This is a genomic window from Campylobacter sp. BCW_4319 (genome assembly GCF_001764435.1).
In the GTDB taxonomy this organism is placed as follows: domain Bacteria; phylum Campylobacterota; class Campylobacteria; order Campylobacterales; family Campylobacteraceae; genus Campylobacter_D; species Campylobacter_D jejuni.
Genome location: NZ_MKAQ01000018.1, coordinates 57672 through 173014 on the forward strand (window position 1 = coordinate 57672; position 115343 = coordinate 173014).

The 115343-nt window shown below is 30.1% G+C and carries 115 protein-coding genes, 2 tRNA genes and 1 pseudogene (2 of these 118 cut by a window edge); 63 read left to right on the forward strand and 55 right to left on the reverse strand.

Going from position 1 to position 115343, the window contains the following annotated elements:
* A protein-coding gene (abc-f, locus tag AJN56_RS07880; RefSeq protein ID WP_002856890.1) for a ribosomal protection-like ABC-F family protein crosses the window boundary here: on the forward strand, positions 1 to 326 show its end. 1606 nt of this gene lie to the left of the window's left edge; 326 of the gene's 1932 nt are visible here — the last part of the coding sequence; the start codon falls outside the window, past its left edge; it ends in the stop codon at positions 324 to 326.
* Positions 327 to 355: 29 nt separating this feature from the next.
* Here abc-f and AJN56_RS07885 read toward each other — a convergent pair.
* Both AJN56_RS07885 and AJN56_RS07890 read right to left on the reverse strand, forming a co-directional pair.
* Positions 356 to 430, reverse strand: a tRNA-Gly gene (locus AJN56_RS07885).
* A 10-nt stretch (positions 431 to 440) separates the two neighbouring features.
* A tRNA-Leu gene (locus tag AJN56_RS07890) sits at positions 441 to 527 on the reverse strand.
* 180 nt (positions 528 to 707) lie between these two features.
* Between AJN56_RS07890 and flgL the strand changes: the two genes are divergently transcribed.
* Complete coding sequence (gene flgL, locus AJN56_RS07895; protein ID WP_070246404.1) at positions 708 to 2960, forward strand: flagellar hook-associated protein FlgL; 2253 nt, start codon at positions 708 to 710, stop codon at positions 2958 to 2960.
* Positions 2961 to 3069: 109 nt separating this feature from the next.
* On the forward strand, positions 3070 to 5910 hold the full coding sequence (locus AJN56_RS07900; protein ID WP_011812744.1) for a DNA translocase FtsK: 2841 nt from the start codon (positions 3070 to 3072) through the stop codon (positions 5908 to 5910).
* Between the two features lie 85 nt (positions 5911 to 5995).
* Here AJN56_RS07900 and rpsO read toward each other — a convergent pair whose 3' ends face one another.
* Entirely contained in the window at positions 5996 to 6268 is a 273-nt protein-coding gene (gene rpsO, locus AJN56_RS07905; RefSeq protein ID WP_002852579.1) for a 30S ribosomal protein S15, read from the reverse strand.
* Positions 6269 to 6442: 174 nt separating this feature from the next.
* Here rpsO and AJN56_RS07910 point away from each other — a divergent pair, with 174 nt between their 5' ends.
* The 5 genes from AJN56_RS07910 to AJN56_RS07930 are packed head-to-tail and all read left to right on the forward strand — an operon-like array spanning position 6443 to position 10924.
* Entirely contained in the window at positions 6443 to 6853 is a 411-nt protein-coding gene (locus tag AJN56_RS07910; protein ID WP_002852609.1) for an Rrf2 family transcriptional regulator, read from the forward strand.
* Positions 6840 to 9014, forward strand: coding sequence for a flagellar biosynthesis protein FlhA (gene flhA, locus AJN56_RS07915; RefSeq protein ID WP_002882857.1), 2175 nt, complete (start codon positions 6840 to 6842; stop codon positions 9012 to 9014). The genes AJN56_RS07910 and flhA overlap by 14 nt, the downstream gene beginning before the upstream one ends.
* An 8-nt stretch (positions 9015 to 9022) precedes the next feature.
* A complete protein-coding gene (locus AJN56_RS07920; protein WP_002859543.1) occupies positions 9023 to 10069 on the forward strand; it encodes a DHH family phosphoesterase in 1047 nt (348 codons plus the stop codon).
* Entirely contained in the window at positions 10053 to 10295 is a 243-nt protein-coding gene (locus AJN56_RS07925) for a hypothetical protein (RefSeq protein WP_002852415.1), read from the forward strand. Before AJN56_RS07920 ends, AJN56_RS07925 begins: the two co-directional genes overlap by 17 nt.
* Positions 10292 to 10924: a hypothetical protein gene (locus tag AJN56_RS07930; protein ID WP_002852437.1), complete on the forward strand. Its 633-nt coding sequence runs from the start codon at positions 10292 to 10294 to the stop codon at positions 10922 to 10924. Before AJN56_RS07925 ends, AJN56_RS07930 begins: the two co-directional genes overlap by 4 nt.
* Here AJN56_RS07930 and AJN56_RS08785 read toward each other — a convergent pair.
* Positions 10912 to 11052 (reverse strand): hypothetical protein, encoded by a 141-nt coding sequence (locus AJN56_RS08785; protein ID WP_002856923.1) that lies wholly within the window; start codon positions 11050 to 11052, stop codon positions 10912 to 10914. The two genes, AJN56_RS07930 and AJN56_RS08785, sit on opposite strands and share 13 nt — an antisense overlap.
* Positions 11053 to 11261: 209 nt before the next feature.
* On the opposite strand from AJN56_RS08785, the gene AJN56_RS08935 reads away from it, so the two are divergent.
* On the forward strand, positions 11262 to 11807 hold the full coding sequence (locus tag AJN56_RS08935) for a c-type cytochrome (RefSeq protein ID WP_002869102.1): 546 nt from the start codon (positions 11262 to 11264) through the stop codon (positions 11805 to 11807).
* 21 nt (positions 11808 to 11828) lie between these two features.
* Positions 11829 to 12248: a c-type cytochrome gene (locus AJN56_RS08940; RefSeq protein ID WP_257044003.1), complete on the forward strand. Its 420-nt coding sequence runs from the start codon at positions 11829 to 11831 to the stop codon at positions 12246 to 12248.
* A 33-nt stretch (positions 12249 to 12281) separates the two neighbouring features.
* Here the strand turns inward: AJN56_RS08940 and AJN56_RS07955 are convergent, their stop codons facing one another.
* From AJN56_RS07955 to AJN56_RS07970, 4 genes are all read right to left on the reverse strand, one after another.
* Positions 12282 to 12923 (reverse strand): thiol:disulfide interchange protein DsbA/DsbL, encoded by a 642-nt coding sequence (locus tag AJN56_RS07955; RefSeq protein ID WP_004297946.1) that lies wholly within the window; start codon positions 12921 to 12923, stop codon positions 12282 to 12284.
* Between the two features lie 85 nt (positions 12924 to 13008).
* Positions 13009 to 14871, reverse strand: coding sequence for an aryl-sulfate sulfotransferase (locus tag AJN56_RS07960; protein ID WP_002869424.1), 1863 nt, complete (start codon positions 14869 to 14871; stop codon positions 13009 to 13011).
* An 87-nt stretch (positions 14872 to 14958) separates the two neighbouring features.
* Positions 14959 to 15768, reverse strand: a complete 810-nt coding sequence (gene dsbI / locus AJN56_RS07965) for a protein-disulfide oxidoreductase DsbI (RefSeq protein ID WP_002869425.1) — start codon at positions 15766 to 15768, stop codon at positions 14959 to 14961.
* Entirely contained in the window at positions 15765 to 16427 is a 663-nt protein-coding gene (locus AJN56_RS07970; RefSeq protein ID WP_002857195.1) for a thiol:disulfide interchange protein DsbA/DsbL, read from the reverse strand. Before AJN56_RS07970 ends, dsbI begins: the two co-directional genes overlap by 4 nt.
* A gap of 626 nt (positions 16428 to 17053) precedes the next feature.
* On the opposite strand from AJN56_RS07970, the gene AJN56_RS07975 reads away from it, so the two are divergent.
* Genes AJN56_RS07975 through AJN56_RS07985 form a run of 3 tightly spaced genes read left to right on the forward strand, consistent with a single transcriptional unit; the run spans position 17054 to position 20455 of the window.
* Positions 17054 to 18118, forward strand: coding sequence for a tyrosine-type recombinase/integrase (locus tag AJN56_RS07975; RefSeq protein ID WP_002856853.1), 1065 nt, complete (start codon positions 17054 to 17056; stop codon positions 18116 to 18118).
* Positions 18108 to 19892, forward strand: coding sequence for a bifunctional chorismate-binding protein/class IV aminotransferase (locus AJN56_RS07980; protein WP_002868821.1), 1785 nt, complete (start codon positions 18108 to 18110; stop codon positions 19890 to 19892). Before AJN56_RS07975 ends, AJN56_RS07980 begins: the two co-directional genes overlap by 11 nt.
* Positions 19889 to 20455, forward strand: a complete 567-nt coding sequence (locus tag AJN56_RS07985; protein WP_002868820.1) for an anthranilate synthase component II — start codon at positions 19889 to 19891, stop codon at positions 20453 to 20455. Before AJN56_RS07980 ends, AJN56_RS07985 begins: the two co-directional genes overlap by 4 nt.
* Here AJN56_RS07985 and AJN56_RS07990 read toward each other — a convergent pair.
* Positions 20442 to 21314: a DMT family transporter gene (locus tag AJN56_RS07990; protein ID WP_002868819.1), complete on the reverse strand. Its 873-nt coding sequence runs from the start codon at positions 21312 to 21314 to the stop codon at positions 20442 to 20444. The two genes, AJN56_RS07985 and AJN56_RS07990, sit on opposite strands and share 14 nt — an antisense overlap.
* A 94-nt stretch (positions 21315 to 21408) precedes the next feature.
* Here AJN56_RS07990 and fspA1 point away from each other — a divergent pair, with 94 nt between their 5' ends.
* From fspA1 to AJN56_RS08005, 3 genes are all read left to right on the forward strand, one after another.
* Positions 21409 to 21837 (forward strand): flagellum-secreted nonflagellar protein FspA1, encoded by a 429-nt coding sequence (gene fspA1, locus AJN56_RS07995; protein ID WP_002860516.1) that lies wholly within the window; start codon positions 21409 to 21411, stop codon positions 21835 to 21837.
* 65 nt (positions 21838 to 21902) lie between these two features.
* Positions 21903 to 23159, forward strand: a complete 1257-nt coding sequence (gene murA / locus AJN56_RS08000) for a UDP-N-acetylglucosamine 1-carboxyvinyltransferase (protein WP_002857102.1) — start codon at positions 21903 to 21905, stop codon at positions 23157 to 23159.
* Positions 23156 to 24316 carry a molybdopterin molybdotransferase MoeA gene (locus AJN56_RS08005; RefSeq protein WP_002856962.1) on the forward strand — a complete coding sequence of 387 codons (1161 nt, stop codon included), beginning with the start codon at positions 23156 to 23158 and terminating at the stop codon, positions 24314 to 24316. The genes murA and AJN56_RS08005 overlap by 4 nt, the downstream gene beginning before the upstream one ends.
* Positions 24317 to 24337: 21 nt before the next feature.
* Here AJN56_RS08005 and lepB read toward each other — a convergent pair whose 3' ends face one another.
* Entirely contained in the window at positions 24338 to 25186 is an 849-nt protein-coding gene (gene lepB, locus AJN56_RS08010) for a signal peptidase I (protein ID WP_002852457.1), read from the reverse strand.
* Between the two features lie 9 nt (positions 25187 to 25195).
* On the reverse strand, positions 25196 to 26044 hold the full coding sequence (gene folD, locus AJN56_RS08015) for a bifunctional methylenetetrahydrofolate dehydrogenase/methenyltetrahydrofolate cyclohydrolase FolD (protein ID WP_002852542.1): 849 nt from the start codon (positions 26042 to 26044) through the stop codon (positions 25196 to 25198).
* A 79-nt stretch (positions 26045 to 26123) separates the two neighbouring features.
* On the opposite strand from folD, the gene AJN56_RS08020 reads away from it, so the two are divergent.
* The 7 genes from AJN56_RS08020 to AJN56_RS08050 are packed head-to-tail and all read left to right on the forward strand — an operon-like array spanning position 26124 to position 32256.
* Positions 26124 to 26471: a c-type cytochrome gene (locus AJN56_RS08020; protein ID WP_002852485.1), complete on the forward strand. Its 348-nt coding sequence runs from the start codon at positions 26124 to 26126 to the stop codon at positions 26469 to 26471.
* A complete protein-coding gene (hemL, locus tag AJN56_RS08025) occupies positions 26468 to 27742 on the forward strand; it encodes a glutamate-1-semialdehyde 2,1-aminomutase (protein WP_002857128.1) in 1275 nt (424 codons plus the stop codon). Before AJN56_RS08020 ends, hemL begins: the two co-directional genes overlap by 4 nt.
* Positions 27739 to 28068 carry an AtpZ/AtpI family protein gene (locus AJN56_RS08030; protein WP_002852414.1) on the forward strand — a complete coding sequence of 110 codons (330 nt, stop codon included), beginning with the start codon at positions 27739 to 27741 and terminating at the stop codon, positions 28066 to 28068. The genes hemL and AJN56_RS08030 overlap by 4 nt, the downstream gene beginning before the upstream one ends.
* Positions 28068 to 28571, forward strand: a complete 504-nt coding sequence (locus AJN56_RS08035) for a membrane protein (protein ID WP_002852497.1) — start codon at positions 28068 to 28070, stop codon at positions 28569 to 28571. Before AJN56_RS08030 ends, AJN56_RS08035 begins: the two co-directional genes overlap by 1 nt.
* On the forward strand, positions 28549 to 29736 hold the full coding sequence (locus AJN56_RS08040) for an MFS transporter (RefSeq protein WP_052785904.1): 1188 nt from the start codon (positions 28549 to 28551) through the stop codon (positions 29734 to 29736). The genes AJN56_RS08035 and AJN56_RS08040 overlap by 23 nt, the downstream gene beginning before the upstream one ends.
* Entirely contained in the window at positions 29729 to 31978 is a 2250-nt protein-coding gene (locus AJN56_RS08045) for a flagellar hook-length control protein FliK (RefSeq protein ID WP_070246406.1), read from the forward strand. The genes AJN56_RS08040 and AJN56_RS08045 overlap by 8 nt, the downstream gene beginning before the upstream one ends.
* Positions 31975 to 32256, forward strand: coding sequence for a FlhB-like flagellar biosynthesis protein (locus AJN56_RS08050; protein WP_002852641.1), 282 nt, complete (start codon positions 31975 to 31977; stop codon positions 32254 to 32256). Before AJN56_RS08045 ends, AJN56_RS08050 begins: the two co-directional genes overlap by 4 nt.
* On the opposite strand, the gene AJN56_RS08055 is transcribed toward AJN56_RS08050, so the two are convergent.
* Both AJN56_RS08055 and AJN56_RS08060 read right to left on the reverse strand, forming a co-directional pair.
* On the reverse strand, positions 32253 to 33053 hold the full coding sequence (locus AJN56_RS08055) for a phosphatidylserine decarboxylase (RefSeq protein ID WP_002868814.1): 801 nt from the start codon (positions 33051 to 33053) through the stop codon (positions 32253 to 32255). The two genes, AJN56_RS08050 and AJN56_RS08055, sit on opposite strands and share 4 nt — an antisense overlap.
* The gene (locus tag AJN56_RS08060; protein WP_002856936.1) at positions 33050 to 34174 is read right to left on the reverse strand and encodes a metallophosphoesterase; all 1125 of its coding nucleotides are present in this window, start codon (positions 34172 to 34174) and stop codon (positions 33050 to 33052) included. The genes AJN56_RS08055 and AJN56_RS08060 overlap by 4 nt, the downstream gene beginning before the upstream one ends.
* 85 nt (positions 34175 to 34259) lie before the next feature.
* On the opposite strand from AJN56_RS08060, the gene gltX reads away from it, so the two are divergent.
* Genes gltX through AJN56_RS08075 form a run of 3 tightly spaced genes read left to right on the forward strand, consistent with a single transcriptional unit; the run spans position 34260 to position 37461 of the window.
* Complete coding sequence (gene gltX / locus AJN56_RS08065) at positions 34260 to 35555, forward strand: glutamate--tRNA ligase (protein WP_002856800.1); 1296 nt, start codon at positions 34260 to 34262, stop codon at positions 35553 to 35555.
* A gap of 2 nt (positions 35556 to 35557) precedes the next feature.
* Positions 35558 to 35839 carry a YggT family protein gene (locus AJN56_RS08070; protein ID WP_002852501.1) on the forward strand — a complete coding sequence of 94 codons (282 nt, stop codon included), beginning with the start codon at positions 35558 to 35560 and terminating at the stop codon, positions 35837 to 35839.
* The gene (locus AJN56_RS08075) at positions 35836 to 37461 is read left to right on the forward strand and encodes a lytic transglycosylase domain-containing protein (protein WP_002861483.1); all 1626 of its coding nucleotides are present in this window, start codon (positions 35836 to 35838) and stop codon (positions 37459 to 37461) included. The genes AJN56_RS08070 and AJN56_RS08075 overlap by 4 nt, the downstream gene beginning before the upstream one ends.
* Here the strand turns inward: AJN56_RS08075 and AJN56_RS08080 are convergent.
* On the reverse strand, positions 37358 to 37843 hold the full coding sequence (locus tag AJN56_RS08080; protein WP_002859520.1) for a lipoprotein: 486 nt from the start codon (positions 37841 to 37843) through the stop codon (positions 37358 to 37360). The two genes, AJN56_RS08075 and AJN56_RS08080, sit on opposite strands and share 104 nt — an antisense overlap.
* Positions 37844 to 37938: 95 nt before the next feature.
* Between AJN56_RS08080 and mobB the strand changes: the two genes are divergently transcribed.
* The 5 genes from mobB to AJN56_RS08105 are packed head-to-tail and all read left to right on the forward strand — an operon-like array spanning position 37939 to position 42305.
* Entirely contained in the window at positions 37939 to 38430 is a 492-nt protein-coding gene (gene mobB, locus AJN56_RS08085) for a molybdopterin-guanine dinucleotide biosynthesis protein B (RefSeq protein ID WP_002856787.1), read from the forward strand.
* Position 38431: 1 nt separating this feature from the next.
* A complete protein-coding gene (locus AJN56_RS08090; RefSeq protein ID WP_002856914.1) occupies positions 38432 to 39274 on the forward strand; it encodes a class 1 fructose-bisphosphatase in 843 nt (280 codons plus the stop codon).
* On the forward strand, positions 39267 to 39464 hold the full coding sequence (locus tag AJN56_RS08095; protein WP_002856855.1) for a hypothetical protein: 198 nt from the start codon (positions 39267 to 39269) through the stop codon (positions 39462 to 39464). The genes AJN56_RS08090 and AJN56_RS08095 overlap by 8 nt, the downstream gene beginning before the upstream one ends.
* 9 nt (positions 39465 to 39473) lie before the next feature.
* A complete protein-coding gene (gene metG / locus AJN56_RS08100; RefSeq protein WP_052785902.1) occupies positions 39474 to 41360 on the forward strand; it encodes a methionine--tRNA ligase in 1887 nt (628 codons plus the stop codon).
* A gap of 3 nt (positions 41361 to 41363) precedes the next feature.
* A complete protein-coding gene (locus AJN56_RS08105; protein WP_002868812.1) occupies positions 41364 to 42305 on the forward strand; it encodes a hypothetical protein in 942 nt (313 codons plus the stop codon).
* On the opposite strand, the gene AJN56_RS08110 is transcribed toward AJN56_RS08105, so the two are convergent.
* Positions 42297 to 42749 carry a methylated-DNA--[protein]-cysteine S-methyltransferase gene (locus tag AJN56_RS08110; protein WP_002868811.1) on the reverse strand — a complete coding sequence of 151 codons (453 nt, stop codon included), beginning with the start codon at positions 42747 to 42749 and terminating at the stop codon, positions 42297 to 42299. The genes AJN56_RS08105 and AJN56_RS08110 overlap by 9 nt on opposite strands.
* Before the next feature lie 54 nt (positions 42750 to 42803).
* Here AJN56_RS08110 and AJN56_RS08115 point away from each other — a divergent pair, with 54 nt between their 5' ends.
* From AJN56_RS08115 to trmA, 5 genes are read left to right on the forward strand one after another with little or no spacing between them, the layout of a single operon-like run.
* Positions 42804 to 45350, forward strand: a complete 2547-nt coding sequence (locus tag AJN56_RS08115) for a bifunctional aconitate hydratase 2/2-methylisocitrate dehydratase (protein WP_052785901.1) — start codon at positions 42804 to 42806, stop codon at positions 45348 to 45350.
* Between the two features lie 59 nt (positions 45351 to 45409).
* Positions 45410 to 46636, forward strand: a complete 1227-nt coding sequence (locus AJN56_RS08120; protein WP_002868809.1) for an ankyrin repeat domain-containing protein — start codon at positions 45410 to 45412, stop codon at positions 46634 to 46636.
* The gene (locus tag AJN56_RS08125) at positions 46633 to 47382 is read left to right on the forward strand and encodes an SDR family NAD(P)-dependent oxidoreductase (RefSeq protein WP_002868808.1); all 750 of its coding nucleotides are present in this window, start codon (positions 46633 to 46635) and stop codon (positions 47380 to 47382) included. The genes AJN56_RS08120 and AJN56_RS08125 overlap by 4 nt, the downstream gene beginning before the upstream one ends.
* Positions 47379 to 49112, forward strand: a complete 1734-nt coding sequence (locus AJN56_RS08130; RefSeq protein ID WP_002868807.1) for a Na+/H+ antiporter NhaC family protein — start codon at positions 47379 to 47381, stop codon at positions 49110 to 49112. The genes AJN56_RS08125 and AJN56_RS08130 overlap by 4 nt, the downstream gene beginning before the upstream one ends.
* Positions 49109 to 50182 carry a tRNA (uridine(54)-C5)-methyltransferase TrmA gene (gene trmA, locus AJN56_RS08135; RefSeq protein ID WP_002868806.1) on the forward strand — a complete coding sequence of 358 codons (1074 nt, stop codon included), beginning with the start codon at positions 49109 to 49111 and terminating at the stop codon, positions 50180 to 50182. The genes AJN56_RS08130 and trmA overlap by 4 nt, the downstream gene beginning before the upstream one ends.
* On the opposite strand, the gene AJN56_RS08140 is transcribed toward trmA, so the two are convergent.
* Entirely contained in the window at positions 50169 to 50585 is a 417-nt protein-coding gene (locus tag AJN56_RS08140) for a membrane protein (RefSeq protein ID WP_002856751.1), read from the reverse strand. The two genes, trmA and AJN56_RS08140, sit on opposite strands and share 14 nt — an antisense overlap.
* Before the next feature lie 118 nt (positions 50586 to 50703).
* Between AJN56_RS08140 and AJN56_RS08145 the strand changes: the two genes are divergently transcribed.
* A complete protein-coding gene (locus tag AJN56_RS08145) occupies positions 50704 to 51117 on the forward strand; it encodes a CoA-binding protein (RefSeq protein ID WP_002868805.1) in 414 nt (137 codons plus the stop codon).
* Positions 51117 to 52328 carry a threonine ammonia-lyase gene (gene ilvA, locus AJN56_RS08150; RefSeq protein ID WP_002865608.1) on the forward strand — a complete coding sequence of 404 codons (1212 nt, stop codon included), beginning with the start codon at positions 51117 to 51119 and terminating at the stop codon, positions 52326 to 52328. Before AJN56_RS08145 ends, ilvA begins: the two co-directional genes overlap by 1 nt.
* On the opposite strand, the gene truA is transcribed toward ilvA, so the two are convergent.
* From truA to glmU, 7 genes are read right to left on the reverse strand one after another with little or no spacing between them, the layout of a single operon-like run.
* Positions 52325 to 53050: a tRNA pseudouridine(38-40) synthase TruA gene (gene truA, locus AJN56_RS08155; RefSeq protein ID WP_011812739.1), complete on the reverse strand. Its 726-nt coding sequence runs from the start codon at positions 53048 to 53050 to the stop codon at positions 52325 to 52327. The two genes, ilvA and truA, sit on opposite strands and share 4 nt — an antisense overlap.
* Positions 53047 to 54072, reverse strand: a complete 1026-nt coding sequence (locus AJN56_RS08160) for an LptF/LptG family permease (protein WP_002856798.1) — start codon at positions 54070 to 54072, stop codon at positions 53047 to 53049. Before AJN56_RS08160 ends, truA begins: the two co-directional genes overlap by 4 nt.
* The gene (locus AJN56_RS08165) at positions 54072 to 54848 is read right to left on the reverse strand and encodes an A24 family peptidase (protein WP_002868803.1); all 777 of its coding nucleotides are present in this window, start codon (positions 54846 to 54848) and stop codon (positions 54072 to 54074) included. The genes AJN56_RS08160 and AJN56_RS08165 overlap by 1 nt, the downstream gene beginning before the upstream one ends.
* The gene (gene uppS, locus AJN56_RS08170) at positions 54845 to 55513 is read right to left on the reverse strand and encodes a polyprenyl diphosphate synthase (protein ID WP_002852565.1); all 669 of its coding nucleotides are present in this window, start codon (positions 55511 to 55513) and stop codon (positions 54845 to 54847) included. Before uppS ends, AJN56_RS08165 begins: the two co-directional genes overlap by 4 nt.
* Positions 55514 to 55516: 3 nt before the next feature.
* Entirely contained in the window at positions 55517 to 56134 is a 618-nt protein-coding gene (locus AJN56_RS08175; RefSeq protein WP_002856908.1) for a hypothetical protein, read from the reverse strand.
* On the reverse strand, positions 56131 to 57285 hold the full coding sequence (gene coaBC, locus AJN56_RS08180; protein ID WP_002868802.1) for a bifunctional phosphopantothenoylcysteine decarboxylase/phosphopantothenate--cysteine ligase CoaBC: 1155 nt from the start codon (positions 57283 to 57285) through the stop codon (positions 56131 to 56133). The genes AJN56_RS08175 and coaBC overlap by 4 nt, the downstream gene beginning before the upstream one ends.
* Positions 57282 to 58571 carry a bifunctional UDP-N-acetylglucosamine diphosphorylase/glucosamine-1-phosphate N-acetyltransferase GlmU gene (gene glmU / locus AJN56_RS08185; RefSeq protein ID WP_002868801.1) on the reverse strand — a complete coding sequence of 430 codons (1290 nt, stop codon included), beginning with the start codon at positions 58569 to 58571 and terminating at the stop codon, positions 57282 to 57284. Before glmU ends, coaBC begins: the two co-directional genes overlap by 4 nt.
* Positions 58572 to 58713: 142 nt before the next feature.
* On the opposite strand from glmU, the gene fliP reads away from it, so the two are divergent.
* The gene (gene fliP / locus AJN56_RS08190) at positions 58714 to 59448 is read left to right on the forward strand and encodes a flagellar type III secretion system pore protein FliP (RefSeq protein WP_002868800.1); all 735 of its coding nucleotides are present in this window, start codon (positions 58714 to 58716) and stop codon (positions 59446 to 59448) included.
* Positions 59449 to 59463: 15 nt separating this feature from the next.
* Here the strand turns inward: fliP and AJN56_RS08195 are convergent, their stop codons facing one another.
* The 6 genes and pseudogenes from AJN56_RS08195 to AJN56_RS08225 all read right to left on the reverse strand — a co-directional run bounded on the left by AJN56_RS08195 (position 59464) and on the right by AJN56_RS08225 (position 65546).
* Positions 59464 to 60234, reverse strand: a complete 771-nt coding sequence (locus tag AJN56_RS08195) for a transporter substrate-binding domain-containing protein (RefSeq protein WP_002868799.1) — start codon at positions 60232 to 60234, stop codon at positions 59464 to 59466.
* A 93-nt stretch (positions 60235 to 60327) separates the two neighbouring features.
* Positions 60328 to 61660: pseudogene (locus AJN56_RS09000) on the reverse strand (Cj0814 family flagellar-dependent secreted protein).
* Between the two features lie 90 nt (positions 61661 to 61750).
* On the reverse strand, positions 61751 to 62470 hold the full coding sequence (gene kdsB, locus AJN56_RS08210) for a 3-deoxy-manno-octulosonate cytidylyltransferase (RefSeq protein WP_002856736.1): 720 nt from the start codon (positions 62468 to 62470) through the stop codon (positions 61751 to 61753).
* Positions 62467 to 63879 carry a threonine synthase gene (gene thrC / locus AJN56_RS08215; RefSeq protein WP_002852451.1) on the reverse strand — a complete coding sequence of 471 codons (1413 nt, stop codon included), beginning with the start codon at positions 63877 to 63879 and terminating at the stop codon, positions 62467 to 62469. The genes kdsB and thrC overlap by 4 nt, the downstream gene beginning before the upstream one ends.
* Positions 63876 to 64802, reverse strand: a complete 927-nt coding sequence (locus AJN56_RS08220; protein ID WP_011812737.1) for a tetraacyldisaccharide 4'-kinase — start codon at positions 64800 to 64802, stop codon at positions 63876 to 63878. Before AJN56_RS08220 ends, thrC begins: the two co-directional genes overlap by 4 nt.
* Before the next feature lie 3 nt (positions 64803 to 64805).
* Positions 64806 to 65546, reverse strand: coding sequence for an NAD+ synthase (locus tag AJN56_RS08225; RefSeq protein ID WP_002857155.1), 741 nt, complete (start codon positions 65544 to 65546; stop codon positions 64806 to 64808).
* A gap of 73 nt (positions 65547 to 65619) precedes the next feature.
* Here AJN56_RS08225 and AJN56_RS08230 point away from each other — a divergent pair, with 73 nt between their 5' ends.
* Complete coding sequence (locus tag AJN56_RS08230) at positions 65620 to 66216, forward strand: MBL fold metallo-hydrolase (protein WP_002856956.1); 597 nt, start codon at positions 65620 to 65622, stop codon at positions 66214 to 66216.
* 11 nt (positions 66217 to 66227) lie between these two features.
* Positions 66228 to 66533, forward strand: a complete 306-nt coding sequence (locus AJN56_RS08235) for a hypothetical protein (protein ID WP_002867958.1) — start codon at positions 66228 to 66230, stop codon at positions 66531 to 66533.
* A gap of 40 nt (positions 66534 to 66573) precedes the next feature.
* On the opposite strand, the gene AJN56_RS08240 is transcribed toward AJN56_RS08235, so the two are convergent.
* The 7 genes from AJN56_RS08240 to murJ are packed head-to-tail and all read right to left on the reverse strand — an operon-like array spanning position 66574 to position 75153.
* Positions 66574 to 67353: an enoyl-ACP reductase gene (locus AJN56_RS08240; RefSeq protein WP_002852476.1), complete on the reverse strand. Its 780-nt coding sequence runs from the start codon at positions 67351 to 67353 to the stop codon at positions 66574 to 66576.
* Positions 67353 to 68249 (reverse strand): 4-hydroxy-tetrahydrodipicolinate synthase, encoded by an 897-nt coding sequence (gene dapA, locus AJN56_RS08245; protein ID WP_002852574.1) that lies wholly within the window; start codon positions 68247 to 68249, stop codon positions 67353 to 67355. The genes AJN56_RS08240 and dapA overlap by 1 nt, the downstream gene beginning before the upstream one ends.
* Positions 68242 to 69492 (reverse strand): M16 family metallopeptidase, encoded by a 1251-nt coding sequence (locus AJN56_RS08250; RefSeq protein ID WP_070246411.1) that lies wholly within the window; start codon positions 69490 to 69492, stop codon positions 68242 to 68244. The genes dapA and AJN56_RS08250 overlap by 8 nt, the downstream gene beginning before the upstream one ends.
* On the reverse strand, positions 69489 to 70547 hold the full coding sequence (locus AJN56_RS08255; RefSeq protein WP_002872967.1) for a quinone-dependent dihydroorotate dehydrogenase: 1059 nt from the start codon (positions 70545 to 70547) through the stop codon (positions 69489 to 69491). Before AJN56_RS08255 ends, AJN56_RS08250 begins: the two co-directional genes overlap by 4 nt.
* 31 nt (positions 70548 to 70578) lie before the next feature.
* The gene (locus AJN56_RS08260) at positions 70579 to 72321 is read right to left on the reverse strand and encodes an ABC transporter ATP-binding protein (protein ID WP_002858782.1); all 1743 of its coding nucleotides are present in this window, start codon (positions 72319 to 72321) and stop codon (positions 70579 to 70581) included.
* The gene (cysS, locus tag AJN56_RS08265) at positions 72314 to 73702 is read right to left on the reverse strand and encodes a cysteine--tRNA ligase (RefSeq protein ID WP_070246414.1); all 1389 of its coding nucleotides are present in this window, start codon (positions 73700 to 73702) and stop codon (positions 72314 to 72316) included. The genes AJN56_RS08260 and cysS overlap by 8 nt, the downstream gene beginning before the upstream one ends.
* Positions 73702 to 75153, reverse strand: a complete 1452-nt coding sequence (murJ, locus tag AJN56_RS08270) for a murein biosynthesis integral membrane protein MurJ (RefSeq protein ID WP_004297910.1) — start codon at positions 75151 to 75153, stop codon at positions 73702 to 73704. Before murJ ends, cysS begins: the two co-directional genes overlap by 1 nt.
* Positions 75154 to 75256: 103 nt before the next feature.
* On the opposite strand from murJ, the gene AJN56_RS08275 reads away from it, so the two are divergent.
* The 6 genes from AJN56_RS08275 to AJN56_RS08300 are packed head-to-tail and all read left to right on the forward strand — an operon-like array spanning position 75257 to position 81117.
* Positions 75257 to 77116: a flagellar assembly protein A gene (locus tag AJN56_RS08275; protein ID WP_052786002.1), complete on the forward strand. Its 1860-nt coding sequence runs from the start codon at positions 75257 to 75259 to the stop codon at positions 77114 to 77116.
* Entirely contained in the window at positions 77092 to 77643 is a 552-nt protein-coding gene (gene ruvA / locus AJN56_RS08280) for a Holliday junction branch migration protein RuvA (RefSeq protein ID WP_002933558.1), read from the forward strand. Before AJN56_RS08275 ends, ruvA begins: the two co-directional genes overlap by 25 nt.
* Positions 77644 to 77652: 9 nt before the next feature.
* The gene (locus tag AJN56_RS08285) at positions 77653 to 78693 is read left to right on the forward strand and encodes a D-alanine--D-alanine ligase (RefSeq protein ID WP_004306951.1); all 1041 of its coding nucleotides are present in this window, start codon (positions 77653 to 77655) and stop codon (positions 78691 to 78693) included.
* A gap of 59 nt (positions 78694 to 78752) precedes the next feature.
* Positions 78753 to 78968, forward strand: a complete 216-nt coding sequence (locus tag AJN56_RS08290) for a type II toxin-antitoxin system Phd/YefM family antitoxin (RefSeq protein ID WP_002852622.1) — start codon at positions 78753 to 78755, stop codon at positions 78966 to 78968.
* Between the two features lies 1 nt (position 78969).
* Positions 78970 to 79689: an alpha/beta fold hydrolase gene (locus AJN56_RS08295; RefSeq protein ID WP_002883172.1), complete on the forward strand. Its 720-nt coding sequence runs from the start codon at positions 78970 to 78972 to the stop codon at positions 79687 to 79689.
* Complete coding sequence (locus tag AJN56_RS08300; protein ID WP_002860764.1) at positions 79690 to 81117, forward strand: Mur ligase family protein; 1428 nt, start codon at positions 79690 to 79692, stop codon at positions 81115 to 81117. It abuts the gene before it with no gap.
* A gap of 58 nt (positions 81118 to 81175) precedes the next feature.
* Here AJN56_RS08300 and AJN56_RS08305 read toward each other — a convergent pair whose 3' ends face one another.
* From AJN56_RS08305 to AJN56_RS08315, 3 genes are all read right to left on the reverse strand, one after another.
* Positions 81176 to 82450: a Cj0814 family flagellar-dependent secreted protein gene (locus tag AJN56_RS08305; RefSeq protein ID WP_070294452.1), complete on the reverse strand. Its 1275-nt coding sequence runs from the start codon at positions 82448 to 82450 to the stop codon at positions 81176 to 81178.
* Between the two features lie 118 nt (positions 82451 to 82568).
* On the reverse strand, positions 82569 to 83588 hold the full coding sequence (flgS, locus tag AJN56_RS08310; protein WP_002859823.1) for a fla regulon two-component system sensor histidine kinase FlgS: 1020 nt from the start codon (positions 83586 to 83588) through the stop codon (positions 82569 to 82571).
* Positions 83589 to 83591: 3 nt separating this feature from the next.
* Positions 83592 to 84470: a DUF234 domain-containing protein gene (locus tag AJN56_RS08315; protein ID WP_011812736.1), complete on the reverse strand. Its 879-nt coding sequence runs from the start codon at positions 84468 to 84470 to the stop codon at positions 83592 to 83594.
* Between the two features lie 35 nt (positions 84471 to 84505).
* Here AJN56_RS08315 and AJN56_RS08320 point away from each other — a divergent pair, with 35 nt between their 5' ends.
* Positions 84506 to 85780 (forward strand): aminotransferase class V-fold PLP-dependent enzyme, encoded by a 1275-nt coding sequence (locus tag AJN56_RS08320; RefSeq protein WP_079254187.1) that lies wholly within the window; start codon positions 84506 to 84508, stop codon positions 85778 to 85780.
* Here the strand turns inward: AJN56_RS08320 and purU are convergent.
* The 14 genes from purU to AJN56_RS08390 form a co-directional block, all read right to left on the reverse strand.
* Positions 85777 to 86601: a formyltetrahydrofolate deformylase gene (gene purU, locus AJN56_RS08325; RefSeq protein WP_002857007.1), complete on the reverse strand. Its 825-nt coding sequence runs from the start codon at positions 86599 to 86601 to the stop codon at positions 85777 to 85779. The genes AJN56_RS08320 and purU overlap by 4 nt on opposite strands.
* Positions 86598 to 87716, reverse strand: a complete 1119-nt coding sequence (locus AJN56_RS08330) for a CCA tRNA nucleotidyltransferase (RefSeq protein WP_011812735.1) — start codon at positions 87714 to 87716, stop codon at positions 86598 to 86600. Before AJN56_RS08330 ends, purU begins: the two co-directional genes overlap by 4 nt.
* A complete protein-coding gene (locus AJN56_RS08335; RefSeq protein WP_002856776.1) occupies positions 87685 to 88176 on the reverse strand; it encodes a CiaD-like domain-containing protein in 492 nt (163 codons plus the stop codon). The genes AJN56_RS08330 and AJN56_RS08335 overlap by 32 nt, the downstream gene beginning before the upstream one ends.
* Positions 88173 to 88421, reverse strand: a complete 249-nt coding sequence (locus tag AJN56_RS08340; protein WP_002859818.1) for a tetratricopeptide repeat protein — start codon at positions 88419 to 88421, stop codon at positions 88173 to 88175. The genes AJN56_RS08335 and AJN56_RS08340 overlap by 4 nt, the downstream gene beginning before the upstream one ends.
* A gap of 78 nt (positions 88422 to 88499) precedes the next feature.
* Positions 88500 to 88673, reverse strand: a complete 174-nt coding sequence (gene tatA2, locus AJN56_RS08345; protein WP_002852615.1) for a Sec-independent protein translocase subunit TatA2 — start codon at positions 88671 to 88673, stop codon at positions 88500 to 88502.
* A gap of 9 nt (positions 88674 to 88682) precedes the next feature.
* Positions 88683 to 89021, reverse strand: a complete 339-nt coding sequence (locus AJN56_RS08350; RefSeq protein WP_002852435.1) for a chaperone NapD — start codon at positions 89019 to 89021, stop codon at positions 88683 to 88685.
* Complete coding sequence (locus AJN56_RS08355; protein WP_002857025.1) at positions 89014 to 89928, reverse strand: WD40 repeat domain-containing protein; 915 nt, start codon at positions 89926 to 89928, stop codon at positions 89014 to 89016. The genes AJN56_RS08350 and AJN56_RS08355 overlap by 8 nt, the downstream gene beginning before the upstream one ends.
* 4 nt (positions 89929 to 89932) lie before the next feature.
* Positions 89933 to 90457 (reverse strand): nitrate reductase cytochrome c-type subunit, encoded by a 525-nt coding sequence (locus AJN56_RS08360; RefSeq protein WP_010891887.1) that lies wholly within the window; start codon positions 90455 to 90457, stop codon positions 89933 to 89935.
* Positions 90454 to 91236: a quinol dehydrogenase ferredoxin subunit NapH gene (napH, locus tag AJN56_RS08365; RefSeq protein ID WP_072238685.1), complete on the reverse strand. Its 783-nt coding sequence runs from the start codon at positions 91234 to 91236 to the stop codon at positions 90454 to 90456. The genes AJN56_RS08360 and napH overlap by 4 nt, the downstream gene beginning before the upstream one ends.
* Positions 91233 to 91973, reverse strand: a complete 741-nt coding sequence (gene napG, locus AJN56_RS08370; protein ID WP_002866909.1) for a ferredoxin-type protein NapG — start codon at positions 91971 to 91973, stop codon at positions 91233 to 91235. Before napG ends, napH begins: the two co-directional genes overlap by 4 nt.
* 17 nt (positions 91974 to 91990) lie before the next feature.
* Positions 91991 to 94762 carry a periplasmic nitrate reductase subunit alpha gene (gene napA, locus AJN56_RS08375; RefSeq protein WP_002869179.1) on the reverse strand — a complete coding sequence of 924 codons (2772 nt, stop codon included), beginning with the start codon at positions 94760 to 94762 and terminating at the stop codon, positions 91991 to 91993.
* Positions 94763 to 95008: 246 nt separating this feature from the next.
* Complete coding sequence (gene tpx / locus AJN56_RS08380) at positions 95009 to 95536, reverse strand: thiol peroxidase (protein WP_070246361.1); 528 nt, start codon at positions 95534 to 95536, stop codon at positions 95009 to 95011.
* 98 nt (positions 95537 to 95634) lie between these two features.
* Positions 95635 to 96375, reverse strand: coding sequence for an AcfC family adhesin PEB2 (peb2, locus tag AJN56_RS08385; RefSeq protein ID WP_002856943.1), 741 nt, complete (start codon positions 96373 to 96375; stop codon positions 95635 to 95637).
* Between the two features lie 40 nt (positions 96376 to 96415).
* Entirely contained in the window at positions 96416 to 98446 is a 2031-nt protein-coding gene (locus tag AJN56_RS08390) for an ATP-dependent helicase (RefSeq protein ID WP_011812734.1), read from the reverse strand.
* Between the two features lie 128 nt (positions 98447 to 98574).
* Between AJN56_RS08390 and AJN56_RS08395 the strand changes: the two genes are divergently transcribed.
* The 15 genes from AJN56_RS08395 to AJN56_RS08465 all read left to right on the forward strand — a co-directional run bounded on the left by AJN56_RS08395 (position 98575) and on the right by AJN56_RS08465 (position 114148).
* Positions 98575 to 99594, forward strand: coding sequence for a hypothetical protein (locus tag AJN56_RS08395; protein ID WP_070246359.1), 1020 nt, complete (start codon positions 98575 to 98577; stop codon positions 99592 to 99594).
* Between the two features lie 22 nt (positions 99595 to 99616).
* Positions 99617 to 102229, forward strand: coding sequence for a valine--tRNA ligase (locus AJN56_RS08400; protein WP_002856716.1), 2613 nt, complete (start codon positions 99617 to 99619; stop codon positions 102227 to 102229).
* Between the two features lie 4 nt (positions 102230 to 102233).
* Complete coding sequence (locus AJN56_RS08405; protein ID WP_002856849.1) at positions 102234 to 103244, forward strand: methionine ABC transporter ATP-binding protein; 1011 nt, start codon at positions 102234 to 102236, stop codon at positions 103242 to 103244.
* Positions 103241 to 104152: a methionine ABC transporter permease gene (locus AJN56_RS08410; protein WP_002856710.1), complete on the forward strand. Its 912-nt coding sequence runs from the start codon at positions 103241 to 103243 to the stop codon at positions 104150 to 104152. The genes AJN56_RS08405 and AJN56_RS08410 overlap by 4 nt, the downstream gene beginning before the upstream one ends.
* Before the next feature lie 191 nt (positions 104153 to 104343).
* The gene (locus tag AJN56_RS08415) at positions 104344 to 105117 is read left to right on the forward strand and encodes a MetQ/NlpA family ABC transporter substrate-binding protein (RefSeq protein WP_002857086.1); all 774 of its coding nucleotides are present in this window, start codon (positions 104344 to 104346) and stop codon (positions 105115 to 105117) included.
* A gap of 48 nt (positions 105118 to 105165) precedes the next feature.
* Entirely contained in the window at positions 105166 to 105936 is a 771-nt protein-coding gene (locus AJN56_RS08420) for a MetQ/NlpA family ABC transporter substrate-binding protein (protein ID WP_002857015.1), read from the forward strand.
* Positions 105937 to 105945: 9 nt separating this feature from the next.
* Complete coding sequence (locus tag AJN56_RS08425; RefSeq protein WP_070246356.1) at positions 105946 to 106722, forward strand: MetQ/NlpA family ABC transporter substrate-binding protein; 777 nt, start codon at positions 105946 to 105948, stop codon at positions 106720 to 106722.
* Positions 106723 to 106805: 83 nt separating this feature from the next.
* Positions 106806 to 107468: a flagellar basal body P-ring formation chaperone FlgA gene (gene flgA, locus AJN56_RS08430; RefSeq protein WP_002869341.1), complete on the forward strand. Its 663-nt coding sequence runs from the start codon at positions 106806 to 106808 to the stop codon at positions 107466 to 107468.
* Positions 107465 to 108028 carry a UbiX family flavin prenyltransferase gene (locus AJN56_RS08435; RefSeq protein WP_002857001.1) on the forward strand — a complete coding sequence of 188 codons (564 nt, stop codon included), beginning with the start codon at positions 107465 to 107467 and terminating at the stop codon, positions 108026 to 108028. Before flgA ends, AJN56_RS08435 begins: the two co-directional genes overlap by 4 nt.
* Positions 108029 to 108067: 39 nt before the next feature.
* Positions 108068 to 108544 (forward strand): pantetheine-phosphate adenylyltransferase, encoded by a 477-nt coding sequence (coaD, locus tag AJN56_RS08440; RefSeq protein ID WP_002852633.1) that lies wholly within the window; start codon positions 108068 to 108070, stop codon positions 108542 to 108544.
* Positions 108535 to 109113 (forward strand): dTMP kinase, encoded by a 579-nt coding sequence (tmk, locus tag AJN56_RS08445; protein ID WP_002856897.1) that lies wholly within the window; start codon positions 108535 to 108537, stop codon positions 109111 to 109113. Before coaD ends, tmk begins: the two co-directional genes overlap by 10 nt.
* Positions 109110 to 110336, forward strand: a complete 1227-nt coding sequence (gene hisS / locus AJN56_RS08450; protein WP_002856972.1) for a histidine--tRNA ligase — start codon at positions 109110 to 109112, stop codon at positions 110334 to 110336. The genes tmk and hisS overlap by 4 nt, the downstream gene beginning before the upstream one ends.
* Entirely contained in the window at positions 110333 to 112168 is a 1836-nt protein-coding gene (speA, locus tag AJN56_RS08455; protein WP_032581867.1) for a biosynthetic arginine decarboxylase, read from the forward strand. The genes hisS and speA overlap by 4 nt, the downstream gene beginning before the upstream one ends.
* On the forward strand, positions 112169 to 112807 hold the full coding sequence (cysE, locus tag AJN56_RS08460; protein ID WP_002857174.1) for a serine O-acetyltransferase: 639 nt from the start codon (positions 112169 to 112171) through the stop codon (positions 112805 to 112807).
* Positions 112808 to 112978: 171 nt separating this feature from the next.
* Positions 112979 to 114148 (forward strand): pyridoxal phosphate-dependent aminotransferase, encoded by a 1170-nt coding sequence (locus AJN56_RS08465; protein WP_002857062.1) that lies wholly within the window; start codon positions 112979 to 112981, stop codon positions 114146 to 114148.
* Positions 114149 to 114197: 49 nt separating this feature from the next.
* Here AJN56_RS08465 and AJN56_RS08470 read toward each other — a convergent pair whose 3' ends face one another.
* Complete coding sequence (locus AJN56_RS08470; protein WP_002857179.1) at positions 114198 to 114539, reverse strand: cupin domain-containing protein; 342 nt, start codon at positions 114537 to 114539, stop codon at positions 114198 to 114200.
* 69 nt (positions 114540 to 114608) lie between these two features.
* A protein-coding gene (locus AJN56_RS08475) for an MBL fold metallo-hydrolase (RefSeq protein WP_002869342.1) crosses the window boundary here: on the reverse strand, positions 114609 to 115343 show its 3' portion. It continues 297 nt past the right edge of the window; only the last 735 of its 1032 coding nucleotides appear in the window; its start codon lies beyond the right edge, outside the window; the stop codon is at positions 114609 to 114611.

Sequence of the window (115343 nt, forward strand, 5' to 3'; positions counted from 1 at the left end):
CTGAATATCTTGAAAATGAAAAAGAAATTGAAGAATTGGATAATTTTGCTTTAGAGCTTCAAACTCAAGAGCAAAATAATAACCAAAAAGAAAAAAGCTCTAAAAAATTAAGCTACAAAGAAAATGAGATATTAAAAAACTATCCTGAAAAAATAGATTTTTTAGAGCAAAAGATAGCTAAATTAAATCAAGATTTATCCGATCCAAATGTATATCAAGAAATAGGTATTAACAAGCTTTATCAAGAACTTGAAGTAATGCAAAAAGAACTTGAAATTCTAGAAAATGAGTATTTTTTAGTATTAGAGAAAAGCGAGAATTTATAATTAAAAAGATTTTATATTTTTTTACTCTATGGAGCGGGAAACGAGATTCGAACTCGCGACCCCAACCTTGGCAAGGTTGTGCTCTACCCCTGAGCTATTCCCGCAAAAAATAAGTGGTGCCCGAGGTCGGACTCGAACCGACACAAGGTTGCCCTTACCAGATTTTGAGTCTGGCGCGTCTACCAGTTTCACCACTCGGGCTCATTTTTAAGATTTAAAGCTAAAATTATACTTTTTTAGGCTAAAAAATACTTTAAAAATAAAAAGTATTTTCAAAAAGACGATATAAAATTATATAATTTAAATTTTTGGAACAGTTATTGCTTTTGTTTATTAGCAATATTTGAAAAGATTTTAACTTTAATACTTTAGAGGAAAAAAATGAGAATTACAAATAAACTTAACTTCACAAATAGTGTGAATAATTCTATGGGCGGTCAAAGTGCTTTATATCAGATATCTCAACAACTTGCTTCAGGTTTAAAAATTCAAAATTCATATGAAGATGCAAGCACTTATATAGATAATACGCGTCTTGAATATGAAATTAAAACATTAGAGCAAGTAAAAGAATCAACTAGTAGAGCTCAAGAAATGACTCAAAATAGCATGAAAGCTTTACAAGACATGGTTAAACTTCTTGAAGATTTTAAAGTTAAAGTAACTCAAGCTGCAAGCGATAGCAATTCTCAAACCTCAAGAGAGGCTATAGCAAAAGAACTAGAACGCATAAAAGAAAGTATAGTTCAGCTTGCAAATACCAGTGTTAATGGTCAGTATCTTTTTGCAGGTTCTCAAGTTGCAAACAAACCTTTTGATTCTAACGGAAATTATTATGGAGATAAAAATAATATTAATGTAGTAACTGGAGCTGGAACTGAAAGCCCGTACAATATACCAGGCTGGGATTTATTTTTTAAAGCGGATGGAGATTATAAAAAACAAATAAGCACCAATGTTAGTTTTACAGATAATCGTTGGGATCTTACTCAAAATCCTGATAAAACTAAATATCTCACAGGAGATTCTAAATGGCAACAGCTTATCGGACAAGGTTATGTAAAAGATAATAGCTTAGATGCTGACAAAGACTTCGAATATGATGATAGTAAACTAGATTTTCCTCCAACAACTCTTTATGTTCAAGGAACCAAGCCTGATGGAACAAGTTTTAAAAGTGCTGTACTCGTCAAACCCGAAGATACTTTAGAAGATGTAATGGAAAATATTGGAGCTCTTTATGGTAATACTCCAAATAATAAAGTAGTAGAAGTAAGTATGAATGATAGTGGTCAAATTCAAATTACAGATCTAAAGCAAGGTAATAATAAACTCGATTTTCATGCTGTAGCTTTCACACCACAAGCTGATGATAAAACTGAATTAAATAATATTATCCAAGCAGCACAGAATGAAGGTATTACAATGGAAGATGTTACAAACAGGGTTATGACTGCTGCACTAGGAAATCCCAATAATGGAGATATTACAAATTTAAATAATCCTGTAACCATTCAAATTAACGGACAAAACTTTGAAATTGATTTAAAACAAACTGATTTTATCAAAAGTAAAATGACAGATACAGATGAAAATGCTGCTAATGGAGCTGATTACGATAATGTGTATTTTGAAAAAAATGGCAATACTGTTTATGGTAATGTTTCTCAAGTTATCAAAGGAAGCAATGCTTATGCCACTGATTCAACCAAACTTAGCGAGGTAATGGCAGGAGATAGCCTAAATGGTACTACTTTAAATTTAAAAGTCAATTCCAAAGGTGGAAATTCTTACGATGTTACTATAAATTTACAAACTTCAACTGTAAGCTATCCTGATCCTAATAATCCAGGTCAAACCATAAGCTTTCCTATTATGCATACTAATCCTGCAACTGGAAATAGTGGGGTTGTTACAGGATCAAATGATATTACTTATGGTCAAATTAATGATATTATAGGTATGTTTGCTGCAGATAAAATTCCTACAACAACCATACAAGCCAATAATGGTCAAATTAATAATGCAGATTATACCCAAATACAACAACTCATGAAAGATTCACAAGCTACTGTTGATGTAAGTATGGATTATAAAGGTCGTATTAGTGTTACTGATAAACTTTCTTCAGGCACTAATATAGAAATTTCTCTTAGTGATTCTCAAAGTGGCCAATTTCCAGCACCTCCTTTTACCACAACTTCTACTGTACAAAATGGTCCAAATTTTAGTTTTAGCGCGAATAATTCTTTAACTATAGATGAGCCAAATGTGGATATTATTAAAGATTTAGATTCAATGATTGATGCTGTTTTAAAAGGCAATATGAGAGCAGACTCCGAAAGTGAAAACCCTAGAAATACAGGTATGCAAGGAGCTTTAGAAAGACTTGATCATTTAGCAGATCATGTTAGCAAGCTTAATACAACTATGGGAGCATATCATAATACTATCGAAGGTGTTAATACACGCACATCCTTTTTAAGCGTTAATGTCCAAAGTATAAAATCAAATGTGATTGATGTAGATTATGGTGAGGCAATGATGAATTTAATGCAAGTTCAACTTGCATATCAAGCTTCTCTTAAAGCTAGTACAACAATTTCTCAACTTAGCTTATTAAATTATATGTAAAATTTTTTATGGTATAATTTGGCTTTGATTTTATTTTCAAGGAAAGAATATTAAAAAAGAAGCCATTTTTACCAGCTCCACGCTTGTTATTTTTTATCTTTGTCTTTGTATGCTAGCACCTGGCATGGGAGAATGGGTTTACAAGGCTAATTTATTTTTATTTGGAGAATTTGGGTATTATTATCCATTTTCTTTGCTTATATTAAATTATCTCTACTATAAAAAAAAATATAAAATAGAAAATTTTAAGCGTAGGGAGCTTTTTGGTTTTTCTTTGGCCTTTTTTTCTACCTTGCTTTTATTTTCTGTCTTTTATAGAGAGTTTGGGTATATTTTAGAAATTGTATATGGATTTTTTTCTATAATCTTAGGGCGTACAGGGAGTGGAATTTTTGCTCTTTTACTTCTACTATTTTCTTTGGTTTTATTGTTTCCAAAATTTGCAAAAGAAATTTTAAAAATAGAATTAGATTTTACTTATTTATTAAAAGTAGAGCAAGCTTTTAAATCTTTACTTATGCGTGTATTTGGTGGAGAAAACGAGAAAGAAGATGTAGGTAAATCAGAACCTATAGCTCCAAAATTAAATATTTTGCAAGATAGTATTTATGGAAATTTACAAATAAACAAAAAAGGGGAAACCAATAACTTAGAACAGATAATTAAAGATAGCAATATCAATGCAAGTAAAAATTCAATTACCACGGCCAAGGAAAATTTTGAAAAACTAAAAAATCAAATTTTAGATGAAACCATAGAGATTGATAAACAAAGTTTAAAAGAATCAAGAAGTTTTGTTCATGAGCATTCTCAACAAGTGCGAAATTTCGCACAAAAGGCTAGTAAAATGAGCATTAGTCTTGATGAAGATTTTAATTTTATTTCAGAAGAAGAGGTAGATATGATTCCTGAACGTTTTTTAAAACCTAAAAAACTTGAAGATATAAAGCAAATAGATACAAATAAAAATTTAGATGAGCCAAGTTATAAACGTAAAAATATTGAAATTCCAGTTTCTAATCAAGAAGTTAAACCAAAAATTTTTACAAAAGAGCTTGAACTTAGAGAGAATTTGATAAAAAAAGAAAAACTAGAACAAGAATACAAAGCCTATCAAAATGAAATTTTAGAAAATAAAGTAAAACAAGAAATTAAAAAATTAGAAGAATATGATGCGATAAATTCAAGCGATATTATAGAAGGGAATAAATATAGTTTTAATAGCCCAAAAACAATTAAAGCAGAAACAGAAGAATCAGACAAAATAAATGAAAATAAAAATCTAGATAAAGCAGACAATATCTTTGAATTTGCTCCCATTGTAGAAGAGTTAAATCATCCTTATATAGAACCTACTCCTATAAAAAATATAAATGAAATAGTTATAGAAGAAAAAAATACACTCGATTTTATCCAAAATACAGAAACTAAAATCGATAATGAAAAAACAAATGATCAAGAAATTAAACTTCAAAAAGCAGTTTTAGCCAAAGAAATTGCTATTAACCAAGCTTTATTGCGTGAAATAGAGCAGGGCGAAGTAGAAAAACCAAAAGATTTCACCTTGCCGCCATTAGATTTTTTAGCTAATCCAAAAGAACACAAACAAGAAATCAATGAAAGTGAAATAGATAAAAAAATTTATAATCTTCTTGAAAAATTGCGTCGTTTTAAAATAGGCGGCGATGTTATAAGCACTTATGTTGGTCCTGTGGTAACTACTTTTGAATTTCGTCCTAGTGCAGATGTGAAAGTAAGTCGTATTTTAAATTTACAAGATGATTTAACTATGGCTTTAATGGCAAAATCAATCCGTATTCAAGCTCCAATACCAGGAAAAGATGTTGTAGGTATAGAAGTTCCAAATGATGAAATTCAAACCATTTATTTAAGAGAAATTTTACAAAGTGAAGTTTTTAAAAACGCTAAAAGTCCTTTAACCATAGCTTTAGGTAAAGATATAGTAGGCAATGCTTTTGTAACCGATCTTAAAAAACTTCCGCATTTACTCATCGCAGGAACGACAGGTAGTGGTAAAAGTGTGGGGATAAATTCTATGCTTTTAAGTCTTTTATATCGCAACTCTCCAAAAACCTTGCGTTTGATGATGATAGATCCTAAGATGCTTGAATTTAGCATTTATAATGACATTCCTCATCTTTTAACTCCTGTTATCACAGATCCAAAAAAAGCAGTCAATGCGCTTTCAAATATGGTAGCTGAAATGGAAAGACGCTATCGCTTAATGGCTGATGCAAAAACCAAAAATATAGAAAATTACAATGAAAAAATGAAAGAATTAGGCGGAGAAGAACTTCCTTTTATTGTAGTAATTATCGATGAACTTGCTGATTTGATGATGACTGCGGGTAAAGATGTAGAATTTTATATAGGAAGACTTGCGCAAATGGCAAGAGCAAGTGGAATCCACTTGATTGTAGCTACACAACGACCTTCTGTTGATGTTGTAACAGGACTAATTAAAGCGAATTTACCAAGTAGAATTTCTTATAAAGTAGGGCAAAAAATTGACTCTAAAGTTATTTTAGATGCTATGGGTGCTGAAAGTTTACTTGGAAGAGGGGATTGTTTATTTACTCCTCCTGGAACAAGCTCTATAGTGCGTTTGCATGCGCCTTTTGCAAGCGAATTTGAAATAGAAAAAATCGTGGATTTTCTAAAGGATCAACAAAGCGTAGAATATGATGAAAGCTTTTTAAAGGATCAGCAAAGCGTAGGTGTTACAACAAATGAAAGCTTTGATGGGGAAGTAGATGAGCTTTATGAAGAAGCTAAAAGAGTAATCTTAGAAGATGGAAAAACAAGCATTTCTTATTTACAACGCCGTTTAAAAATCGGCTATAACCGCTCTGCAAATATTATTGAACAACTTACGCAAAACGGGATTTTAAGCGAACCTGATGCCAAAGGACAAAGGGAAATCTTGTAAGATTTTTCTTGTGTTTTTGATATATAAAACTGATTACAAAAGAAGAAATTTAAAAGGCAAAAGCCCCGTAAAAAGGGCTTAAAAATTATTTATCTCTAAGATTTAATTCAGTAATTAACTTACTATAAGAATTATAATCTTTTCTTTTAAGATAAGATAAAAGTCTTTTTCTTTGACCTACAAGTTTTAGAAGTCCTAATCTTGATGAAAAGTCTTTTTTGTAGATTTTTAAATGTTCTGTAAGTTCTGCAATTCTTGCAGTTAAAAGAGCTACTTGAACTTCTGTTGAACCAGTATCACCTGGTTTTTTAGCGAATTTCGCAACTATTTCTGCTTTTTTGGCCGAATCCAAAGCCATGATAGACCTCCTGATTGGTAAAATAATAAAATTAAAGAACTGTAATTTTATCTTAAAAAGCAAAAAATAAACTGAATTTATCTTTTTTAGAAGGTTTTGTCAAAATTTAAGTCTTTTTCTAAGAATTATTTATTATAATTACAGCTATTTCTGTAGTTATAACAAGGAGAATCTGTGCTATTTACCAAAGCTAGCGAATACGCTTTACTTTCTTTAATTTATATTTCTCAAAAAGAAACACCTCAAGATGTAGATTCTTTAGCTTTAGAGCTTGATATTCCTAAAAGTTTTTTAGCTAAAATTTTACAAACTTTAGCTAAAGATGGCTTGTTAAAATCCTTTAAAGGGGCAAAAGGTGGTTTTGTTTTAATCAAAGAACCAAGTCAATATACTATAAAAGAAATTGTTAATAGTGCTGAAAAAAAGGATATCAGTGTATTTGAATGCAGTGGTGGCACTTGTCCAAATAATAAAGAAGAAAATTGCACCTTAATGCCTATGTTAGTAAATTTACAAAATAAAGTAGATGAATTTTTAGATTCTATTACTTTAGAAGATATTATGAAAAATAATGGCAAAAAATAAAATAGTCGATTTAGTTTTTCCTTTCTTGGGGCCTTTAATCGCTCCTGTTTTAAAAGCTAAAAGCTTGACTATTGTTGGTTTTTTAGTTTGTATTTTAGCTATTATTATAGTTCCTTTACCAAGTCCTATTTTGGACTTTTTCTTGGCTTTAAGTATAGCTTTATCGGTATTAATTATTTTAATTTCTATTTATATACCCAAACCGACAGATTTAACAACTTTTCCAACTTTAATCTTGATTATCACTTTATTTAGGCTTTCATTAAATATAGCTACCACAAGGATGATTTTAAGCGAAGGGCAAAACGGCCCTGAAGCTGTGAGTGAGATTATAGCAGCATTTGGAGAATTTGTTGTTGGTGGAAATATGGTCATTGGCGTGATTGTATTTTGTATTTTAGTATTGATTAATTTCATGGTTGTAACAAAAGGTAGTACAAGGGTTTCTGAAGTACAAGCAAGATTTACACTTGATGCGATGCCGGGTAAACAAATGGCTATTGATGCGGATTTAAATGCAGGACTTATTGATGAACAAACCGCTAGAGCAAGACGTCAAGAAGTTATTGCTGAGGCAAACTTCTATGGTGCAATGGATGGTTCTTCTAAATTTATCAAAGGAGATGCTGTTGCAGGAATTATCATAACTATTATAAATATCATAGGTGGTTTTTTAATAGGATCTTTTCAGCACGATATGGCTTTAAGCGATGCTGCTTCTACCTATACTATTTTAACCATAGGTGATGGACTTGTATCTCAAATTCCAGGGCTTATTACTTCTACTGCAACCGCTATAATTATCACTCGTGCAAGCAAAGATGAGGAAAATTTTGCAGAAGGAACTTTAACTCAACTTTTAAGCGAATATCGCACGCTTTTAATAGTAGGTTTTGTACTTTTTATCTTTGCGTTAGTGCCTGGTTTGCCAACTTTATCCTTGGGCTTTATGGCTTTAGTATTTTTAAGCCTTGGCTATCTTACCAAGCAGGTTAAGGAAGGTAAAATTGATATAACTACAGTTAAAAAAAGCAAACCAAGTGCCGCAGCTGCATCTCAAAGTGGAGCAGGTGGGACAACGGCAACGCCTGCTAAGAAAAGCGAAGAAGAAATTCTCAAAGAAGAAGAGCACAAGATTAACGATATACTCAAAGTTGAAATTTTAGAACTTGAACTTGGATACGGACTTATTAAGCTTGCTGAAAACGAACTTACAGAAAGAATTCGCTCAATGAGAAGAAGTATTGCTGAAAGTTTAGGATTTTTAATGCCAAAAATAAGAATAAGAGATAATTTAAGACTTAAACCAAATGAGTATAGTTTTAAACTCAAGGGCGTGTCTATAGCAAGTGCTGAAATTTATCCGGATAAATATTTAGCCATGGATAGTGGTTTTATCACAGAAGAGATAGAAGGGATTGCTACAAAAGAACCCGCTTTTAACTCTGATGCACTTTGGATTGATGCGAATTTAAAAGATGAAGCAACATTAAATGGCTATATAGTAATAGATCCTGCAAGTGTTATTTCAACACATATGAGCGAACTTATCAAAGCGCACGCAAGCGAACTTCTCACACGCCAAGAGGTACAAAATCTTCTTGATAAGGTTAAAAATGATTATCCAATCATCGTAGAAGGTGCTTTAGGTGTCGCACCTGTAAGTCTTATTCAAAAAATTCTCAAAGACTTGCTTAAGCATCACATACCAATTAAAGATATGCTTACTATTTTAGAATCTGTAAGTGATATAGCAGAAGTAAGCAAGAGTTTTGATATGATTATTGAACATGTAAGGGCGTCCTTAGCTAGGATGATTACAAATATGTATTTAGATGATAAAGGAAATTTGGATATTTTTATCTTAGACTCTGCTAGTTCTGCGGTTTTATTGGAAAATGTACAATTTAGAGATGGAAGTTATCACTTGCCTTTAAGTGTAGCTCAAACAGGTACTTTAGTAGATACTCTAAGGGCTGAAGTTGCCGCAGTAGCAAATGGTCGTATCAAGCCTTTTATACTTTGCGTTGAACCGCAGCTTAGAAAATTCATTGCTGATATTTGTTATAATTTTAGCATTAATATAGTAGTGTTAAGTTTTGCAGAAATTGCAGAAAATACAAATTTTAATACCGAGGGTATTATTAGGATAGAACTTTAAGGAATATAATGAAAATTTATCATCTTTCACATACAGATCTTGATGGCTATGCTTGTCAATTTATAGTAAATTTTTATTTTAAAAATGTGAAATTTTATAATTCTAATTATGGCAAAGAAATTAATGAAAATTTTAACTCTATTATAGGCGATATAGAAAAAGATGAAAATTTCGGAAAAGCTATTATTCTAATAACAGATTTAAATTTAAATTTAAATCAATGCGAAGAATTTGAAAAAATTTGCAAAGAGAAAAATACTAAAATTTTTCTTCTTGATCATCATCAAAGTGGCGAAGAATGTGCTCAAAAATATTCTTGGTATTTACTTGATTCTAAAAGATGTGCAACTAAAATCGTTTATGATTTTTTCTCTAAAATCTGTACTCCTGTTTTAGAACTTTCAAAATTTGTTGATGTGGTTAATGCTGTTGATATTTGGCTAAGCGAGGATGAAAATTTTGAACTTGGAAAGGTTTTTTTAGGCTTGATTGCCAATGCAAAAGAAATAAATCGTGTAATGTTTAAAGAATCTCAAATTGATTATATGTTTTTCTTGCTTGATAAGGCTTGGAAATTTATAGGAAAAGAAAATGCAAATATTTTACTCGATAATGCTACTCATTTTATAAAAAAGGATTATTTTGCCAGAAAAAATGATGATACTCTTTCTAATTTAATTTCTTATTTTGTAGTTGAAAAACTAAGTGAGCTAAAAGAAAATTTCAGCATAGAATATGAAGGCCATAAAGGCATCTTAACTTCAAATATAGGCAATACTTCTGTTATTGGAAATGATTTTTTAGTAAAAAATCCTGATTATGACTTTTTTATTGATGTTAGTTCTAGAAAAACCTTAAGTTTTCGTGCAAATGGAAAAATAGATGTAAGTTTAATGGCTAAAAATTTAGTAGGTGGTGGCGGACATAAAAATGCTAGTGGTGGACTTTTTGCGACATTTAAAGATGGAGCAAATTATAATTATATTAAGGCTCAAATTATTGATTTAATTAAAAGCAAAGAACTTAAAAAGGAAAACAATGAATCAAAACAATAATAAAACCTTAAAAAATGAATTAGAAGATTTACAATATGAGCTTAGCATAGTTTTAGAAGCTATGCTTTTATACGCTGGAGTTAAAAGAGAAAAATTAGAAAATGCAATAGAAGCTTATATTGATAATATAGATAATGTACTCGAAAATTCCAACAAAGAAGGTGTTGATGAAATTTTAGAAGTGGTGGAATTTCTAAAAAATAAATACAAAGATTTTTTTCAATGAAAAAGTGTATTTTAATTTTTTTTAGTTTATATTCTTTAAGTTTTGCTAATATTTATGAAAAATTAAATGATTTTGCTTATGAAAAAAAACCGAATAAAGATTTTAAGATTCAAGAAGTTAAATTAGTGCAATTTTCACAAGAGAATAAAGATTGCCTTGAACTTTTAATAGAAGCCAGTCAAGTTAGAATTTTAAATAGCTATAATTCTTGTCAAAAATTATCTAAAGATGAAAGTTTTCAAAAATTTCTTAATGAAGATTTTTTAAAACTTTATAAAAATAATGGATATTTGATTAATGAAAATTTACAAAATTTGAAAAATACCATGCAGGATATTATGATATATTATAAACTCCGATATTCTTTTAGTAAAGATGTAAAAGATATGAGTAAAAATAAGAATTTGGATATTTTAAATATAGATGAAAAAGATGGTGGCACTTTACTTTATAAAATCAACAATCAAGCTTGTGTTGGAATAGAACTTACAAGACATGACTCAAGAATGGCTATGAAAATATACGGGATAGAAAATTTGGATAAAGAGTGCAAACTATTTATCCAATCGCCTTCTTTTAAAGATCTTTCCTACACAAAAAAAGATTTTAAGTGGTATTATTTAGAATAAATAAATGCTTTAATTTTTAAATAAAAATTTTTAAAAATCGCGCTTAAAGCAAAAGTATCTTGCCTTCCAAGATTTTGAAAAACACAGTTGTCTAAGTCTTTTTTTTCTTGAATGCTTAAATTTTTCATTAACCTAACCTTTAAAAATATTGCAAGATTTTATTATAGCGAAAAAACTTTATTTTTGCTTTAAATATTTATAAGTTCTATTTTAAATATAAATGAATATTATTTTAAGGTTTAAAGCTTTTTTCTTAAAATGTAATTAGGTTTTATTGACTTTTTCTAAATAAAGTCTTATACTGAATTTAAATTACGCAAAATAAGGAGGAAAATTGATGAATAAATTTTCTATAGTTTTAACTTTGTTGTTATATGGAAGTTGTGCTTTAGCCTTAGATCCAAATTTGGAAAAAACCAAGAGTGCAACAGGTATTGACCTGCCTACTGCTAAATGGAATTTGCCTAAGGCATTAAATGAAGATGGCACTATAGATGAAACTAAGATGCCAAAAAATTCAGAATATAGCAAAATGGTTATTTTAGGAAATAAAATTCTTAATGAAACAAGCAAATATGTGGGTCCACAGGCCAAAGATCCTAAAAAAAGATTTGCGGGAAATAATCTTTCTTGTTCAAGCTGTCATGCTAATGGTGGAAGTGTGCAAAATCAATCGGGTTTTGTAGGAATTTGGGCAAGATTTCCACAATATAATGCCAGAGGAGATAAAGTAATTACCTTAGCAGATAGGATCAATGGCTGTTTTGAACGCTCTATGAATGGCAAAAGAATGCCTAGTGATGCGCCTGAAATGAAAGCCATGCTAACTTATATGCAATGGTTATCTCAAGGAGTTCCAGTGGGAGCTAAGATAGAAGGGTAGGGACTTAAGAAAATAGATTTCATCTCAAGAGCAGCTGATCCTAAAAAAGGCAAGGCAATTTATATGGATAAATGTGCCGTTTGTCATCAAGAAAATGGCTTAGGGCTTAAAAATGAGGATAGCGCAGGGGCGTATTATCTTTATCCACCACTTTGGGGTGATGATAGTTATAATACAGGAGCTGGAATGTATCGTCTTATCAAAGCTGCTTCTTATATTAAAGAAAATATGCCTCAAGGTGCGCCTGACTTAAGTCTTGAAGATGCTTATGATGTAGCAGCTTACATGAATTCACAAGCTCGTCCTATTAAAGCAAATAGAGATAAAGACTTTCCGGATAGAAAAGTTAAGCCTTTAGATATGGATGTAGGACCTTATGACGATAGCTTTTCTACAACCCAACATCGCTATGGACCTTATACAAATATGATCAAAAAATAATTTTAAGGCAATTTTTATTGCCTTAAAAATTTATTATTTCATATTACTTAATTTTTTAACTAGATCTTCTAAATCTTGCATTGAATTGATTGCGCTTGGGTTAATTTGATATTTTCCATTAACAACAAAAGCAGGGGTGCCATAGGTTTTAGCTATATCATTAGCTCTTTGAAACTCGCTTAAAATTTCTTTAGCTTTTTGGGTATTTAAAAAATTTAATACTTCATTTTTATTTACATTCATAGCCTTTAAACCTATGTCGTAAAATTCATCTAAATTTGAAAAATTTCTTTGCTTATTTAAAAAATAAGAAACAAAATAAACATCAGCAAGTTTATGAGATAAACTATCAGAATAACTCGCATCTTTACCATTTTGCTCATCTTTGTATTGAGCAAAGGCAAAAAGCTCATTCATTTCTTTGGAAAATTCCCCATTCATTAAACTTACAGGATAGAGTTTAAAATGTAAATTTGGAAAAGCTTCTCTCAGTTTTTCAAGAGTTCCAAATTTATGATGATTATAACAATGTATACATTTATAAGAAAATGCTTCTATTACACTATTTTCAGAGTTGGGTAAACTTGGATTAAGAGTAATAAAACTATTATTTGCTAATGCAAAACTTGAATAAAATACAAGAGCTAAAACAAATTTGCAAAAAAATTTACGCATATTATATCCTTGGTTAAATAAAATTTTCAAAGATAATTTTATTTAAAAAAAATAAATAAGCCCAAATTTATTTTTGGGCTTATTGTTATTTTTTAGGATTGAATGCTTGATCAACACTAAAAGGCATTGCTTGATAACCCGTGCCTGAACCGCTAAATTGAATTTGAACCGAAGGCTCCTTAGCACCCCAGTTAAATTCATCAATTTCAGGTTTTGGCTCTCCAAGACTTACACCTTTACTAAGATCAAAAGCCATTCCAGCTGTTGCGCTATAAACCATAATAGAATCTTTATCTGGTTCATATTGAGTTAAAGAAGTTACAGGAGAAAACCATTCATTTCCACGATTTTTACCATATTCCCAAATTTGTTCCACAGTTTTATTTTGCTGATCAATTTTATAAATTACAGCACGAGAATATTTTTGACTTGCAAACGCAGGTTGTTCAGCTCCTCTTGCATCACCATTATCAAAAACACTTATATAAATATAACGCTTGTTTGATTTACTATCAATTCTCCAGCCTGTATGTTGCGTCCAAGTGAAATCAAATCCACCATTGTCATTTTCATAACCTGGGCATTTGCTATAATCATCATCACAAACAATTTTTTTGCCATTTTTATCTACAGGTTGTAATAAATATTTTTGAAATTCTTTATTCCATCCTTTATGTGCCCCTAAAATCCATTTTATTTTTTTATCACGACCAATTTTAACAACAGCACTTTGATGGCGACTAGAAATAATAATACTATCATCACTTGGATCATAATCAACGCTATTTACATGAGCCCAATTCCTACCTATACCTGTACCCGCTATATCTCCAAATTTGTCGCTTTCATCCATTTTGGCAAGCTCTTCATCGCTTAAAGTTTTACCCGCTTTGCTTGCATCTATATTTAAACACACTGCACCTTGATCCAAAGCTTTGATAATGGTACTTCTATAAGGATCTAAAATCTCATACAATCTCCAATCATCAACAACATTACCATTCTCATCTACTTCTACAATAGTATCACGCACTGTGCGTACATGCTTACCATCTGGACGCAAAGTATTTGCTGAAGCTACTCTTAATAAATAATGCCCATTTTGCATATTGTCCATAGCATGAGAAAAATCTATATAGGCAGCAGGTAATTTGCGATTGAAAATTTCTCTTCCTAAGATATCGTATTTTACATATCTTTGACCAAATCCCCAAGTTAAAGCTCCATCTTTGTTTTGATGAAAGCCCATCATAATTCCACGATTGTAAATATTATCCCAGTTCATTAGTTTATCGTTATCAAAATACCATCTGATTTCACCCTTGGTATCTATGATAAAGACATTTGAATTTTCATCCCATTCCATAGCACCACCTACAGGATTATTCCATACAGATTGTGAGCCTTTGCCAGATTGTTTTCCAGGAGCATTATTTACTAAATATAGCCTATCTGAAAATTTTGGATCCATTTTTAATACTTTCACATTTTCAAAAGGAGTTCCTCTTTGATCAGTACTTCCACTTGGTTCTATGCTAACCCCTGGAGTTGTAATTTTATAAATCTCATCAATGACTTTTTGACTTTTACCATTTGCAGTTTTAGTATAACTTACCTTTACTGTATTTAAATAAGAAGGATAAAGTCCAAAAATAGGAATTCCACCATAAGTCTTAGCCATTTTAGAATTCACATTATAAGAAATAGTTTGACCATTTGGTTTAGGAACAATGGTTACTTTTATATCACTTAAGACATAACCATTATCCATAATAATAGCGGTCAAAGGAGACAATCCATAAGGATTCATTTTAATCGCACCTATTTGTCCTTGAATTTGCCAATCTATTTTCGCTCCACTAGGACCACCCATGGCCATTAAAACATTAGGTGCAAGTAGGGTAGAGCCCGCCAAAAGTGCCATACAAAGAGTTTTGCTAAGTCTCATGATCAATCCTTTAAAATTATTTAAGCCATCCTAAGATAGCTTAATAAAATTTTAATAATACACAACAAAAATAATTTGTTGCGTATTTTAAGAGTATCTTAAAACGACTTGATTTAAATGATTTAAACTAGCTATATTTTGATTTGGATTTTTTGGTTCGCCTATAAATTTAAGCACCAAAACCAAAATAACAATCGCCAATGCAAAAATTTTAGCATTAGGTTTATTTTTATCTAAAACATAAGCTATAAACATTGCAAAAAGCACAATAAAACAACATAAAAATGCTATAAGACAGCAAATTGCCATATTTATAAACTTTAAACTAGGAATCAAATACCAACCATTGCTATAAAGCCCATTTTCAAAATCAGGTGGAGTTCCTATAAAAAATTTTTGAAAAGCATTAAGATGATTATAAGCATTTTCTGGAACTACAGGGGTATCCATCCCGCATTCTCCTATTGGCAAAAACCAACTAGGAGCCCATTCATGCAAAGGTAAATTAAATGGATAAATAGGAATTTCACGACATCCATCTACACCTGCAAAAGGATTTTCAGAATGAACCACTTCATGAATATGATTTAAAGTTAGACAATGCTCCAAGCCAAGCCAAATTCCATAAAAAGCTAAGCTATAAGAAAAAATTTTTATAATATTATTTGTAGGGTTGATTAATGCAATCATACCACCTATAGCCATAACAAGCATATCAAATCTTATATACACACATTGTTCGCAAGGTTCCATAAAAAGATATTCTTGAAATAAAAAATGTGCTATACAAGTAAGCCCTATAGTAACTATAATCAAAATTAACCAAGGTTTGCGCGTATCTTGCCATTTAGAAAGTGAAAAATTTCTGCAATTATCTTTCATTTTTATACAACTCATTTTTGCTTGCTAAGTTCTTTAGTAATTTCAATCAAAGCCTCTGGAGATTTGATTGCACTTGGAACGATTTGATATTTTCCATTAACAACAAAAGCAGGGGTGCCATAATTTTGCGAAATAGGATTGGCAATTTCATAACTTTTTAAAAGCTCTGCAGCCTCTGGAGTTTTTAAGAAATTTTCAAAATCAGCTTTACTTACATTCATTGCTTTTAAACCGACACTATAAAAAGCTTCAGGATTTTTACCATTTTCCCATCTTTGTTTTTTCTTAAAATATGCATTAAAATAAGCTTCAGCAACTTTATGAGTTAAGCTATTTTTATCCGTAGGATCAGCTTTATTTACACCATCTTTAAATGCTGCAAAAGCAAAAATTTCATTAGCTTGCTTTCCATAATCTCCCATAGAACTTACAGGATAAAATTTATAAGTTAAATTAGGTAATTTTTCTTTAACTTTACCCATGGTATTAAATTTGTGATGATCATAACAATGAGTACAGCGATAAGAAAAAATTTCAATCAATGAATTATCAGCGTTAGCAATAGGATTTTTAAGAATTACATATTCTTTACCTTCACTTAATGCACTAGCACTTATACCTGCTAAAAAAGCACATACAACAATAGATCTTGCTAATTTTACTGGAAATTTCATTACCTTCTCCTTGAAATTTGGTTTTGATAAAACTTTTTATTAAGTTTTTATGTAATAATCATTATAAAACTATTAAAATAAAAATATTCTTAAAAATTTTATAACTAAGAATATTTACTTTAACTAAAAATCAAGAATAGGGGATTAAAAAATTTAATGCACAAGTTATCATTTTTATGTATATTTTGATAATAATATAAAATAATTTAATTTTTAAATATTCTTTATAGTTTTCAATAAAAGTAAAATATAATTTTAATTTACGAAATAAAATTATCAATTTTTTACATTATATTTTATGGATAAGTTTATTTCACTCAAAAGGTAAAATCATAAAAGTATGTAAAAATAGTAGCTTAATCTATATCAAAGTAGAATAATCTAGGTGTATATAAAAAAGTTTGAAAATTATAGTTTTCAATACAAAATTATAAATTTTACATATTTTTACCTTTTATCATATCTTTTTATGATTGATATAAGATTTATTTAATAAAAATATTTTAATCTTTTTGCCTTGCATATAAAAACAAACTTTTTCCTAAAAAAGCTTTTTTTTACTAAGTTAATACTAAAATACCTTTTCTAGTTAAAAAGCTAAAATTTTAGATTTAGGAAAAGTTTTTATGAAATACCCTTTAGATTGTGAAGAAAATTTTGAAAAATCATTCTTATTTTGGTTAGCAAAATATGTAAAATTTAAACTCAACTCACTATCTAACAAAGAGTTAAAAAATCCACAAGCTTTAGCAGAAGTTAATTTTACTCTTACAAAAGGTGTAAAAAACATTGATGAACTTGATGCTCTAGCAAAAAAAGCAAGAAATGCTGGTTTAAGTGGAGTTAATACTTATTTTAACCCCTTAAAAAAAGTATTTGAATATTTAAATTTTTACAAGCTTTATTCTTTAAAACAGATTGATGAAGAACTCATTGTAGAAGTTTTAGCAAGTATAACAGGTGCTTTATCAGATGCAAGTAAAAAAAATTACCGTATTGCTGTGATTAATTTTTTTGATTTTTTAGACAAGCAAAATGAAGAAGATGAAAAAGCACATATTTTCGATATTAATCTTAAAAACTGGGCAGGTATAGCAGGTTCTAAAGGGGTAAAATTACCTGAATTTATGAGCGAAGAAGAGCTTAAAAAATTTCTTGATGCTATTGAAAATGCAGATTTTAAAAACAATACCATACGCAATAAACTTATTATTAAAATCATCATTTTTACAGGCATACGGGTAAGTGAAGCTATCAATATCAAAATGGGTGATATTAGCGAAGAAAACGATCTTTATATCATAAGAATAAGAGCTAAAGGCAATAAATATCGTGTTGTAATGATAAAAAAAGAACTTATTTACGATTTGCTTAAAAATGTAAGTATTAATTATATGAGTAAAGACGCCCTACTTTTTGTCAATAAAAAAGGCACTCCACTGACTCAATCTTATGTCAGTCGCATAGTAGAACAGCTTTTATTTCGTGCAGGAATTCGCAAACAAAAAAATGGTGCTCATATGTTGCGTCATACTTTTGCCACCCTGCTTTATAAAAAGCAAAAAGATTTAGTTTTAGTTCAAGAAGCTTTAGGGCATGCAAGTTTAAATACCTCAAGAATTTACACTCATTTTGATAATGATAAATTAAAACTTGCCGCACAGGTTGCAAAGGAATTAAGTGACTCTTGAAAACTATGCTGTTTTTGGTAAATATTTTTACCATGATTTAAAACACACTTTAAAAGCCTTTAACCACAAAGAAAGTAAAAAATGCTTTAAATTTATAGAAAAATATAAAAATGATTTTTATATTTTAATGCTTACTGATTATGAACTATATAGATATTTTCAAGATAAAAATTTCACAAGCAAAAAGGCTTATTTGTCTGTATTTGCTTTTAAAAAAAGAAAAAAATTTCAAAAAGAAGATATCGATGAAGAAAAATTTATTCCTGAATTTATAAATTTTTTAGATCAAGATAATTACAAAGAAAATTTCATCAAGGTTAAAGAGGCAATCTCCAAAGGAAGAGTTTATCAAATCAACCTTACTCAAAATTTTAAATTTCATAGCAAAATGAATTCTTTTGAACTTTTTAAACTTTTGCTTTCTAGACAAGATACTGAATTTAAAGCTTTTATAAAAGATGAAACAAGAGAAATTTTATCCTTTTCTCCTGAACTTTTCTTCAAAACCAAAAAAAGAAAAATATTTACAAAACCTATGAAAGGCACAATTAAGCGTGATAAAGATCCTATAAAAGATGAAGAAAATAAAATTTTCTTGCAAAATGATACAAAAAATCTGAGTGAAAATGTTATGATTTGTGATCTTTTACGCAACGATCTTTCAAAAATCATCACAAAAAAAAGCTTAAAAACAAAACTTTTTGAAATTCAAAGTCACCCTACTTTACATCAAATGACTTCAAGCGTACAAGGAAAACTTAAAAAAAATATTTCTTTATATCAAATTTTTAAAGCTCTCTTTCCTTGTGGTTCTATTACAGGTGCTCCAAAGCTTGAAAGTATTAAATTTATTGAAGAATTAGAACAAAGAGATCGTGGTATTTACTGCGGAACTATAGGTTTAATACACAAAAATAAAAATAAATTTAGCGTAGCCATACGCACCTTAGAAAAACAAGATGAAATTTATACTTATAGCACCGGTAGTGGCTTGGTTTGGGACTCAAAATTCAAAGATGAATTTGAAGAATTAAAACTTAAAAGCGCGATCTTAAATCCTTGTGATTTTCATCTTTTTGAAACCATGTATTTTAAAAATTCTCAAATTTTATTTTTAAAAGAACATTTATTAAGGCTTATAAATTCAGCTCTTAAATTTAATTTTAATACTCACAAGCTCTTTAAAGATTTTTATAATATTTTAAATCAAAAAAGTTCTTATAAAGAATATCAAAATTTTACACTTTTTAAACTCGATGAAAAAATTTTCCACAAAAAACACTCTTTATTTTATAATTTTCCCCTACCCTTTAAAAATCCACATAAAGAAGGAATTTTAAAGCTTATTTTATACAAAGACGGAAGATACGAATTTCAACAAAGTGCCTTAAAACAAAATTCAAACGATATTTTGCTTTTAAGTGATGATAAAATTAACTCAAAAAGTGACAATCTCTATCACAAAAGCTCTTTACGTACTTTTTATAATCAACACTCATACAAATGGCAGCAAAACTTGTGTTATGACATAGCTTTTTTTAACGAAAAAGATGAACTTTGCGAAGGCTCAAGAACCAATCTCATCTTAGAAAAAAACGCTCAATTTTATACTCCACAAATTCAAAGCGGTATGTTAAATGGCGTATATAGAAATTTCTTAATCAATCTTGGCTTGATAAAAGAAAAAGCATTATTTAAACAAGATTTATTTGAAGCAGAAAATATTTATTGCATTAATTCCGTGCGTGGTTTAAAAAAGGTAAAATTACAATGAAGAAAATTTTATTTATAGATAATTATGATTCTTTTAGTTACACCATCATCTATTATCTTAAAGAACTTGGTTTTGAATGTAAAGTGATAAAAAACGATGCCTTTAAAAAAGCCAAAGAATTAGAAAAATTTGATTTTACTCATCTTATCATTTCTCCTGGTCCTCATTCTCCTAAGGAATCTAAATTAAGCTTAAAAGCAATCAAATATTTTAAAAAAAATAAAAAAATTTTAGGCATATGTTTAGGACATCAGTGTATAGCTGAAATTTTTGGCGGTAAGGTTTCTAAAATGCAAAATCCCATGCATGGTAAAATTTCTAAACTTTATTTTAAAAAAGATCCTATTTTTAAGGGTATTAAACAAGAAATTGAAATTTGCTTATATCATTCTTTACACATTAGCTCCATGCCTGAAAAATGCAAAATTTTAGCTCATAATTCAGAAAATATTATTATGGCAATTAAACATAAAAAATATCCTATTTATGGATTGCAATTTCACCCCGAAGCGGTTTTAACTCAAAAAGGCAAAAAAATACTTAAAAACTTTATGAAACTTTAGTCTTTTTTGCATTTAAAATAACACTCAATATAATCAAAACAAAAGCAAAAATATCAAGCAAGCTATAACGGGTTTTTAAAAATAAAAAACTCATCAAAGCAGCTGCTACAGGCTCTATAGAGGCAATCATACTAGCCCTTAGAGCACCTATATATTCCACTCCTTTTAAATACAAACAAAAAGCCCCTATAGTTCCGATAAAGACAATCCCACCCATAGAAAAAAATGCTTTTAAGTTAAAAGCATAGTGAATTAAACCCTTATCAAATTGCAAGATTAATAAAAATACAAAAGAAGCAAAAAGACTCGCCCAACCCATTATCCAAAAAAGACCATATTTTAATATCACTTCTCTAGCGCTTAAAGAATAAAAAGCAACTCCAAAAGCTCCTATAACAGCCCAAAAAATACCCCAATAATTTAAAACCACCGCTTCAATATCTCCTTTAGTTGCAAGCAAAAACAAAGCAAAAATAATCAAAATCAAAGCAAAAATTTCTATCAATTTAGGAAATTTTTTATTTTTAAAGCACAAATAAAGCATTATAATCAAAGGTGCACAATATTGTATCATTGTTGCAGTTCCAGCATCGGTATAATAAATAGCCTTAAAATAACCAAATTGTGTTAGCAAAAGCCCAAAAAATCCAAACATACAAATACTTAAGCTTTCTTTTAAATTTGTAAAAACTAAAATCTTTTGAGCTTTAAAACTTAAAAAAATCAAAATCAACCCTGTAGATAAAAGCCTATAAAAACAAATCCAATCTACGCTATAATTATTTTTAAAAAGGTATTCAGCTAAAACACCGCTAATAGCCCAAAAAATACCTCCCAAAAGAACTAAAAATACGCCCATTGCAAACCTTAATAAAAATTATTTTAAATTATAGTATATTTTTTTAAAATAATGTCGATTTAGTGTAATATATATTATAAATTAAGGAGAAAATATGCAAATTAACAATTCCTTAAATAGCTTAAGTCAATATGTTAAAGTCAACTCAAACGAAGAAAATCAAAACTCTAAAAATCAAGAACAAAACGCTTTAGCGCAAGATCCAGCTGTAGAGGTAAATATCAGCAAAGAAGCCAAAGAAAAATCAAATACTTCTAATCAAAACAATTCTCAAGCTCCAGCTCAAGCTTTAAACGCACAAAACAACACGCAACAAGATAGTAGCAGCAATAGTGAAGATAAACTTACAGAATTAACACAAAAGCTTGCAGAAATTCAAGCAAAAATTGTTGAACTAACTGCGAAAATGTCTAAAGCTAATGAGGATCAAATCAAAAGTATTGAAAGTCAAATAGCAACATTAAATGCCCAAGCTTCAACTATTCAAGCTCAAATTCAAGAACTCCAAAGCCAACAAGCTTGATTATATTTTTTCAAAAGTTTAAGAATGCTATAATGATGCATTTTTAAACTTTTTCAAGGAAAAATATGACTTATCTAGAAATCGAAGGCACAAATCATCTAAGCGGAAATGTTACAATAAGCGGAGCAAAAAATGCTGCCCTACCCTTGATCGTTTCAAGTATACTTGCTAAAAATGAAGTAAAAATCAACAATGTTCCTAATGTTGCTGATATAAAAACTCTTATATCTTTGCTAGAAAATTTAGGAGCTAAAGTCAATTTTCAAAACAATAGTGCTTTATTAAACACAAACACTCTTAATCAAACCATAGCTAAATATGACATTGTGCGTAAAATGCGTGCTTCTATACTTACTCTAGGGCCTTTGCTTGCTCGTTTTGGGCATTGTGAAGTATCTTTGCCTGGTGGATGTGCCATAGGACAAAGACCTATTGATTTACATCTTTTAGCCTTAGAAAAAATGGGGGCAAATATACAAATCAAACAAGGCTATGTCGTAGCTAGTGGAAATTTAAAAGGCAATGAAATTCTTTTTGATAAAATCACGGTTACAGGTAGTGAAAACATCATCATGGCAGCAGCTCTAGCTAAAGGTAAAACCAAACTCTTAAATGTTGCAAAAGAACCCGAAGTAGTTCAACTTTGCGAAGTTTTAAAAGACGCAGGACTTGAAATTAAAGGCATAGGTACAGATGAACTTGAAATTTATGGTAGCGATGGAGAACTTTTAGAATTTAAAGAATTTAGCGTTATACCTGATAGAATTGAGGCAGGAACTTATCTTTGTGCAGGGGCTATTACAAATTCTAAAATTACTTTAGATAAAGTTAACGCCACTCATCTTAGTGCAGTTTTAGCAAAACTTCATCAAATGGGTTTTGAAACTTTGATTACAGAAGATAGTATCACCCTACTTCCTGCTAAAGAAATTAAACCTGTAGAAATCATGACAAGTGAATATCCAGGCTTTCCAACCGATATGCAAGCGCAGTTTATGGCACTAGCTTTAAAAGCTAATGGAACTAGTATTATTGATGAAAGACTATTTGAAAATCGTTTCATGCATGTAAGTGAACTTTTAAGAATGGGTGCGGATATTAAACTCAATGGTCATATTGCTACTATAGTAGGCGGAAAAGAACTTAACGCTGCTGATGTCATGGCTACAGATTTGCGCGCTTCTTCAGCCCTTATCTTAGCAGCTCTTGCAGCTAAAGGTACAAGCAAAGTCCATAGAATTTACCATCTTGATAGGGGTTATGAAAATTTAGAAGAAAAATTTAAAGATTTGGGTGCGAAAATCACAAGGCTTGAAGAATGAAAAATATCTTTGAAACCTTAAAAGACTTAGAAAATCAAATTTCATGTTTAGATGAAAGTGAGCTTATTAGCCTTGAAAAAGCAAAGGATAGAATTTTAGCTAAAGATTTATACGCTAGAAAAAATCTACCTAGTTTTGACAATGCTGCTCTTGATGGCTATGCTTTTAATTATACTGATATCAATGAGGCTTTGGAGATTAAAGGGACTATTTTTGCAGGAGATAAAAATTTTTATACAGTTGCTAAAAATGAATGCTATAAAATCATGACAGGGGCTAAAATGCCCAAAAATGCTGATACTATCTTAATGCTAGAAGATGAGTGTATAGAAGAAAATAAACTCATCATTAAAAAAGTTCCTAAACAATACAATGCCTATCGTTATAAAGGTGAAGAATTAAAAAAAGGTGAAATTTTACTTCAAAAAGGTACCAAACTTAATGATAAACATATCGCCCTGCTTGCTTCTCAAGGGCTTTATAAAATAGAAGTCATAAGAAAAATTCGCATAGGTATTTTTTCAAGTGGAAATGAGCTAAAAGAACCTTGGCAAGAATGCGATGAAGAAAGTATTTATAATGCCAATGCTTTGCCTTTACTAACTATGCTTCAAAATGCTTCTTATTTGGGTATTATCAAAGATGATTTTAAAAGCACTAAAGAGGCTTTAGAAAATACAAATTTTGATCTTTTAATCACTTCAGGAGGTGCAAGCGTTGGCGAGGCTGATTTTATGGAAAAAGCTTTAGATGAATTAGGCTTTACTCCGCTTTTTAAAGGTTTAAAAGCACGCCCTGCAAGACCTACTAAGCTTTATAGAAAAGGTGAAAATTTCGTATTGATTTTACCAGGAAACCCTATGGCAGCTTATCTTTCTTGTTTTATTTTTGCTAAAAAAATCATTAATTTATTAAGTGGAAACCTAGACAATCCTTTAACATTTTATGGCAAAATGGGTATGGATTTAAAGCTTAAAAGCGGAAGAAATAATCTCATTTTAGGAAATTTAGAAAAAGGTATTTTTACACCATTTAACGAAAACAAATTTGGCTCTGGTATGATACTTCCACTTATTAAAAGTGAGTTTTTGCTTATAAGCGAAGAAAATACAGGTGAATTAAAAAAAGGTGATGAAATCACGCTTTTAAAAATATAATGTTTGTGTTTTTCACAAACATTAGCTTAATTTATCCTCATCATCATGATCATGGATATATTGTTCATCATTTTCCAAGGTATCAACAAAACGCCCTATCCTTTCCCAGCGAACATTTTTATCTTTATCCCAAGAGAAATATACAAACCAAGGTTTACCTACTATCAACCTATAAGGAACAGAACCCCAAAAACGACTATCATAAGAATAATCGCGATTATCACCCATCATGAAATACTCATTTTCAGGTACATCAAAAACATAAGCATTTCCGCCGCTAAAACCTATATGATTTCCAAGTTCTTTAATATAAGCTGGAGACATGGCAAAATCACCTATGCTAAGAAAGCGTAAAATATCGCTTTCTATATCTTTTTTTGGATCATAATGAATACCTTTTTGTTTATAAGGTTCTTTTACATAAATTTGCCCTCCAAGAGTAACAAGATCATTCGGATAATGTTCTTTCATAAATTCATCACCCTCATGCATTCTTACATAAAGTGTTTTATTTGCATAAACTATCCTATCTCCTCCTGTGCCTACACAACGCTTTACAAAGTGTTCTTTTTCATTTCTAGGATTTCTAAAAACAACTATATCTCCTCTTTGTGGCCCTTGTGCTTTTATCAAATGCCCATCTTTATTAAAATCCGGCAAAACAGGAATTTCCAACCAAGGAATATGAGGAGTTGGGATACCATAGCTAAATTTTTTAACAAATAAAAAATCCCCTACTAATAAGGTGTTTTTCATAGAACCAGAAGGAATAACAAAAGCTTGTATAAAGAAAAAAATCACCAAAAGAACAATAACTACAGTTCCAGTCCAAGACTGTGAAAATTTATATAATTTCTTTAAAATTTCCATAGATTTTCCCTAATTAAGTCTATTTTTAGCAGATTTAACTGTGTTTTCTAAAAGCATGGCTATAGTCATAGGACCTACTCCACCTGGAACAGGAGTTATATAACTAGATTTTTTAGATACCTCTTCAAAATCTACATCTCCAACTATCTTTCCACTTTCAAGACGATTGATTCCAACATCAACAACAATCACTCCTTCTTTTACCATATCCGATCGAAGTAAATTCACACAACCTGCTGCTACTATAATCAAATCAGCTTGCCTAGTATAAAGGCTCAAATCTTTGGTTTTAATATGACAAACGCTTACTGTAGCTCCAGCATTTAAAAGCATAGTAGCCATAGGACGACCTACTATATTTGAAGCACCTATAATAACAGCGTCTTTTCCTTCTAAATCAATTTCATAAGCCTTCAAAAGCTTCATAACTCCAAGTGGAGTACAAGGCAAAAACCCACTTTCTAAGCCTAAATTTAAATATCCTACATTAATAGGATGAAAGCCATCAACATCTTTACTACTTATAATACTTTCAAGTATTAAATCTTTACAAATATGATCAGGTAAGGGAAGCTGAACCAAAATTCCATGAACACTATCATCGTGATTTAAGGTATTAATCAATGCCAAAAGTTCATTTTGTGTAGTATTTTCATTAAGATGATAAACTAAAGATTTAATTCCACATTCTTCACAGGCTTTAGCCTTAGATTTTACATAAGTTTGACTTGCAGGATTATCTCCAACCAAGATAACAGCTAAACAGCTTTCAATCCCTTTGCTTTTCAAAAATTGATTTTTTTCTTTTAATTCTTCTTTGATTTTTGCGCTTAAAGCTTTACCATCAAGCAAAGTCATTATTTTCCTTCTATAAATTTAATCACTTTTTTAAAGTAAAAATTGTATCATATTAAAACTTCATTAACAAGGTGAAACTTTGAAAATTGTTTTAATGTTTTTTTTATTTAGTATTAGTCTTTTTGGTGCTGATTTTATCACTCTTAAAGAATACTCTAAAATGCTTTATGAAAATCCAAGGGGCATTAGTTGTAAAGAATGTCATGGAGCAGATGGAAGCGAACAAATTTTAGGATATTATATGAAAAATGGTATTAAAACAGCTTATAAAGTTCCAAGTATACAAAATCTTAGTTTTGAAAATTTTAAAAATTCTCTTAATCAGAGTAAAGACGCAAAATCAATCATGCCAAATTACTCTTTAACAAATGATGAAATTGTAACTTTATATAATTACATCAAGCAATTTAGCAAGGAAGAAAAATGACAAACAAAAAAGCTTTTAAAGAAGCGTGTAAATTCATCGCAGGTGGTGTAAATTCTCCAGTTCGTGCTTTTGCAAATGTTCAAAGTGAGCCAAAATTTATTTCTCATGGAAAAGGTGCTTATATTTTCGATATAGATGGAAATTCTTATATAGACTATGTTCAAAGCTGGGGGCCTTTGCTTTTTGGACATTGCGATAAAGATATACAAAAAGCTTGTCAAAAAGCACTTCATAAAGGTTCAAGTTTTGGAGCTCCAACTTTATTAGAAACTGAACTTGCCAAGCTTGTTTTATCTGATTTTCCTCATTTAGAAAAGATCCGCTTTGTAAGCAGTGGAACAGAAGCAACCATGAGTGCTATTCGTCTTGCCCGTGGTTTTACTAAAAAAGATAAAATTTTAAAATTTGAAGGATGTTATCACGGGCATTCTGATTCATTATTAGTGAGTGCAGGAAGTGGTGCTGCTACTTTTAACTCTCCTAGTTCTTTGGGTGTTTTAGAAGATGTAGCTAAACACACTTTAGTAGCTAAATATAATGATATAAATAGCGTTAAAGAGCTTTTTGAAAAAAATAAAGATATTGCATGTGTTATCATTGAGCCTATTGCTGGAAATATGGGGTTAGTTCCAGCTAAACAAGATTTTTTAGAAGAACTTGCTAAGATCTGTAAAAACAATCAAACTCTGCTGATTTTTGATGAAGTAATGAGTGGATATAGAGCATCTTACCTTGGTTCCTATGGAATCAATCATATCCAAGCAGATATAATTACTTTTGGTAAGGTAATAGGAGGCGGTCTACCTGCAGCAGCATTTGCTTCTAGAGCTGAAATTATGGATATTTTAAGTCCTTTGGGTGGAGTTTATCAAGCAGGAACTTTAAGTGGAAATCCTTTGGCAATGGCTGCAGGTATAGCAAGTCTTACAAAAGCCAAAAAGAAAACCAAGCTTTATAACAAACTTGGAAAATTAGCAAAAAAACTTACACAAGGAATGAAAAAATTAGCAGATGAAAAAGGACTTCCGCTGCAAGCTTGTCATGTAGGTTCTATGTTTGGATACTTTTTCACCAAAGATCCTGTATCAAACTACCAAGATGCATTAAAATCTGATCTAGCATTATTTTCAAAATTTCACAAAAATATGCTTGAAAATGGAATTTATTTAGCACCTTCTCAATTTGAAACAGGCTTTATATGTTCAAAAATGGATGATAAAATTATAGATACAACATTAGAGGCTGTTAGGGAAAGCTTTAAAAGAATATGAGCAATATTTTAAAAGAAGAAAAAAATCACTTAGAAAATTCCAACAGCAAAAGACAAAAAATCATTCGCAAAACTCTTGAAGCTGCGGATGGTTTAAGTCTTGGCATCTCTATGGTTGTTGCTGTATTTATAGGTGTGGGAATAGGATATTTACTTAAAAAATTTACTCCTTATCCTTGGCTTTTTTGGCTTGGAGTTTTTTGGGGGATCAGTGCTGCTATACTTAATGTTTATAAAGCTTATAAAGTTCAAGTAAAAAGCTATGAAGAATTTAAAGAAAGAGATGAGTTGATCAAAGAAAAAATTCAAAAAGAAAAGAACAAATAATGGAACATAAAAAAGCTCTATTTTGTATTTTTGCCATTATTCATTTATTTTTTTGGATCATATTTTCATCGTTAAATCATTTTAAATTAGATACATTTTTAAGCTATGAAATAGCTTTTTTTAGTGTTTTATTGATTATTTTTACTTCTTATTTAAATTATAAAAAAGTCATTATAAAAAAATCAAAAAATTATGAAAAAGATTTTAATTTCATTTCATCACTTTTTATTAAAAAAAAACAAAATTTATCAAAAATTATTCATTTTAAAGTTCTAAAAGACGATTTAAAGCCAAATATTAAAGAGAAAATCCATTTTTTTACTATGTTTTTTACTCTCTTTAAATTGATGGCTTATGTGATATTGGTTGCTGGATTTTTATTTTTACATCGCCAAGATAAATTAGATATCTTTGCTTATATTTGTGGAATTTCATCCTTGCTAGTTTGTGTGTTTATTTTTATTTTATATATAAAAAAGTATGAGTCCAAAAAAAATTATTAAATCAATGACAGCACTTTTTGCTGGTATGGCATTTTTATTTGCAGGTAATGCCTTGATGGTAAGCTCTATAGGTGTTATATTAAAAGAAAACGGAGAAAGTTCTTTAGCTGTTGGAGTAGTAAGTTCTTGTTTTTTTGTAGGTGCTCTTGTTGGAACTATCAGTGCTCATAAAATTATTTCTCGTATAGGTCATATACGCTCTTTTGGGCTATTTGGTGCTATTTTTGGAATTTCAGCTATGCTTCATACAGTAAGCGAAAATCTTATTTTTTGGGCTATTTTAAGATTTTTCATAGGAATTTGCTACTATGGACTTTTAATGGTCATAGAATCATGGCTTAATGAAAAAAGCAAAAATGCCATTCGATCTAGAATTTTAGGCTTTTATGAAATTGTTTTTTATCTTGCGTTTGGTATTGGAGTTTTAATCATAGCGTTAAATTTGAGCAAACATAGTGTATTTATTCTCAGTGCAACTTTAATTTTACTTTCATCTTTACCTTTAAATCTAATTAAAATCAAAGAACCTGTTTTACCCGCATCAAGTCCTATTTCTATACCTAAAATTTTTGATATAGCTCCTTTAGCTATCGTCACAAGCTTTATAGCTGGAATGCTTATAAATGGCTTTTTTTCTATGGCATCTTTATTTATACTTTTGCAAGGTTTTGATACAAAAGCGGTTTCTTATTTTATATTTTGTGGGGTTTTAGGTGGTTTTATTGCACAAACCATCATAGGAACTATTTCAGATAAACTTGGTCGCAAATTTGCCATTATCACTTGTGCAAGCATAGGATTTATCACTATGCTTATATTTATCTTTTTTAAACTTCACTTGTATATGCAATATTTTTTAGGAATTACTCTTGGTATAGGAATATTTTGTTTATATGCTTTAGCACTTGCTAGAGCAAATGATGTTTTAGTAAACAAAAATAAAGGTGTAGAGTTAGGTCGTGGGGTTCTTTTTTGTTATTCTTTGGGCTCTTTGTTTGGCCCTTTAATTTTAGGTTTTTTAATGCAATATTTTGAAATCAAAGGTTTTATATGGTTTTATATAATTTCTTTAGCATTTTTAATTCTTTTTGCTATCAATAAACCAAATATTTTAAATAAAAAATTTAAGAAAAAGCCTGGAAATATGGTGATATTTGATGATTAATACTCAACTAGCAAGTCAAATTGCCAATACGCAAAAAAATGATTTAAAAGTAGATAACTCTGCTTCAAAAGATAAAACAAATTTAAAAGACAATCCAAAAGAAGCACTTGCACAAGCTTTAAAGCAAAATTTAGGTTTAAGCAAGGACGCTAGTAGTGAGGAAATACTAGCAAAATTTGTTCAAAATGAAACAGGTACCAAATTAAAAGAACTTGTTAATAAACTTTTAGATCAAATCAATGCTCAAAAAAATCCCGATTCCCCTGTACTTAAACAAGGAAAAAATTTAAATTTAGCTCCTAATTTTGCTAATGAATTAAAAACCTTAAGTACAGAACTTGCAAAAAGTGATACTTTTACACAAGTTTTAGACAGATTAAATCAAATTTTAAAACCTGCCAGTGAAATAAAAAACAATAACTTAGCTCCTTTGTTTAAAAATTCAGGCGTATTTTTAGAAGCTAAATTAAAAGATGCTCTAAACGAAGAATTACTACCCAAAAGTTTTCACTCTCTTTTAAGTACAATCAAAGGTCTTAATAGTGAAAAACTAAGCGTTCAGATAGCCCAGCTTGCAAATACAAATTTAAGCCCAAAAGACACTTTAAAAGAATTAAAAAATATTATTAATTCTAGCAAAATTGAAAATAAGCAAATTTTAAATCAAAGTTCTTTTAAAGCACTTTTAAATTTAAGTTCTAAATTGGAAAATTTTAAAAATTATATAAGTAAAAATCCCAGTCATGCTCAAGAAAAAATCACCCCTATAGCTAATAAAATTTTAAAAGAATTAAATTCCATCAAAAATGATTTTTTCAAAGCTCTTAATAAGCCAGAAAATTTAATGATAAAAGATCCAAACATCCTTAAGCAAACTGCTACCGCCTTTGAAAAACTTGAAAATACTTTAAAAAATATACTAGGCAATCAAGCTTCTAAAATACAAGATAAAGAAAATATTTTAGAAAATCTTTTAAGTAACAAAGAAAATATGAAAGAAGAAAAACTTAATCATAACACAAAAAACCAAGATGAAGAAAAACATATAAAAGCATCAAAAGAAGAAACTCTCACAGATGATACTAAAACCGATATTAAGCAAGATTTAAAAAACGAAGAAAATTCGCATGCAAAAGAAACTGATATAAAAGAAGATGAAAATTTAGATTCTGATATAAAAACTCACGAAGAAGATACTCAAGATACAAAAAATGATATTCAAAATAATGAAACAGAAAATAAGCCAGACAATGATATAAAAAATTTTACTCCAAACCAAGAAAAAATCAAAGATGAAAAACAAGAAAAATCAAAAGAAAATATCAAAGAAAATCCAAAATTTTATGAAACAAAAACAGAAAACAAAACTTCAATCAATACAAATACCAACACTTCAAATCCTAACACAAACAATACGCAAAATTTAAATAATTCTCAAAATATTCAATCTAACAATAACCAAACTATGCAAAATATTTTTAAAAATCAGGAATTTATAAAACAAAATATTATAAAAAATTTAGCATTTAATGTGGAAAATTTAGATCTAGAACAAGTGCAAGATTTAAGTAAAAATTTAAGCAATCTTTCTCGTAGACTTAATGAAAGCTTAAAAGAACTTGAACCCTATACTCAAAATGCCAAGCTTAATCAAGCAGAACTTAAAAATCTCGAACACAAACTCAATCTTTCTACCAAAGATCTAGCGCAAATTAAACCAAAAACAGAACAAGATATAGCTGAATCTTTACATCATGATGTAAAATCAACACTTTTGCAAATTTCAAATTTAGCTAAAAATGAAGGCAATGAAGCTATATATAATCAAGCTAATCGTCTTTTAGCACAAATTGAAATCAATCAGCTTATGTCTTTAGCTAATGATTCTATCAATACTTATCTGCCTTTTTCTTGGGATGATTTAAATGATTCTAAAATTATGTTTAGACGCGGAAAAAAGGATAAATTTTTTGCTCAGATTAAACTCGAATTTGCAAAACTTGGGGATTTGGAAATTCTTATTTCTTTAAATAATGAAAAATATATAGATATTAATATTATGGCAGAAAATATTGAATTTAGAAAAACCATCTATGAAAATGCCCATGAGCTTAAAAGAAATATCAATAAAGCAGGACTTTTAAGTGCAAATTTCTTTGTAGGTGATATCATAAGAAGTAAATTTGATACTAGAAATATGAAAAATTTAGATCTTGAAATGGGTATGGATAAAAAAGTATGAGCAAAATCAAAAGATCGATTAAAAAAGCTGTAGCTCTAGGCTATCAAAAAGAAAAAAACTCTGCCCCAAAAGTGCTTGCAAGTGGCAAAGGTGAAAGTGCTGCTAAAATTATTTCTTTAGCCAAGGAACACGGAGTTCCCATTAAAGAAGATGAAGATTTAATAGAAATTTTAAGCAAACTTGACTTAGGCGATGAAATTCCACCTAATATGTATAAAGCCGTAGCTGAAGTTTTTGCCTTTATCTATCAAATGGCAAATAAAACTCCTAAAAACTAATCCGCTATTTTTTCTCCAAATTTAATACCCTGCCCTGCTTTTAAATTAAAAGTTAAAAGTCCTTTTTGAGAGATTAAAACTATAGTAGAACCCAGTTCAAAATTTCCTAGTTCTTCGCCTTTTTTTAGATTTAAATTTTCATATTTTCTAGTAAAATTATGAGAAATTTTAGCATTAGTTTGTATGCTTGCATCAAAATTAAAACGCATTTTTCCTACATTTTGCGCTCCTACAAAAACAAGCCAAAAAATACCTTTTTCATTTTGACATTTTAAACTCACTCTTTCATTTTTTACATATAAATTACTAATGCGTTCCAAATGCTTTTCATTTACACTATAAAGGGCGCCGCTTGTGTAAGTTGCGCTTAAAATTTGCATATCACAAGGGCTGTGATAACGATGATAATCTTTTGGAGAAAGATAGATATTGACATAATCAAGCCCATTTTTAAGCTCATCTTTTTCAAAGCTATCTTTTAAAAGCTCCTCAATGCTATAAGTATGCCCTTTTATAGAAAAAGCAAAATGTTCTTCATTTGCCAAAAAAGTACTTCCACACTCTAAAATTTTACCATCACTTGGACTGATAAAACCTTCTTCAAGTTTTCTTGGAATGTGCAAAGTTCTTGTAAAAAGAGCATTTAAACTCTCGTATTCACAAGGAGCTTTAAATTCACTCATATCGATATTAAAATACTTAACATAATTTTCATTAATAACTTTTTGTATCATTTTAGGAAATTTAATCCCCGCTACAAAACCAAAAAGCCTCGAACTTTCTTTTGAAAAACTCATTTTTTTCCTTTTAAATTTAAAATCACTATTTCACTCGGAGCAAAAACTCTAAGACTTGGCCCCCAAAATCCTGCGCCACTACTCACATAAAGCTTAGTTTTTTCTCCTAAATTATAAAGCCCATGAACAAAACCTTGCTGAAGTTTAACTAAAAACATAAAAGGAAAAATTTGCCCTCCATGCGTATGCCCACTTAAAACAAGGTCAAAATCACTTAAATCATAAAGCAAAGCTGTTTTAGGTTGATGTGTGAGTAAAATACTAGCTTTACTTGTATTTAAATCCACTTTTATTCTTGCTAAATCAGGAGCATATAAACCCTTATTAAGTCCGGCTAAATCTCCAAGTCCAGCAATATTTATAAAACCTAAATCTAAATTTTGATTGACTAAAATTTTCATATTAGTATGTTTTCTAAGTAAATCCAAAACTTCATTGATGCCATGATAATACTCATGATTTCCCAAAGCATAAAAAGTTCCGTAAGTGGAGTTAAAATCATTAAGTTTTGAGATGTAATTTTTTAAATCTTTAGGATTAGTATCAATCAGATCTCCTACTATTACAACCATATCAGGACTTTGCAAATTCACTTTAGTGATGAGCTTATCTAAAAAATTTTCATGCAAATTTTTACCCAAATGTATATCGGTAAGCATGGCAATTTTTAGATCTTGTTTAAGATTTGGTATTTCAACATCAACACTCTTTACTTCAGGTATTTTTAGAGCATTATTTATACTTATATAAATTAAAAACACACTTAAAACTATAAGAGAAAGCTCAAAAATCAAACGCAAAATAAGATTATATTTTTTATCTCTTTTACCTATAAGAGCTAAAATCAATTTAATAAAATCCCAAGCTAAAGTCATAAAAAACAAACAATAAGTTGGCGCATAAAGCATGGCTAAAATTTCATACCAAGTATCACTTAAATATTCATCTCTACGAAATATTAAAAACACAGCTTGGGCTAAAAAAAGCACAATAAAAATAAAGGCAAAAATTTTATAAAAATACTTAAAAAGAGTAATTTTCTTGATTAATCTTTTATAAATATAAACATTTGCTAAGCCAAAAATCAATAATACAATGAAAGAAAAAATTAAAAATATCATAAAAGTATTATAACCAAGTAAAATTAAATATCCGTATAAATTTTTCTGTTATAATAAGCTTTTAAATAATTTTAAAGGCTATAAAATGTACCGTTTTGCACCTTCTCCCACAGGTGATATGCACATAGGAAATTTACGCGCAGCAATTTTTAATTATATCTGTGCAAGACAAAAAAATATGGATTTTATTTTACGTATTGAAGATACTGATAAAGCTAGAAATATAGCAGGAAAAGAAGAAGAAATCAAAGAAATTTTAAATCTTTTTGGTATTTCATGGCAGCATTACTATATACAAAGTGAAAATTTAAAATTCCATCGCCAAATGGCTTTAAAACTTGTAAGCGAAAAAAAAGCTTTTGCTTGTTTTTGCACCGAAGAAGAACTTGAAGCAAAAAAAGAGTTAGCTAAAAAACAAGGTAAAGCTTATCGCTACGATGGCACTTGTGAAAAACTAGCCGATATTGATGTTTTAGAATGTGAAAAACCCTTTGTTATCCGTCTTAAAAAACCTACTCATACTATGAAATTTACTGATTTTATCAAAGGCGAGCTTAGTTTTGAACCTGAAAACATAGACTCTTTTGTAATTATGAGAACAGATAAAACTCCAACTTATAATTTTGCTTGTGCGGTTGATGATATGCTTGAAAATGTCACTTGTATTATACGCGGAGAAGATCATGTTTCAAACACTCCAAAACAAGAACATATCCGCGCAAGCTTAGGTTATAATAAAGCCATGACTTATGCACACTTACCTATCATTTTAAACGAAGAAGGTGTTAAAATGAGTAAAAGAGAAGCACATTCTTCTGTAAAATGGCTACTTGAAAGTGGAATTTTACCTAGCGCAATCGCAAATTATCTGATCATGCTAGGCAATAAAACTCCTTGTGAAATTTTTACCTTAGAAGAGGCTATAAAATGGTTTGATATTTCTAAAGTTTCAAAAGCTCCCGCAAGATTTGATCTTAAAAAACTTTTGCAAATCAATCGCGAACATATCAAAATGATCAAAGATGATGAGCTTAATAAAATTTTAGATTTAAACAAAGATCTTGCACAACTTGCTAAATTTTACACTCAAGAAGCAAGCACCATAAAAGAACTTAAAGAAAAAATGCGAGCTATTTTCAACACAAAAGACTTTGGAGAGTTTGAAACAGAATGTAAAATTTTAAAAGAACTCTTAAAAGATATTGAACTTTTTGAAAACTATGAAGATTTTAAAAATGAACTTTTAAGCAAAAGCGACTTAAAAGGTAAAAAATTTTTCATGCCTTTAAGGATAATTTTAACAGGAAATATCCACGGACCTGAGCTTAGTGATCTTTATCCTTATATTAAAAATTTTATTCACGAATTAGCAAGGATTTAACTATGGTTATAGACTCTTTTATTATTTCTATTTTTCAAGTACTACAAATTGTCATTAACATTTATACTTGGATTATTATCATCACAGCACTTTTAAGCTGGGTAAACCCTGATCCTTATAATCCCATAGTGCAAATTTTATATAAATTAAGTTATCCTGCTTACGCCTTAGTTAGAAAAATTCCAACACGCATTGGTAATATTGATCTTGCACCTTTGATTATAGTCTTAGCATTGCAGTTTCTTGGTATTTTTCTTGGGAATATCTTAAGGAGTATATTGTGATAAAAAAAATACTCGTTTTTTTATTTATTTTTTCAAGTTTAAATGCTACACAATATAGTATAGAAAAACTCAAAAAGGAAGAAAATTCGCTTGCTAAGGATTATTATATTTATAGGCTTTTAGAAAAAAATAAAATCAGTAAAAAAGATGCACAGGATTTAAATTCTCATATTTTTCGCTATATAGGAAAAATTAAATCCGAACTTGAAAAAATCATCCCTTTAAAGCCTTATATCAACCCAAAATATGCTAAATGCTATACCTATACAGCAAATACTATCTTAGATGCAAATTTAACTTGTCAAAGTGTGCGCTTAAATTCATTAGTTTTTATAGCGAGTTTAAATTCCAAAGACCGAACGACTTTAGCTCAAACCTTTAAAAATCAAAGACCTGATTTGACAAATTTATTACTAGCTTTTAATACTTCTGATCCTATGAGCTATATAGTACAAAAAGAAGATATTAATGGTTTTTTTAAACTTTATAATTATTCTAAAAAATACGACTTAGATTTAAATACAAGTTTAGTCAATAAATTACCAAACCACATTGGTTTTAAAGATTTTGCACAAAATATTATTATTAAAAAAGAAAATCCAAAATTTAGACATTCTATGCTAGAAATAAATCCTGAAAATGTAAGTGAAGATTCTGCTTTCTATTTAGGAGTCAATGCCTTAACTTATGATAAAACAGAGCTTGCTTATGACTTTTTTAAAAAGGCAGCACAAAGTTTTAAATCGCAAAGCAATAAAGACAATGCTATATTTTGGATGTGGTTGATTAAAAACAATGAAGAAGATTTAAAAACTTTATCACAAAGTTCTTCTTTAAATATTTATAGTCTTTACGCAAAAGAACTTACTAACACACCTTTTCCAAAGATAGAAAGCCTTAATCCAAGCAAGAAAAAAAATAATTTTAACATGCAAGATCCTTTTGCTTGGCAAAAAATAAACAAACAAATTCGCGATGCTAACGCAAGTCAACTAGATGTCTTGGCAAAAGAATTTGACACACAAGAAACCTTGCCTATTTATGCTTACATATTAGAACGCAAAAATAATTTTAAAAAACATTATTTTATAATGCCTTATTATGACAATATAAAAGACTATAACAAAACAAGACAAGCTTTAATTTTGGCTATTGCCAGACAAGAAAGTCGTTTTATTCCAACTGCTATTTCAGTTTCTTATGCTTTAGGCATGATGCAATTTATGCCATTTTTAGCCAATCACATAGGGGAAAAAGAATTAAAAATTCCAAATTTCGATCAAGATTTTATGTTTAAACCTGAAATAGCATATTACTTTGGAAACTATCATCTAAATTACCTTGAATCACGTTTAAAATCTCCACTTTTTGTCGCTTATGCTTATAATGGCGGTATAGGATTTACTAACCGTATGCTTGCAAGAAATGATATGTTTAAGACAGGCAAATTTGAACCTTTCTTGTCTATGGAGCTAGTTCCTTATCAAGAAAGCCGAATTTACGGAAAAAAAGTTCTAGCTAATTATATTGTGTATCGACATCTTCTGAACGATAGTATAAAGATTTCGGATATTTTTGAAAATTTAATTCAAAACAAGGCAAATGATCTAAACAAATCTTAGCTACAAGCCTAGTCTCTTCCTTGACACTAGGAAGAGATGCTTTAAAATAATCAGTATAGTTGTTTTGTATTATATATTTTAAGTACTCATCATCCAGTTTTTCAATATTGGCTTTTTTATTATTGATAAAAACTTCTAAATTTTGAATTTTTAATGTATTTGGAGTAAAAGACAAGGCCAATACATCATCTTTACTTGTCTTATCTAGAATTGGGTTTAAATAAGACATGGTTATAATGGCATTAATCTTATCTTGTGTGATTTTGTATTTTTGAGTAAACATTAAAGTTTGAGATTTTAAATTTGTATCCACAATCGCCTGATCTTTTAAAGAACAAGCTCCAAGCAAAAAAGCACCTAAAATTACACTATAAATTTTCATTCTTTTTCCATATTTTTTAGTATTATTGTAGCCTTTTAACCCTATTTTTTGGTTTAAAAAGATATAATTTTACAAAAAAATTAAGAGTATATTTTATGAAACAACTTATCATGGCTTTTAGCGGCCCGTCAAATTCAGGTAAAACTACACTTATTACCAAAATAGCTGATAATTTTTTGCAACAAAATTTAAAAGTTTTAATCATTAAACACGATCCTGCTGATAAAGCTCAATTTGATTTTAACGGTAAAGATAGTTTTAAATTTTTCCAAAGCGGAGCTGAAGTCATGGTTTTAAGCCCTACAAGAACAACTTTTTTTTCTCATGAAAATAGAGATATTTTAAAAGCTTTAAAATTAGCACCCAATTTTGACATTTGTTTGGTTGAAGGATTAAAAACTCTTGATTTACCACGCATTAGCGTATTTTGTAAAGAAATTGATGAAAGTTATTTTACTTTTTCAAACGCTATTGCAAGCTATGAAAAAATTTCTCACCCTTATCTTACTTGGCTTGATTTAAACGATATACAAGCTATTTGTCGATACATACTTAAAAATGCTAAAAATTTACAAGGAGAATTATAAAATGCAAGAAGTGATTTCTTATATACAAAAAGCGGTTTTAGAAATTTCTAACGCTTTAAAATTTCCCGATACAGGCTACAGTCAAAATCAAAATTTTACAGGCGATACCCAACTCAAATTTGATGTTTTAAGCGATGAAATCATCACAAAAACTCTAAGTCAATGTTCAAGCATTAAAGCCATCATAAGTGAAGAAAAAGACGAAATTTTAACGCTTAATGAAAAAGCAAATTTTATCGTAGCTTATGATCCTTTAGATGGTTCTAGCTTAATGGATGTTAATTTTGCCATAGGTTCTATTTTTGCCATCTATGAAGAAAAAGCAAGTGCTAAAAATTTAAGAGCTGCACTTTATAGTATGTATGGAGCGCGCTTAGAACTTGTGATTTGCAAAGATCAGCCAAAACTTTATCGCTTAAATGCAAATAATGAATTTATTTTTATAAAAGATCTTAAAATGAATGAAAAAGGCAAGATTAATGCTACAGGCGGAACGCAAAAATTTTGGGAAGAAAAACACGCCAAATTTATCAAAAGTCTTTTTGATGAAGGCTATCGCTTAAGATATTCTGGAGCCATGGTAAGCGATATCAATCAAATTTTATTAAAAGGGGGTGGCATTTTTAGCTATCCTGCAACACAAGATGCGCCTAATGGCAAACTTCGTGCCTTTTTTGAAGTCTTTCCTCTAGCCTTTATCATAGAAAAAGCAGGCGGAAAAACTACAAATGGAAAAAACCACTCCTTACTTGAACTTGAATTTGATAAAATCCATGCGACAACTCCTTGTTTTTTTGGCTCAGAATATGAAATTTCAAAACTTTTAAAGGCTTATAATGAGTGATATTAGAGATGAATTTGAGCAAGATATGGATAAAAAAAAAGAAATTTTACTTTCATGTCAAAACTCAAAAAACCTAAACTCTTGTTATAATTGCGATGAAATTTTTAACTGCCAAACTAGAAAAAATTATGTTGATGCAGTCTATAACAGTATGTCTAAGGGTAAAACCGAAGGCGGATTTGACTTTTAAAGGAAAAAAATGCGTTATATTACAACACCAATTTATTATGTAAATGATGTGCCTCATTTAGGTCATGCTTATACTACCATCATAGCCGATACTTTAGCAAGATTTTATCGTTTACAAGGACATGAAACAAGATTTCTAACAGGAACAGATGAGCATGGACAAAAAATCGAAGAAGCTGCCAAACTAAGAAATTCCACTCCTCAAGAATATGCCGATAAAATCAGTTTTGAATTTAAAAAATTATGGGATGATTTTGAAATCACCTATGATATTTACGCAAGAACAACTGATACAAGGCATATTGAATTTGTTAAAGCTATGTTTTTAAAAATGTGGCAAAAAGGCGATATTTATAAAGATGAATACGAAGGACATTATTGTATCTCTTGCGAAAGCTTTTTTACTCAAAGTCAGCTTATCAATGATTGTTCTTGTCCAGATTGTGGCAAACAAACTAGAATTTTAAAAGAAGAAAGCTATTTTTTCAAACTTTCAAAATATCAAGATAAAATTTTACAATGGTATGAAGAAAAAGATCCCATCTTGCCAAAAAACAAAAAAAACGAACTTATAAATTTTGTCCAAAGTGGCCTTAAAGATCTTTCCATTACAAGAACCAGTTTTGATTGGGGGATTAAACTGCCTCAAGAAATTAATGATGATAAACATATTATTTATGTATGGCTTGATGCACTTTTTATCTATATAAGTTCGCTTGATTTTCAAAGTAAGGGAGAAAATGCTAAATTTTGGCCTGCGCATGTGCATTTAGTAGGAAAGGATATCTTGCGTTTTCATGCGATTTATTGGCCAGCTTTTTTAATGAGCGTAGATTTACCTTTGCCAAAATTTATAGGCGCACATGGCTGGTGGACTAAAGAAGGTGAAAAAATGAGCAAATCTAAAGGCAATGTTGTAAAACCTAAAGAAGTGGTTGATGCCTATGGAAGCGAAGCTTTTAGATATTTCTTGCTTAGAGAAGTGCCTTTTGGCAATGATGGGGATTTTAGCGAAAATATGCTGATAAATCGTATCAATGCTGAACTAAGCAATGAATTTGGGAATTTACTTAATCGCATTATAGGTATGAGTACAAAATATTCTCAAGGAAATATTTCAAAAGAAGGTGTTTTAAAATTTTACAATGTTGAATTAAATCAAGCAAAAGAACACTTAAATTTAGCGGTAGAATTTTTAGAAAACTTACAGTGTAATCGTTATTTAGAAGAACTTTTTAAAGCCTTAAGTGTGGCAAATTTAGCTATTAGCAAATACGAACCTTGGAATTTAATCAAAGAAAACAAACACGAACAAGCTAATGCTTTAGTAGCACTTTGTGCAAATATTTTAGCCAAAACAAGCCTTTTATTAAGCCCTACTCTACCAAAGTCTTGTCAAAAGGTGGCCTTAGCTTTAAATTTTGAAATTTCATCTACAAATTACGCAAAAATAATACTTGATAATGAACTTTTAGATTTTAAAGCAAATCCTTGCGAAGCTTTATTTCCAAAAGTAGAAAAAGCTCTTTTAAAACAAGAAATTAAAGAAGAACCTAAAAAAGAAGAAAGTCCTAAAATAAAAATCGATGATTTTGCAAAAATTGAAATCAAAGTCGCTAAGGTGCTTGATTGTCAAAATATAAAAGGAAGCGAAAAACTTTTGAAATTTCAACTCGAACTTGACGATAAAGAAATCCGTCAAGTACTCTCAGGCATAGCAAAACACTATAAAGCCAGTGATTTAATCGGTAAACAAGTTTGCATTATAAGCAATCTTAAAAAAGCTAAAATTTTTGGACATGAAAGCGATGGTATGATACTTTCTGCAAAAAGCGGAGATAAGCTTGTTTTAATCACCCCTGAACAACTTGTGCAAAACGGTTCTTTAGTAGGCTAAAATATGCAAATTAGCAATTTAGGTGAACTTTTAAACGCAACGCTCATTCATGAAGGTAGCGTTTTAAGCGTGGAAGGTTTTGCCATAAATTTAAACGAACTTAAAGCAGGCTTTGCCTTCTTTAATAACAATAAAAAAGAAATTACCCAAGCTGTAAAAAAAGGCGCTTATGCTATAATTACAGAAAATGACATTACTATTGAAGATAAAGATATTTTTTACTTTAGAGTAGAAAATCTAGAACAAGCTCTTGTAAGATTTTTACGCTTTTTTTGTGAAGATAAAGAATGTGAATTTTTGCTTTTTAAATCTTACGAACTAAGTCTTTGCAAGGCTTTTTATTTTAACATTTTAAAAGGAAATATTTTTGCTGATTTTGAAAAACTAATCAAAGCAAAAAAGGGTGAAATTTTTTGCTACTGTGAAGAAAATTACTTAAATAAACTTTGTGCCTATTCTCATAGTCTAAAAGATGCTAATTTTACCTTATTATCGCGATCTAGCTTCTTTTTTACAACTTTGATTTGTGAAAATTTATATTTTAAAAATCTTAATTTGCCTTTTTTTTACGCAAATAGTTTTGCAAAAATTATTTCTTTTTTAAAAGAAAAAAATCAAAAAATAATATTTGACTTTAATAAGATTGATGATTTTAAAATTTATTTTATTGATGATAAATTTGAAATCACTCCTTTTGGTTCAAGCTCTCAAGCGTTTATTGTAAGCAACAACCAAAATACCTTTGAATTCTGGAAAGAAAAATTTAAAAACATAAAAGACTTTAAAATTGCTTCTAAAAATTCTTTATTTTGCGATTTTTCCTATAATCAGCTTTCAGATTTAAGAAAATTAAAAAATTTTAAATATTGTTTAATTCTTGAAAATTATGATATTTTTGAACAAGAATTTGAAAACAAAGAAAATCAAACCCCAAGCTTATTTTAAATTCACTCCTTCATTTTCAAGCAAAAATCTTTTTATTTCAAGCCCTCCATTATATCCTCCTATGCCATTGCTTGCAATAACTCTATGACAAGGTATAAAAATAGGAATTTGATTTTTAGAATTTGCATTTCCGACAGCTCTAAAAGCTTTAGGATGATTGATTTTTTGGGCTATATCTTTATAGGTAACCATTTTACCATAAGGAATTTTCATTAAAGCCTTATAAACCTTTGATTCAAAATCTGCACCTTGTATCAAAACAGGAATGCTAAATTTTCTAAGCTTATGAGTAAAATATAAATCAAGTTCATATTTTGCTAAGTCAAGCAAACTACAATTTTTTTCTGATCTTTTATTATCACAAAAATCAACTCTAGTTAAAAATTTTCCATCACTATGTAAAGATAGGTAACATAAAGGCATTTTATAATAAACTTTAAACATTTTTTATCCTTCAAAGAGCTACAATTATAATAAAAAATATTTAAGGAGTAGAAAATGTCTTTTATGCAAGAATACAATAAACTTGTTGAAGAAAGAGCCGCTTTGGGTATACCACCCCTTCCTTTAAATGCAAATCAAACTAGAGAACTTTGTAAATTACTTGAAAATGAAAATAATGAAGAGCTTGCAAATCTTTTAGAAAATAGAGTAAATCCTGGTGTTGATGATGCAGCTTTAGTAAAATGTGAATTTTTAGATTCCATACTTAAAGGCAAAATCAGTGCTCCAAATATAGACAAAAAAAGAGCCTTAAGAATGCTTGGAACTATGCTAGGCGGATATAATGTTAAAGTTTTAATCGATGCCTTAAAAGATGAAAACATAGCCAAAGATTCTGCAGAAGTGTTGAAAAATATTATTTTTGTTCATGATAATTTTCATACCATAGCTGAACTTAGCAAAAACAATCCACACGCTAAAGAAGTTTTACAAAGCTGGGCAAATGCGGACTGGTTTAACAAAAAAGAAAAATTACCTCAAGTGATTAAATGTATAGTTTTTAAAGTAGCAGGGGAAACAAATACCGATGATCTAAGCCCTGCAGGAGATGCTTTTACAAGAAGCGATATTCCTTTGCATGCAAATGCCATGCTAAAGGTAAGACAAGCAGGATCCTTAGAAAAAATCAAAGAGCTTAAAAAAAGCGGTCGCGAAGTGGTTTATGTAGGTGATGTTGTAGGAACAGGTTCGAGTAGAAAATCAGCAATAAATTCTATACAATGGCACTTAGGAAAAGAAATAGAAGGGGTACCAAACAAGCACAGCGGTGGTATAGTAATGGGTTCAACCATAGCACCGATTTTCTTTAACACTGCTCAAGATAGTGGGGCTTTACCTATCATCTGTGATGTAACAAACTTAGAAATGGGCGATGAGTTTGAAATTCATCCTTATGAGGGAAAAATCATAAAAAATGGCTCTACAATTGCAGAATTTACACTCAGTCCAAACACTCTCTTAGATGAAGTTAGAGCAGGAGGAAGAATCCCACTTATCATAGGTCGTGGGCTTTGTGCTAAAGCTAGAGAATTTTTAGGAATGGAAAGTGAAAACATCTTTACCAAGCCTGAACAACCTAAATCTTCAAGCGGTGGTTATACCTTGGCTCAAAAAATGCTAGGTCGTGCCTGTGGAGTTGAAGGTGTGCGTCCAGGTATGTATATAGAACCTATGACTTTAACTGTAGGCTCTCAAGATACTACAGGTCCTATGACTAGAGATGAAATTAAAGAGCTTGCAAGCTTAGGTTTTAACGCAGACTTTGTTATGCAAAGCTTTTGCCATACAGCTGCTTATCCAAAAGTAAGCGATTCAAATTTACATAAAACTTTACCCAATTTCATGACAAGTCGTGGTGGGGTGAGTTTAAAACCAGGTGATGGGGTTATTCACTCTTGGCTTAATCGTTTTGTATTGCCAGATACCGTAGGAACGGGTGGGGATTCTCACACACGCTTTCCTATAGGAATTTCTTTCCCTGCAGGAAGCGGACTTGTAGCTTTTGCTGCGGTTACTGGCTCTATGCCTTTAAATGTACCCGAAAGTGTTTTAGTGCGTTTTAGCGGAGAATTGCAAGCTGGAGTTACCTTAAGAGATTTGGTTAATGCTATACCTTATTATGCAATCAAACAAGGACAACTTACTGTTGAAAAGAAAAATAAGAAAAATATTTTTGCAGGAAAAATTTTAGAAATAGAAGGCTTGCCAAACTTAAAAGTCGAACAAGCTTTTGAACTTAGTGATGCAAGTGCTGAAAGATCTGCAGCTGCTTGCAGTGTGGATTTAAGTATAGAAAGTGTAAGCGAATATATCAAATCCAATATCTCTTTAATTGAAGCTATGATAGAAGCAGGATATGAAAATAAAGCCACCCTTGCTAGAAGGGCTGAAAAAATGAGAGAATGGCTTAAAAACCCTACTCTTTTAAGAGCAGATAAAGATGCAAAATACGCTTATATTATAGATATTAATCTTAATGACATTAAAGAGCCAATCCTAGCTTGTCCAAATGACCCTGATGATGTGGCGACTTTGAGTGAAATTTTAGCCGATGATAAGCGTCCAAAAAATATAGATGAAGTTTTTGTAGGTTCTTGTATGACAAATATAGGACATTATAGAGCTTTGGGAGAAATTTTAAAAGATAAAGGCATACTTAAAACCAGACTTTGGGTAGTACCTCCAACAAAAATGGATAAAGCGCAACTTACTAATGAAGGTTATTACAGCATCTTTGGCGCAGCAGGTGCTAGAATAGAAGTTCCTGGTTGTTCTTTGTGTATGGGTAATCAAGCTAGAGTAAATGATGGAGCTGTAGTTTTCTCAACTTCTACAAGAAATTTTGACAACCGTATGGGAATGGGTGCTAAAGTATATTTAGGCAGTGCAGAACTTGCAGCAGTTTGTGCGATTTTGGGTAAAATTCCAAGCAAGGAAGAATACTTACAAATTGTCAGCGAAAAACTAAGTGATGAGCATAAGGCAAATATCTATAGATATTTAAATTTTAATGAGATTGAAAATTTCAAACTTGAAAATTAATTCAAATTTAATACTTATTTGGATTAAATAACAAAATTAAAATTTTCAAAGGAAAAATATTGAAGTTATTATTCACTTCCTTTTGTTGTTTTGCAAGTTTAATGGCTAGCGATGCCATTAACTGCGACAACATTAAAAACAATAAAACATTGCTAAATGAAAGTTCAAATTTAGATTATCTAAATTGCAAAGAATCTTTAAAAAATCAAGATTTTACAAAAAAACTCTATGCAATTTCCAATGAAATTCGTGGAGGAAATAGTTCTTGTAATGGTATAGCTTATTTGCCAAAATTACAACAATTTAATTTGCTATTGTTAAAAATAGCCATCGACCCCATCACTTATCAAAAAACTTTAGATACACCTGAGAATTTAGAAAAAAAATATGATATTTTAAAATCTTACTTTAGATATTGGGCATATCAAAGTATAGGAAATTTTAGACTTTACAAAGCTTTTTGGCAAGAATACAATAACGCTATAGAACCTTTAGAAAAGTATTTTGAAAGCAATTTTAATTTTGACAAAGGTAGCAATATTTACTATACTAGCAATGCCTTAAACGAATTTTTAAATTGGGCTGTTGGAGAAACAAAAATTTACAAAGACATTAGTCCTTTAGCAAAAATCATGTCAAATAAAAATTATTCGGTATCTTATATACAAGATTTTATTTTTTCAAATAATCCAAGTCAAGATGATCTTACTATAGCCTTACAAGCAGCGCTTCTAAATCAAAGAGAAAAAGAAATTTTAGAACTTTTGATTCGTTTTGGCACTAGGATTGACGAAGGTTATGAAAGTGCTATTTTTTACGCATTGGAAAATTATGAAAATACAAATTTTTTAATCCAAAATGGAGCGAATGTTAATCAAGCCAATGCCTTTGGTAAAACCCCACTTTTTTATGCCATAGAGTTTAATCGTCTTGATATCATAAAACTACTTCTTGATAATGGAGCAAATGTTAATCAAAAATATATTAATAACAATGAAAAATTAGCATTAAGTGCGAACATAGGTTCAAATACGCCTTATTTTATTACATTTTGTGCTCTAGAGCACACTTCAAAAAATGTTTTAATGCATGCTGCAGCCTATGGAAATGTTGAAATTTTAAAACTTCTTATTTCAAAAGGAGCAAATTTTAATGCTGTTGATGATCTTGGTTTTAATGCACTCGACTTTGCGCTATCAGCAGGTAAAAAAGAAAATGCTGATTATCTAAAAAGCTTGGGTTTAAAAGCAAACGAAAATCTATTTTACGGAGGTAGTTTAGAATGAAAACCGTATTTATTACAGGAGCTAGTTCAGGTTTTGGTAGAGCTTGCGTTGAAGCTTTTATACAAGAAGGCTACAAAGTAATCGCCCTTGCTAGACGCAAAGAGCGTCTAGAAGAGTTAAAAAATGCTCACAAAGATAAGATTTACACGCTTTGCATAGATGTAAGAAATCAAAAAGAAATCTTTGAGGCTATTGAAAATTTACCCAAAGAATTTCAAGAAATTGATGTGCTTTTTAATAATGCAGGTTTAGCTTTAGGGGTAGATGAATTTGATAAATTAAACCTTGAAGATATTAACACTATGATTGATACAAACATCAAAGGATTTTTATATGTTGCAAAAGCTGTTATTCCTATACTTCGTAAACAAAAAAATGCTTATATTTTTAACTTAGGTTCGGTTGCAGGACGCAATCCTTATTTTGGAGGCAATGTATATTGTGGAACCAAAGCCTTTGTAGGACAATTTTCATTGGCCTTAAGAAATGATCTTAGAGGAAGCAATATCAAAGTAACAAACATTGCTCCAGGACTTTGCAAAACTGAATTTAGTGAAGTGCGTTTTAAAGGAGATATCCAAAAAGCTGATGCAGTCTATGAAAATACGCAATTTATCAGTGCTAATGATATTGCCAAAGTGGTAATGTCTATCATTAACCTACCAAGCCATATTAATGTTAATGAAATCGAGCTTATGCCGGTAACACAAACTTGGAATGGATTTTATATAGAAAGAGATGAATGAATAAATTTTTAGTTTTATTGTTTTTACCTTTAGTTGCATTTGCAAACTCCTCAGAAGCAGCTGCAAATGCTAATTTATTTGGAGCTTTTACACTTATACCGCCTTTAGTTGCTATTGCTTTAGCCTTTATCACAAAAGATGTTATTTTGTCACTCTTTGCTGGAGTTTTAAGTGGAACTTTTCTGCTCAGTCTTTCTGCAAATATTTTCAAAGCACAACATTTAGCTTTTGTAAATTTTTATAATACTGCAGTAGAATCTTTTTCAAAGATTATTTCTTATATCTTAGGTTCAACTTCTGATCCAGTAAATGCGGGAATCATTTTACAAATTCTTTGTATAGGTGGTCTTGTGGCACTTATCACAAAAATGGGTGGTGCAAAAGCTGTAGCATTAAAATTTGCCAAAAGAGCCAAATCAGCTGTATCAGCTCAAGTTAATACTTGGTTTTTAGGGCTTTTAATATTTTTTGATGATTATGCTAATTTACTGATTGTAGGTCCTATTATGCGTCCTTTGGCGGATAAATTTAAAATTTCTCGTGAAAAATTTGCCTTTATTATTGACTCTACCGCAGCTCCTGTAGCAGGAATAGCCGTAATTTCTACTTGGATAGGTTTAGAAGTTTCTTTAATTAAAACCGCTTATGAACACATAGGCATTAGCGATATTAGTGCTTTTGGAATTTTTGTCGAAACCATACCTTATCGTTTTTATAATATCTTCATGCTTTTTTTTGTAGTCATGACTGCAATCATGGGGCGTGAGTTTGGTTCTATGTATAAGGCTGAAGTGCGAGCAAGAACCACAGGGCAAATTGCACCTCTACCTAAGTCAGGTACACTAGATACTGCTGAGTTGGAAGATCAGTTTTTAGCACCAAAAGAAGGTATTAAAATTCGTGCTTTTGATGCTATTGTTCCTATTTTTACTTTAATCATTTTAGCTATATTAGGATTTTATTTTAATGGACTTAGCACTTTAGAAGGCGAAGAACTTGCAAAAGCAAGTGCTAATCCTTTGTCTTTTGAAACTTTTAGGGCTGCTTTTGGAAATGCTGATTCTTCTGTGGTATTATTCCAAGCTGCTTTGTTTGCTGCTATTGTAGCGATTTTTATCGGAGTTCGTCGTAAAATTTTCAATCTCAAAGAAGCAGTAGAAACTTGGATATATGGCTGGAAAACCATGATTTTTACTATAGTCTTACTTTTATTTGCTTGGTCGCTTTCAAGTATAGTAAAAGATCTAGGGACTTCTTTATTTATCACTAGTTTGCTTGCAGATAAATTGCCTGAGTTTATTTTGCCTGCTACTATTTTTGCTTTTGCTTCAGCTATTTCTTTTGCCATAGGAACAAGCTATGGAACTATGGGGATTTTAATGCCTTTGGCTGTGCCTTTAGCTCATGAAATCGCCAAAATCAATGGTATGGATGCAAATGCTATGCATCATTATATGGTCATTAATATAAGCTGCGTTTTAACAGGTGCGATTTTTGGAAACCATTGCTCACCAATTTCAGATAATGTAATCCTTTCATCTATGAGTGCGAAATGCGATCATATGGAGCATGTAAGAACACAAATTCCTTATGCTTTATTTATCTGTGGTATTTCTTTAATCGCTGGATATATTCCTGTATCTTTAGGGATTAGCGTTTGGTTTGTCTTGCCTTTAAATTTCATACTTATTGCGCTTTTACTAAGACTCATCGGAAAGAAAGTTCCATGAGTCTTGAAAATTTTGGAAATTTTCTCACTTTAGATGAAAAACATTCTTTCATAAAAAAATATTTTAAAGAATTTTATACAAAGGATTTTAAACTTTTTACCTCAAAAGATAAGCATTATCGCACAAGAGCTGAGCTTTCATTTTATCATGAAAATGATACACTTTTTTATGCGATGTTTGATCCAAAAAGTAAAAAAAAGTACATTATAGAATATTTAGATTTTGCTGATGAAAAAATTTGTGCTTTTATGCCAAAACTTTTAGAATACTTGCGTCAAGATGATAAATTAAAAGAAAAACTTTTTGGCGTGGAGTTTTTAACCACAAAGCAAGAACTTAGCGTAACCTTACTCTATCATAAAAATATAGAGGATATAAAGTCAAATTTAGAAAATTTAAGCAATAATCTTCATATCAACCTTATAGCAAGAAGTAAAGGCAAAAAACTTATTTTTAAAACAGAAAATCTAAGACAAACTTTAAATATTCAAGATAGAAAAATATTTTATGAATTTAACAACGATTGTTTTATTCAGCCTAATACTGCTATAAATGAAAAAATGATTACTTGGGTGTGTGAAATTTTAAATACTCAAAAAAGAATGGATTTACTTGAGCTTTACTGTGGATATGGAAATTTTACTTTAGCTTTAGCACCATTCTTTTTTAAAGTTTTGGCCACTGAAATTTCAAAAAGCAATATTAATTTTGCTTTAAAAAATTGCGAGCTTAATAATACAACAAATATCCACTTTGCAAGACTTTCAAGCGAAGAATTAAGTCTTGCTATCAAAAAAGAAAGAGAATTTTTTCGTTTAAAAGATATTCGATTGGATGATTTTAATTTCTCTCATGTTTTAGTTGATCCACCCCGTGCAGGACTTGATAAAAGCGTAATTGACTTAATAAAAAAATATGAAAATATTATTTATATTTCTTGCAATCCTATCACTTTAAAAGAAAATTTAAAAGAATTAAGCCTAACACATAGAGTGGAAGAGTTTGCTCTGTTTGATCAATTTGTCAATACTCCACATCTTGAATGCGGAGTATTTCTTAGCAAGGTATAAAAAAATAATTCATTAATTTAGCCAGTATTACTATCGCGATACAAAGCACAAATACAAAAGGGTGGATAAAAGCACCAAGTGGGTTTTTCTTCTTTAATATAAAATGACAAAATAAAGAAAAAACAACTAAAGATAAAATTCCAAAAGCCAAAATAATTTTTACAGCAAAAAGTAAATTTAAAGGTTTAAAATGAAAACCTGCCAAAGCACCTCCGCTTAAAAAAAGCAAAAGAACCACAAAAGGCATTATTTTAACTCCAGTAGCACTAAAAAGACTTTTGTCAAAATTAGGATTTTTCTTTTTAACTACACCCAAAACAAATACATCAACAAACAAATAACCTATAAACAAAATAGCACAAAGAAGATGGATTGTTAAAGTATATGGATAAAATTCTTCCATTTTTCCCTCCTTATTAAACTTCGGAATTTGCTATATTATAACACTTTTTTCATTTTTTGAATTCACTTTAGTTAATTTTTTAATCATTTAAGATAAAATACCAAAATAAAGGTTAACAATGAACGAAAAAGAAACTATCTCTTATATTATAAATACAAGTAAAAATATTGCCATATTTGCTTTAAGTCCAGATAAGACAAAAGCTTCTTATAGGGTAGCAGAATTTTTACAAAGAAAAAATTATAAAATTTTTCCTATTTATCCTAAAGAAGAGTTTATTTTAAATGAAAAAGTTTATAGAAATTTAGATCAAATAGAAGAAAAAATCGATACACTTATACTTTTTAGAAAAGGCAAAGTGGCACTAGAAATTCTTCCTAAGCTTGTTGAAAAAAATATTAAAAACCTATGGCTTCAACTTGGTATTAGCAATGAAACAGCCAAAAAAGAATGTAAAAAATTAGATATAAATTTTATACAAAATCGTTGCATTATGCTAGAATATCCGTATTTTAAAACAAAGGAAAAATAGTGTTAGAGCTTAATAAAATTTACAAAGCAAAACAACAAATTTCAGGATTTGTAAACAAAACTCCTTTCATATACTCTTCTTTTTTAAGTGATATTTGTCAAAGTGAAATTTATCTTAAAAATGAAAATTTACAAATTACAGGTGCTTATAAAATTCGTGGAGCTTATAATAAAATAGCCAATCTTAGTACTGAACAAAAACAACATGGAGTCATTGCCGCAAGTGCGGGAAACCATGCTCAAGGCGTGGCCATTAGTGCAAAAAAATTTGGCATTAAAGCAGTTATTGTAATGCCAGAATCCACTCCGCTCTTAAAAGTTTCTGCTACAAAAGCCTTAGGAGCAGAGGTGATACTCAAAGGGGACAATTTTGATGAAGCTTATGCCTTTGCAACCTCTTATGCTAAAGAAAATAATCTTAGCTTTATCCATCCTTTTGAAGATGAATTTGTAATGGCAGGACAAGGAACTTTGATGCTTGAAATGCTTGATGAAATAAGCGATCTTGATATGATTATCGCACCTGTTGGAGGTGGAGGACTTATAAGTGGTATCGCAAGTGCAGCTAAACAAATCAATCCAAACATTAAAATCATCGGAGTTGGAGCCAAAGGAGCTCCTGCAATGTATGAAAGTTTTCATGCTAAAAAAATCAAAAATGCAAAAAGCGTACGCACTATAGCCGATGGTATTGCTGTGCGTGATGCAAATCCTATTAATTTTAATATTATTTTAGAATGCGTAGATGATTTTATCCAAGTTGATGATGAAGAAATCGCTAATGCGGTATTGTTTTTACTTGAAAAACATAAAATCATAGTTGAAGGCGCAGGAGCTGCGAGTGTAGCCACCCTACTTCATCAAAAAATAAATACACAAAATCATAAAAAAATTGGCGTAGTTTTAAGCGGAGGCAATATCGATGCACAAATGCTAAATATCATCATAGAAAAAGGTTTATTTAAATCTTACAGAAAAATGCAAATTCATGTTACTTTAGTAGATAAACCTGGGGCATTATTACACCTTACAGATAGCTTAAAAATAGCCAATGCCAATATAGTAAAAATCGACTATGATAGATTTTCTACCAAGCTTGATTATGGCGATGCGATGATTTCAATTACCCTAGAAACCAAAGGTAAAGAACATCAAGAAGAAATAAGAAAAATTTTAACCCAAAAGGCCTTTAATTTCTATGAAAGTTTTTAATAACATATACGGCTTAAATAAAGCCCATTTGGCGGTGCTAAAAAGTGATTGTATTGCTTTTTGGCCTCAATCTGTTCTTTGAGTTCTTTTTCACTCATTTTTCCTTCTAAAACCTTTAAAACACTTGCTACGCTTAATCTAATTTGCCCTCTTAAAAAACCATTAGCTTTAAAATGAAAAATGCTAAAATCTTTATAAGCATAAGCTCTAGCAATAAAAATTTCTCTTAAAGTCGTTTTATTATCTCCTCCACTTTTGCAAAAAAACTTTAAATCCTTTTTTCCTACAAAAAAACCCAAAAGCTCGTTAGCCTTATCTAAGTCAAATTTAGGATAAAAATGTACATAAGAAGCCATAAAAGGACTATAAGAAGAGTGAGAAAATATATAGCGGTATTCTCTACTTTTTACATCAAATCTTACTTCAAAATCATCTTTTACTTTTTCAATTTTTTTGATATGGATAAAAGGATGGGAAAATTTATTAAGCTGTTTTTGAAGATATTCTAAATTTACAAAATGATCTCCACACCCCACACTAGCTACAGCATAGCTTGCATGTACTCCTTTATCTGTACGAGAAGCCATCAAAAGAGGTGAAACAATACCCAAATGCGATAAGGCCCCACTTAAAGCATCTTGAACACCTTTTTTATGAGGCTGACTAGCAGAACCTAAAAAAGCAGAGCCATCATAAGAAAATATAATTTTTATTTTCATCAATAACGACTCAAAATCATTTTCTTAAAACAATAAGCCGAAACAAATAAACTTAAAGAAAAAATTCCAAGGCAAGCCAAAATTGGAGGTTGAGAAAAAGAACTTAAAAGTCCAAAATATATAGCAATCACTCCAAACATACCTAAATACACATAGCCTTTTTCATAACGATAAGTAACCAAACCAAAACAAAGCGCAAAAAGCGTACTAGCAAGTGGAAACAAGGCTATGGTTGTATAAATCACAAATTCTCTTGCTCTTTGTGGATTTTCGTTTAAATCATTCCAGTATTCATAAAATTTCTTTGTTTGAAGATTGTCTGTATTAAACTGAGTGTTTACTACTAAAGTGTCAAATTCTCCACTAAAAATACTTTGACCTTGCTCAAAATTATACATTTTGCCTTGATTCAAGCTAAAAGCAAAGCTATCATCTTTTCTTTGCACATGCGCTTCTTTGGCTATGATAAGTTGTTCTTTATCATCTGCTTTATGTTTAGGGCGATACATAATTATGTTTTCATACTTATCACTATCTTGTTTTTCTATAAAAATCATCCAGTCTAAAAATTTTTGTCCAAATTCTCCTGTTTTGTAGTTAAATTTCACTTGAGTGCTTTTATAGTTTACAAAGTTATCCTGAAGTTCAAATACTATAGGTATCATTACCAAAGCCACAACAAGCATAAAAGCACTAATCAAGCTTGCAATTTTAAGGAAAAATTTTGCCAAAATCATTGGTGAAAATCCCAAAGTAAAAAGTACTATGCTTTCATTTTCCTTAGAAAGCCTAAACAAAGCCAAAGTTAAAGAAATAAAAAAAGATATAGGCAAGGTAAAAATTAAAATTCTAGGCAACATAAACCCATAAAGCTTTAAAAGATCCAAAAAACTAATCTCTATGCTTGAAGTAAGTTTTGCAAGTTGAATAAAAAACACCATAGATACAATAGCAAAAAGTACGAAAAATATAGACAAATTCGTACTTAAAAATTGATTTAAAACATATCTTAAACTAAGCTTCATTAGAATAATCCTAAGTTTTTATAAAATAAAACTGCCACAAAAGCGATATTTAAAAAGGGTATCATAGCAAGTTCTTGCTCTTTTATTGCTTTAATTTTAAAAAAAATAAAAAAAGGCAAAGTTAAAATAGAAGCTATAAGTAATACTAAAAATCCATACTCAAAACCTAAAATTCCACCTATACAAGACATAATGATAATATCAGCATCACCCAAATTTTCTAAAATTTCATCTTTTTTTCGGAAATTCATTAGAAAAAAAACCAAACTTTTTAATAAAAAAACAAATCCTCCAAAACTAAAAGCATTTAGCAAAAAACCTCCGCTAAACTCTTTAAAAATCAAAAAATGTAAAATTTCACTTTCCCTAAAGGCGTAAAAAAAAGCAAATAAAAAAGCGCTCCAAAGTAAAATTTGTGGTACGGCTTTGAGTTTAATATCAATTAAAGAAAGCAAGAAAAGATTAAATAAAAATAGAGATAAAAATAAAAAATCATAAAAATTTTGACTTAAAGAATAAGCCAAAATAAGCAAAATTATGCCTAAAATTTCATTGATTAACAAAGAAATAGGCAAATGACATTTGCAAGTTTGACATTTTGCCTTTAAAAAAATATAAGAAAAAATAGGAATAATTTCATAGTATTTTAATTTTGTATCGCAAGAAAAACAAAAAGAGCGCGAGATAAAAAATGGCTTTTTTTCAATTATCCTACTTGCCAAACTTGTGCAAAAAGAACCCAAACAAGCCCCTAGAATTATTATGAAAAATATCATTTTCCAAAAGTTCTTTCTCTATTTCTAAATTCTTTAATAATCCTTTTAAATTCTCTCTTGGTAAGAGATGGAAATAAAGTTTCACTAAAATAAATTTCAGCATATGAACACTGCCAAAGTAAGAAATTTGAAAGTCTTTTGGCATTTCCAACGCGAAGCATCAAATCCACATCTAAAGGTAAATCTAAATTTTGCGTTAAATTTTCTTCATTTAGCTCAAGTTTTTTTTCAATCACACGCTTAGCAGCTCTTATAATTTCATCTCTTGCACCATAACTTATAGCCAAATTAACACAAAGTGCGTCACAATGCTTTGTTTTTTCTTCAACTAAGGTAATTTTTTCTCTTACTTTATCTTCCAAACGCGATAAATCACCTATAGCTCTTAAACGCACATTATTTTTTTCAAATTTTTCTAAAGCTTCATCTAAACAACGATCTAAAAGTTCAAAAATAAAATCAATTTCATCTTTAGGGCGCTTCCAATTTTCCGTACTAAAAGCAAAAAGGCTTAAATTTGAAATATTTTCCTCCATGCAAACTTCCATCAATTTTTGCATAGTTTTGACTCCTTGAGAATATCCAAGTTTTGCCAAAAAACCCTTAGCCCTAGCCCAGCGCCTATTGCCATCCATAACAACAGCAAGGTGTTTTAATTCATTCATTTTTCATCCTTTAAAATCAAAAAGCCTTTTAAAAACAAACAAAGGTTCAATCTTGTTTTCTTGCGATACATTAAAATCTAAATGTTCATTTAAAAATTTTTGCACCTTAGCAAAAGGTGTAAAAACACTAATGCCTTGCGAGTCTATTAAAATTTTCAAAGCTCCAAAAACACTAAAATATAAGTAAATTTCTAAATATTTTGCTCTTTTACGCATTTGAAACAAGCAAGATTTATTTTCAAAAATAAAAGGAATATGATAAATATTTTCAAAACTTGCAAAAAGCATTTCTTTTAATATCTGATAACGCTCTATATCTTTACAATCTAAAAGATTTTGTATGATGAATTTTTTATAAGAAATTTTATCCTGTAAAATAGCGATTATCAAAGCCAATCCCTCTTCAAAAGGTTTAAAATTAGGACGCTTTGAAAGATGTTTAAATTGTATAACTCCACCATTTTGCATATAAAGTTCAGCTAAATATTCAGCGCCAATTTCAAGCTCTATCATGCTTTTAGTTTGAATCTTTTTGTGATTTAACAAAAGCGTATAATGTCCATAGCCTGATTTAGCCAAAACTTTCATTTGTATAGGCAAGGTAGAATTAATCATACTCATAATTTTTCACACCATTTTACTAATTCAAATGCCAATTTTTCTTTGCTTTGCAAAGTGCTTTTATTTTCATTGTTTAAAGTGATAAAATAAAGTTCATTTTGATCACTTCCAAAATAATTTTTTTGATCAATGATATTAAGACAAACCATATCAAGTTGTTTATCTTTTAGAGATTTTTTCGCATTTTCTAAGGCATTTTGAGAATCAAATTCCATCTTAAAACCTATCTTTTTGCCTTGAAATTTACAAGTTTTAAGCAAATCTTCATTTAAAGATAGATGTAAATTTAAACCCTGCAAATGTTCATTTTTTTTAATTTTTCCTTTTACACTTTGAGGGATAAAATCACTCACTGCAGCCGTCATAATCAAAAAATCATGATTTAAATTTTTATCCAAAAGCTCCTTTAGATCCTTAGAACTTTCAAATTTGCAAAGCTCATAAGGCGTATCAAATTCCACAGAGCTTAAAAGTTTTACCCTAGCTCCTAAAAAATAAAAAGCATCAGCTATGGCCTTTGCCATTTTTCCACTTGAAAAATTACTCACACAACGCACATCATCGATTCTTTCCCTTGTGCTGCCACCTGTGATAACTACGCTTTTATCGCACCAAAACTTTTCTTTTAAAAGTTCTCTTTTGGTGATATTAAAAATATCCTTAACTTCAGCTAAGGCTCCTACGCCTTCATCTTTACAAGCTAAAACTTTACAAATAGGCTCTATAATCAAAGCTTTATTTTCTTTAAGTATCTTTAAAGAATTTTGTGTGCTAAAATGATGAAACATATTTGTATTTGCCGCAGGAGCTATGATAAGAGGTTTATTTGCTGCGATTAAGGTTTGGATAAAAAGATTATCCGCTATACCAAAAGCAAGTTTATTGATAGAATTAACACTTGCAGGAGCAAATAAAACAAGATCTACATCCTTACTAAAAGCTATGTGATTGTTTGAATTTTGCCAACTTTCATTTTCCTCGCATAAAACTTCATCAACCAAGGCTTCAAAACTCATTTTGCTAGCAAATTTTAACAAACCATTAGAAAGCAAAACTTTCACCCTAAAGTCTTCTTTTTTAAACAAAGAAATAAGCTCGTAAGATTTATAAAAAGCTATGCTACCGCTAATGGCTAAAAGTATGGTTTTCATTTTTGAAATTTCTTGTAATAATAATCTTTTATCATTTTATGCTCTGCTCTATTGATAAACAAAGCACCTTTTTCTACATTGACACTTACTGTGCTTCCTGCTGCTATGATTACTTCATCTTCGATTTTTACAGGTGCGATAAATTGCGTATCAGAACCTACAAAAACATTTTTTCCTATGATGGTTTTATGCTTTTTTACCCCATCATAATTACATGTAATAGTCCCACAGCCTATATTGGTTCCACTATCTATCTCACAATCTCCCAAATAGCTCAAATGCCCTGCTTTTACGGTATTTAACTTTGCATTTTTGCATTCTACAAAATTTCCTATATGAGTGTTTTTTAACTCACAATTTGGACGCAAATGTGCCAAAGGCCCCACATCGCTATTTTCTACAATGGAATTTTCTATCACGCTTGAACTTTTAATGATAGAGTTTATAATCTTACTTTTGCCCTCTATCCTTACATTTTCATATACTTCACATTCACCTACAAATTCAACATCTGCACCTATAAAAGTGCTTTGCGGTAAATGAAAAATCACACCCTGTTGCATCCAGTATTTTTTAATTTTTTCTTGCATGAAATTTTCAGCTATACTGAGTTCAAATTTATCATTAATCCCCATAAATTCATCTTCATCTACAAAAACTGCTTTAATCATCACATCTTTTTCTTTTGCTAGTTTTACAATGTCGGTTAAATAATACTCTTTTGCCGCATTATTGTTATCAATCAAAGGTAAAAGCTCTTTTAAAAGCCTCGAGTCAATCACATAAACCCCAGCATTGCAAGTATTTATCTCTTTTTCTTGCGTATTTGCATCTTTAAATTCAACAATTTTTTCAACGCTATCGTTTTTTATCACCACCCTACCATAACTTTTAGGATCTCTTGCTTTAAAAACTGCTAGATTTAATTTTGCATTATTACTCAACAAAGCTTCCAAACTTGTTTGCTCAACCAAAGGCATATCACCACAAAGAATCAACACTCTTTCATTTTTAGGCTCAAACCCACTTAAAGCTCCCGCAGTTCCTGGATAATTTTGCAAATCTTGCTCTAAAATTTGTGTTTTTGGAAAATATTCTAAAATTTCTTTTTCAACGCGTTCTTTTTGATGCGATAAAACTACACTTACATCATCACTTAAAGCAAAAGCCTTTTTTAAAATGTGTAAAATCATACTTTTTTGACAAAGCTCTTGCAAAACCTTTGGCTTTTGTGATTTTATTCTAGTGCCTAATCCTGCCGCTAAAATCAAAATAGAAGTTTTCATTTTTTACCTTTGTTATTAAGAAGTCTAAAAGACTATTTTAGCAGTTTAAAGTTAAAATCCTAATACCCTTAAACTAGTTTTTAGTCATCAAAAGATAAAATTTAAATTTCTTTAATAAAAAACAAAAAAAGGTTTTTAAATTTTGAAAAAAATATTATTATTTTTACTTTTAAGCATGAGCTTATTTGCTGCTGAAGCAACTATCCCTACAGTAAATTTAAGCTTAAGTGCACCCAATACACCTAATCAGCTTGTTACTACTTTAAATATAGTGATTGTTTTAACCATACTTGCGCTCGCTCCAAGTATAGTTTTTGTTATGACTTCTTTCTTGCGTCTTATTGTAGTATTTTCATTTTTACGACAAGCTATGGGGACGCAAAGTATGCCACCTAATACCATTTTAGTAACCTTGGCTTTAATTTTAACTTTTTTTATCATGGAACCTGTAGCTACAAAATCCTATAATGAAGGTATAAAACCTTATTTATCAGAAAAAATAGGCTATGAAGAAGCTTTTATAAAAGGAGCAAAGCCTTTTAAAGATTTTATGCTTAAAAATACTCGCGAAAAAGATTTAGCCCTTTTTTATCGCATACGCAATCTACCCAATCCCAAAACCATAGATGATGTTCCTCTTACGGTTTTAGTTCCTGCTTTTATGATTTCAGAGCTTAAAACCGCTTTTGAAATAGGGTTTTTAATCTACCTACCCTTTTTAGTCATAGATATGGTTGTAAGCTCAGTTTTAATGGCTATGGGTATGATGATGCTACCTCCTACTATGATCTCTTTACCTTTTAAACTCTTGATTTTTGTATTAGTGGATGGATGGAATTTGCTAGTGCAAAGGCTTGTGGAAAGCTTTGTAACCTAAGAAGGAAAATCCTTCTTAGAAAAAGAATTCTAAATTATTCTTTTTAAAAGTATCTTTAACATCTTTAAGATATTTTTCTCCTAAAGAATCAAAAAGCCCATCTTTTTTGCTTTCTGCAATAAATTCATCAAGCTCTTTTTTAAGTTCTGCATTGCCTTTTTGTACTGCTATACCCCAAAACTCAGGATTTTCTTGAAAAGGCACCAAAATGGCTCTAGTTGTATCTTGATGTTTTTGCCAAGTGCGATAAATCGTAAGTTGATCATAAAAAAATCCATCAGCCTTACCTTGAATCACCTCCAAAATAGCAGCATTTTCTTTATCAAATAAATTAATAGTTGCATTTTTTAAATTTTTAACCGCATATAAATGTCCTGTAGAGCCACGCTTTAAAGCCAAAACTTTGCCCTTTTTATCTAAATCTTTGATATTTGTAATATCAGAGTTCAAAGGAGTTAAAATAGCCAAATTTGCCTTAGCATAAGGAATGCTAAAATCCACCACTTTCTTTCTCTCATCGGTAATTGTCATAGAAGACATGATAAGATCTATCTTGGCTGTTTTTAAAGCAGGTATCAAACCATCCCAAGCGATATTTTTTACTACAAGTTTATAGCCGTTTTTCTTTGCAAAAGCTTCTAAAAAATCCACACTAATTCCACTTGCTTTGCCTGTTTTATCGCTCATTTCAAAAGGCGGATATCCAAGCTCCATTCCTACAACCAAATCTTTTGCACTCAAATTTAAAGCAAAAAAAGAGATAAAAATCAAAATAATTTTTTTCATAATTTCCTTTCAAAATTTTTTGTAAAAAAATTATACTAATTTTATCTTATTTTGTTATTAGCAATTTGCTTCAAACTTAAAAAATTAAAACTTCTAAACCCTAGTTTGTCCCAAAAGATTATTAAGTCTATCCATTATAGAATCAGCGTAGGAATTAATGGTGCTAGGTTTTGCTTTCCAGCCATTAGCAATGGCTTGTTTAATCTCAGCATCTAAAGCCCAATTACCCATAGCAGATTCTTTAGGAATGTTATTTTCATACATATATAAATCACCTTCTGCTATGCCACGCTCTGCCCAGTATCTAAAAAAGCTTTTAAAGTCACTTTTACCTGTCATAATACTATCAATGTTAATTGCAGGACCACTAAAACTCTCTTTAGCCATAGCCCTATTGTAAGCTTCTACTTTTGGATTAAGTGTGGTTTTTGGACTCTCAACAGGTTGTCCACCTTGAGATTTTAAAAAACTCATAAACAAAGTTTCTTTAGAATAACTTCCATCTTCATTTTGTGGATAAACTGACATATCAGAATTAAACTGCCAATCTTCACCTTTAGAAACATTTTTGATTTCTTCTAAGGATAAACCTAAAGTCTCAGATGATAATCCTTTGATCATACATCCTGAATCAAGCCAAATTTCATCAGCTTCTTTTGCTTGTTCAGGGGTTTTATAAACATTTGAAATTAAAGAATTTGAAAAATCTCTTAGGTGAGTGATATTCATTCTATTGCTTGGATCATTAAAATCCATCGATTTTATTCCATTTATAGCATACCCCTTAGGCATAGAATTTATATCTGCTTCAGTGAAACTTGTTTTATTGGTATCATTAAAAGTATGATTAACAATTTGATTAAATTGATTATAATATTGTTTTATGGTTTCAGCCATATCGATATTAGTATAATACTCGCTTACGCCTAAGTATTCTTTTGTACTTGAAACAACAGGATCATTTTCGGCAGCTTTTTTAATCTCATCTAGTAGATTTATGTATCTTAAAATCTTCAGGCAATCCTGCAGCTTTGTTAAAATCACTTCCCATATAACCATCTTTATCTACACTATAACCATAGGCTGTATTAGTAGAAGTATTACTTATATCTGCTTGTTTATATTTTAGAGTATAAATAGAGTTTTTAAATTCACTAGATATATCATAATTAGGAGAACTTGTTTTACTACTTATACTAAAATTAGTGTTATTGCTAGTATTTGTTGTATTAGTAGAATTTAATACTTCACTTCTTGCTAGAGTTTGTGAATTTGCATTTTGAATTTCATTTAATTTACTAGCATTTTGTTTTAAAAAAGCATTAGCAAAACTTATTTTAGAATTTTCTTTACTTTCTTTATTAGCTTTTGCTTGTGAAAGTATAGAACCATAGTTTGAGTTATCATTGATACTAAAGATACCCATATTAATTCCTTAATTTAGATTTTTCTGCCTTCAACCTAAATATATTTATATAACTAATACAAGCAAAATCTGTTCCGTTTTGGGGTGGAGTTATTTTTCTAAATAAATTTTTAAAGCCCTTTCATAGTCTTCTTTAGTATCAATCCCCATGCTTGTTGTTGAAATTTCAAGCATTTTGATTTTTTTACCATTTTCTATAGCTCTTAATTGCTCTAACTTTTCCGCTCTTTCAAGCGCAGAACTTGATAAAGAACAAAACTCCCTTAATGCTTTTACACTATAAGCGTAAATGCCTAAATGCCCTTTAAAACTTTCCTCGTAATTTTCTCTTTCATAAGGGATTTTAGCTCTTGAAAAATACAAAGCATACCCTTCTTTATCGCAAAGCACTTTAACCAGATTAGGATCCATAGCTTCTTCTTGAGTGATTTTTTTATAACAACTCGCCATAAAAGCTTTTTTATCCAAGCAAGAACTTGCAAATTCTTTAAATTTTAATAAATTTTCACATTCTATAAAAGGCTCATCAGCTTGGACATTGATAATAATCTCATCATCTTTTAAAGCTAGTTTCTTACAAGCTTCATTAATCCTATCCGTACCGCTTTCATGATCTTTGCTTGTTAAAACCGCATTTAGACCATATTCTTTAGCGATACTTAAAACCTTTTCATCGTCTAAAGCTATACAAACTTCATCCACGCTACTTACTCTTCTTGCAGTAGCCACAAACATAGGCACTCCACCTATATCACATAAAATTTTCTCATGAAAACGACTTGATTTTAATCTTGCAGGAATAATAATCATTTTTGCATCCAATCTAAAATTTCTTTTTTTATATTTCTGGCTTCAAATACCTTTTCATCGCTATTTTTCAAATCAAATAAAGCCAAAATTTCATCTTTAACTTGGACATTAAACTCTTTAGCTATAAATTTTAAATCTTCTTTTTCATTCTTAGAATCCCTATCATATAAAGCTTTTATCATACTTGGAGTAAATTTTGTCCATTCTGCTGTAGAAGTGATAATGCTAGGTTTTAAAGGATCAAGCATTTTAAAACAAGTTGCGGTATGCGGATCGATTAAAATCTTGCTTTGTTTGATAAATTGCATACATTCTTCATCGGTGCAAAAATCCGCCTCAAAATCTTCTTGCAAACTTTGTAATTCTTCTTTTTCAAGTTTAAAATATCTTTCATTTTTTAACAAATTCATCAGTTCTTTAGTTCTTTTATCTTTAAATTTCGCAAACAAAAGTCTTTCGATATTAGATGAAATAAGTATATCCATAGCTGGAGAAATAGTCTTCTTAAGACTTTTTTCACGCAAATCATAAACGCCTTGATTAAAAAATTCACTCAAAATATTATTTGCGTTTGAAGCGATTTTGATTTTTGAAATTTTAGCTCCCATTTTTTTAGCATAAAAAGCTCCTAAAGCATTGCCAAAATTTCCACTTGGAACGATGATTTGTACTTCTTCTAAAAACTCATTAAAAAGTTTTAAACTCGCATAATAATGATAAATAATCTGAAATAAAATACGCCCAAAATTTACAGAATTAGCTGCGCAAAGCTCATAATTTAAAGCTTTAATTTCATTTTGAAAATCTTTTGAAAAAAGCAATTCTTTTAAAGTGCGTTGCGCTGCGTCAAAATCCTCATCTATGGCAAAAACTTTCAAGTTATCCTTATCTAAAGCTCGCATTTGCAACTCTTGAACTCCACTTGTGCCACCTTTTGGATACATACAAGCTACTTTAACATTTTTTGCATTTTCAAAACTTTTTAGGGTTGCAGGCCCTGTATCGCCGCTTGTAGCACAGATAATTAAAATATTTTTATCCTTTGAAAATTCGCTTAAAAGCACGCCAAAAGGCTGTAAAGCCATATCTTTAAAAGCTCTTGTAGGCCCATGCCAAAGCTCGTTAATATAGGTTTTTTCAGAGATTTTTTGCAAAGAAATAGGTGTATTTTTATCATCAAAGCTTTCGTAACTTTTCAAAGCCTTTTTAAAAAGCTCTTCTTCGCCAAAACCAAAACTTTCTATAAGCTTTAAAGCAAAATCTTTATAAGACAAATTGGCATATTTTTCTCCTTCAAAAATAGGCAAATTTAAAGGTGAGTAAAGCCCTCCTTCTGGAGCGTTTGGGTTAATCAAAGCTTCCTTAAAACTTGATACATTATTTACATTTCTACTCTCGACCAATTTCACTGTTCAAACTCCTTGATATAAGTTTTTATTTTTTCTCTTAATGAATCTTTTAATTCTATATTTAATTCTATAATTTGACATTTAAAACCAAAATCTTTAACTTTAACAAAATCCTTAAAAGTAAGCATTAGTGTATCGCAATTATGTTTTTTTAGCAAATTTTCTAATTCTTCTTTTTTAAACTCATAATGATCTTTAAAAAAATAACAAGCCCTTGCCTTGATAAAATGCTCATACAATCTAAAAGGTTTAGCAATAGCAGTTACCAAAACAGCCTTTGGATTTTCTTTTACAAAAGAATAACGCACAAAATCCCTGCCTTCTAATGCAATAAAATCAGCCCTTTTTTCATAAATTTTCGGCAAACGATAAGCTCCACTTGGCAAAGTAAAATTAAAATAAGGTTTGATTTTACTTTCAAGTAAAATATCAAATTTTTTAATATGAAATTTAGAAAAAGCATCATCAAGCACAACGATTTTAGCTCCCAACTCAAAAGCTTTTTCAATACCTTTTACTCTATCTTCACTCACAATCACGCCTTTGATATTTTCTTCAAAAGCATACTCCATAGCTTCATCGCCACTTTGTGCTAAGGTGCATAAAATTTCATTTTGATTTTTAACAACAAACAAACCTTTAGATTTTCTTTTATAGCCCCTAAGCACTATAAAAACGCCATCAAATTCCCTTGCTATAGCTTTGCAAAGCGGGGTTTTTCCATTACCTCCAAAACTTAAATTACCTACACTAATAACAGGTTTTTTAAAAACTATTTTTTTACGAAAAAAAGTATTTAAAATCGCAAAAAAAGCATAAAGCACACTTAAGGGAAAAAGTACAAAAGTAAGGCATTTTTGCCAAAAATTGGGCTTAAAAAAATAATTATCAAGCCAAAGTTCATAATTTTTTTCTTCACTCATTGTTTAAATTTCCAAAATTTCAGGCATTTTTCCCTTAAAAGCATTTTTTTGCATGCGATTTTTTAGCATAGCAATCAAAGAAGGATCAAGCGTTCTTAAAAGTTTTTCATCATTAGTTTCTAAGGCTTTTAGACCTTCATCGATTTTTGCATAAGAAAAACCCAAATCCGCCTCATCGCTTTGATTTTCCCAAAGATCCGCACTTGGAGCTTTTTTGATAAAATTTTCATGCAAGTTAAGGTATTTTGCTAAGGCATAAATTTCACTTTTATAAAGCGATCCTATAGGATTAAAAGCACAAGCTAAATCTCCATAAATCGTACCATAACCCAAAAGTAATTCGCTTTTATTAGAAGTGCCTATAACTAAAGAATTTTTCAAAGCAGAATAATCATAAAGCAAACTCATTCTAATACGAGCTGCAAAATTTCCCAAAGATACTAGAGTGGTATTTTCACTTTGCTTTATAAAAGCATCTAAAATGCTTTGAATTTCTATGATTTTATATTCAAGATTTAAATCCGCACAAAGCCTTAAAGCATCTTCAAGATTGGCTTTGTTTGAAATTTGAGTTGGCATTAAAAGAGCAAAAACATTCTCTTTTAAAGCTCTTTTACAAAGCGTTGCTACCAAAGCAGAATCAATCCCGCCACTAAGCCCCAAAACCACACCTTGACTTTGAGAATTTTTCACTTTTTCTTGTATAAAATCACACATTTTTTCCGTAATCTTTTGCCAATCCATAAAGCTTGCCTTTTAAAAATTTAATGTATAATTATATTTATTTAAGGCAAATTTTTTATTAAAGAGGTAAAAAATGCAAATTATCAAACAAGCTTGTGGAGTTTATGAAACTAATTGCTATATTTTATTTACCCCAAAGGGTGAATTTATCATTGATCCAGGAACTGATGCACTTTTATTTATCAAAAAACATGTAAAAAAACCTTTGGCGATTTTAAATACTCACGGGCATTATGATCATATTTGGGATAATGCTAAGGTTAAAAAAGAATACAACATCCCCATTTATATTCATAAAAATGATGCTTTTATGCTACATGATGATTTCAATCAAGGCTATGATTCTAGCGATGCGGATTTTTTAGTAGATAATGAAGATATTTTAAATATTTGCGGAGTTGATTTTAAATTTCACTTTTTACCAGGACATACACCAGGTTGCACTATGATAGAAATTGTAGGTAAAAATATCATGTTTAGTGGAGATTTTTTATTTTATAGAAGCATAGGAAGATGGGATTTTCCTTATTCAGATGCAAATTTAATGAAACAAAGCTTAGAAAAAGTTATGACTTACAAAGAAGATTTTAAACTTTTGCCAGGACATGGACAAGAAACTACTTTAAAAGAAGAGCAAGTCCATCTACCCTCTTGGCTTAGATATTTTTAAGGTATATTAAAATGGAATTAGATCAAATTTTATTATATGCTTTTATTTTTTTAAATCTTTTTGCCCTTTTTGGTTTATTTTTGGGAAATAAAAAGAAAAATCAATTTAATGATAAAAAATTTTATAAAATCTGCCCATGTAAAAAAATGGCAGAAAATGGATCTTTAAGTACGATTTGTATTTATTCAGCTGTAGGAGGATTTTTTTACAGCGTATTATCTATAGGTTTTATAGGTTTTGGTAATTGGACTTTAAATTTTATTTTTTTACTTGCATTATTAAGTGTTTTTTTAGGGTGGAAATTAAAACTTGATTGAAAAATATTTTTAAGAAAAATCCATTGATTTTTCTTAATTTTTATTTAAAAGTTGTACCACCATCAACGATGAAAGTATGTCCTGTCACCCAACTTGCCTTACTTGAACAAAGAAAAAGACATGCTCCAGCCAAATCTTCAGGCTGCCCCATGCGATTTAAAGGGCTTAAATTTATAGTAGCCTGTTTTACTTCTTCATAATTTGTAAAAGCTCTTAAAGCATCAGTTTCAATAGGCCCACCACTTACGACATTTACACGGATATTTTTTTCTCCAAGTTCAGTAGCCGCATATCTTGCCATAGCTTCTACAGCGGCTTTTGCTGTACCATGACCTGAATAATTTTCTATATACACTAAATTTCCTGTAGATGAGATAGAAATAATGCTTCCACCCCCTACTTTTTCCATCCTTTTAGCTGCTTCTTGTGCGCCCACAACAAAAGCATTTACTGTGGCTGTAAAAATGTTATTAATTCCCTTTGGTTTTAACTTCATAAATTTAGTATAGCCACCTACAACCGCACGTCCTGAAATGATAGCATTTGAGATAAAATAATCCACTCTATCAAAATCCACATCAATTTTTTCAAAAAGTTCTTTATAGGTTTCAGGTTCTAAGATATTAAACTCATAAGCTCTAGCTTTGATTTTATAATTTTTCTCCAAATCTTGAACCATTTCATCAGCAATTTGCGCATTAGAATTATAAGTAAAAGCTATATTTGCACCCACTTTAGCAAATTCATAAACTATAGCTTTGCCTATCCCGCGAGTTCCACCGCTAATCACTAAAGTTTTTCCTTGAAATTCTGTATTCATTAAAATCCTTTGATCTTATATTTTTTCATCACTTCTTCAATTTTAGCAAAATTTTCCTTACTTGGAGAACAAAGAGGAAGTCTAAATTCCAAACTTTCTATCAATCCAGCTAAATACATAGCCGTTTTAATAGGAATAGGATTACTTTCGCAAAATAAAATTTTATTGATATTATAAAGCTCATCATTGATTTTTTTAGCTTCTTTATAATTTTCATCTAAAGCAAAATGAGTTAAAGCGCTAATCATATCGGGTAATAAATTTGAAGTTACTGAAATCACTCCCTTTCCACCATTTGAAAGTATAGGATAATTGATCGCATCTTCCCCTGAAATAAGCATCATTCTAGGTTCGTGTGCAAGCAAATCCACACACTTATCGATATTTCCACTCGCTTCTTTTACTCCATAAATATTTTCACAATCTCTAAAAAGCTTGATAATAGTATCCGTTGAAATTTCACAACCTGTTCTTCCTGGAACATTATATAAAAGCACAGGAATATCTACACTTTGCGCAATAGCCTTATAATGCTCGTAAAGTCCTTGTTGCGTAGGTTTATTATAATACGGTGCCACACTTAAAATCCCATCAGCACCATGCTCTTTAGCAAATTTAGCCAAACCCACTGCCTCATGAGTTGCATTACTTCCCGCACCTGCTAAAACCTTAACTTTAGTTCCTTTACAAGTCTCAACGGCTATTTCTATGCAAGTTCTATGTTCTTCATGGGTTAAAGTTGCACTTTCTCCTGTTGTTCCTACTGGAACTACTGCATCGATGCCATTTTCTATTTGCCTTTTAATCAATCTTGCATAACTTTGCTCATCAACTTTTCCATTTTTAAACGGTGTAATAAGGGCCGTCATTGCCCCAATAATAATATTTTTATCCATTTGAATCCTTTCTTAGAATTACCGTAGTTGAATTTTCTTGAATAAAATATTTTTTAGCACAAGAAATCAAATCTTTTAATTCCAAATTTTGTATATCTTTCTCATAATTTAACAAAGGATTGATATCTCCTCTTGCTAGATATGAACCATAAATATTTGCCACTGCACTAGCATTGTTAAGTGAGAAAATAAAATCGCTTTTGACATTATTTTTCACTCTTTGCAAATCTTTTTGAGAAATTTTACCCATTTTAAGCTTATCAATGATTTTTAAAAGCTCTTTTTCTACTTTTTCTGCATTAACATTGGGGTTACAATTACAAATAAAAATAAATAAATTTTCATCTATACAATCATTAACATAAGCATAATAATCATTGATTAAATTTAATTTATCAATCAAAATTTCACTCATTAAAGAACTTTTCCCACTTCCTAAAAGCTCGGATAAAGCATTTAAAGCAGGTATATCTTTGTGCTTGAAATTTGGAATTTTATAAGCAAGGGCTAATAGTTCAGTATCTAAGTTTTTATGCAAATATATTCTTTTTGCTCCATCTTGCTTAGGCTCTTTTGTGTGAATTTTAGGCATAGTCTTAGTATTTTTAATCTTTTCAAAATGTTTTTTTGAAAGCTCAAAAACTTCTTTACTTTCTATATCGCCACTTACAAGTAAAATCGCATTTTTAGGTTGATAATAAATACTATGAAATTCTTTAATATCTTCAATGCTCCAATTTTCTATATCCTTAAAAAAACCTATAGGAGTCCAATGATAAGGATGATACATAAATGCATGATTAAAAAGTCTAAAATAAAGATATCCCAAAGGATTATTATCTGTTCTCCATCTACGCTCTTCTAAAACCACTGCTCTTTCAGGCTGAAATTCTTCATCTTTTAAATTTAAATTTGCCATAAGTTCTGCAAAAAGTTCCAAAGCTTTATCTAAATTTTTCTTCGCACATTTAATATAATAATGAGTATAGTCAAAACCTGTGCTTGCATTATCCACACCACCAAAACCCTTAACAATCTCATCAAATTCGCCAGCTTTTAAATTTTTAGTACTTTTAAAATTTAAATGTTCTAGCATATGAGCTATGCCGCTTTTTCCCATGATCTCATTTCTTGAACCCACTTTATAAAAAATATCAACGCTAATCACATCGCTATTTTTATTTACAGGTAAAGCATAAACTTCAAGCTTGTTTTTTAATTGAATTTTTTCATAAGCAATCATTTTAAATTTACCCCAACAGCTTCGCTAATGTGTAAAAAACCATCTTTTCTTAAAAGCTCTATAAGATTTTGATTGATATTTTTTACCAAAGAAGGGCCTTTAAAAATCAAAGCTGTATAAACTTGCACTAAATTAGCCCCATTTTTAATACGCTCATAAGCAATATCAGCACTATCAATCCCTCCACTTGCAATAAGCAAGGTTTTGCCAAAAAGAATTTTAGCTACTTCTTTGAAAAAAATACCACTTTTTTCCGTAATCAGCCTTCCGCTAATACCACCAAAAGTACGATTATTATCTAGCAAGCTATAATCAACACTAGTATTGGCTAATATAAACCCATCTGCACCTTTTTTAATGGCATTTTCACATAAATTTAAAGCATCATCTATTTTCATATCAGGAGCAATTTTTATCAAAATAGGCTTAGAAGTGATTTTTTTGGCTTCTTCAAGCAAGGTATTTAAAAAATCATCATTTTGCAACTCTCTTAAATTTTTAGTATTAGGAGATGAGATATTAACGATAAAATAATCACACAAATCCTTAAAATCTCTAAACAAAGTAAAATAATCCTCCAAGGCTTTATCATTTGGAGTGATTTTATTTTTCCCTATATTTACCCCTAAAGGCAAAACAAAAGGATAAGTTTTTGCAAGTCTTAAAGCAATCTTTTCAGCACCTTCGTTGTTAAAACCCATAGCATTTTGTATACTTTCTTGTTTTACAAGTCTAAATAGGCGTGGCTTTTCATTGCCTTCTTGAGGTTTTGGAGTAAAAGTTCCCACTTCTAAAAAACCAAATCCTAAAGCACTCAAAGGTCTTATCATAGTGGCATTTTTATCAAAGCCTCCTGCTAAACCTACAGGATTATTAAAATCAAGTCCAAGTAAATTTTGCCTTAAACTCTCATCATCAACTATATATTTGTGTGCTAAAAAACTTAAAGCTCCTGGAAAACTAGCACTTAAAGCCCTTAAGCTATATTCAACCAAAGCATGTGCATGCTCAGGGTTTAACTTAAAAAGTAAAGGTTTTATCATTTCATAAGCCATTTTTTAATCCTTTTTGAAATTCTAACTAAAATTAACTAAAGCTAGGCTTTGTTTTTTCTTTGCTTTTAAATTTTTGATACAAAGAACAAGTTTGCAAAAGCTCTTCATCTTTACCTATTGCCAATACCTTGCCCTTATCCAATACTACTATTTTATCTGCATTTTCTATAGTGCTTAAACGATGTGCAACCACTAAAATCAATCTATCTTGTTTTAAATTTTCTATAGTTTTAACTATTGCTTTTTCACTTTCATTATCCAAAGCTGAAGTTGCTTCATCAAAAATAAGCACATCAGGATTTTTATATAAAGCTCTAGCGATTGCTATTCTTTGTTTTTGCCCTCCACTTAAGTTCTTACCATGTTCTTTCACTTCAGCCCAAATCCCACCCATTTCTTTAACAAATTCATAGGCATTGGCCAATTTTAAAGCTTGGATGACTTTTTCTTCTTCTAACTCTTCGCTATAAGCAATATTTGCAGCAAAACTATCATTAAAAAGATAAATATTTTGCGTTACAAGTCCTATTTTAGCATGTAAGCTTTCTATGGTAAAAGTGCTAATATCTTCTTGATTGAGTAAAATTTTACCTTTTTGCTTTTCATAAAAATACATCAAAAGATTAATAATAGAAGATTTACCACCCCCACTTGTCCCTACAAGAGCAAGCATTTGCCCTTTAACAAAATCAAAATTTACGCCTTTTAAAACACTTTTATGCGGATTTTCATAAGCAAATTCAACATTTTCAAAGCTAATTTTTTCAATGTTTTTTAATTCTTTGCTTCCACCTTTAATTTGAGGTTCTAAATCCAATAAATAAAAAGTTCTTTCACTTGCCGCAACAGCACCTTGAAGTTTTCCATATAAAGACGAAAGACGCTTTAAAGGAGTATATATCGCAAAAAGTGCCGAAACAAAACTGATAAAACTTCCCACACTCATAGAACCATTGATAACCTCTCTACCCCCTACAATAATCACCACAGCAACCCCAACAGAACCCATCATATCCATTAAAGGACTTGTAAGTGCATCAATACGTGCGGATTTTAGGTTTAATTTACATAAAGTATCATTATGCTTAGCAAATTTATCACTTTCTTTTTTTTCATTATCATTAGCTTTGATCAATTCAATATTTGAAAAAATTTCACCCAAATAAGAAAGTAAATCCGAATTTGTTTCTTGTATATTTCTTGCATATTTTTTAAGTTTTTTAGCAAACCATACCAAAGGAAAAATAGCTAAAGGCAAAATCACTAAAGCAAAAAAAGCCAAAGTAGGACTTTGATACAAGACTACCGCAAGCAGTCCTATAGCAGTTAAAAGCTCTCTAAAAAAATCAGGAATAATGTTTGATACTATGCTTTGAAGTGCATTAATATCATTAGTACAACGACTTACAAGCTCTCCGCTTCTATAGCGTTTAAAAAAATCCATATCCAAGCGTAAAACATTTTTCAAAACCCTAGCACGCAATACTCTTAACATATCTGTTCCTATAAAGGAAACATAAAAACTTTGTAAATAAGTTCCAAGATTTTTAAAAAAATACATCAATACTAGCAAAAAAGGCACTGTATAAAGTAAAGCTTCATTTTTTTCAACGAAAATATAATTTAAAATAGGCTCTAAAGCATAAAAACTTCCAGCAGTTCCTCCGCTTGCTAAAATCATACCGAAAATAGCTATAGCAAATTGTTTCCAATATCTTTTATAAAAGGGCTTAAAGCGTATTAAAACCTCTTTTAAATTCATCTCATTATGCATTTATTTTCTCCCAAATTGTTCCATTTGGAGTATCTAAAAGAGTGATTTTTTTACTACTTAATCGCTCTCTTATTGCATCAGCTGTGTTAAAATCTTTGTTTTTCTTAGCCTCAGTTCTTTCTAAAATTAACTTTTCAATTTCTTCTCGTTCTTCTTTGCTTACACCCCATTGAAAATATAAAGTTGTATCCATAAAACCAAAGCCAAAAATTTTAGCTAGCTCGCTTAAAGCTTCTTTGATATTTTGTTTTAAAATTTTATTTTTGCTTTCTTTATCCAACTCTAAATTTGCACTACTGATAAAATCATCCAAAAGAGCTAAGGCTTTAGAAATATTTAAATCATCATTTAAAATCTCTAAAATTTGCTTAGCAATTTCGCTTTTTATTTCAATATCATTTAAAACATCAAAATCAGAAATTTCACCTAAATCCAATCTTTTTTTAAGGCGATAAAATTTATCTAAACGTTTTTTAGCATTTTCTAAATCCGATAAAGAATAATTAAAATGAGATCTATAATGAGAACTCAAAAGATAAAATCTTAAAGCCTCGCCCATAAATTCTTTTAAAGCATCTTTTATGAAAAAACTATTATTTAAACTTTTACTCATTTTTTCACCATCGATTTTTACAAAACCATTGTGAAGCCAAATATTTGCTAATTTTCTCTTACATCCACAACGACATTGCGTAGCTTCATTTTCATGATGAGGAAAAAGCAAATCTATCCCTCCAGCATGTATATCAAGAGTATTTTCAAAAATAGAATCAATCATAGCAACACATTCAGTATGCCAACCTGGACGCCCTTTGCCAAATTCACTTTCGTAAAAATTTTCATCAAATTTCCAAAGCACAAAATCGCTTTCATTTCTTTTTTGCACTTCATTACTTAGACGAGAGATATTTTCTTCTAAATTGCGATTTGATAAGCTTAAATATTTTTCATCTTTACTTGTATCAAAATAAATTCCATCTTCTAGAGTATAAACAAACCCATCCTTAGCAAGCTTTTTAATCAAATCAAGCATAGCTGTTATATAATGCGTTGCACGAGGTTTAAAATCAGGATCTAATACATTTAAAACCCTCATATCCTCTTCATAACTTTTGATATAAAATTCCGTAATTTCCTCTAAAGTTTGACCACTTTGAGCCATTTTTTTCAAAATCTTATCATCAATATCTGTATAATTTCTAGCAAATTTTACCCTATTGCCCTGAGCAAGTAAAACCCTACGCAAAAGATCAAAACAAACACTACTTCTTGCATGTCCTAAATGTGCATCATCATAAACCGTAGGCCCGCATAAATAAATACTAATATCTTTTTTATCAAGTTTTATTTTCTCTTTTGTTACACTGTCTAATAATCTCATTAAAAAACTCCTTTAAAACTTGTAAAAATTCCTATAAAAAAACTTAAAATATAAGGTTTAACCAAAATAAGTAAGATTGTAAAAATAATCAAAGCAACTATAACCAATAAGCAAATTTTAATAGATATTAAAGCAAAAAATTTCTTAAAACCAAATTCTTTGATATTAGCTCCAAGCAAATAAAAAGCACTAATAGAGCTTGAAAGTGCTACTGCAATAACCTTTAAACTTTCATCTTTAATCAAAAATATAAAAGCCATAGAACATAAAGCACTGATAATTAAAGATTTTACCGCGATCCAAGCTGCTGTTTTTTGTTTAAATTTTGCATAAAGCCACAAAGAAAAAAGCTTTTGCAAACCAAAAGGTAAAAGCCCTATAAGATAAGCAATCAAAACATAAGCCGTAATTACACTATCTTCGTGAGTGAAATTTCCTCTTTCAAATAAAAGTTTTGAAATTTCCAAAGCAAACACAGAACCTACAATACTAGAAGCAATAAGCAAAATGCTTAAAAGTGCTAATGCTCTTTGCATAAATTTTAAAGCTAAATTTTCTTGACCACTTTTTAAATGTTTTAAAATTTTTGGAAAAGAAACTTGAGTTAGAGCGATAGCAAAAAGTGCAAGGGGGAGTTGGAAGACACGATTTGCATAATAAAGATAAGAAATACTCCCGCTCATTAAAAAACTAGCTATGGTTGTATCAAGCAATGAGCTAAATTGAGTCGCAGAAGAACCTAAAACTCCATGAAAAAAATTGCCATAAAAACCTTGTAATTTCGCCTTAGCTTTTTTAAATTTTATACTTAAAGCCATAGCACGGATTACAGGATTGTTTTTTAAAACAAGCAAATGTAAAATAAGCTGTGCTACCCCACTTAAAACCGTTGCATAAGAAAAATAATAAAGTGTATTTTGCGGTGCATTTTTATCCACAAAAAAGGCAGCTATAACAATACTTAAGTTAAATAATGCCGCAGAAAAAGAGGTAATGAAAAATTTTTGTCTATAATTTAAAATAGCTCCTAAAAAAGTAACTAAAAAAATAAAAAACAAATACCAAAAATTAATCGCCACCAAAGGAGCTGCTAAAGCTATAGTATCTGCGTTAAACCCAAAAGCAAAAAGCTTAGTAAAAAAAGAGGAGAAAAAACTTACCAAAAGACAAAATAAAAAAACTATAAGGCTAAATTGCATCATTACACTAACGCAAAAAGCTCCTTTTTTTTTCGCTTTTACAAAATTAGGCAAAAAACTTTGTCCAAAAGCTCCTTCTGCAAAAATTCTTCTAAAAAAAGCAGGCATTTTTAAAGCCACAAAAAAAATATCACTATAAAGCCCTGCTCCTAAAAAAAGTGCTATTAAAACATCTCTAGCAAGCCCTAAAATTCTTGAAAATAAAATTCCTAAAGCATTGATAATAAAATTTTTAAATACTAAACTCTTCATTAATTTTTTTCATAAATTTCAAAATATAAAGAGAACTATTTTAACTAAAATTGATTAAAAATTGACTATAATTACATTCTTAATTTTTTACAAGGGGAAAGTTTTGGCTTTGGATGAAAAAATTATTGCCTATACAGAAAATCCAGCTCGAGAGCTTTTAAGCGTAACTTCACGAACAAACCTTAGCTTAAATGAGCTTGATTTTAGTTTATTGGCATTTTCTACACAATATCGCTTTGGAGATTTAGAATGGGAAAAAATCTCTGAAAAAGAATTAACTCTTTTTGATAAAGATGAAATTTTTTTAAAAAACGATCTTCAAATCAAGCAAGAATACAAAATAGAAATTTTCCATGGTATAAACCAAAGCAAAGCATCTCAAGCAGTCAAACTAGTTGCGAATAAAAATTTAACCAAAATAATTGCTCAAATTGATTTTACAAATTTAGACTTTCATGAAAAACTAGCACTAGAACTTTTGCAAAATATTTATAAAAAGATGTTGAAACTTAAATTTTTAATAGGTATCCGCATTTTTGATTTTAAGAAAAATTTAATGTCTTTTTGCAGCCAACATAAAAACACTCCTTTAAATAAAACTATACAAATCACCGTTGCACAAGGTATTGATCCTATAGAAAGTCAAGATGAATCCCTGATCTTGACTTATAAAGAAAAAACCAAAAACTACACTATCGATGAAAAACGCTCAGGTATTATTGTTGTTGATGAAAATGAAGTTGTTTTAAAACACGCCAAATTTAAACAAGGTAAAGAAGGAAAAGACTTAAATTTACACACCTTAAAAGTTTTAGCCGCAAATGAAAATAAAGTTAAATTTTCTTGTTCTTCAGCTTTTAAACAAGTAGAGCAAGATGGATACACAGAATATATAGCTTTAAAAAAAGGTTATGTAGTACAAGATGGTGAAAAATTTGATATTGCCAATGAACTAGATTTTAATGGAGTAGATTTTAAAAATATAGGGATTATAAGAGCTGGACTAGACAAAAATGTCAAAATCAATATAAAATTTCTTTCAGAAGTAAAAGATGCTGTAAATTCTGGCGTTGGGATAGAATGTGAAGAATTAAATGTAGTCGGAAGCGTAGGAAGCAACACTCAACTTAATGCCACCAAAATGAAAATTGAAGGCACTACACACTCTAAAGCCAAAATTCAAGCCAAACAAGCCTATATAAAAACTCATAGAGGATTTGCAGAAGCCGAAATTTTAAATATAGATTTGCTCGAAGGTGGAACAATCAAAGCCAAAGAAGTGAGAATTAAAAAAAGTTTAGGCGGAAATATACAAGCTGATAAAATCTATATAGAAAATTTAGAAAGTAATAATTCTTGTGTGTTTTTTGAAAACACCACAATAGAACGCATTAACGGGGATAACAATAAATTTCATGCTAAAATTAAAACTCTTGATAAAAATTATGATGAAGAATTTGCTATTTTAGGAGAGCAAATTTCTAAGTTAAATCATAAAATAAATAAAATAAGACAATACATTTTATCAAGCAAAAATGGAATTTTAAGCGTTGAAAAAAAGATAACAGAACTTAAAAATCAAGGTCAAAATGTTCCTGTACAATACGAAAAAGCCCTAAAAGATTTCTCTTTGCAAAATCTTGAATTAAATAAACTACAAAATGAAGAAAAAGAACTTCTTGAACGCAAAAAATCTTTACAATTAGAATTAATCAATTTGCAAAAAATGCTTTTTGAAGCAACTTTTATAAATAAAAGTGGCAAATGGACTGATATGAATGAAATCAAATTTTCACTTCTAGAGCCTAAAGAAGATATTTTTTACTCTTCATTTGTTAATGAAAGTGCTAAATTTATAGGCATTAAAAAAGTCATACAAAACAACCAAGAAAGTATAGAAATACATAAAAAATTAGATTATGAAGAAAAGGATATAGCATGGTTGTCGGCATCGAAGGAATAATCACAAAAAAAGAACCTACTTTTATCATTGTTAAATGCGCTAGTGGTTTAAGCTATGGGATATTTATTTCGCTTTTTTGTTCTGCTAAAATTCAAACTCAAGAAAAGCATGAGTTTTTTATCACTCAAATCATCAAAGAAGATTCTAATAAATTTTATGGCTTTTTGGATAAAGATGAACAAAAAATGTTTGAAATGCTTTTAAAAGTCAATGGAGTGGGTGCAAATACTGCTATGGCGGTATGCTCTAGTCTTGATGTAAATTCTTTTTACAAAGCGTTAAGTTTGGGCGATGAAAGCGTGCTTAAAAAAGTACCTGGCATAGGTCCAAAAAGTGCAAAACGCATTATAGTAGAACTTTCTGACACAAAAACCAAACTTGAAAATGTAAGCGATGATAAAAGCGAAGCCTTAGCCGCACTTCTTACTCTAGGCTTTAAACAAGAAAAAATCATAAGTGTTTTAGCAAGTGCTCAAGCAACAAGCACAAGCGAACTCATCAAAGAAGCTCTTAAAAAACTAGGATAAAGGAATAAAATGAAATTTGCAATACTTTTTGGCGGAAATTCTTATGAACATGAGATCAGTATAGTAAGTGCTGTAGTACTTAAAAAAGTTATCAATCAAAATTTAGAATTTATTTTTTGTGATGAAGAAAGAAGATTTTATCATATCCCAAGTGAAAAAATGAATTCTAAAACTTTTAGCACCAAAGCTTATAAAAAAGAAAAAGAACTTTTCATCAAACAAGGAGGTTTTTTTAGCAAAGGCTTTTTAAAAGAAAATAAACTAGAGTGCGAATGCGTGATCAATCTTATCCATGGTAGAGATGGAGAAGATGGAAAAATTGCGGCTTTATTTGAGTTTTATTCTATTAAATTTATAGGACCTAGGCTTGAAGCTAGTATATTATCTTTCAACAAAGAACTTACCAAACTTTATGCCAAAAGCGTTGGAGTAAAAACACTTGATTATACCATGCTAAGAAAAAATCAAAACTCTAAAGAAAAGCTTAATTTTCCTTGCATTATCAAACCTGCAAGACTTGGAAGTAGCATAGGTATTAGTATAGTAAAAGATGAAAAAGATTTAGAATACGCCAAAGATGTGGGTTTTGAATTTGATAATGATCTTGTAGTGGAAGAATTTAAAAACAATATCAAAGAATACAATCTTGCAGGATGTATGATCAATGATGAGTTTGTTTTTTCCATCATAGAAGAGCCAAAGAAAAAAGAATTTTTAGACTTTGAACAAAAATATCTTAGCTTTTCAGGACACAATGAACTTATAGAAGCGGATTTAAGCGAAGAATTAAAAGAAAAACTCGAAGACAGTTTTAAAAAGATCTACAATCCTTTGTTTAAAGGTGCTTTAATACGCTGCGATTTTTTTATACTGGATAATGAAACATATTTAAATGAAATCAACCCAAATCCTGGTTCTTTGGCTAATTATCTTTTTAAAGATTTTAATACCACTTTAAACGCTTTAGCTGATCAAATTTCACTTGAAAAAATGATAAAAATCAACTACAACTTCCTTCACTCCATCAACGGACAAAAAGGAAAATTATAAGCTTTTAAGTCAAAATACGCTAAATTATACATAAAATTTAGCGTATTTTAGGAAGAAAAATGCTCTCTTTTAAACAAGATGAAATTTACACTGCCACCGAGGTGGTAAGAAATTTTAGCCCCATTATGGAAAAACTCAAAAAAAGTGAAAGTGGAAAAATAGTTATTTTAAAAAATAACAAATTTGAAGCTGTAATGCTTAGTATGAAAGAATTTGAACGCTTACAAAATGCCATGCAACTTTTAGAAAATATCTACAAAAATCAAAAGGCTTAAAATGGCTCAAACTCAACTTTCTTATAAAAACAAAACTTATCAAATTTCTTATGAAATTTTAGGCGATCTTTCCTTACCGCAAATACTTATCTTACACGGCTGGGGAGCTAATAAAGAACTTATGAAGCAAAGTTTTTGTCCTTTTTTAAAAGATTTTTGTCAAATTTATATGGATTTGGCGGGTTTTGGAAATTCAAGCGTGGAAGAAATTTTAAACACTCAAGATTACGCCAATATCACAGAACTTTTTTTAAAACAAAAAAAACTCAATGTCTGTTTTTTCATGGGGCATTCTTTTGGTGGAAAAGTAAGTACCCTACTCGCAAAAGAAAAAGACACCCTAATCTTACTTTCAAGTGCGGGAATTTTGGCTAAAAAATCCCCAAAAGTGCGTTTTAAAATCCGTATTTTTAAAATTTTAAAACTCTTTGGTTTGGGAAAATTTTATCGCTATTTTGCTAGTAAAGATGGAGCAAATCTTAGTCCTATGATGTATGAAACCTTTAAAAGGGTTGTTGATGAGGATTTTAGTGAAATTTTTGCCAAGCAAAAGGCTAAAAGCTTGGTTTTTTGGGGGAAAAGCGATGAATCTACGCCTTTGTATTGTGGTGAAAAAATGCATCAATTTTTAAAAAATAGCACTTTTTATCCTTTAGAGGGAGATCATTTTTTCTTTTTAAAACATTCTGCTTTCATAGCTCAAAAAATTAAGGAAATTTAAATGCTTGTCAATACTCTTTATTTTATCAATTCTTTATTTTTTAATTTTTGTATAGCTTTTTATCTTATGAGTGCTTTACAATGGTATTCTTATAAATTTAAACGCGTGTTTTTTCATTATCATAAACCTTTGTGGCATTTGTATTTTTTATTTATTCCTTATTTTTTATTCTTAGCTTTTCCTTTATACTCTTTGGCATATTTTGCATTGATCCATACTCCGATTTTGTATTTTTGGAACAAAGGTATAGATAAAAAGCTTGTTTTTACAAGTAAGGTTAAATGGTTTTTTGTTTTTGTTTTTGTTTATAATGCTATTTTTGCTATCCTTGCTTTGCGTTTTTCTTTTCTTTTTAATCTTTTTAGCCTTCCTTTTGCTTTATTTAGTCTTAAAATTTATGAGTTTTTTACAAATTTATATTATAAAAAACAAGCCAAAGCCAAACTAAGAGCCAATGAAAATTTAAAAATCATACTCATTACCGCAAGTTTTGGAAAAACAAGTATTAAAAATTTTTTATACGAACTTTTAAAAGATGACTTTAAAAGCTACAAAACACCACGCTCTGTCAATACCTTGCTAGGCATAGTTGCTGATATCAACACCAATTTAAGCCAAGATACTCAAATTTACATAGCTGAAGCAGGTGCTAGACTTAAAGGCGATATTGATGAAATCACGCGTTTTTTACAACCTCACATCAGCATAGTAGGAGAGATAGGCAATGCACATTTAGAGTATTTTAAAAGTGTTGAAAATATCCGATCAACCAAACTTGAAGCCTTAAATTCCAAAAGACTAGAAAAGGCTTTTTTACACTCTAGCACCCAAAAAGAAGAAGATAAGCTCATCAACCTTTATGATGATAAATTAAGTCTTATTCATTCAAGTCTTGAAGGTTTAGAATTTAAAATCGATATAGAAAATAAATCCTATGATTTTAAAAGTCAAATTTTAGGGGATTTTAATGCGCAAAATCTTTGTGTTTGTATACTTTGTGCTCATTATCTTGGCATAAAACTAGAAAAAATTCAAAAGCAAGTTTTAAATATAAACTCCGTAGAACATCGCTTGCAAGTGCTTTCAAGAGAGCCTAAATTTATCATAGATGATGGTTTTAATGGAAATTTTAAAGGTATGAGCACAAGCTATAAACTTTGTAAAAGCTATAAAGGACGCAAAGTTTTAGTAAGTCCTGGTATAGTGGAAGTAAGCGAAGAAGAAAATATAAAACTTGCTAAAATCATCAATGAGTGTTTTGATCTTGCTATCATTAGTGCACAAATCAATGCTGAAATTTTCAAAAAAGAGTTAAAAATAAAAACCATTATACTTAAAGAAAAGAGTCAGCTAGTTCAAACTCTAGCTAAAGAAACAAAACACGGAGATTTAATACTCTTTTCAAACGATGCACCTAGCTTTATGTGATTCGCATAAGTATTTGCAAATGTCATCATTTTCAATTTGACTTCGTGCAAATACTTCTTTAAACCCTAGTCTGCCCTATAAGATTATTAAGTCTATCCATTATATTATTTACAAAAGAATTTATACTTTCATTACTTGCTTTCCAGCCATTAGCTTTTGCTTGATTAAATTCTCTATCAAACCAAGCTCCACCATAACCTATACTTGTATTTTGCCAAGCAACCCCTTTTTCCATTGCATATATATCTGCATCAAGCCAGCCATCTTGTGCATAACCTTTTAATAAACTTGCAAAATCAACTTTGCCTGTCATGATGTCATCTAAGGAAGTTAATGATCCATCAAAGCTTTCTTTGGCCATAGCTTCAGCATAAGACTTAGCTATAGGATTTAATGTTGCACTACCTTCTCTTGGCGATACACCCGTTGATTTTAAAAAACTCATAAACAAAGCCTCTTTAGAGTAACTTCCATCTTCATTTTGTGGATAAACTGACATATCAGGATTAAAAGTATCTATTGCAGTGTCTTTATCTAAATTTTGAGTTTGCATACTTTGCGGAGTGAAATTTAATGGTTGTAAGCCTATATTAATATGCCCAAACATTCCTAATTGTTCTGCTTCATTATATTGCTCTTGTGTATTATAATAGTTTGTTATTGTTAGCTTATCATAATTTTTCGGCATAATACCTATAGTTTTATCAGATGATAATTCACTAATTCCCTTAGGCATAGAATTTATATCTGTTTCAGTGAAACTTGTTTTATTGGTATCATTAAAAGTATGATTAACAATTTGATTAAATTGATTATAGTATTGTTTTATGGTTTCAGCCATATCTATGTTTGTATAATATTTATCTATACCTAAATATTTTTTTATATCTGAAGTATAAGAGTTATTTTCAGCCTTCCTCTCTATCTCATCCAAAGTAGATTTATATATCTTAAAATCTTCAGGTAATCCTGCAGCTTTGTTAAAATCACTTCCCATATAGCCATCTTTATCTACACTATAACCATAGGCTGTATTATTACTTATATCTGCTTGTTTATATTTTAGAGTATAAATAGAGTTTTTAAATTCACTTGATATATCATAATTAGGAGAACTTGTCTTACTACTTATACTAAAATTAGTGTTATTGCTAGTATTTGTTGTATTAGTAGAATTTAATACTTCACTTCTTGCTAGAGTTTGTGAATTTGCATTTTGAATTTCATTTAATTTACTAGCATTTTGTTTTAAAAAAGCATTAGCAAAACTTATTTTAGAATTCTTTATTAGCTTTACTTTGTGAAAGTATAGAATTATAATTTGAGTTATCATTGATGCTAAAGATACTCATATTAATTCCTTTGATTTAGATTTTTTTGCCTTCAATCTAAATATATTAAAATAATATAAGCAAAATCTGTTTCGTTTTGGGGTGAAAAGAAAATATTTATCACACCAAAGGTAAGGTAAAATAAAAATTCTTAGGATCGCTTTGAAAACTTAACTCTCCCTTATGGGCGTTTATGATTTCTTTAGAAAGAGACAAGCCAAGCCCATTGCCTTTAAGTTTTGTTGTTTTAAAAGCTTCAAAAACCAATTTCTCATCTTTTATTTCACAACCATTATCATACACTCTGATACATATTTTTTCATTATCACAACTTGCTAAAATTTTAATCATAGGCTTTTCACATTCGCTTTCTTCTATCGCATCAATAGCATTATAAATCAAATTTTGCAAAACCAAACCAAGAAGAGCTTTATCAGCACAAATCTGCTTATCCAAAAAAGATATTTCAAAGTCTATTTGAGAAGTGAAATTATAAGAGTTAATAGCACTTTCACACTCTTCTTTTAACTCTAAAAGATTAAAATTTAAAGCATTGATGTGCACACCCTTAGTAAAAAGTAAAGTTGAATTTACGATACGCTCTACTCTAGCAATAGCCTTTTGGATTTCAAGAACTATATGCTTATTTTTAAGCTCACTACGAGCAAAAAGAGTTGAAGCAAGCAAAGATATAGATCCAATAGGATTTCTTATCTCATGTGCCAAATGAGCCGCTACACTACCCATGCTTGCAAGCCTTTCATTGCGTTTTTCATCGCTAATATCTGTAGCTGAAACTATAGTTTTTTCATTATGTGCTATGATTTTTACCGCATAAAACCTACCTTCAAATTCAAGCTCATCGCGAATTTTATCAAGACTAATGATACTAAGTAATTTTGGATTTTTCAAGGCTTCTTGATTTTGTAAAATAATATTTTTTTCTTTATCTAAAATCCAAAGTGCACTAGGCAATACCTCTATAATCTCATCAACCATTGCGCGTAAGGAATTATAGTTTTCATTTAAAGTTTTGTATTCATTTTCTATTACATAAGTTTGTTCTATAAGACTTTCTAAGCCTTTTTGTAGGGTTTCTTTTTCATTTGAGTCTAAACTTTTTAAAATACTTTCATTCATTTATCATTCCTCTAATAAAATCTTAAAATCATTCAAATCAAGTAAAAGCAAATTCTGTTCGCATATTTTATCAAATTCCTTGCTAAAACCATTTTTTGAGATTATAATGTAATAATTTGGAGCCAAATTTAAAGACTTTGCTTTTGATTTTAAAAGATTTAAAATATTTTTACAAATTTTTTTATTTTTAAATTTAACTTCTCCGACAAAACACAAATTTTCATCTTGATAATAAAGATCAAGTTCTAAATTCTTATCCCAGTAGCTTTGCACTCCATTGATATTGAATTTTTTCTCAAGCAATTCTCTAGAAAGTTGTTCAAAACAAAAACTTTGATAAAGCTCAAATTTTTCCTTAATGCATTCTAAAACTTCTTTATAACGATTTTGCAAAATAAGCTTTTCATTGGGCTTTAAAAAATAAAAAAAGAAACGAGTAAAATGGTTGCTAAATATAATCTTATCTTGGACAACATAAGATCTTAGTTCTTTTTTGATTTTTTGTCTTTTATCTTTTATTTTTTTAGCTTCCTTGCTATACTCAAGTTTTATTATACCTGTTTCTAAAAGATATTTAAGTGTAGATAAAGCTTTAAAATGCTGAATTTTTCTATTGATAGAAAAACGCTTGCGATTGTTTTTAGCTAGCAAAGTAAGAGCATAAGAACTTGTTTCATCCAAGGCGAAATAACTTTTAATTTTTAGATAATCATCAAGCAAAATTCGCTCTATATTTGTAAATACATCGTCTTCAAAATTTAAAATGTTTAATTTTTCAAAACCTTCAAACACACTATAAAAATCAAAAAGCTTACTTAAAGACAAATTCTTATGCAAATCTACAAAGTTCTTAAATTTTATATTTTTCCTTTTATAAAGCATTTTTATAGTATAATTTTAGCAAATTTTTATAAGGATTGTATTTGCAAATTTCAGATTTAAAAAAAGAATTGATCTTAAAAAAAGGTATTTTGCATTTTGACTTCACAGCAAGTGCTTTAGCTCTAAAATGTGTAGAAAAAGAAATTTCAAAAATTCTTCCAACCTATGCAAACACACATTCTGATAGCTCTTTAAATTCTTTTAAAACTCAACAAACTTACGAACAAGCAAGAAAAGATATAAAAAAAAGTTTATCATTAGATGAAAATTTTGCCCTTATAGCCTGCGGAACAGGATCAAGCAGTGCTATTAAAAAATTTCAAGAATTGATCGGCATTTACATTCCCCCTCTTGTAAAAGAAAGATATTTTACGCAAATTGATAAAAATACCTTACCTTTAGTTATCGTAGGGCCTTATGAGCATCATTCTAATGAACTTTCATTTCGAGAAGGCTTGTGCGAATGTATTAGAATTCCCTTGGATAAAAATGGGGAAATTGATTTTGATTTTCTAGAAAAAACTTTACAAAAAAACAAAAAAAGAAAAATAATCGCTAGCTTTTCTTTAGCTTCAAATGTTACTGGGATATTAAGTGATTACAAACGCATTTCTGAAATGGTTCGTAAATTTAAAGGGATAGTTGCTTTTGATGCATCTAGTTTTATTCCCTATAAAAACATATCTTGTCAATACTATGATGCGTTGTTTATAAGTTCTCATAAATTAATCGGTGGTATTGGCGGTTCTGGACTTTTAGCTATCAAAAAAGATCTTTGTGGAAACAAGCCTAGCTTTGCAGCAGGTGGAACTGTGGGCTATGTTTCTCGCACTTCACAATGCTACCTTTGTAATGAAGAAGCTTTAGAGGAAGGAGGAACACCTGGAATTTTACAACTCATTCGCGCTAGCTTGGCTTTTAAAATCAAAGATTCTATAGGGGTTAAAAATATAGAAAAAAAAGAAGAAATTTTAAAAGATTATTTTTTTGAAAAACTAAAAACTATACCTAATTTAATTTTATACGCAAAGAATTTAAAAACCCGATTGCCTATTTTTGCTTTCAATATCAAAGGAATTTCTCCTTTTGATATCGCTTACGAACTTAGTAAAAAATACCACATAGAAACACGCGCTGGATGTGCTTGTGCTGGGCCTTATGGTCATGATTTGCTAGGCTTAAAAGATAATCAAAAACTTAAAACAAAACCAGGTTGGTTAAGAATAAGCTTGCATTATACGCATGAAAAAGAGAATATTGATTATTTTTTTAATGCTTTAAATAAAACTATAGTAAAATTATCGCATTAAAATATTATAGTTTTATTATTATGTATAAAAATTCTATCTTCAAAAACCAAATCAAGTGCTTTTGAAAGAACATCTTTTTCTATATTTCTACCTGCTTGCTGCATATCTTGCCAAGTAAATTCATGGTTTACAGGTAAAACAGCTTGAGTGATAATAGGACCTTCATCAAGATTATTATTTACAAAATGTGCCGTAGCTCCAATTATTTTAACCCCTCTTTCAAAGGCTTGTTTATAAGGATTTGCTCCTATAAATGCAGGTAAGAAAGAATGGTGAATATTTATAATCTTACCTTCAAAATGCCTAACAAAATCAGGAGATAAAATTCTCATATATTTTGCCAAAACCAAATAATCAAATTTATATTGTTCAAGACATTTTAAAATCTGATTTTCTTGCTCTTTACGATCTAAATTTTCAGCGCTGATAAAATGATAAGGAATTTCAAATTTCTCAACTAAATCCTTTAAAGAGTTGTGATTTGAAATCACAGCTTTGATATTTGCTTCAAGTTCGTTACTATAATGCTTTATTAGCAAATCTCCTAAACAATGACTTTCTTTAGTAGCAAAAACAACAATATCTTTTTTTCTCTTCTCGCAAAGCTCTATCAAGGCTTCTTGTCCAAGCATAGCCTCAAGCGTTCCTATAAAAGCTTCTTTATCAAACTCACCTTCTAAAAGAGCACGAAAAAAAAACATTCCTTCGCCTACAAATTCATCGTTTTTTACTATATTGATATGATATTTAAAAATAACATCAGAAATTCTATAAATTAAACCTTTTTGATCTTTGGTGCAAATTTTTAATACAGAAATCATTTAGCTAAACCTTTTATATATTCTTTTAATTCATTCTCTCTTGCTTCTTGAAGCTTTAAACCAAGAATTTTACCACAAAATCCAGCATTTATGAAATCTTTTGCTAAAATTTTACTTTCAAACTTATTCTCATAAAGCCCTAATCTTTTAGCTTGCTCAATACGCTTTTTACTCCAAAGTCCAAGCCATTCCTTCAAAGGCATTTCAAAAGCAATTTTTGCTAGTTCAAAATCACTTATATCATCAAGATAAAAAGCTTGATTTGCGTATTTTAGGTATTCTTTTTTAAGTTTGGTTCTTTTAAAAAATATATCTTTTTCTAAATTAAAAAAATTCAAATACAAATACAAGAATAAAGCATCGCTTTTTACAAATTCTCTACTTTGTCTGAGTAAATTTTGAAATTCCAAACTCATAAAAACACTCTCAAAGCCAAAAATCTGTTTTTCTAAGCCAAGTTCTTGTAAATATCTATAGCCGACATCAAGTCTAGGACTTTTAAAGAATTTACAAAGCTCCGCATTGATCCTATCTTTGCTAAGATCAGTTATATCCATACTTTGCATCAATTTCAAGCTTTCACTAGTTATCTTAAAGTTAAACCTTGAGGCAAATACTACTGCTCTTAATACCCTTAAACTATCCTCTTGAAAGCTTTGTTTATCAATATGCCTTAAAAAGCCTGCTCCTAGATCTTTTAATCCTCCGTAAAAATCTAAAAACTCATCGTTAAAAAGATTAATCATCATAGAATTTATGGTAAAATCACGTCTTTTGGCGCCAAGTTTTTCATCATTGCAAATTTGAACTTCAAAACCTTTATGTCCATAGCTTATTTTGTTTTCAGTTCTAGCAAGAGCTAAATCATAATTTTTAAACTTACACACAAAAAAACTTTTTCCAAAGCCTTGTGCGCCCAATTTTTGCATAATCTTTTCAAAATCTTTAGGTTTTATATCATAAAGCTCTATATCATAGTCACAAATTTTTAAGCCTAAAAACAAATCCCTAACGCTACCTCCAACCAAATACACTCGTTTGGTATAAGGCTTTAAAAACTCAGCAATAAACTGTAAATCGGGATTATTTTTTAAGCTTATCTTCGATATTTGCAAGCAAAAACTCTAAAAAATTTATGGTCAAGTTTAACCTATTTTCAAGATCATCTTTTTTTATGCTATTTAAACCTTCAAAAAGAACTAAAATTCTCTCTCTAAGATGTTTTAAAAAAATATCCTCATTAAGCGTTTGAACCTCTGTCATAACACTAGGATTTAAAATTTCACTTTGTAAAAAAGGCTCTTCTTTTTTAAACTCTTTATTTTCCTGAGTAGAAATTTCAATATTATTTTGTATTTTTTGCTCTTCTTCAAATTTTGCCATAGAAATTTTATCTTCTAAGTCTTGCGGAGTATCAAGCTCTTCGCATACAAACTCCATAGGCGGTAATTCATCTTTTATTTCAGTTTTTCTATTTAATTCTTGTTCTTTTAAAATTTCATTTTGTCTTCTTTGCTCTTCCATGATAGAGCTAACTTCGCTAATGGTTTTTTTAGCTAAATCTTCCAAATTCATATTTTTATCAACCACCTTTTAAATTCATTAATTTCTTCATCGCTTTTCATATTAATAAAAAAATCCAACATTTGAGTGTTTAAATCTTTATGCTTGGATCTAAAACCACTAAGACGACGAACCGCATCAATAGCGTTTTGGTTATCCGGATCTTCTTTTAAGATATTTTTATAAATTTCTAAAGCTTCGTCTTTTAACCCTTGAGCCTCATAGATAGAAGCTTCAGTGACTGTATTTTTCATCACTGTTTCCTAAAATTTTTCTTTAATTCTAGCAAAAAGCTTTTTAATTTATCTTTAAGAAAATAAAATGATTTTTAATGTCTATTTTGTTTTAAACAATTTTTCTATATATTCTTTTTTTTCTTTCTCTAAACTAGAATTTAATTCTTTTTGTTCTTTTTTAACTTGCACTTTTAAATCTTGATTTTTAAAATACACATAATCAATTCCAAAAATAACACCAATTATAATAAGCAATGGGATTAAAAATACCATCTTTACACTTTAAGAAAATTGATTAAATACACTACCATAGTAGCGAACATTCTCAGCATTTTCATTTTTTTCTATCGTTTCTATTGCGCCACTATTGATTGCTTTTTGGATATCATCATTTAAATCTTGATAAGAAAAAACCATATTAATACTGATAATATTTGGCAATTTCTCAAGCATTTTATAAGAGTTTAATTCATCTTCTAAATTTTCACTTTCAATCACAACTATAATCTTTTCATTTTCACAAAGTTCTACAGAACAAAAAGGAATTTCAGATATAGCCTTTTTTAAATCATTTATATATTCTTCTTTTGCTAAAATCAAAACACTAGAAAGATTATTCATCAATACTCCTAAACATTATACTATCACCAAAGCCTGAAACGATAAAATCTTTATTGTTTAAAAAAATAATAAACTCACTCATCAAATTTTCATTATTAAAAGTTTTAACAGGCTTAAAATCACTTGTGCTAAAAACTTCACTAACTCCAGCTTCATTATCGCTATAAACAGCGAATTCTCCATTAGGACTTAAAGCACAAGTATATATCAAAAAATCTTTTTGCAAAAAATTTTGCTCTTCATTTTTTACAACTCCTATACGCCTATCCGTTCCACAACTTAAAATAATATTATTTTTAAAATCTACTTGATAGATATTATCTTTATGCATTTTATCATAGTTTTTTAACATCTTCCAATTTTTCAAATCAAAAAGTTCTACTTCGCCACTCTCAAAACCTGCAACTAGTCTACCCTTATCTTCATTTAAAACTGCATCATTAAGACTAGAATGGGAAAAATTAAATTTTTTTATATTCTTTAAGCTTTTATCAATCAATTCTATTTCAGAACCAATAGAAATCAAAAGATAAGTATTTTCATTGATAAAAAATGCTTTTATTATGCTATTTTCTTCGAGCTTTTTGATTTGTAAATTTTCCTTATAAAAACTTAAATTTTTAGCACCAAAATCACCCTCGCTAAGTATTAAAAGTGTATGTTTAAAAATATCAATGTTGTAAATTTTAGCAAAATCATCACCATAATAATTTTTAATCTTTGGCAAAGATAAAAGTTCTTTTAAACTTTTATCTTTAATGTTATATTGCAAAATTTCACCTTTATCAGTGCCTATATATAAGTTTTGCTTATCAAGCTTTAAAGCTGTTATATTGGCATTTAATTTCAGCTCATAAGCATAAGACAAAACACAAAAAAGACTCAAAATAAAAAGAAATTTTTTCATTTATTTACTTTACACCCTCATTAATCACATCAATTAAATTTGAACGACTTTTTAATTGTTCATTTTTAAATTCAGGTTTAAAGCTATTTCCCACTAAAGGTTTTGCATCGCTTTGTGGAACATGACACTGAGTACAATTAAAACGACTATCGCTAATCATATCTCCTGTGGTTTTATTGTGTCTAAAATCATAATAATGACTAGCAGGAAGTGGAGTTGCACCAGCATCTGCTGCTATAGCCTTATCATGGCAGCTTAAGCACATATTGTTATCTTTAGTTATAGGTAACAAATCTTCAATAGCATGCGGAATTAATGGTGGTGCATTTTCATAAGAACGCTCAAAACGAGTAGATTCCCCAGGTTGTAAAGTTGTGAAATTTGCTTCCACTAAATTTACTTTATTTTCATTTTCTAAACTTGCTTTTCTAAGTCCAATTTGTTCCGAACTTACCCCACTATTCATTGCACAAGCGGCAAAAAATACCACTGCAGCACTTCCTAATAAAACCAATTTCTTCTTCATCATTTATTCCTTAAATCAAAAATATTAAAATTCAAAGCATCATCATTACAAACTTCTATACATCTTGCACACCTTATACACTCTCCTGATTTCACGCTAGTACTTTCTTTTCCAACCATCCACAAAACCTGTTTTTCAGGACAAATACGGATACATTCATAACATTTAGTGCATTTATCACTATCATGCTTTATTTTAAGCAAAGCAAAACGAGAAATAAAAGCATAAAAAGCTCCTAGTGGACAAAAATGTGAACAAATTGCCCTAGGGCTTAAAAAAGTATCGATACAAAAAAGTATAAAGGCTACAAAAATCCAAGAACTTGTAGCAAAAATAATCCCTCTATGTATCATTCCTATATAAGAAAAACTTTCAAACACAGGCAATGAAAATACAAAAGAAAGGACTAAAACCAAGACCAACACAAAATAGCGTAAATTTTTAGGTAAAATTAAAAATTTATTATTAAGGGTTAATTTATTTCGCACAAAAGCAGCAAAATCTGTGATTAAATTAACAGGACAAACCCAAGAGCAAAAAACCCTTCCTAAAAGCAAACCATAGATAAAAAATATAATCAAAGCTCCTATTAAAGCCATTAAATCTATACTCCAGCTTGCTAAAATGATTTGCAAAACCGCAAAAGGATCGCTTAAAGGTATGGTATTAAAAAATCTAGAAGAACTTAAATTTCCCTGCAGGATAAAATCTGTAGCTTTAAAACTAAAAAGCGCTAAAATTCCAAGCTGAACGATGCGTCTAGCAATTAAATACTTCATCACAGTTCTCCATCATTTAAATAATTGGTTGCTTTTTTAGCATCAAAATGTTTTGAAGTATCTGCATTTTTTATACGTCCTTCATCTTTTTCATCCCAGCCTTTTACATAATGAGATCCTGCTTTTCCCAATACATACTCCCTTGGCAAAACACGAATGGCTGGTTTTTCAGTAATACAAGCAAGTTCACAAAGCCCACAACCTACACACACTTCATGATCCACACTAGGTAGTAAAAAAGCGTGCTTGGCGGTGCGTTCATTGCGTTTAAGCTCAAGTTTTAAAGCCCTATCTATCAAAGGACAAGCTCTATAACAAGCATCACATTGAATTCCCCAGTGTGCCACACAAGAAGCACTATCAACAATAGCAATACCCATTTTCAAAGATTCTATACCCTGTTCTAAATGCTTTTTATCTAAAGCATCAGTTGGACATTCTCTAATGCAAGGAATATCCTTACAAAGATAACAAGGAATTTCTCTTGCCTTAAAAAAAGGTGTACCATTTTTTGGACTATCTAACAAGCTAGCAAGCTTTAAAGTATCATAAGGACAGGCTTTTACACAAAGCCCACAACGAATACATTTGCTTAAAAATCTAGCTTCATCTTCAGCCCCAGGAGGACGCAAGGCATAATTATCATCGGCTTTTAAAGCCAAATTAGCCAAAAATCCACCTCCTGTACATAAACATGCAGCCTTAAAGGCACTAACGAAAAATTCTCTTCTACCTTTCATTTAATCAAAACCCTAAATTAAGCCTTATAAATTTTTACAGCACATTTTTTAAAGTCAGTTTGTTTTGAAAGCGGACAAGTCGCATCCAAAGTAACTTTATTGATATATACATTCTCATCAAACCACGGCACATACACAAGTCCTACAGGCGGTTTGTTTCTTCCACGCATATCTACTCTTGCTTTTACTTTACCACGACGAGATTCCACCCAAACCAAATCACCTTGATTTAAGCCTAATTTCTCTCCATCTTTCTCACTCATATAGCAAAGTGCTTCAGGCACAGCACGGTAAAGCTCAGGCACACGCATAGTCATAGTTCCACTATGCCAATGCTCTAAAACCCTTCCTGTTGCAAGCCAGAACGGATACTCTTTACTTGGTCTTTCAGGTGCTTTCATAAATGGCCTAAAGAAAATTTTAGCCTTATTTTTAATACTGTGCTCTTTTTCATCTTTAGGAGCTATTAAATCCCCATTTGTAAGCATTTTGTTAAAATCACCATAAAAAGCAAAATCTGAATTTGGAGCCGCTTTTTTGGCATAATAATCAAATTTAGTATTAAATCTCCACTGTGTTTCCTTGCCATTAACCACAGGCCATCTTAAACCCCTTACTTTATGATAGGTATCAAAATCCGCTAAATCATGTCCGTGTCCTAAGCCAAATTTACGATATTCTTCCCAAAGGTATTTTTGAACGAAAAAGCCATAGCCTGTAAATTCTTTTCCGTCACTGCCTTGAATTTTTCTCTCATCGCCCTTAACATCAGTATTATCAAAGCCTTTTGCGATAGCATCGTTTGGATTAAAGCTTTTTGCTTCTTTATTGGCAAATAGTACATCAAAAAGTGTATCATCTTCGCTATAACCCATAGCTTTTGCCTCTTCTAAAACACTTGGCAAGGTAAGCTTATTATCCACTTTTTGCTCTTTCCAAACTTCTTTAAGCTTAAAGCGTTTTGCAAATTCTAAAATTTGCCAAGTATCACTCATGGCAGCACCCACAGGTAAAACTTGCTGTTTCCAATGTTGAGTTCTTCTTTCAGCATTACCATAAGCACCCCATTTTTCATAAATCATAGCACTTGGTAAAATAAGATCAGCTACTTTTGCTGAAATTCCAGGATAACAATCACTTACAACAATAAAATTATCCATTTCTCTTGCTGCTGCGATCCAGTGATTTGCATTTGCAGTGTTTTGCCATGGATTATTCACTTGCACCCATGCAAATTTAATTTTTCCATCTTCTAAATCTCTCATGATATTAAGATAAGGAGAACCTGGTTTTGGGTTGATGGTCTTTGCAGGAACTTTCCAAATTTTTTCAGAAATTTCTCTGTGTTTTGGATTGGCTACAACCATATCTGCAGGCAAACGATGCGAGAAAGTTCCTACTTCCCTAGCTGTTCCACAGGCACTTGGCTGTCCTGTTAAAGAAAAGGCTCCGCTACCTGGTTTAGCTTGCTTTCCTAGTAAAAAATGCACCATATAAGCTTGTTCATTTACCCAAGAACCTCTTGTGTGTTGATTAAAGCCCATAGTCCAAAAACTTACAACTTTGCGATTTTTCTCTATGTAAAGATTAGCTAATTCTTGAAGTTTTTTCTTAAAATCTTCCAAAGACTCATTATCATCACCTTTGGCTACTTTTGCAGTGTATTCCAAAGTATAAGGGGCTAAACCTTTTTTAAATTCTTCAAAAGAAATTTCCCAGTTTTTATCAGCCACACCTTGATGTTTCATTTCAAATTTATCACCCGCTTTAACGCCAAGATAAGATAAAGAAGCAGCCTCTTCATCGTCTAAAGTGATTACATTTTCTTTTTCAACCGTATCTTTTTCACTTTCTTTAAATTTTGGATGATTTGGATTATTTCTCATACCATAACCAATATCAGCATAACCAGTTGCAAATACGCAGTGATCTTTGATAAATTTCATATCCATAGCCTCTGGATGATTATAAACAATCTCTCTTGCTATGTAGTTCCAAATAGCCAAATCTGTATTTGGTTTAAAAATAATTTCAATATCAGCAATATTTGAAGTACGGTTAGAAAAAGTGCTTAGATTAACAACTTTGACTTTATCAAGATTACTTAGTTTTCTATCACTTACTCTTGACCAAAGGATTGGGTGCATTTCAGCCATATTAGCTCCCCAAGTGATGATAGTATCTGTAAGTTCTATATCATCATAACAGCCTGATGGTTCATCTACACCAAAAGTTTGCATAAAACCAACCACTGCAGAGGCCATACAATGTCTTGCATTTGGATCGATATTATTTGTTCTAAAGCCCGCTTTTGCAAGTTTTAAAGCAGCATAACCTTCTTGGATGGTGTATTGCCCACTACCAAAAATCCCTATACCTGTAACGCCGAGTTCATTGTAGGCTTTTTTAAATTGTTTTTCCATTTCATCAAAGGCTCTTTGCCAAGAAACTTGTTGAAATTTGCCTTTTTTATCAAATTCGCCTTTTTCATTCATGCGAAGTAAAGGCATAACAAGACGATCTTCGCCATACATGATCTTAGCATTAAAATAACCTTTGATACAATTAAGTCCGCGATTTACGGGTGCTGCGGGATCACCTTTTGTTGCTACGATTTTGCCATCTTTTCTAGCTATCATAATTCCACAGCCAGTTCCACAAAATCTACAAACAGCTTTATCCCATTTCCAATCTTCTTGCGCGCCAAGCATAGAGCTTGGAACACTAAGCCCTGCAACACTAGCAGCACTTGCAATAGCGGTATTTTTAATAAAATCCCTTCTATTCATCCTTATTCCTCCAAAATAAAAAAATCATCTTATTATAAAAAATGAAGTATAAAAATCTCTTGAAATTTTAATAAAAATAATAATTTTAAAGCTCTATTTTATAGGAGTTTTATTGTCCTTTTTATATTATTCTTACACAAAATAAATATTAAAAATAATCAACTTAACAATTAAAATATAATCAACTTAAAATAATAAAAAAATGAAGATATAAAAATTAAGCCCTAAGAATGGGCTTAATCAAAATTAATGGCAACCACAACCACCGCAGCAGCTAGAACCACCAAAAAATGCATCAAGTTTTGCAATATCTGGCATTTCTGTGATTTCATTTACAAGTTCTTTATATGCCACTTTACCCTCTTTAATCACAAATACGGCACGAGCTAAAAGCCCTTCTAAAGCACCTTCATTTATCAAAACACCATATTTTTCACCAAATTCTTTTGCCACAAAATCACTTGCAACACTTAAATTTTCAATACCTTCTGTACTGCAAAATCTTCCCATAGCAAAAGGTAAGTCCATACTTACTACAATCACTTCAGCACCATTGTAACTGGCTACTTTTTTATTAAATTCTCTAGCCTCTGTAGCACAAACTGGTGTATCTAAGCTTGGAACACTTAAAATGATTTGAGTTTTACCCGCTGCACCGATTTCAATCACGCTTAAATCTTTAGCTTTAAGATTTACCTTAGGAGCATCTACTCCAACTTCTACTAAATTTCCTTTAAGTTTTACAGGATTTCCTTTAAAATTTACTGTACTCATTTAATTTCCTTTTTTGATATTTTAAACATTATTGCAATTAATGTTTTAGGAGTGATTATATCCTATAAATATTAATTATTTTTTAATTTCACTCAAAATTATTTTACTTCTTTCCAAGTATATTTTTTCCACACTTTTTGAGCTTCCTTACTCTTAATAAAATCTACAAATTCTAAAGCTTTTTTATTTTCTAAACCTTTTTTTGTAGGAGCAATTTCAGCTGCACGATAAATCACTGCATTTTTATCTTTGATAAATAAAGCTTTATCATCGCCTAAAGCCTTTGCCCAATGAGACCAAATGATTAAAGCATCAATATTTGGATTGTTATTCCACTCATCTACAGCAGCTTTGGAATTTTTAGCATAAATTTTTATATTTTTACGTAATTTTACCAAATTTTCTCTTTTTGCACTTTTTAAAGCCATATCTTCATAAAGTCCAACTTGTCCTGCACCATCAACCACCATAACATTTATGCCATCTTTTAAAATGTCTTCAAAATTTTTAATATTTTTTGGATTATTTGGACGCACGATAATACCTGATGGACGCACATTTAAAACGCTTAAATTTTCCAAACTTAAACTTGGAATTTTTTTAGCAAAATCATCCATCATTGAAGTATTGCCTGAAAAAATCAAATCTGCATTTTCTTTTGCTTTATCTATCCAAGCTGGAGTTGGACCTGCGGTTACAATCACCTTTTCTTTTGTTTTTTCTTCAAATTTTAAAGCAAGCTCTTTTAGCACAGGAGCGGGACCACCTGGACCATAAACTAAAATTTCAGCATTTAAAAAACTTGCTGCTGCTAAACTTAAAATTAATATTTTTTTCATAAAATAAACCTTTCTTTATAATAATATAAAGGAAATTTTATCAATCTATAGTTAACTCTCCCTTGCAAAGCCCTGCTTCTATAAGAAAACGAGAAGGAGCGAAAGAAGTTTTTTTATTTTTATCATATTTAGCATAGCTTAAATAAAGTATATTTTTTGCCCTAGTTACTGCAACATAAAAAAGCCTTCTTTCTTCTTCTAAACTTCCACCCATTCCCATAAGCTTTTGATTAGGAAAGCGACCTTGCGCAAGATCAATCACAAAAACAAGATCAAATTCCAAGCCCTTGCTTGCATGTACGCTAAGCAAATTAACTCCTTTGCCACTACTCATTTCACTTGCACCTAAAGTTAGAAAATTATAATACTTATAAATATCGCTATAATTTTTTGCAAGCTCTTTTAAGACATTGAATTTTGTTTCTATTTTTTCTAAATTTTCACTCTTTCTTAATAAATCCACCTGTCCTGCTTTATTTGTTGCTCTTTTGGTTGCAAGTTCTTCACAAATTTCTCTATAAAAAGAATTTTCACAAATTAAATTTACCAAAGTCAAAGAATGTTTTATTTCCATAGCTTTTTTTAAAAAAAGATAAATTTTTTCTAAATTTCTAGCACATAAATCATTGATTTTTGAAAGTTTTAAAATAGGATGTGCATCAAATTCACTCTCAAATTTAAAACGAGTTTCGCTGGCTAATTCTTCTAAATCCGCAAAAAGCCCAAGTTGATAATTTCTTTTTTGATGATTTTGCAAATTTACATTTTTATCAGGATCTAAAAAACCTTTTATTAAATTTCCATGCCCTAATTTTAAAAGTGCGTCAAAAATTTCTTTTGCTAAAACTCCACCCACACCTTTGGTGTATTGAACCAAATGAATAAAAGCCATAATATCCTTAGGATTTACCACAAGAGCAAGCATAGAGCTAAAAGCTTTAACTTCTAAACTTTCAAAAAAACTTCCACTTCCCTTTCTCACACTTGCAATGCCCTGCTCCCTTAAAGCTACTTCAACCCCATCAGCACTTGAGTTGTTGCGAAAAATCACGGCAATTTCTTCCAAACTTACTCCACTTGTAAGTATCATTTTAGCTATATTTTGATATTGATCAAATAATTCTTCAAAAGTAAGCAAAGATGGGGCTTTAAACTCATCATTTCTTGTAACAATAAGTTCTTTTGGATATAATCTTTCATTATTTAAAATCACTTTATTAGCCAAAGCTAAAATACTTCTTGATGAACGGTAGTTTTTATTTAAAGAAAAAATTTTTACATCTTTAAAACGATCTTTAAACCCACCTATGATATTAATATCCGCTCCATTAAAAGCATAAATACTTTGATCATAATCCCCCACGCAAAACAAACTTTTACTATGAAAAGCCTCTATTAAGGAACTTTGTAAAGTATTTGTATCCTGATATTCATCCACTAAAATTTCATCAAATTCATATTTTTCTTCTTTTAAAAGATCTTTTAGATTGATGAGCAAGTCATTAAAATCTACATAATTAAAACGCTTTTTTTCATTATCATATTCTTTTAAAATATCTTCATAAATTTCAGCATAAATACTTTGATCTTCATAGTTTTGACAAAACCAAGTATAAAAATCTTGATTGTGTGCTTTGTTTTGAAACAAAGAATAAAGATCATATAAATAACTTGATTGATAAGGTTTTATATCACTTAAATGTCTAAAAGTTCTTTTTTCATAAACACTTTTAAGTAAAGTTTTTAACTCGCTTGCTTGCTTTAAGGCTATATTTTTATCAGCATTTCTAAGTAAGGTATAAGCTGTACTATGAAAAGTTCCTGCAAGTATTTTACTGGTAATATTTTTATCAAAAAATTTCCCTAAACGCCCTATCATTTCTTTGCTGGCTTTGTTTGTAAAAGTTAAAAGCATGATTTTTTGCGGTGCCACTCCTTTGCTTAAAAGATAAGAAATTCTTGCAACAATAGTAGAAGTTTTTCCCGTCCCTGCACTTGCAATGACAAGATTGTGTCCAAAATCAGCAGTAGCGGCAAGATATTGTTCATTATTTAATTTTGAAAGTGGCATTATTTTCCTTATAAAAGTTAAAATTATAAAAAAAAATTACTTAAAAATATAAAAATTTAAAATTACTTTATATTAGATTATAGTACAATGCTAAAATTATTTAACTTTCTGTTTTTAAGGGATAGCAAATGAATTTGAAAATTTTTTCTATTATTGTTGGCATATTAATTGCTGTTATTGTGATATTAGGTGGAACATATTATTATCTTTTTGAATATTCAAAACCAAAAAATTACACCTTAAATACCAACACTTACACCGAACAAAAATCGTATACCAATAACTACGATAATTCCTATTCACCTTCGATCCAAACCAACAATAGTTCATCAGATATAAATATTAATAACAATACCATCCAAAAGCAAGAAACAAACCCATTAGATGAAAATCAAAGCTTAAATAACGATACATTTAATACATCAATAAGCGAAAACAATCAAAGCTTAAATAATGACACCAATACAAGTAATAATATTAATACAAATGAAAATAAGCAAATTTTAGATACGGATAAAGAAAAATTAAAACAAGAAAATAAACAAGCCAAAATAGAAGCTCTTAAAAAAGAAATCAGCAAACAACAAAAGATCTTAGAAAGAGAAAGAGCTATAAAAAAAGAACTTCAATCAAACAAATCAAACAAAAATAAATATCTAAATACCGCTAGAGAGTATCTAAGCATAGGAAAAAACAGTCGTTTAGAACCTGAACTTAGCACAGAAAATATGAAAGTTTATGTTTTAGATGGAAAATTTTTAAGCCAATACAGAATCAATCTGTTAAAAGATATGCTAAGCGTTATACAAGATAATGCAAAAGATTATTATCTAAGTGTTTTTGTTAAAATGCTACCAAAAGGGGAAATGAAATTAACTATCTATAACAAAGAAATTATCTTTTCAGATATGAAAAAAGCTTATAAATATATTAGTTTAGATAGATTAAGCCCATATTTAAACAATCCAAAAGAATTAAATGAACATGTAGCACGTGAAGAAATTTTAGAAAGGCTTAAACTTCAAATTAAAAAAGATGGCAAAGGAAGTGATTTTTCTAAACATATCAAAAGTTTGAAAACTGGACTTAATACAGCACAATATTTCTTCCCGTTTTGTGAAATTATAGAAATTAGCTCTATTAAATAAGCTAAAACAATAAAGGCAAATAATGTATGATAAAAATTTAGAAAAAGAGTATTATCAAATTTGCGAAGAACGCGGATATTTTGAGATCGATGGCAATAAAACCATACAAGAAAAAGATAAAAATTTCTGCATTATGATGCCTCCTCCTAATGTCACTGGAGTTTTACACATAGGACATGCTTTAACTTTTACTCTGCAAGATATTATGACGCGTTACAAAAGAATGGACGGTTATAAGGTTCTTTATCAACCAGGACTTGATCACGCAGGTATTGCCACTCAAAATGTTGTAGAAAAACAACTCCTTGCTCAAGGCATTAAAAAAGAAGAACTAGGTAGAGAGAAATTTATAGAAAAAGTCTGGGAGTGGAAAGAGCAAAGCGGTGGAAAAATTTTAGACCAAATGAGAACACTAGGCATCACTCCTGCATGGAGTCGCTTGCGTTTTACTATGGATGAAGGTTTGGTTAATGCCGTAAAAAAAGCCTTTGTGGAACTTTATGATAAAAGACTTATTGTACGTGGAAACTACATGATAAATTGGTGTACTCACGATGGCGCTTTAAGTGATATAGAAGTTGAATACAAAGAAAACAAAGGAAAACTTTATCATATTAAATACTTTTTAAAAGATAGCGATGAATTTTTAGTAGTAGCCACAACGCGTCCTGAAACTTTTTTTGGCGATACTGCGGTTATGGTGCATCCTGATGATGAACGCTATACTAAATTTGTGGACAAAGAAGTGATTTTGCCTATAAGCAAAAAAGCCATTAAAATCATAGCCGATGAACATGTAGAAAAAGAATTTGGAACAGGAGTTGTAAAAGTTACTCCCGCTCATGACATGAACGATTATGAAGTAGGACTTAGACATAATTTAGATTTTATAAGTGTTTTTGATGAAAAAGGAATTTTAAACGAGCATTGTTTAGAGTTTCAAGGTTTAGAACGCTTAGAAGCAAGAGAAAAAATCGTAGCCAAACTTGAAAGTCTTGGTTTTATAGAAAAAATAGAAGAGCATAACAATCAAATAGGATATTGTTATCGTTGCAACAATATAGTTGAACCTTATATCTCCAAACAATGGTTTGTAAAAAAAGAAATCGCCCAAGAAAGTATAGAAAAAGTTGCGCTTGGAGAAAGTAAATTTTACCCAAATCACTGGATAAATAGCTTTAATGCCTGGATGAAAGATTTAAGAGATTGGTGTATTTCAAGACAACTTTGGTGGGGGCATCAAATTCCTGTGTATTATTGCGAATGCTCTCATGAATGGGCAAGCCAACATACGCCTAAAACTTGTCCAAAATGTCAAAGTCAAAATTTCAAACAAGATGAAGATGTGCTTGATACTTGGTTTTCTTCAGGACTTTGGGCTATGAGCACTTTAGGCTGGGGGAATGAAAATTGGGGTAAAGATAAAATTTGGTCTGAAAAGGATTTAAAAGATTTTTATCCCAATTCTTTACTCATTACAGGTTTTGATATTTTATTTTTCTGGGTGGCTAGAATGATGTTTCAAAGCACTAATGCCTTACATCAACTTCCTTTTAAAGATATTTATTTACATGCTCTTGTGAAAGATGAGCAAGGTAGAAAAATGAGCAAAAGCCTTGGAAATGTCATCGATCCAAATGAAAGCATTAAAGAATATAGTGCTGATATTTTACGCTTTACTTTAGCACTTCTTGCTATACAAGGACGCGATATTAAACTTAGCAATGATAAACTTTTACAAGTTAGAAATTTTACAAATAAAATTTATAATGCTACAAATTATCTGCTTTTAAATGAAAGTAAATTTGAAGATTTGGAAAATATCACACTTCATTCAGAATTAGCAAAATATATTTATGCCAAATTTCAAACTTGTGTTAAGGATGTAAGAGAAAATTTAGACAATTATCGCTTTAATGATGCAGCTAATACTCTATATAAATTCTTTTGGGATGATTTTTGCGATTGGGGTATAGAGCTTAGCAAAGCCGAAAAATCAAGCGTTAAAGAACTTGGTAGTATTTTCAAAGAAGCTTTAAAACTTTTAAATCCTTTCATGCCTTTTATCAGCGAGTATTTATACCACAAACTAAGCGATACAGAACTTAAAACAAGCCCTTCTATTATGATAAGCAAATATCCAAAATTTAAAGAACAAGATAAAAATATAGAAAAAATCTTTTCTTTGCTCATAGAAAGCATAGTTGGTATCCGCCGTGCTAAAAGTTTAATCGATCTTGGAAATTCTAAAATAGAAAAAGCTTATATCAAATTTAACGATAAAAAAATCAAAGATGAAATCAAAGCTTATATGAATTTTATCATGATGCTCGCAAAGTGCGAGCAAATAGAATTTAGTGAAGAAAAATTACCAAAGGCAATATGTGATGTTAGCGAGAATTTAGAAATTTTTATTACGCTTGAAAATGTTGATTTAAGTGGTATTTTAACAAGACTTGAAAATCAAAAAAATAAGCTTGAAAAAGAAAGTTTCAAGCTTAACTCCATGCTTTCAAATGAAAAATTCATCGCTAACGCACCTAAAGAGGTGGTGGAGCAAAATAAAGAAGCCCTAGAAAATTTAAAAATTCAACTTGAAAAAATATCAGTTGAACTTCAAAATCTAAGAGGTTAAAAATTTGATAAAAATAAAAAATTTAAAAAAATATTATGGCAAGGAACTCGTGATAAACGATGTTTCTTTGGAGATTAAAAAGGGTGAAATTTACGCCATAGTAGGTCATAGTGGAGCTGGAAAATCCACTCTTTTAAGATGTATCAATGGACTTGAGAATTATCAAGAAGGAAGCTTAAAAGTCTTTGATCAGGAAATTAAAGATTTAAGTCAAAAAAAATCAAAAGAGCTAAGAGTGCTTAGAAAAGATATAGGGATGATTTTTCAAAATTTTGCCCTAATGGAGCGCAAAAATGTATTTGAAAATGTTGCTATGCCTTTAAGAACACACTATACTCAGTGTAAATTTCATGCCAAGCTTTTTAATAAAGAATACATGAGCGAAAAAGAAATTGCCCAAAAAGTCAATTCCTTACTTGAAATCGTAGGACTTGATCATAAAAACAAATCCTATCCAAGAGAACTGAGTGGGGGACAAAAACAACGCGTTGCTATTGCTAGAGCCTTAGCTTTAAACCCAAAAATTTTACTTAGTGACGAAGCTACTTCGGCTCTTGATCCAAACACTACAAAAAATATTTTAGAGCTTATATCTAAAATCAATGCTGAATTTGGGATTACTGTTGTTTTAGTAACTCACGAAATGGATGTAGTAAAAGACATAGCTCAAAAAGCTTTATTACTTGAACATGGGCAAATCATAGGAAGTGGAGCAATTGATGAGCTTTTTTTAAGGCCTAATGCCAAAATGAAAGAATTTTTAGGAGAAAGTGACTTCTTGCCTGAGCACGGACTTAATATCAAACTTTACTTTCCAAAAGAAGTTGCCCAAAATAGCGTCATCACTCATATGGCAAGAACTCTAAATATAGACTTTAACATAGTTTGGGGTAAAATAGAAAAACTTAATGGAAAAGCCTTGGGAAATTTAGTTATAAATATAAATGAAAACGATAAAGACAAGGTTCTTGATTACATAGAAAAAAGTGGAGTATTATGGGAGGTGGCATCATGAATGAAGAAAACATCTCTATCATCAGTGCTTTTTTTGGTAGAATTTTTCAATTTTTTAATGAATTTTCTTGGCAGGATATTAAAGAAGTGAGTTTAAGTTCTATCACAAGTTTCAGTGAAAATTATGAGAACATTTTAAAACCTGCGCTTAATGAAACAATTTATATGAGTTTAATGGCTGTACTATTTGGATTTTTATTGGCTATCATTCCTGGAATTTTACTTGCTATTTGGGATAAAAACGGAATTAAAGAAAATAAAATCGCTTATAGCATTTTAGATTTTATTACAAATATACTGCGTGCCTTTCCATTTTTAATTCTTATAGTTGTTCTTTTACCACTTTCTAAAATCATAGTAGGCACAAGCATAGGTACAAATGCTGCCATAGTTCCTTTAGCTATCGGAATAGCTCCTTATTTGGCAAAGATGCTTGAAAGCGCTTTTAAAGAAATAGACAAAGGAATCATAGAAGCAGCAAAAAGTTATGGTGCTAGCAATATTCAAATTATCTTCAAGGTTATCTTTAGTGAGGCCCTTCCTGCTATAATTAGCGGAATTACCCTAACTTTGATCTTTACCATTGGTTTTTCTGCTCTTGCTGGAACTGTCGGTGGTGGAGGTTTGGGAGATGTCGCTATTCGCTATGGTTATGAAAGATTTAACAAAGAAGTTATGATTCAAACTGTAGTTATTTTACTTATATTAGTTCAGTTAGTTCAAATTCTAGGTAATTTATTTTATACTTGGGCTAAAAATAGTAAAACTACATATATTATTGCCACTCTATTGATTTTACTTGGAATTAGCATAGTTATCAATATAAACAATGATGAAAATTTCTTTTGGCAAGTAATTGTTTTTATCTTATTTTTGGGAAGTTTACTTTATAAAGGTTTCAAAAAATAAGGAGATTATATCTCCTTTTAAGATAAATATAAGTTTTTTTAAGTAAAATTTAAACAAAAAATTAAAGGAATTAAAATGATGTATCAGATGCGTTAATCTGACTATCAACAAGTTTTTATATGCTTCTTCCTGATAGTCAGAGTGAATTTATTAAGATTAAAGCAAGCACAAAATGACTAAAAAGGAAAAAAATGAAAATCAAATCTTTATTTATAGCAAGTATTTTAACATTAAGTCTTAATGCAAATGCATTAGAAACCATCACAGTTGCAGCAACTCCCGTCCCTCATGCTGAAATCCTAGAGCAAGTAAAACCTGATTTAGAAAAACAAGGCTATAAACTTGAAATCAAAGAATTTACGGATTATGTTTTACCTAATCTAGCTGTTGATAACGGAGAAGCCGATGCAAATTTTTTCCAACATACTCCTTATTTGGAAGAATTTAATAAAAACAAAGGCACCAAACTTATCAAAGTAGCTGCCATACACATAGAACCTATGGCTGTTTACTCCAAGAAATATAAAAGTCTAGATGATATTAAAGAAGGGGTTAAAATCGCCATTCCAAATGATCCAACCAATGAAAGTAGAGCTTTAGATATTATTGCAAAAAAAGGTTTGGTAAAATTTAAAGATAAGGCTTTAAAAACACCTCTTGATATTATAGACAATCCTAAAAAAATTAAATTTGTAGAATTAAAGCCCGCACAACTTCCAAGAGCTTTAGATGATGTTGATTTTGCTGTAATTAATTCCAACTACGCTCTCTCTGCAAATCTAAATCCTGCAAAAGATAGCGTATTTATCGAAGATAAAGAAAGTCCGTATGCAAACATTCTTGTTGTAAGAGTGGGACATGAAAACGATCCAAAAATCAAAGCCTTAACCCAAGTTCTACAAAGTGATAAAATTAAACAATTTATCATAGAAAAATACAACGGATCTGTTTTACCTGCTTTTTAATTTTATCCCTTACCTAGGGACTTTTTTCTTAAACACAAAGGAGTTTTTATGAATTTATTTAAAATTATTATACTCGCTTGCATTCTAAATTTATCTAGTCTATTTGCACAAAACATTACTATAGGAGCCACTCCAAATCCTTTTGGTAGCTTACTAGAACTAATGAAAGATGATTTTAAAAACAAAGGGTATGAGCTTAAAATAGTAGAATTTTCAGACTATATTTTGCCCAATCGTGCATTAGAGGAAAAAGAACTTGATGCAAATTTATATCAACACAAACCTTTTTTAGAAGAATACAACCTAAAGAAAGGTTCAAATTTAATTGCAACAACGCCTGTACTTATAGCTCCAGTAGGAGTTTATAGTAAAAAAATCAAAAATTTAGAAAATCTTAAAGAAGGTGCTAGAGTTGCTATACCTAATGATGCCACCAATGAAAGTAGAGCTTTAGAGCTTTTAGAGAAAGCAAAATTAATAGAGCTTAACAAAAATACTCTAAAAACCCCATTGGACATAAACAAAAATCCAAAAAAACTTAAATTTATAGAGCTTAAAGCTGCACAACTTCCAAGAGCTTTAGATGATGTTGATATTGCTATAATTAATTCTAATTTCGCACTTGGAGCCGGTCTGAATCCAAGTAAAGATACTATTTTTAGGGAAGATAAAAATAGCCCTTATGTAAATTATGTTGTGGTACGCTCAGAAGATAAAAATAGCGAAAAGACCAAAGTAATTGATGAAATTTTAAGAAGCGATAAATTTAAAGCCATCATTAATGAACATTATAAAGATATATTAATCCCAGCTTTTTAGGAGTATAGCATGAATATTAAAAAAATATTTTTAAGTGTTTTATTTACAATTAGCCTTAGTTTTGGAGCAGATAAAACCATAATCATAGGTGCAACACCAACGCCTTATGCTGAAATTTTAAATTTCTCCAAACTCTTATTTCAAGAAAAAGGCTGGAAGTTAATAGTTAAGGAATTTAATGACTATAATATACCTAATATCGCTTTAAATGAAAAAGATTTAGATGCAAATTTATATCAGCATAAACCTTTTTTAGATGATTTTAATACCCACAAAGGAACAAATTTAAATTCTTTAGGTGCTATTGTTTTAGTTCCTATGGCTATATATTCTAACTCCATAAAAGATATAAAAGATATTCCTAATGGTGCTAAAATCGCTATACCTAATGATGCTACCAATGAAAGCAGAGCTCTTGATTTACTAGCTAAAGCAAATTTAATAGAGTTTAAAAGTCAAAGCACCCTTAAAACCCCTATTGACATAAGTAAAAATCCAAAAAAACTTAAATTTATAGAGCTTAAAGCCGCTCAACTTCCAAGAGCCCTAAATGATACTGATTTGGCTGTTATTACCACAAACTATGCTCTTGGAGCAGGTTTAAACCCTTTAAAAGATGGTATTTTTATGGAAGATAAAGATAGTTTATATGCTATTGTTTTAGCTACAAGAAAAGGTGAAGAAACAAGTCAAAAAAGTCTTGTTATTAAAGAAATTTTAACAAGCGATAAAATTAAAAATTTTATCATAGAAAAATATAAAGGCTCTGTTATCCCTACTTTTTAACTCTATACAAAGCCTTCTAAAGGCTTTGTTAAACTTATAAAAGCTAAAATACTATTTATTGCATTATAATTCTTAGGATAAAAATGAAAATTATTTTTTTAACTTTTTTTATTGTGATAAATTATATCCAAGCAGCTAGTTTAGAAGAAATCAAAACAGCACTAGCTAAAGAATTTAGAAATAATTTCCCTAAAATTATAATTTCTCAAATTGATTTAAAAACAACATCACTGCCTAAAGATTTTGATCAATATGAATTTCTAAGAATCGCTAATGGACGTTTTAATCAAGCACAAGGCTTTTTAAGGGCTGAATTTAAAACTCCGCAAAATATACAAAAAAATGTATTTTTTAGATATTTCATTCAAGCAAATTTAGAAGTTTTGAAAAGCGAACGCGCTATAAAAAGAGGAGATAAACTTGGAGCTTTTGACTATAAAAGCGTATTGATTGATTTTGATAAAGTTCCTTTAAATGCCTTAACCTTAGATGATGTAGATAATCTTGTAGCTAAAAGCAATATTAACAAAAACGCTATTTTAAGAGCAAATATGTTTAAAACCACAGCTTTAATACGCCGAAATGATCCTATAATAGGGGTTTTAAGCGAAGCAAATGTTGATGTTTTAATCGAACTTGTGGCTTTGCAAAGTGCAAATATGGGCGAAAGGATTCGTGCAAAAAACAAAGAAGGTAAAGTTATGCAAGGCATCGTAGTGGGTAAAAATAGGATGATTATACAATGAAGGTTTTATTAGGAATTTCTGGTTCAAGCAGTGTCAATTTAGGCTTAAAATTATTAAAAAATTTAGAAAATCAATGCGAACTTTATTGTATTTTAACCCAAGGTGCTAAACTTAGCTTCAAAGCCGAAAATCAAGCAAATTTAGAAGAAATTTGTCAAGAAAATTTTAAATATACTCATTTTTTAGATGATAAAAATTTAAGTCTAAGTGTAGCAAGTGGATCTTTTGGAATAGAAAAAACTATCATTGCTCCTTGTTCGATTTCAAGTTTAGCAAAAATTCACGCTGGTTTTGCAGACACTCTTTTAATGCGTGCTGCAGCAGTAGCCCTAAAAGAAAGAAAAAAACTCATCTTAGGAGTACGTGAAATGCCTTTTTCTACTTTAAATTTAGAACATATGTTAAAACTTAGCCAAATAGGAGTTATCATCGCACCTCCTATTATCGCAAGCTATTCTAAAGCAAACAATCTAGAGCAAATGGAAAATTTTATCGTAGGCAAATGGTTAGATCTTTTAGAAATAAAACACAATTTATATGAAAAATGGCAAAATTTTTAGTTTAAATTTGTTATATTTTTAAAAAAAATTGGAGCAAAAATGACTTGTTTATATCCTGGGACTTTTGATCCTATTACCAACGGGCATTTAGATGTTATAAAACGGGCTTTAAAAATTTTTGATGAAGTCATCGTTGCCATAGCAAAAAGTGAACATAAAAAACCTTGCTATGATTTAGAAAAACGCAAAGAACTAGCCCTGCTTGCAACACAAAATTTAAAAAATGTTAAAATCATTGCTTTTGATAATTTGCTTGTAGATTTAGCCAAAGAATTAAAAGTTAATACTATAATCCGTGGACTTAGAGCAGTGAGTGATTTTGAATACGAATTGCAAATTGGCTATGCAAATCACGCACTTTGGGAAGATATGGAAACCATTTATCTTATGCCAAGTCTAAAACATGCTTTTATTTCAAGTTCTATTGTTCGCTCTATAGTAGCACATGGAGGCGATGTAAGTTCTCTTGTTCCAAAAGAAATTCTACCTTTTTTAAAGGATCAATCTTGTATGTAGTTTTTGAAGGTATTGACTGCGTAGGAAAAAGTACGCAAATTTCACTTTTAAAAGAAATTTACAAAGACGCCATTTTCACACTCGAACCTGGCGGAACAGAACTTGGAAAACATTTAAGAGAAATTTTACTTAATAAAACTCATCCTATTAACAAAAGAGCTGAACTCTTGCTTTTTTTAGCTGATCGTGCTCAACATTTTGAAGAAATCTTAAAAATCAATCAAAACAAACTCATTATTAGCGATAGAAGTTTTATTTCAGGCATGGCTTATGCCAAAGATTTTGAAAACGATTTGCTTTTTGCTTTAAATAGTTTTGCTTTAGAAAATTTTTTTCCACAAAAAATTATCTTTTTAAAAGGAGATGCAAACCTTATCCAAGAACGCCTCAGTCAAAAAGAACTAGATAGCATAGAAAAACGTGGCATTGAGTATTTTTTAAGTGTGCAAGATAAACTCGAAAAAGTGCTTCATTTTTTAAAAGAAAAAATTTCTATAGAAATTTTAACACTTGACGCAAAAGAAAGTAAAGAAAAATTACACCAACAAATAAAGGAATTTTTACAATGATTAACGCTTTAAAAGGAATGAAAGATTTATTAGATAAAGATGCATATTGTTATGAAAAAGTGATTAAAACCTGCGAAGAAGTAGCTAAAAACTATGGCTTTACTTTTATCAATACACCGCATTTAGAACTTTGCACCCTTTTTAAAAGAAGCGTAGGAGAAAGTTCTGATATAGTAGGCAAAGAAATGTATGAATTTATCGATAAAGGCGAAAATCATGTTTGCATGCGTCCTGAAGGAACTGCTGGGGTGGTGCGTGCCTATATAGAAAAAAAACTCGATAAAAACACTAGTGTGAAAAGATGGTTTTATCATGGTTCTATGTTCCGCTATGAAAGACCCCAAAAGGGACGCTTAAGAGAATTTCATCAATTTGGCGTTGAAAGTTTTGGAAACGCAAGCGTTTATGAAGATGCAAGTATTATTTTAATGTTAGTAGAAATTTTTTCACGCTTGGATATTAAATTTAAATTACTGATTAACTCTTTAGGCTGTTTAAAATGTATGCCAAAATATCGTGAAAATTTAATACATTTTTTAGATAGCAAAGAAGGTTTTTGCGAGGATTGTTTGCGTAGAAAAAACTTAAATCCTATTCGTGTTTTAGACTGTAAAAATGAACATTGCCAAAGCTTACTTAACGATGCTCCGCTTTTAAATCAAAATTTATGCTCATCTTGTCAAAAAGACTTTGAAATTTTACAAAGCGTTTTAAAAGAAAATGGAGTGGATTTTGAAGTGGATTCTAAGCTTGTTAGAGGGCTTGATTACTACTCTAAAACGGCTTTTGAATTCATTAGCGATGAAATTGGTGCAAAAGCTGCTATTGCTGGGGGCGGAAGATATGATAGACTTATTGAATATCTTGATGGAAAAAGTGGTTTTGGTGTAGGTTTTGCCATGGGTATAGAAAGAATTATAGCCATTTTAGAACAAAAAGAAGAAAAAGTCCAAAGAGAAGGAATTTATCTTTGTGCTATGGATGAAATTTATATCCAAAAACTTTTGCATATCGCTACAAATTTAAGAAAAGAACATAAAGTGCTTTTAAGCTATGAAGCAAGAAAACTAGCTAAACATCTCGAAAACGCGGATAAAAATAATGCTGAAATTTTTCTTTGTATGGGAGAAAATGAAGCACAAAATGAAAGTTTGTTTTATAAAAATTTAGCAAAAAAAGAAGAAAAAATGATTAAAATTTCAGACTTAAAGAAGGTTTTATGATGGATTATGGTATTGATATTTGGGGAAATGAAAATTTTATTATCAAAAATGGTAAAGTTTGTATCAATCACGAAAAAAAGCCCGCTATTATTGATATAGTTAAAGAATTAAGAGATGATGGATACAAGGGGCCTTTACTTTTAAGATTTCCTCATCTTATCCAAAAACAAATTGAAAATATTTACGGAAATTTCAATAAAGCAAGAAAGGAATTTGGCTATAAAGGAGGATTTAACGCTGTTTATCCTTTAAAGGTAAATCAATACCCTGGTTTTGTAAAAAATCTTGTAAAGCTTGGAAAAGACTATAACTACGGACTTGAAGCAGGCTCTAAAGCAGAGCTTTTACTCGCTATGGCTTATAATAATGAAGGTGCACCTATTACAGTAAATGGCTTTAAAGATAGAGAACTTATCAATATAGGCTTTATCGCAGCTGAAATGGGACATAATATCACTTTAACCATAGAAGGACTTAATGAACTTGAAGCTATCATAGACATAGCCAAAGAACGCTTTAAACCTAAACCAAATATAGGCTTACGCGTGCGTTTGCATTCTGCTGGAGTTGGAATTTGGGCAAAAAGTGGTGGGATTAATTCTAAATTTGGACTTACATCCACTGAACTTATAGAAGCGGTAAATTTACTCAAAGAAAACAAACTTTTAGAACAATTTACCATGATTCACTTTCATCTAGGCTCACAAATTACCGAGATTCATCCCTTGAAAAAAGCCTTAAATGAAGCAGGAAATATTTACACAGAACTTAGAAAAATGGGGGCTAAAAATCTAAAAGCTATCAATCTTGGTGGCGGTTTAGCTGTGGAATACTCACAATTTAAAAATGAAAAAAGTAGAAATTACACCCTAAGAGAATACGCTAACGATGTAGTTTTTATCCTAAAAAACATAGCCGAACAAAAAAAAGATTTAGAGCCTGATATTTTCATAGAAAGTGGACGTTTTGTAGCAGCCAATCACGCTGTTTTAATCGCTCCTGTATTAGAACTTTTTTCTCAAGAATACGCAGAAAACAAACTCATACTTAAAAAACAAAATCCAAAACTTATCGATGAGCTTTACGATCTTTATAAAAGCATAAAACCTTCCAATGCTTTAGAATACTTGCACGATAGCATAGATCATTTAGAGAGTATTTTAACTCTTTTTGATTTGGGCTATGTGGATTTGCAAGATCGTTCCAATGCTGAAATTTTAACTCATTTGATTACAAAAAAAGCTATCTTGCTTTTAGGCGATAAGCAAAATCCTGCGGATTTACTTGCCATACAAGATGAAGTGCAAGAAAGGTATTTGGTAAATTTTTCGCTCTTTCAAAGCATACCTGATTTTTGGGGCTTAGAACAAAATTTCCCCATCATGCCACTTGATCGCTTAGATGAAGAACCGACTCGAAGTGCGAGCATTTGGGATATAACCTGCGATAGCGATGGAGAAATTTCATACTCTAAAGATCAACCTTTATTTTTACACGATGTAGATGTAGAAAAAGAAAATTATTTTCTAGGGTTTTTTCTTGTAGGTGCCTATCAAGAAGTACTTGGAATGAAACACAATCTTTTTACTCATCCCACTGAAGCTATTATAAGTATCAATGAAAAAGGCTATGAAGTTGAGGGGATTATAGAAGCACAATCCATACTTGATGCCTTAGAAGATTTAGACTATGATATACACGCTATCATGGATATACTTAATGAACGCATAAGTAATTCTAAGCTTGTAAATGACAAGCAAAAAAAGCATATTTTAGGGGAACTTTATCTTTTCTTAAATGATAATGGTTATTTAAAAAGCATAGGAGTTTAGATGAATTTTTGGGGTATTATAAAAGAAGATTTTTCTCAGCCAAAGGCACAAGATCCAGCTTTTAATTCTTGTATAGAACTTTTTTTTAATTACCCTGGAGTGTGGGCTGTAGTAAATTACCGCTTTGCACATTTTTTTTATATAAGAAATTTTAAACGTATTGCAAGAATGATTAGTGGAATTTCACAATTCTTAACTGGGGTAGATTTACACCCTGGCGCAGAACTTGGAAGGCGTGTTTTTATAGATCACGCCAATGGAGTGGTTATAGGTCAAACAGCAATTATAGAAGATGATGTTTTAATTTATCAAGGCGTTACTTTAGGTGGAACAAGCCTTGAAAAAGGTACTAAACGCCATCCAACCATAAAAAAAGGAGTGATCATAGGCTCAGGTGCAAAAGTACTTGGCAATATCACCATAGGAGAAAATGCCAAAATAGGCTCAAATGCTGTAGTAGTTAAAGATGTAGGTGCAAATTTAACTGCCGTTGGAATTCCTGCTTATATTATTGAAGAGCGTAAAAATAAAAATATTAGAGCTATAGATGCAAATTGCGATGACAAACTAGAAAAGTTAGAAAAGAAAATTTTAGAACTTGAAAATCTTATATTAAAACAACTTGAATCACAAAAATAATAATTTTTTATAATACATAAAATTATATGTATTATTATGCGTATTAATTTTTCCTAAAAATTAATACAAATTTTCACATTTATTAAAATTTATAACTCATTTTTAAATTAAATTTATTGTAAAAATGCAATTTTCTGCTAAAATTAAACAAAAACTATTAAGGATTGAAAAATGCTTACAAAAAGATCTCAAGTTTTAGAAGAATCTATCACTTTAGCCATCACTGCACTTGCCAATGAACTTAAAGCTAAAGGCGAAGATATCATTAGTTTTTCAGCAGGCGAACCTGATTTTGACACACCACAAATCATCAAAAATGCCGCTATAAATGCTATTGAAAAAGGATGTGGAAAATACACTGCTGTTGCGGGAATTCCTGAAGTATTAAAAGCTATTCAAACCAAATTTAAAAAAGATAATAATCTTGATTATGAAACAAGCGAAATTATCACCAATGTAGGCGCAAAACACTCTCTTTTTGAATGTATAGAATGTTTAGTAGAAAAAGATGATGAAGTCATTATCCCTAGTCCTTACTGGGTAAGCTATCCTGAAATGGTAAAATTTGCAGGTGGAAAACCTGTATTTATAGAAGGCTTGGAAGAAAATGGCTTTAAAATTACCGCTGAACAACTAAAAAAAGCTATCACAGCTAAAACCAAGGTTTTGATGTTAAATTCTCCTTCAAATCCTGTGGGATCAATTTATTCTAAAGAAGAATTAACTCAAATTGCAAAAGTTTTAGAAGGAACACAAATCACTGTTTTAAGTGATGAAATGTATGAAAAACTTCGCTATGATGGTTTTGATTTTGTAGCTTTTGCAAGTGTAAGCGAAGATGCTTTAAAACGCACTGTGACCATTAACGGACTTAGCAAATGTGGAGCTATGCCAGGATGGCGTTTTGGCTATATGGCAAGTAAAAATAAAGCCCTAATTTCAGCCGTTAAAAGACTTCAAGGACAAAGCACTTCAAATATTTGCTCCATCACTCAACATGCAGCCATTCCTGCTTTAAATGGAGAATGTGATAAAGATATAGAAAAAATGCGTCAAGCCTTTGAAAAACGCCGTAACTTAGCCTTAGACATACTTAAACAAATCCCAAATATCAGTGTTTATAAACCAGAAGGTGCTTTTTATCTTTTTGTAAATATACAAAAAATAGAAAAAGATTCTATGAAATTTTGCCAAAAATTGCTTGAACAAGAAAAAGTTGCCGTTGTCCCAGGTATAGGTTTTGGAATGGATGGATACTTCAGACTTTCTTATGCCACAAGCGATGAGCTTATCAAAAAAGGTTTAGAAAGAATAGCAAATTTCATTAAAAACTATAAATAATTCTAGGTTAAAGCCTAGAATTATTTAGGCAAATTAAAACCTTATAAAATCAAGGCTTTTTAAGCACAGCATTTACTCTTTGAATACTATCTGATTTATTTAAACTCAATCTTATTATAGAATTTTCTAATCCACCTAAAGAATGCGCTACATTTGCCTCTAGGCTTATCATATCTAAAGCATTTAATTCAAATTTTTCCTTTTCCACTTCAAACCAAATTTTACCGCTTAAAACTTGAATATGTATAGCAAAAGGAGCTTTATGCTCTTTCATCACACTATCTTTAGCTAATAAAATTTGAATTTCTTTACCTTTTTCATTGTCAATTAAAACATTGATTTTCACTTCTTTTGGGCTAAATTCCGCCCTACTCCATTGAATGATTTTCACAAAATCTCCTTTTTTAGTTTTATAAAACTATAGCAAAAACCAAAATATAAATTATAAACTTGTGTTAATTTATCCTTCTTTCCACCAAAAATCCTGTTTAAATTTAGCCCCTATTTCATAAGCCTCGCCCATTTTTGGTGTGATAAGGGGTAAATCTAAATTTTCATAAAGAAATTTTACTACCTCATTCCACGCATGAGTTCCTGCTAAAAATCTCCCCCAATGTATAGGCATGACAGCTTTTGCATTAAGATCCTTTGCCTCTTTTAAAATTTGTTCAGGAAAAGAATGTGAATATGGCCAAGCGATATTAAACTGTCCGCTTTCAAGACAAGCTAGATCAAAACTTCCAAAATATTCACCTATTTTTTTAAAATGTGTAAAATATCCTCCATCTGCACTAAAAAACACTCTCTTATCTACACTTAAAAATTCCATCACAAAAGAAGCCCAAAGGGTTTTGTTTTTACCATCTCCCCTACTTGAACTGTGCTGTGCAGGTGTTGCAATGATTTTTAAATCATCAAATTCTACTCCACTCCACCAATCAAGCTCTATGATTTTTTTCTCACTCACCCCATAGCTTTTTAGATAATTTCCCACTTTTAAAGGTGTGATAAAAAATCGTGCTTTTTCTTTTAAAGCTTTTATACTCTTAGCATCTAAATGATCAAAATGCGAATGCGTGATAATCACAGCAAAAATTTCATTAAAATCATTTATATTATAAACAGGAGCATTTTTAAAAGCCTTGTTGATAAAAGAAATGGGCGAAGCATGAGTGTTAAAAACAGGATCAATCAA

What these genes read in the sequence shown, in the direction of transcription:
- AJN56_RS08130 (WP_002868807.1), top strand. Translation starts at nt 47,379, where the DNA reads ATGAATAAATTTTTAGTTTTATTGTTTTTACCTTTAGTTGCATTTGCA.
- flgS (WP_002859823.1), bottom strand. Translation starts at nt 83,588, where the DNA reads ATGAATGAAAGTATTTTAAAAAGTTTAGACTCAAATGAAAAAGAAACC.
- dapA (WP_002852574.1), bottom strand. Translation starts at nt 68,249, where the DNA reads ATGGATAAAAATATTATTATTGGGGCAATGACGGCCCTTATTACACCG.
- purU (WP_002857007.1), bottom strand. Translation starts at nt 86,601, where the DNA reads ATGATTTCTGTATTAAAAATTTGCACCAAAGATCAAAAAGGTTTAATT.
- glmU (WP_002868801.1), bottom strand. Translation starts at nt 58,571, where the DNA reads ATGAAAACTTCTATTTTGATTTTAGCGGCAGGATTAGGCACTAGAATA.
- murJ (WP_004297910.1), bottom strand. Translation starts at nt 75,153, where the DNA reads ATGAAGAGTTTAGTATTTAAAAATTTTATTATCAATGCTTTAGGAATT.
- AJN56_RS08005 (WP_002856962.1), top strand. Translation starts at nt 23,156, where the DNA reads ATGAAAAATATCTTTGAAACCTTAAAAGACTTAGAAAATCAAATTTCA.
- AJN56_RS08255 (WP_002872967.1), bottom strand. Translation starts at nt 70,547, where the DNA reads ATGGCTTATGAAATGATAAAACCTTTACTTTTTAAGTTAAACCCTGAG.
- AJN56_RS08035 (WP_002852497.1), top strand. Translation starts at nt 28,068, where the DNA reads ATGGAACATAAAAAAGCTCTATTTTGTATTTTTGCCATTATTCATTTA.
- lepB (WP_002852457.1), bottom strand. Translation starts at nt 25,186, where the DNA reads ATGGAAATTTTAAAGAAATTATATAAATTTTCACAGTCTTGGACTGGA.
- AJN56_RS08240 (WP_002852476.1), bottom strand. Translation starts at nt 67,353, where the DNA reads ATGAATACAGAATTTCAAGGAAAAACTTTAGTGATTAGCGGTGGAACT.
- peb2 (WP_002856943.1), bottom strand. Translation starts at nt 96,375, where the DNA reads ATGAAAAAAATATTAATTTTAAGTTTAGCAGCAGCAAGTTTTTTAAAT.
- AJN56_RS08055 (WP_002868814.1), bottom strand. Translation starts at nt 33,053, where the DNA reads ATGAGTTTTTCAAAAGAAAGTTCGAGGCTTTTTGGTTTTGTAGCGGGG.
- AJN56_RS08300 (WP_002860764.1), top strand. Translation starts at nt 79,690, where the DNA reads ATGCTTGTCAATACTCTTTATTTTATCAATTCTTTATTTTTTAATTTT.
- AJN56_RS07960 (WP_002869424.1), bottom strand. Translation starts at nt 14,871, where the DNA reads ATGAGACTTAGCAAAACTCTTTGTATGGCACTTTTGGCGGGCTCTACC.
- AJN56_RS08050 (WP_002852641.1), top strand. Translation starts at nt 31,975, where the DNA reads ATGAGCAAAATCAAAAGATCGATTAAAAAAGCTGTAGCTCTAGGCTAT.
- AJN56_RS08140 (WP_002856751.1), bottom strand. Translation starts at nt 50,585, where the DNA reads ATGGAAGAATTTTATCCATATACTTTAACAATCCATCTTCTTTGTGCT.
- AJN56_RS07970 (WP_002857195.1), bottom strand. Translation starts at nt 16,427, where the DNA reads ATGAAATTTCCAGTAAAATTAGCAAGATCTATTGTTGTATGTGCTTTT.
- AJN56_RS08095 (WP_002856855.1), top strand. Translation starts at nt 39,267, where the DNA reads ATGAGTGATATTAGAGATGAATTTGAGCAAGATATGGATAAAAAAAAA.
- AJN56_RS07975 (WP_002856853.1), top strand. Translation starts at nt 17,054, where the DNA reads ATGAAATACCCTTTAGATTGTGAAGAAAATTTTGAAAAATCATTCTTA.
- AJN56_RS08305 (WP_070294452.1), bottom strand. Translation starts at nt 82,450, where the DNA reads ATGATAACTCAAATTATAATTCTATACTTTCACAAAGTAAAGCTAATA.
- AJN56_RS08290 (WP_002852622.1), top strand. Translation starts at nt 78,753, where the DNA reads ATGCTCTCTTTTAAACAAGATGAAATTTACACTGCCACCGAGGTGGTA.
- napA (WP_002869179.1), bottom strand. Translation starts at nt 94,762, where the DNA reads ATGAATAGAAGGGATTTTATTAAAAATACCGCTATTGCAAGTGCTGCT.
- hisS (WP_002856972.1), top strand. Translation starts at nt 109,110, where the DNA reads ATGATTAACGCTTTAAAAGGAATGAAAGATTTATTAGATAAAGATGCA.
- murA (WP_002857102.1), top strand. Translation starts at nt 21,903, where the DNA reads ATGACTTATCTAGAAATCGAAGGCACAAATCATCTAAGCGGAAATGTT.
- mobB (WP_002856787.1), top strand. Translation starts at nt 37,939, where the DNA reads ATGAAACAACTTATCATGGCTTTTAGCGGCCCGTCAAATTCAGGTAAA.
- AJN56_RS08195 (WP_002868799.1), bottom strand. Translation starts at nt 60,234, where the DNA reads ATGAAAAAAATTATTTTGATTTTTATCTCTTTTTTTGCTTTAAATTTG.
- AJN56_RS08220 (WP_011812737.1), bottom strand. Translation starts at nt 64,802, where the DNA reads ATGAGTGAAGAAAAAAATTATGAACTTTGGCTTGATAATTATTTTTTT.
- AJN56_RS08160 (WP_002856798.1), bottom strand. Translation starts at nt 54,072, where the DNA reads ATGAAGCTTAGTTTAAGATATGTTTTAAATCAATTTTTAAGTACGAAT.
- AJN56_RS08235 (WP_002867958.1), top strand. Translation starts at nt 66,228, where the DNA reads ATGGAATTAGATCAAATTTTATTATATGCTTTTATTTTTTTAAATCTT.
- AJN56_RS08230 (WP_002856956.1), top strand. Translation starts at nt 65,620, where the DNA reads ATGCAAATTATCAAACAAGCTTGTGGAGTTTATGAAACTAATTGCTAT.
- AJN56_RS08390 (WP_011812734.1), bottom strand. Translation starts at nt 98,446, where the DNA reads ATGCCACTTTCAAAATTAAATAATGAACAATATCTTGCCGCTACTGCT.
- ruvA (WP_002933558.1), top strand. Translation starts at nt 77,092, where the DNA reads ATGGTTGTCGGCATCGAAGGAATAATCACAAAAAAAGAACCTACTTTT.
- AJN56_RS08030 (WP_002852414.1), top strand. Translation starts at nt 27,739, where the DNA reads ATGAGCAATATTTTAAAAGAAGAAAAAAATCACTTAGAAAATTCCAAC.
- AJN56_RS08165 (WP_002868803.1), bottom strand. Translation starts at nt 54,848, where the DNA reads ATGATATTTTTCATAATAATTCTAGGGGCTTGTTTGGGTTCTTTTTGC.
- folD (WP_002852542.1), bottom strand. Translation starts at nt 26,044, where the DNA reads ATGACTTTGCTTGATGGTAAAGCTTTAAGCGCAAAAATCAAAGAAGAA.
- AJN56_RS08935 (WP_002869102.1), top strand. Translation starts at nt 11,262, where the DNA reads ATGAATAAATTTTCTATAGTTTTAACTTTGTTGTTATATGGAAGTTGT.
- uppS (WP_002852565.1), bottom strand. Translation starts at nt 55,513, where the DNA reads ATGAATGAATTAAAACACCTTGCTGTTGTTATGGATGGCAATAGGCGC.
- flgL (WP_070246404.1), top strand. Translation starts at nt 708, where the DNA reads ATGAGAATTACAAATAAACTTAACTTCACAAATAGTGTGAATAATTCT.
- AJN56_RS07920 (WP_002859543.1), top strand. Translation starts at nt 9,023, where the DNA reads ATGAAAATTTATCATCTTTCACATACAGATCTTGATGGCTATGCTTGT.
- speA (WP_032581867.1), top strand. Translation starts at nt 110,333, where the DNA reads ATGATGGATTATGGTATTGATATTTGGGGAAATGAAAATTTTATTATC.
- AJN56_RS08070 (WP_002852501.1), top strand. Translation starts at nt 35,558, where the DNA reads ATGGTTATAGACTCTTTTATTATTTCTATTTTTCAAGTACTACAAATT.
- AJN56_RS08315 (WP_011812736.1), bottom strand. Translation starts at nt 84,470, where the DNA reads ATGCTTTATAAAAGGAAAAATATAAAATTTAAGAACTTTGTAGATTTG.
- AJN56_RS08360 (WP_010891887.1), bottom strand. Translation starts at nt 90,457, where the DNA reads ATGATGAAGAAGAAATTGGTTTTATTAGGAAGTGCTGCAGTGGTATTT.
- AJN56_RS07930 (WP_002852437.1), top strand. Translation starts at nt 10,292, where the DNA reads ATGAAAAAGTGTATTTTAATTTTTTTTAGTTTATATTCTTTAAGTTTT.
- cysS (WP_070246414.1), bottom strand. Translation starts at nt 73,702, where the DNA reads ATGAGATTATTAGACAGTGTAACAAAAGAGAAAATAAAACTTGATAAA.
- AJN56_RS08080 (WP_002859520.1), bottom strand. Translation starts at nt 37,843, where the DNA reads ATGAAAATTTATAGTGTAATTTTAGGTGCTTTTTTGCTTGGAGCTTGT.
- AJN56_RS07925 (WP_002852415.1), top strand. Translation starts at nt 10,053, where the DNA reads ATGAATCAAAACAATAATAAAACCTTAAAAAATGAATTAGAAGATTTA.
- AJN56_RS08425 (WP_070246356.1), top strand. Translation starts at nt 105,946, where the DNA reads ATGAATATTAAAAAAATATTTTTAAGTGTTTTATTTACAATTAGCCTT.
- metG (WP_052785902.1), top strand. Translation starts at nt 39,474, where the DNA reads ATGCGTTATATTACAACACCAATTTATTATGTAAATGATGTGCCTCAT.
- AJN56_RS08260 (WP_002858782.1), bottom strand. Translation starts at nt 72,321, where the DNA reads ATGCATAATGAGATGAATTTAAAAGAGGTTTTAATACGCTTTAAGCCC.
- AJN56_RS08285 (WP_004306951.1), top strand. Translation starts at nt 77,653, where the DNA reads ATGAAATTTGCAATACTTTTTGGCGGAAATTCTTATGAACATGAGATC.
- AJN56_RS08040 (WP_052785904.1), top strand. Translation starts at nt 28,549, where the DNA reads ATGAGTCCAAAAAAAATTATTAAATCAATGACAGCACTTTTTGCTGGT.
- flhA (WP_002882857.1), top strand. Translation starts at nt 6,840, where the DNA reads ATGGCAAAAAATAAAATAGTCGATTTAGTTTTTCCTTTCTTGGGGCCT.
- kdsB (WP_002856736.1), bottom strand. Translation starts at nt 62,470, where the DNA reads ATGATTATTATTCCTGCAAGATTAAAATCAAGTCGTTTTCATGAGAAA.
- AJN56_RS08415 (WP_002857086.1), top strand. Translation starts at nt 104,344, where the DNA reads ATGAAAATCAAATCTTTATTTATAGCAAGTATTTTAACATTAAGTCTT.
- AJN56_RS08335 (WP_002856776.1), bottom strand. Translation starts at nt 88,176, where the DNA reads ATGAATTTGGAAGATTTAGCTAAAAAAACCATTAGCGAAGTTAGCTCT.
- gltX (WP_002856800.1), top strand. Translation starts at nt 34,260, where the DNA reads ATGTACCGTTTTGCACCTTCTCCCACAGGTGATATGCACATAGGAAAT.
- rpsO (WP_002852579.1), bottom strand. Translation starts at nt 6,268, where the DNA reads ATGGCTTTGGATTCGGCCAAAAAAGCAGAAATAGTTGCGAAATTCGCT.
- fspA1 (WP_002860516.1), top strand. Translation starts at nt 21,409, where the DNA reads ATGCAAATTAACAATTCCTTAAATAGCTTAAGTCAATATGTTAAAGTC.
- AJN56_RS08395 (WP_070246359.1), top strand. Translation starts at nt 98,575, where the DNA reads ATGAATTTGAAAATTTTTTCTATTATTGTTGGCATATTAATTGCTGTT.
- coaD (WP_002852633.1), top strand. Translation starts at nt 108,068, where the DNA reads ATGACTTGTTTATATCCTGGGACTTTTGATCCTATTACCAACGGGCAT.
- flgA (WP_002869341.1), top strand. Translation starts at nt 106,806, where the DNA reads ATGAAAATTATTTTTTTAACTTTTTTTATTGTGATAAATTATATCCAA.
- AJN56_RS07985 (WP_002868820.1), top strand. Translation starts at nt 19,889, where the DNA reads ATGAAGAAAATTTTATTTATAGATAATTATGATTCTTTTAGTTACACC.
- AJN56_RS08435 (WP_002857001.1), top strand. Translation starts at nt 107,465, where the DNA reads ATGAAGGTTTTATTAGGAATTTCTGGTTCAAGCAGTGTCAATTTAGGC.
- AJN56_RS08465 (WP_002857062.1), top strand. Translation starts at nt 112,979, where the DNA reads ATGCTTACAAAAAGATCTCAAGTTTTAGAAGAATCTATCACTTTAGCC.
- napG (WP_002866909.1), bottom strand. Translation starts at nt 91,973, where the DNA reads ATGAAAGGTAGAAGAGAATTTTTCGTTAGTGCCTTTAAGGCTGCATGT.
- cysE (WP_002857174.1), top strand. Translation starts at nt 112,169, where the DNA reads ATGAATTTTTGGGGTATTATAAAAGAAGATTTTTCTCAGCCAAAGGCA.
- AJN56_RS08785 (WP_002856923.1), bottom strand. Translation starts at nt 11,052, where the DNA reads ATGAAAAATTTAAGCATTCAAGAAAAAAAAGACTTAGACAACTGTGTT.
- AJN56_RS08045 (WP_070246406.1), top strand. Translation starts at nt 29,729, where the DNA reads ATGATTAATACTCAACTAGCAAGTCAAATTGCCAATACGCAAAAAAAT.
- AJN56_RS08115 (WP_052785901.1), top strand. Translation starts at nt 42,804, where the DNA reads ATGTCTTTTATGCAAGAATACAATAAACTTGTTGAAGAAAGAGCCGCT.
- AJN56_RS08410 (WP_002856710.1), top strand. Translation starts at nt 103,241, where the DNA reads ATGAATGAAGAAAACATCTCTATCATCAGTGCTTTTTTTGGTAGAATT.
- tpx (WP_070246361.1), bottom strand. Translation starts at nt 95,536, where the DNA reads ATGAGTACAGTAAATTTTAAAGGAAATCCTGTAAAACTTAAAGGAAAT.
- AJN56_RS08090 (WP_002856914.1), top strand. Translation starts at nt 38,432, where the DNA reads ATGCAAGAAGTGATTTCTTATATACAAAAAGCGGTTTTAGAAATTTCT.
- AJN56_RS08350 (WP_002852435.1), bottom strand. Translation starts at nt 89,021, where the DNA reads ATGAATAATCTTTCTAGTGTTTTGATTTTAGCAAAAGAAGAATATATA.
- AJN56_RS08295 (WP_002883172.1), top strand. Translation starts at nt 78,970, where the DNA reads ATGGCTCAAACTCAACTTTCTTATAAAAACAAAACTTATCAAATTTCT.
- tatA2 (WP_002852615.1), bottom strand. Translation starts at nt 88,673, where the DNA reads ATGGTATTTTTAATCCCATTGCTTATTATAATTGGTGTTATTTTTGGA.
- AJN56_RS08420 (WP_002857015.1), top strand. Translation starts at nt 105,166, where the DNA reads ATGAATTTATTTAAAATTATTATACTCGCTTGCATTCTAAATTTATCT.
- AJN56_RS07900 (WP_011812744.1), top strand. Translation starts at nt 3,070, where the DNA reads ATGCTAGCACCTGGCATGGGAGAATGGGTTTACAAGGCTAATTTATTT.
- AJN56_RS08105 (WP_002868812.1), top strand. Translation starts at nt 41,364, where the DNA reads ATGCAAATTAGCAATTTAGGTGAACTTTTAAACGCAACGCTCATTCAT.
- trmA (WP_002868806.1), top strand. Translation starts at nt 49,109, where the DNA reads ATGAGTCTTGAAAATTTTGGAAATTTTCTCACTTTAGATGAAAAACAT.
- AJN56_RS08145 (WP_002868805.1), top strand. Translation starts at nt 50,704, where the DNA reads ATGAACGAAAAAGAAACTATCTCTTATATTATAAATACAAGTAAAAAT.
- AJN56_RS07955 (WP_004297946.1), bottom strand. Translation starts at nt 12,923, where the DNA reads ATGCGTAAATTTTTTTGCAAATTTGTTTTAGCTCTTGTATTTTATTCA.
- hemL (WP_002857128.1), top strand. Translation starts at nt 26,468, where the DNA reads ATGACAAACAAAAAAGCTTTTAAAGAAGCGTGTAAATTCATCGCAGGT.
- coaBC (WP_002868802.1), bottom strand. Translation starts at nt 57,285, where the DNA reads ATGAAAACCATACTTTTAGCCATTAGCGGTAGCATAGCTTTTTATAAA.
- AJN56_RS08110 (WP_002868811.1), bottom strand. Translation starts at nt 42,749, where the DNA reads ATGTTTAAAGTTTATTATAAAATGCCTTTATGTTACCTATCTTTACAT.
- AJN56_RS08355 (WP_002857025.1), bottom strand. Translation starts at nt 89,928, where the DNA reads ATGAAAAAATTTCTTTTTATTTTGAGTCTTTTTTGTGTTTTGTCTTAT.
- AJN56_RS08250 (WP_070246411.1), bottom strand. Translation starts at nt 69,492, where the DNA reads ATGATTGCTTATGAAAAAATTCAATTAAAAAACAAGCTTGAAGTTTAT.
- dsbI (WP_002869425.1), bottom strand. Translation starts at nt 15,768, where the DNA reads ATGAGTTGTATAAAAATGAAAGATAATTGCAGAAATTTTTCACTTTCT.
- AJN56_RS08175 (WP_002856908.1), bottom strand. Translation starts at nt 56,134, where the DNA reads ATGAGTATGATTAATTCTACCTTGCCTATACAAATGAAAGTTTTGGCT.
- AJN56_RS08225 (WP_002857155.1), bottom strand. Translation starts at nt 65,546, where the DNA reads ATGGATTGGCAAAAGATTACGGAAAAAATGTGTGATTTTATACAAGAA.
- AJN56_RS08060 (WP_002856936.1), bottom strand. Translation starts at nt 34,174, where the DNA reads ATGATATTTTTAATTTTTTCTTTCATTGTATTATTGATTTTTGGCTTA.
- AJN56_RS08400 (WP_002856716.1), top strand. Translation starts at nt 99,617, where the DNA reads ATGTATGATAAAAATTTAGAAAAAGAGTATTATCAAATTTGCGAAGAA.
- AJN56_RS07990 (WP_002868819.1), bottom strand. Translation starts at nt 21,314, where the DNA reads ATGGGCGTATTTTTAGTTCTTTTGGGAGGTATTTTTTGGGCTATTAGC.
- AJN56_RS08125 (WP_002868808.1), top strand. Translation starts at nt 46,633, where the DNA reads ATGAAAACCGTATTTATTACAGGAGCTAGTTCAGGTTTTGGTAGAGCT.